Source organism: Amycolatopsis sp. NBC_00345 (assembly GCF_036116635.1).
Taxonomy (GTDB): Bacteria; Actinomycetota; Actinomycetes; order Mycobacteriales; family Pseudonocardiaceae; genus Amycolatopsis.
On sequence record NZ_CP107995.1, the window covers coordinates 7886187 to 8001529 of the forward strand.

At 69.9% G+C, this 115343-nt stretch carries 100 protein-coding genes, 1 tRNA gene and 2 pseudogenes (1 of these 103 only partly in view); 57 read left to right on the forward strand and 46 right to left on the reverse strand.

Annotated features, from left to right (window positions below; genetic code table 11):
• The 4 genes from clpB to OG943_RS35635 all read right to left on the reverse strand — a co-directional run.
• Window positions 1–1386, reverse strand: the 5' portion of a protein-coding gene (clpB, locus tag OG943_RS35620) for an ATP-dependent chaperone ClpB (protein ID WP_328605312.1). 1218 nt of this gene lie to the left of the window's left edge; only the first 1386 of its 2604 coding nucleotides appear in the window; it begins with the start codon at window positions 1384–1386; its stop codon lies beyond the left edge, outside the window.
• Between the two features lie 93 nt (window positions 1387–1479).
• Window positions 1480–2667: an MFS transporter gene (locus OG943_RS35625; RefSeq protein WP_328605313.1), complete on the reverse strand. Its 1188-nt coding sequence runs from the start codon at window positions 2665–2667 to the stop codon at window positions 1480–1482.
• Between the two features lie 204 nt (window positions 2668–2871).
• Complete coding sequence (locus OG943_RS35630) at window positions 2872–4956, reverse strand: MFS transporter (protein WP_328612233.1); 2085 nt, start codon at window positions 4954–4956, stop codon at window positions 2872–2874.
• A gap of 52 nt (window positions 4957–5008) precedes the next feature.
• Complete coding sequence (locus OG943_RS35635; RefSeq protein ID WP_328605314.1) at window positions 5009–5482, reverse strand: MarR family winged helix-turn-helix transcriptional regulator; 474 nt, start codon at window positions 5480–5482, stop codon at window positions 5009–5011.
• 372 nt (window positions 5483–5854) lie between these two features.
• Between OG943_RS35635 and OG943_RS35640 the strand changes: the two genes are divergently transcribed.
• The 3 genes from OG943_RS35640 (at window position 5855) to OG943_RS35650 (ending at window position 9198) form a co-directional block, all read left to right on the forward strand.
• Window positions 5855–7030 (forward strand): globin domain-containing protein, encoded by a 1176-nt coding sequence (locus OG943_RS35640; protein ID WP_328605315.1) that lies wholly within the window; start codon window positions 5855–5857, stop codon window positions 7028–7030.
• Window positions 7031–7283: 253 nt separating this feature from the next.
• The gene (locus tag OG943_RS35645) at window positions 7284–8462 is read left to right on the forward strand and encodes a globin domain-containing protein (protein ID WP_328605316.1); all 1179 of its coding nucleotides are present in this window, start codon (window positions 7284–7286) and stop codon (window positions 8460–8462) included.
• A gap of 43 nt (window positions 8463–8505) precedes the next feature.
• Window positions 8506–9198: a dienelactone hydrolase family protein gene (locus OG943_RS35650; RefSeq protein WP_328605317.1), complete on the forward strand. Its 693-nt coding sequence runs from the start codon at window positions 8506–8508 to the stop codon at window positions 9196–9198.
• Between the two features lie 50 nt (window positions 9199–9248).
• Here OG943_RS35650 and OG943_RS35655 read toward each other — a convergent pair whose 3' ends face one another.
• The 7 genes from OG943_RS35655 to OG943_RS35685 form a co-directional block, all read right to left on the reverse strand.
• Window positions 9249–9683 carry a heat shock protein transcriptional repressor HspR gene (locus OG943_RS35655; protein WP_328605318.1) on the reverse strand — a complete coding sequence of 145 codons (435 nt, stop codon included), beginning with the start codon at window positions 9681–9683 and terminating at the stop codon, window positions 9249–9251.
• A gap of 5 nt (window positions 9684–9688) precedes the next feature.
• Entirely contained in the window at window positions 9689–10873 is a 1185-nt protein-coding gene (gene dnaJ, locus OG943_RS35660) for a molecular chaperone DnaJ (protein WP_328605319.1), read from the reverse strand.
• A 33-nt stretch (window positions 10874–10906) separates the two neighbouring features.
• Window positions 10907–11620: a nucleotide exchange factor GrpE gene (gene grpE, locus OG943_RS35665; protein ID WP_328605320.1), complete on the reverse strand. Its 714-nt coding sequence runs from the start codon at window positions 11618–11620 to the stop codon at window positions 10907–10909.
• Window positions 11617–13509, reverse strand: a complete 1893-nt coding sequence (dnaK, locus tag OG943_RS35670) for a molecular chaperone DnaK (RefSeq protein ID WP_328605321.1) — start codon at window positions 13507–13509, stop codon at window positions 11617–11619. Before dnaK ends, grpE begins: the two co-directional genes overlap by 4 nt.
• Before the next feature lie 185 nt (window positions 13510–13694).
• Entirely contained in the window at window positions 13695–15107 is a 1413-nt protein-coding gene (locus tag OG943_RS35675) for an alpha/beta hydrolase (RefSeq protein WP_328605322.1), read from the reverse strand.
• Window positions 15104–15778 (reverse strand): hypothetical protein, encoded by a 675-nt coding sequence (locus tag OG943_RS35680; protein WP_328605323.1) that lies wholly within the window; start codon window positions 15776–15778, stop codon window positions 15104–15106. The genes OG943_RS35675 and OG943_RS35680 overlap by 4 nt, the downstream gene beginning before the upstream one ends.
• Window positions 15779–15817: 39 nt before the next feature.
• On the reverse strand, window positions 15818–16585 hold the full coding sequence (locus OG943_RS35685; RefSeq protein WP_328605324.1) for a DUF4097 family beta strand repeat-containing protein: 768 nt from the start codon (window positions 16583–16585) through the stop codon (window positions 15818–15820).
• Between the two features lie 159 nt (window positions 16586–16744).
• Here OG943_RS35685 and OG943_RS35690 point away from each other — a divergent pair, with 159 nt between their 5' ends.
• From OG943_RS35690 to OG943_RS35715, 6 genes are all read left to right on the forward strand, one after another.
• Complete coding sequence (locus tag OG943_RS35690) at window positions 16745–17284, forward strand: YbhB/YbcL family Raf kinase inhibitor-like protein (RefSeq protein ID WP_328605325.1); 540 nt, start codon at window positions 16745–16747, stop codon at window positions 17282–17284.
• A 161-nt stretch (window positions 17285–17445) separates the two neighbouring features.
• A complete protein-coding gene (locus OG943_RS35695; RefSeq protein WP_328605326.1) occupies window positions 17446–18471 on the forward strand; it encodes an NAD(P)-dependent alcohol dehydrogenase in 1026 nt (341 codons plus the stop codon).
• Between the two features lie 13 nt (window positions 18472–18484).
• The gene (locus OG943_RS35700) at window positions 18485–19525 is read left to right on the forward strand and encodes an amidohydrolase family protein (RefSeq protein ID WP_328605327.1); all 1041 of its coding nucleotides are present in this window, start codon (window positions 18485–18487) and stop codon (window positions 19523–19525) included.
• Window positions 19522–20193, forward strand: coding sequence for an iron-sulfur cluster assembly protein (locus OG943_RS35705; protein WP_328605328.1), 672 nt, complete (start codon window positions 19522–19524; stop codon window positions 20191–20193). Before OG943_RS35700 ends, OG943_RS35705 begins: the two co-directional genes overlap by 4 nt.
• Window positions 20194–20362: 169 nt before the next feature.
• A complete protein-coding gene (locus OG943_RS35710; protein ID WP_328605329.1) occupies window positions 20363–21181 on the forward strand; it encodes an IclR family transcriptional regulator in 819 nt (272 codons plus the stop codon).
• Window positions 21178–21573 carry a nuclear transport factor 2 family protein gene (locus OG943_RS35715; RefSeq protein WP_328605330.1) on the forward strand — a complete coding sequence of 132 codons (396 nt, stop codon included), beginning with the start codon at window positions 21178–21180 and terminating at the stop codon, window positions 21571–21573. The genes OG943_RS35710 and OG943_RS35715 overlap by 4 nt, the downstream gene beginning before the upstream one ends.
• Window positions 21574–21596: 23 nt before the next feature.
• Here the strand turns inward: OG943_RS35715 and OG943_RS35720 are convergent, their stop codons facing one another.
• On the reverse strand, window positions 21597–22157 hold the full coding sequence (locus OG943_RS35720; protein WP_328605331.1) for a TetR/AcrR family transcriptional regulator: 561 nt from the start codon (window positions 22155–22157) through the stop codon (window positions 21597–21599).
• Entirely contained in the window at window positions 22154–22480 is a 327-nt protein-coding gene (locus OG943_RS35725; RefSeq protein WP_328605332.1) for a DMT family transporter, read from the reverse strand. Before OG943_RS35725 ends, OG943_RS35720 begins: the two co-directional genes overlap by 4 nt.
• Before the next feature lie 166 nt (window positions 22481–22646).
• Here OG943_RS35725 and OG943_RS35730 point away from each other — a divergent pair, with 166 nt between their 5' ends.
• The 4 genes from OG943_RS35730 (at window position 22647) to OG943_RS35745 (ending at window position 29005) form a co-directional block, all read left to right on the forward strand.
• Entirely contained in the window at window positions 22647–24941 is a 2295-nt protein-coding gene (locus OG943_RS35730) for a (Fe-S)-binding protein (protein WP_328605333.1), read from the forward strand.
• A gap of 198 nt (window positions 24942–25139) precedes the next feature.
• Window positions 25140–26081, forward strand: a complete 942-nt coding sequence (locus OG943_RS35735) for a hypothetical protein (protein WP_328605334.1) — start codon at window positions 25140–25142, stop codon at window positions 26079–26081.
• Between the two features lie 293 nt (window positions 26082–26374).
• Entirely contained in the window at window positions 26375–27934 is a 1560-nt protein-coding gene (locus tag OG943_RS35740) for a DUF742 domain-containing protein (protein WP_328605335.1), read from the forward strand.
• Window positions 27935–28000: 66 nt separating this feature from the next.
• Window positions 28001–29005, forward strand: a complete 1005-nt coding sequence (locus OG943_RS35745) for a cation diffusion facilitator family transporter (RefSeq protein ID WP_328605336.1) — start codon at window positions 28001–28003, stop codon at window positions 29003–29005.
• Here the strand turns inward: OG943_RS35745 and OG943_RS35750 are convergent.
• The 4 genes from OG943_RS35750 to OG943_RS35765 form a co-directional block, all read right to left on the reverse strand.
• Entirely contained in the window at window positions 28999–29361 is a 363-nt protein-coding gene (locus tag OG943_RS35750; RefSeq protein WP_328605337.1) for a CAP domain-containing protein, read from the reverse strand. The genes OG943_RS35745 and OG943_RS35750 overlap by 7 nt on opposite strands.
• A gap of 442 nt (window positions 29362–29803) precedes the next feature.
• Window positions 29804–31228: a sugar porter family MFS transporter gene (locus tag OG943_RS35755; RefSeq protein WP_328605338.1), complete on the reverse strand. Its 1425-nt coding sequence runs from the start codon at window positions 31226–31228 to the stop codon at window positions 29804–29806.
• Between the two features lie 103 nt (window positions 31229–31331).
• On the reverse strand, window positions 31332–37049 hold the full coding sequence (locus OG943_RS35760; protein WP_328605339.1) for a DUF7507 domain-containing protein: 5718 nt from the start codon (window positions 37047–37049) through the stop codon (window positions 31332–31334).
• Window positions 37050–37112: 63 nt separating this feature from the next.
• A complete protein-coding gene (locus OG943_RS35765) occupies window positions 37113–37577 on the reverse strand; it encodes a MarR family winged helix-turn-helix transcriptional regulator (protein WP_328605340.1) in 465 nt (154 codons plus the stop codon).
• Window positions 37578–37650: 73 nt separating this feature from the next.
• On the opposite strand from OG943_RS35765, the gene OG943_RS35770 reads away from it, so the two are divergent.
• Complete coding sequence (locus OG943_RS35770) at window positions 37651–38841, forward strand: FAD-dependent oxidoreductase (protein ID WP_328605341.1); 1191 nt, start codon at window positions 37651–37653, stop codon at window positions 38839–38841.
• Between the two features lie 5 nt (window positions 38842–38846).
• On the opposite strand, the gene dcd is transcribed toward OG943_RS35770, so the two are convergent.
• Complete coding sequence (dcd, locus tag OG943_RS35775; RefSeq protein ID WP_328605342.1) at window positions 38847–39428, reverse strand: dCTP deaminase; 582 nt, start codon at window positions 39426–39428, stop codon at window positions 38847–38849.
• A 23-nt stretch (window positions 39429–39451) separates the two neighbouring features.
• Window positions 39452–40708 (reverse strand): oxygenase MpaB family protein, encoded by a 1257-nt coding sequence (locus tag OG943_RS35780; RefSeq protein WP_328605343.1) that lies wholly within the window; start codon window positions 40706–40708, stop codon window positions 39452–39454.
• Between the two features lie 114 nt (window positions 40709–40822).
• Here OG943_RS35780 and OG943_RS35785 point away from each other — a divergent pair.
• A tRNA-Gly gene (locus OG943_RS35785) sits at window positions 40823–40893 on the forward strand.
• Window positions 40894–40968: 75 nt separating this feature from the next.
• Here the strand turns inward: OG943_RS35785 and OG943_RS35790 are convergent.
• The 3 genes from OG943_RS35790 to OG943_RS35800 form a co-directional block, all read right to left on the reverse strand.
• On the reverse strand, window positions 40969–41148 hold the full coding sequence (locus OG943_RS35790; protein WP_328605344.1) for a YegP family protein: 180 nt from the start codon (window positions 41146–41148) through the stop codon (window positions 40969–40971).
• Between the two features lie 30 nt (window positions 41149–41178).
• On the reverse strand, window positions 41179–41967 hold the full coding sequence (locus OG943_RS35795) for a hypothetical protein (protein WP_328605345.1): 789 nt from the start codon (window positions 41965–41967) through the stop codon (window positions 41179–41181).
• A 542-nt stretch (window positions 41968–42509) separates the two neighbouring features.
• Window positions 42510–43160 (reverse strand): hypothetical protein, encoded by a 651-nt coding sequence (locus tag OG943_RS35800; RefSeq protein ID WP_328605346.1) that lies wholly within the window; start codon window positions 43158–43160, stop codon window positions 42510–42512.
• A gap of 475 nt (window positions 43161–43635) precedes the next feature.
• On the opposite strand from OG943_RS35800, the gene OG943_RS35805 reads away from it, so the two are divergent.
• Together OG943_RS35805 and OG943_RS35810 are read left to right on the forward strand one after the other, a co-directional pair.
• Window positions 43636–44013 carry a nitroreductase family deazaflavin-dependent oxidoreductase gene (locus OG943_RS35805; RefSeq protein WP_328612234.1) on the forward strand — a complete coding sequence of 126 codons (378 nt, stop codon included), beginning with the start codon at window positions 43636–43638 and terminating at the stop codon, window positions 44011–44013.
• A 10-nt stretch (window positions 44014–44023) separates the two neighbouring features.
• Window positions 44024–44551, forward strand: coding sequence for a GNAT family N-acetyltransferase (locus tag OG943_RS35810; protein WP_328605347.1), 528 nt, complete (start codon window positions 44024–44026; stop codon window positions 44549–44551).
• Between the two features lie 51 nt (window positions 44552–44602).
• Here the strand turns inward: OG943_RS35810 and OG943_RS35815 are convergent, their stop codons facing one another.
• From OG943_RS35815 to OG943_RS35825, 3 genes and pseudogenes are all read right to left on the reverse strand, one after another.
• Window positions 44603–44929 carry an MmcQ/YjbR family DNA-binding protein gene (locus tag OG943_RS35815; protein WP_328605348.1) on the reverse strand — a complete coding sequence of 109 codons (327 nt, stop codon included), beginning with the start codon at window positions 44927–44929 and terminating at the stop codon, window positions 44603–44605.
• An 85-nt stretch (window positions 44930–45014) separates the two neighbouring features.
• Window positions 45015–46703, reverse strand: a pseudogene (locus OG943_RS35820) (bifunctional metallophosphatase/5'-nucleotidase).
• Window positions 46704–46811: 108 nt separating this feature from the next.
• Window positions 46812–47603, reverse strand: a complete 792-nt coding sequence (locus OG943_RS35825; protein ID WP_328605349.1) for an alpha/beta fold hydrolase — start codon at window positions 47601–47603, stop codon at window positions 46812–46814.
• Window positions 47604–48223: 620 nt separating this feature from the next.
• Between OG943_RS35825 and OG943_RS35830 the strand changes: the two genes are divergently transcribed.
• Window positions 48224–48355 carry a hypothetical protein gene (locus OG943_RS35830; RefSeq protein WP_328605350.1) on the forward strand — a complete coding sequence of 44 codons (132 nt, stop codon included), beginning with the start codon at window positions 48224–48226 and terminating at the stop codon, window positions 48353–48355.
• Window positions 48356–48446: 91 nt separating this feature from the next.
• On the forward strand, window positions 48447–49088 hold the full coding sequence (locus OG943_RS35835) for a VanZ family protein (RefSeq protein ID WP_328605351.1): 642 nt from the start codon (window positions 48447–48449) through the stop codon (window positions 49086–49088).
• Here OG943_RS35835 and OG943_RS35840 read toward each other — a convergent pair.
• Both OG943_RS35840 and OG943_RS35845 read right to left on the reverse strand, forming a co-directional pair.
• On the reverse strand, window positions 49029–49205 hold the full coding sequence (locus OG943_RS35840) for a hypothetical protein (RefSeq protein ID WP_328605352.1): 177 nt from the start codon (window positions 49203–49205) through the stop codon (window positions 49029–49031). The two genes, OG943_RS35835 and OG943_RS35840, sit on opposite strands and share 60 nt — an antisense overlap.
• A gap of 187 nt (window positions 49206–49392) precedes the next feature.
• Complete coding sequence (locus OG943_RS35845; RefSeq protein ID WP_328605353.1) at window positions 49393–49674, reverse strand: hypothetical protein; 282 nt, start codon at window positions 49672–49674, stop codon at window positions 49393–49395.
• Between the two features lie 90 nt (window positions 49675–49764).
• Between OG943_RS35845 and mug the strand changes: the two genes are divergently transcribed.
• The 5 genes and pseudogenes from mug (at window position 49765) to OG943_RS48520 (ending at window position 54730) form a co-directional block, all read left to right on the forward strand.
• Complete coding sequence (gene mug, locus OG943_RS35850; RefSeq protein ID WP_328605354.1) at window positions 49765–50343, forward strand: G/U mismatch-specific DNA glycosylase; 579 nt, start codon at window positions 49765–49767, stop codon at window positions 50341–50343.
• Window positions 50344–50608: 265 nt separating this feature from the next.
• Window positions 50609–51397 (forward strand): response regulator transcription factor, encoded by a 789-nt coding sequence (locus tag OG943_RS35855; RefSeq protein ID WP_328605355.1) that lies wholly within the window; start codon window positions 50609–50611, stop codon window positions 51395–51397.
• A 157-nt stretch (window positions 51398–51554) separates the two neighbouring features.
• Window positions 51555–53399, forward strand: coding sequence for an acyl-CoA dehydrogenase (locus OG943_RS35860; RefSeq protein ID WP_328605356.1), 1845 nt, complete (start codon window positions 51555–51557; stop codon window positions 53397–53399).
• Between the two features lie 210 nt (window positions 53400–53609).
• Entirely contained in the window at window positions 53610–53885 is a 276-nt protein-coding gene (locus tag OG943_RS35865; protein ID WP_328605357.1) for a GlsB/YeaQ/YmgE family stress response membrane protein, read from the forward strand.
• Window positions 53886–54018: 133 nt separating this feature from the next.
• Window positions 54019–54730, forward strand: a pseudogene (locus OG943_RS48520) (leucine-rich repeat domain-containing protein).
• 4 nt (window positions 54731–54734) lie between these two features.
• Here the strand turns inward: OG943_RS48520 and OG943_RS35880 are convergent.
• Genes OG943_RS35880 through OG943_RS35890 form a run of 3 tightly spaced genes read right to left on the reverse strand, consistent with a single transcriptional unit; the run spans window position 54735 to window position 58745 of the window.
• Complete coding sequence (locus OG943_RS35880) at window positions 54735–56564, reverse strand: VanW family protein (protein WP_328605359.1); 1830 nt, start codon at window positions 56562–56564, stop codon at window positions 54735–54737.
• Window positions 56565–56587: 23 nt separating this feature from the next.
• On the reverse strand, window positions 56588–56920 hold the full coding sequence (locus OG943_RS35885) for a GroES family chaperonin (protein ID WP_328605360.1): 333 nt from the start codon (window positions 56918–56920) through the stop codon (window positions 56588–56590).
• A gap of 1 nt (window position 56921) precedes the next feature.
• Complete coding sequence (locus OG943_RS35890) at window positions 56922–58745, reverse strand: NHL domain-containing thioredoxin family protein (RefSeq protein ID WP_328612235.1); 1824 nt, start codon at window positions 58743–58745, stop codon at window positions 56922–56924.
• Between the two features lie 178 nt (window positions 58746–58923).
• Between OG943_RS35890 and OG943_RS35895 the strand changes: the two genes are divergently transcribed.
• Complete coding sequence (locus tag OG943_RS35895; RefSeq protein ID WP_328605361.1) at window positions 58924–59499, forward strand: hypothetical protein; 576 nt, start codon at window positions 58924–58926, stop codon at window positions 59497–59499.
• Between the two features lie 770 nt (window positions 59500–60269).
• Here OG943_RS35895 and OG943_RS35900 read toward each other — a convergent pair.
• Window positions 60270–62597: an oxidoreductase gene (locus tag OG943_RS35900; protein ID WP_442874615.1), complete on the reverse strand. Its 2328-nt coding sequence runs from the start codon at window positions 62595–62597 to the stop codon at window positions 60270–60272.
• Window positions 62598–62963: 366 nt separating this feature from the next.
• Between OG943_RS35900 and OG943_RS35905 the strand changes: the two genes are divergently transcribed.
• From OG943_RS35905 to OG943_RS35920, 4 genes are read left to right on the forward strand one after another with little or no spacing between them, the layout of a single operon-like run.
• Window positions 62964–63374 carry a hypothetical protein gene (locus tag OG943_RS35905; RefSeq protein WP_328605363.1) on the forward strand — a complete coding sequence of 137 codons (411 nt, stop codon included), beginning with the start codon at window positions 62964–62966 and terminating at the stop codon, window positions 63372–63374.
• The gene (locus OG943_RS35910) at window positions 63374–63979 is read left to right on the forward strand and encodes a DUF3558 domain-containing protein (RefSeq protein WP_328605364.1); all 606 of its coding nucleotides are present in this window, start codon (window positions 63374–63376) and stop codon (window positions 63977–63979) included. Before OG943_RS35905 ends, OG943_RS35910 begins: the two co-directional genes overlap by 1 nt.
• Before the next feature lies 1 nt (window position 63980).
• Window positions 63981–65249: a hypothetical protein gene (locus OG943_RS35915; protein WP_328605365.1), complete on the forward strand. Its 1269-nt coding sequence runs from the start codon at window positions 63981–63983 to the stop codon at window positions 65247–65249.
• A gap of 26 nt (window positions 65250–65275) precedes the next feature.
• Complete coding sequence (locus OG943_RS35920; protein WP_328605366.1) at window positions 65276–66022, forward strand: ESX secretion-associated protein EspG; 747 nt, start codon at window positions 65276–65278, stop codon at window positions 66020–66022.
• 67 nt (window positions 66023–66089) lie between these two features.
• Here OG943_RS35920 and OG943_RS35925 read toward each other — a convergent pair whose 3' ends face one another.
• Genes OG943_RS35925 through OG943_RS35935 form a run of 3 tightly spaced genes read right to left on the reverse strand, consistent with a single transcriptional unit; the run spans window position 66090 to window position 68747 of the window.
• Window positions 66090–66866 (reverse strand): amino acid ABC transporter ATP-binding protein, encoded by a 777-nt coding sequence (locus tag OG943_RS35925; protein WP_328605367.1) that lies wholly within the window; start codon window positions 66864–66866, stop codon window positions 66090–66092.
• Window positions 66863–67798: an amino acid ABC transporter permease gene (locus OG943_RS35930; RefSeq protein ID WP_328605368.1), complete on the reverse strand. Its 936-nt coding sequence runs from the start codon at window positions 67796–67798 to the stop codon at window positions 66863–66865. Before OG943_RS35930 ends, OG943_RS35925 begins: the two co-directional genes overlap by 4 nt.
• A 28-nt stretch (window positions 67799–67826) precedes the next feature.
• A complete protein-coding gene (locus OG943_RS35935) occupies window positions 67827–68747 on the reverse strand; it encodes an ABC transporter substrate-binding protein (protein WP_328605369.1) in 921 nt (306 codons plus the stop codon).
• A gap of 166 nt (window positions 68748–68913) precedes the next feature.
• On the opposite strand from OG943_RS35935, the gene OG943_RS35940 reads away from it, so the two are divergent.
• From OG943_RS35940 to OG943_RS35950, 3 genes are read left to right on the forward strand one after another with little or no spacing between them, the layout of a single operon-like run.
• Complete coding sequence (locus tag OG943_RS35940) at window positions 68914–70575, forward strand: circularly permuted type 2 ATP-grasp protein (protein WP_328605370.1); 1662 nt, start codon at window positions 68914–68916, stop codon at window positions 70573–70575.
• Between the two features lie 13 nt (window positions 70576–70588).
• Window positions 70589–71536, forward strand: a complete 948-nt coding sequence (locus OG943_RS35945) for an alpha-E domain-containing protein (protein ID WP_328605371.1) — start codon at window positions 70589–70591, stop codon at window positions 71534–71536.
• The gene (locus tag OG943_RS35950) at window positions 71533–72375 is read left to right on the forward strand and encodes a transglutaminase family protein (RefSeq protein WP_328605372.1); all 843 of its coding nucleotides are present in this window, start codon (window positions 71533–71535) and stop codon (window positions 72373–72375) included. Before OG943_RS35945 ends, OG943_RS35950 begins: the two co-directional genes overlap by 4 nt.
• Window position 72376: 1 nt before the next feature.
• Here OG943_RS35950 and OG943_RS35955 read toward each other — a convergent pair whose 3' ends face one another.
• A complete protein-coding gene (locus OG943_RS35955) occupies window positions 72377–73360 on the reverse strand; it encodes a FecCD family ABC transporter permease (protein ID WP_328605373.1) in 984 nt (327 codons plus the stop codon).
• The gene (locus OG943_RS35960; protein ID WP_328605374.1) at window positions 73357–74373 is read right to left on the reverse strand and encodes a FecCD family ABC transporter permease; all 1017 of its coding nucleotides are present in this window, start codon (window positions 74371–74373) and stop codon (window positions 73357–73359) included. The genes OG943_RS35955 and OG943_RS35960 overlap by 4 nt, the downstream gene beginning before the upstream one ends.
• 62 nt (window positions 74374–74435) lie before the next feature.
• Between OG943_RS35960 and OG943_RS35965 the strand changes: the two genes are divergently transcribed.
• Window positions 74436–75449: an ABC transporter substrate-binding protein gene (locus tag OG943_RS35965; protein WP_328605375.1), complete on the forward strand. Its 1014-nt coding sequence runs from the start codon at window positions 74436–74438 to the stop codon at window positions 75447–75449.
• Between the two features lie 104 nt (window positions 75450–75553).
• Here the strand turns inward: OG943_RS35965 and OG943_RS35970 are convergent, their stop codons facing one another.
• Window positions 75554–76975: a M20/M25/M40 family metallo-hydrolase gene (locus OG943_RS35970; protein ID WP_328612236.1), complete on the reverse strand. Its 1422-nt coding sequence runs from the start codon at window positions 76973–76975 to the stop codon at window positions 75554–75556.
• A 359-nt stretch (window positions 76976–77334) separates the two neighbouring features.
• Between OG943_RS35970 and pdhA the strand changes: the two genes are divergently transcribed.
• The 10 genes from pdhA to OG943_RS36020 all read left to right on the forward strand — a co-directional run bounded on the left by pdhA (window position 77335) and on the right by OG943_RS36020 (window position 90555).
• Window positions 77335–78540, forward strand: coding sequence for a pyruvate dehydrogenase (acetyl-transferring) E1 component subunit alpha (pdhA, locus tag OG943_RS35975; protein WP_328605376.1), 1206 nt, complete (start codon window positions 77335–77337; stop codon window positions 78538–78540).
• Window positions 78540–79532, forward strand: coding sequence for an alpha-ketoacid dehydrogenase subunit beta (locus OG943_RS35980; protein ID WP_328605377.1), 993 nt, complete (start codon window positions 78540–78542; stop codon window positions 79530–79532). Before pdhA ends, OG943_RS35980 begins: the two co-directional genes overlap by 1 nt.
• Before the next feature lie 17 nt (window positions 79533–79549).
• Complete coding sequence (locus OG943_RS35985; RefSeq protein WP_328605378.1) at window positions 79550–80944, forward strand: dihydrolipoamide acetyltransferase family protein; 1395 nt, start codon at window positions 79550–79552, stop codon at window positions 80942–80944.
• Between the two features lie 190 nt (window positions 80945–81134).
• Window positions 81135–84941: a Pls/PosA family non-ribosomal peptide synthetase gene (locus tag OG943_RS35990; protein WP_328605379.1), complete on the forward strand. Its 3807-nt coding sequence runs from the start codon at window positions 81135–81137 to the stop codon at window positions 84939–84941.
• Window positions 84942–85032: 91 nt separating this feature from the next.
• Window positions 85033–85599, forward strand: coding sequence for a TetR/AcrR family transcriptional regulator (locus tag OG943_RS35995; RefSeq protein ID WP_328612237.1), 567 nt, complete (start codon window positions 85033–85035; stop codon window positions 85597–85599).
• Window positions 85600–85655: 56 nt separating this feature from the next.
• Window positions 85656–87554 carry an ABC transporter ATP-binding protein gene (locus OG943_RS36000; RefSeq protein ID WP_328612238.1) on the forward strand — a complete coding sequence of 633 codons (1899 nt, stop codon included), beginning with the start codon at window positions 85656–85658 and terminating at the stop codon, window positions 87552–87554.
• Between the two features lie 23 nt (window positions 87555–87577).
• Entirely contained in the window at window positions 87578–88162 is a 585-nt protein-coding gene (locus tag OG943_RS36005) for an ABC transporter ATP-binding protein (RefSeq protein ID WP_328605380.1), read from the forward strand.
• Window positions 88159–89349, forward strand: coding sequence for a hypothetical protein (locus OG943_RS36010; RefSeq protein WP_328605381.1), 1191 nt, complete (start codon window positions 88159–88161; stop codon window positions 89347–89349). The genes OG943_RS36005 and OG943_RS36010 overlap by 4 nt, the downstream gene beginning before the upstream one ends.
• Before the next feature lie 16 nt (window positions 89350–89365).
• On the forward strand, window positions 89366–89863 hold the full coding sequence (locus OG943_RS36015; RefSeq protein ID WP_328612239.1) for a DNA topology modulation protein FlaR: 498 nt from the start codon (window positions 89366–89368) through the stop codon (window positions 89861–89863).
• Between the two features lie 203 nt (window positions 89864–90066).
• Window positions 90067–90555, forward strand: a complete 489-nt coding sequence (locus tag OG943_RS36020) for an FxsA family protein (protein ID WP_328605382.1) — start codon at window positions 90067–90069, stop codon at window positions 90553–90555.
• On the opposite strand, the gene OG943_RS36025 is transcribed toward OG943_RS36020, so the two are convergent.
• Window positions 90552–91691: a YDG/SRA domain-containing protein gene (locus OG943_RS36025; protein ID WP_328605383.1), complete on the reverse strand. Its 1140-nt coding sequence runs from the start codon at window positions 91689–91691 to the stop codon at window positions 90552–90554. The genes OG943_RS36020 and OG943_RS36025 overlap by 4 nt on opposite strands.
• 177 nt (window positions 91692–91868) lie before the next feature.
• Between OG943_RS36025 and OG943_RS36030 the strand changes: the two genes are divergently transcribed.
• The 4 genes from OG943_RS36030 to OG943_RS36045 are packed head-to-tail and all read left to right on the forward strand — an operon-like array spanning window position 91869 to window position 100097.
• The gene (locus OG943_RS36030) at window positions 91869–93416 is read left to right on the forward strand and encodes a TIGR02677 family protein (RefSeq protein ID WP_328605384.1); all 1548 of its coding nucleotides are present in this window, start codon (window positions 91869–91871) and stop codon (window positions 93414–93416) included.
• On the forward strand, window positions 93413–94606 hold the full coding sequence (locus OG943_RS36035) for a TIGR02678 family protein (RefSeq protein WP_328605385.1): 1194 nt from the start codon (window positions 93413–93415) through the stop codon (window positions 94604–94606). Before OG943_RS36030 ends, OG943_RS36035 begins: the two co-directional genes overlap by 4 nt.
• Window positions 94603–98793 (forward strand): TIGR02680 family protein, encoded by a 4191-nt coding sequence (locus OG943_RS36040; RefSeq protein ID WP_328605386.1) that lies wholly within the window; start codon window positions 94603–94605, stop codon window positions 98791–98793. The genes OG943_RS36035 and OG943_RS36040 overlap by 4 nt, the downstream gene beginning before the upstream one ends.
• A 5-nt stretch (window positions 98794–98798) precedes the next feature.
• Window positions 98799–100097: a TIGR02679 family protein gene (locus OG943_RS36045; protein ID WP_328605387.1), complete on the forward strand. Its 1299-nt coding sequence runs from the start codon at window positions 98799–98801 to the stop codon at window positions 100095–100097.
• On the opposite strand, the gene OG943_RS36050 is transcribed toward OG943_RS36045, so the two are convergent.
• Window positions 100067–100669, reverse strand: a complete 603-nt coding sequence (locus OG943_RS36050; RefSeq protein WP_328612240.1) for an SCP2 sterol-binding domain-containing protein — start codon at window positions 100667–100669, stop codon at window positions 100067–100069. The two genes, OG943_RS36045 and OG943_RS36050, sit on opposite strands and share 31 nt — an antisense overlap.
• Before the next feature lie 28 nt (window positions 100670–100697).
• Entirely contained in the window at window positions 100698–101342 is a 645-nt protein-coding gene (locus OG943_RS36055; RefSeq protein WP_328605388.1) for an SCP2 sterol-binding domain-containing protein, read from the reverse strand.
• Between the two features lie 118 nt (window positions 101343–101460).
• Here OG943_RS36055 and OG943_RS36060 point away from each other — a divergent pair, with 118 nt between their 5' ends.
• Window positions 101461–102138, forward strand: a complete 678-nt coding sequence (locus OG943_RS36060) for a TetR/AcrR family transcriptional regulator (protein ID WP_328605389.1) — start codon at window positions 101461–101463, stop codon at window positions 102136–102138.
• Here the strand turns inward: OG943_RS36060 and OG943_RS36065 are convergent.
• The gene (locus OG943_RS36065; RefSeq protein WP_328605390.1) at window positions 102127–102963 is read right to left on the reverse strand and encodes a MaoC family dehydratase; all 837 of its coding nucleotides are present in this window, start codon (window positions 102961–102963) and stop codon (window positions 102127–102129) included. The two genes, OG943_RS36060 and OG943_RS36065, sit on opposite strands and share 12 nt — an antisense overlap.
• A gap of 3 nt (window positions 102964–102966) precedes the next feature.
• On the reverse strand, window positions 102967–104301 hold the full coding sequence (locus OG943_RS36070; protein WP_328605391.1) for a 3-oxoacyl-ACP reductase: 1335 nt from the start codon (window positions 104299–104301) through the stop codon (window positions 102967–102969).
• A gap of 95 nt (window positions 104302–104396) precedes the next feature.
• Here OG943_RS36070 and OG943_RS36075 point away from each other — a divergent pair, with 95 nt between their 5' ends.
• Window positions 104397–105686: an acetyl-CoA C-acetyltransferase gene (locus OG943_RS36075; RefSeq protein ID WP_328605392.1), complete on the forward strand. Its 1290-nt coding sequence runs from the start codon at window positions 104397–104399 to the stop codon at window positions 105684–105686.
• A gap of 95 nt (window positions 105687–105781) precedes the next feature.
• On the opposite strand, the gene OG943_RS36080 is transcribed toward OG943_RS36075, so the two are convergent.
• A complete protein-coding gene (locus OG943_RS36080) occupies window positions 105782–106321 on the reverse strand; it encodes a DoxX family protein (protein WP_328605393.1) in 540 nt (179 codons plus the stop codon).
• Window positions 106322–106709: 388 nt separating this feature from the next.
• Here OG943_RS36080 and OG943_RS36085 point away from each other — a divergent pair, with 388 nt between their 5' ends.
• From OG943_RS36085 to OG943_RS36100, 4 genes are all read left to right on the forward strand, one after another.
• The gene (locus OG943_RS36085) at window positions 106710–107900 is read left to right on the forward strand and encodes an ATP-binding protein (protein WP_328605394.1); all 1191 of its coding nucleotides are present in this window, start codon (window positions 106710–106712) and stop codon (window positions 107898–107900) included.
• A 268-nt stretch (window positions 107901–108168) separates the two neighbouring features.
• On the forward strand, window positions 108169–108318 hold the full coding sequence (locus OG943_RS36090) for a hypothetical protein (protein WP_177231655.1): 150 nt from the start codon (window positions 108169–108171) through the stop codon (window positions 108316–108318).
• A gap of 246 nt (window positions 108319–108564) precedes the next feature.
• Complete coding sequence (locus OG943_RS36095) at window positions 108565–109494, forward strand: bifunctional helix-turn-helix transcriptional regulator/GNAT family N-acetyltransferase (protein ID WP_328605395.1); 930 nt, start codon at window positions 108565–108567, stop codon at window positions 109492–109494.
• Window positions 109495–109806 (forward strand): hypothetical protein, encoded by a 312-nt coding sequence (locus tag OG943_RS36100; RefSeq protein ID WP_328605396.1) that lies wholly within the window; start codon window positions 109495–109497, stop codon window positions 109804–109806.
• Here the strand turns inward: OG943_RS36100 and OG943_RS36105 are convergent.
• Window positions 109794–110369: a peroxidase-related enzyme gene (locus tag OG943_RS36105; protein WP_328605397.1), complete on the reverse strand. Its 576-nt coding sequence runs from the start codon at window positions 110367–110369 to the stop codon at window positions 109794–109796. The genes OG943_RS36100 and OG943_RS36105 overlap by 13 nt on opposite strands.
• A gap of 62 nt (window positions 110370–110431) precedes the next feature.
• Between OG943_RS36105 and OG943_RS36110 the strand changes: the two genes are divergently transcribed.
• The 3 genes from OG943_RS36110 to OG943_RS36120 all read left to right on the forward strand — a co-directional run bounded on the left by OG943_RS36110 (window position 110432) and on the right by OG943_RS36120 (window position 112167).
• Window positions 110432–110986, forward strand: coding sequence for a hypothetical protein (locus OG943_RS36110; RefSeq protein WP_328605398.1), 555 nt, complete (start codon window positions 110432–110434; stop codon window positions 110984–110986).
• A 202-nt stretch (window positions 110987–111188) separates the two neighbouring features.
• On the forward strand, window positions 111189–111524 hold the full coding sequence (locus OG943_RS36115) for a pentapeptide repeat-containing protein (protein ID WP_328605399.1): 336 nt from the start codon (window positions 111189–111191) through the stop codon (window positions 111522–111524).
• A 16-nt stretch (window positions 111525–111540) separates the two neighbouring features.
• Entirely contained in the window at window positions 111541–112167 is a 627-nt protein-coding gene (locus OG943_RS36120) for a hypothetical protein (RefSeq protein WP_328605400.1), read from the forward strand.
• 35 nt (window positions 112168–112202) lie between these two features.
• Here OG943_RS36120 and mctP read toward each other — a convergent pair whose 3' ends face one another.
• Window positions 112203–113855, reverse strand: coding sequence for a monocarboxylate uptake permease MctP (mctP, locus tag OG943_RS36125; RefSeq protein WP_328605401.1), 1653 nt, complete (start codon window positions 113853–113855; stop codon window positions 112203–112205).
• Window positions 113852–114130: a DUF3311 domain-containing protein gene (locus OG943_RS36130; protein ID WP_328605402.1), complete on the reverse strand. Its 279-nt coding sequence runs from the start codon at window positions 114128–114130 to the stop codon at window positions 113852–113854. The genes mctP and OG943_RS36130 overlap by 4 nt, the downstream gene beginning before the upstream one ends.
• A gap of 353 nt (window positions 114131–114483) precedes the next feature.
• Between OG943_RS36130 and OG943_RS36135 the strand changes: the two genes are divergently transcribed.
• Window positions 114484–114774 (forward strand): helix-turn-helix domain-containing protein, encoded by a 291-nt coding sequence (locus OG943_RS36135; RefSeq protein WP_328605403.1) that lies wholly within the window; start codon window positions 114484–114486, stop codon window positions 114772–114774.
• Window positions 114775–115343: the final 569 nt, after the last annotated feature.

Genomic DNA, 115343 nt, shown 5'->3' on the forward strand with positions numbered 1-115343 from the left:
CGCCGTCAGCGCCGTCAGCGTCTCGCGCTTCTCGGCCAGCTCGGCCCGCAGCGCGCTCAGCCGCTCCTTCGAGGGGGCATCGTCCTCCTTGGACAGTGCCATCTCCTCGATCTCCATCCGGCGCACGGCTCGCTCGACCTCGTCGATCTCCACCGGCCGCGAGTCGATCTCCATGCGCAGCTTGGACGCGGCCTCGTCGACCAGGTCGATCGCCTTGTCCGGCAGGAAGCGCGCGGTGATGTAGCGGTCGGACAGCGTCGCGGCGGCCACCAGCGCGGCGTCCGTGATCCGGACACCGTGGTGCACCTCGTAACGCTCCTTGAGCCCGCGCAGGATCGCGATGGTGTCCTCCGGCGACGGCTCGCCGACCAGCACCTGCTGGAAGCGCCGCTCCAGCGCGGCGTCCTTCTCGATGTGCTGGCGGTACTCGTCGAGCGTGGTCGCGCCGACCATGCGCAGCTCACCGCGGGCGAGCATGGGCTTGATCATGTTGCCCGCGTCCATCGCGCCCTCACCGGTCGCGCCGGCGCCGACGATGGTGTGCAGCTCGTCGATGAACGTGACGACCTGGCCCGCGGAGTCGGTGATCTCCTTGAGCACGGCCTTCAGCCGCTCCTCGAACTCACCGCGGAACTTCGCGCCGGCCACCATCGACCCGAGGTCCAGCGCCACCACGCGCTTGCCGCGCAGCGACTCCGGCACGTCACCCGCGACGATCCGCTGGGCGAGCCCCTCGACGATCGCCGTCTTGCCGACGCCCGGCTCGCCGATCAGCACCGGGTTGTTCTTGGTACGACGGGAAAGCACCTGCACCACGCGGCGGATCTCGGTGTCCCGGCCGATCACCGGGTCCAGCTCGCCGGCGCGGGCGCGCTCGGTCAGGTCGACGCCGTACTTCTCCAGCGCCTTGAACGTGCTCTCCGGGTCCGCGCTCGTGATCCGCGCGGAGCCGCGCACCTTGGCGAACGCCTCGCGCAGCGCGTCCGGCGTCGCGCCGTGGCGCTTGAGCAGGTCGGCGACCTGGCCGCCGTCGGTGGCGAGGCCGACGAGCAGGTGCTCGGTCGACACGTACTCGTCACCCAGCTCGGTGGCGAGCTTCTGCGCCTGCGTCAGCGACTTGACCGCGGGCCCGTCGAACTGCGGGCTCGACACCGTCGCGCCGGTCGCGGACGGCAGCGCGTGGATGATCGGGTCGAGCTCCTTGTGCACCACCTCCGGGTCGGCCCCGACCGCGGTGAGCAGCGGCGCGGTGAGCCCCTCACCCTGCGCCAGCAGGGCGCCCAGCAGATGGGCGGCCGAAACGTGCGGGTTGCCGGCCATCGTGGCCGCCTGTGCCGCCGACGAGATCGCCTGCTGAGTCTTCGTGGTCGGGTTGAAAGCGTCCATCCCTCACCTCATGCGTTTGTGGAAAGTCCAGGTGACAGCCCTGACCAAGGCCTGTCTACAGCTACAACGTCAGAAAACTTGAGTCTGTTCCGCTCAACTCTGAATCGGGGTGACGGCTTCCGCGGGCAACCTCGGTCCCAGCCTGCCGAGCCCGGCCGCGGCCAGGCAAGCGCAGGCCCCGACCAGCACCCAGGGTAACCAGCTGGACACGGAGAACAAGGCGACCACCGCCGGGGCCAGCACCTGCGCGACGGTGAACGCGTACTGGAACGCCGCGAGGTAGCGCCCCTTCGCCTCCGGCGGCGCCGCGGCCTCGGCGAGCGCGCCGGAGCGCGGGCCGAAGACCAGGTCGCCCGCCGCGTAGACCAGCGTGGCCGCCAGCAGGTAGGGCGGCTGCCACGCGGGCGGGACCAGCAGCACGCCGAGACTGGCCAGGCACCACGCGGCGAACAGGGCGGAGCCGCCCCGCATGGCGTCGATGCGGTTGAGCCGCCGGGTGAGCCGCAGCGCGAGGGTGCCGCCGAACGTGGTGACCACGGTGAGCACGACCAGGATCGTGCCGGGCAGCCAGGTCGGCCCGTGCAGCAGGTCGAGCACGAACACGGGGGTCCCGACCAGGAAGAAGTCCAGGGAGAGGCCGAACATCCCGCTGAACAGGATGAGCGCGAGGTACGGCCGGTTGCGCAGGACGCCGGCGTGCACCGGCGCCCGCCGGGGCGGCCGGGCCGCGGGCCGGACGACCAGCGCGACCACCGCGGCGGCGACCAGGAAGGTGCCGATGTCCACGGCGAGCGCCACGCTGTAGCCCGCGTCGCCGTACCAGGTCAGGAAAACCGACGAGGTGAGCCCGCCGAGCCCGAACCCGCCGGCCCGCGCCATGCCGACCTCCGCGAACGGCCGGTCCTTCGGCACGTCACCCGCGACGTCCGCGATGAGGGCGAACAGCGAGCTGTAGAACAACTGTTGCCCGGCGCCCAGCAGCACCGCCGCGGCGACCACCTCGGCGACGCCGTCCGCCAGCACGTACGCGCCCGCCCCGGCCGCCTGCAGCAGCTGCGCGCAGACCACGACCACCCGCGGCCCGGTCCGGTCCACCAGCCGTCCGGCCAGCGGCGGCACCAGCAGCCCGGCCGTCGTCCCGAGCGTCACGGCGGTCCCCGCGAGCGCGAGCGGCACGCCCACCACCCGCGTGACGTAGACGAGGGCGAGCGGCAGGAAGAGGCCCGAGCCGAAGTTGTCGATCCCCAGCGCACACAGCAGTGCCACCCGGCTCCGCGTCACATGATCGACGCTACCTCCGGGCCCCCGCGGGGGGTCAGGTCCGGAAGGAGACTTCGCCGGGGCCCGAATGCCACTGCCGGTAGAGCGCACCACGGCGAACGCACACTGGCGGGTCCGAATGCGGGGCACTCGGGCACAAACGCCGTTAAGGCCTCCTTACCCGCGTGCCACGCGGGTAAGGAGGCCTTAACGGACAGCCTGGGGTCAGTTCAGCGTCCCCGTGTGGCGGGCGAACTCGTCCTCCGGTTCGAGCACCACGTCGTGGCGCAGCGAGGCGCCGGTGGCCACCGGCAGGAGTTCGCTGTGCGGCTCGTGGTCGTAGGCCGACACGGTCAGCGTGTACGAACCCGCCGGCAGCCCGGTGAAGGAGTACGTGCCGTCGCCGCCCGTGAGGGACGAGGCGACGACCGCGCCGGCGCTGTCGGTGACCGTCAGGATCGCGCCGGGGACCGCGGCGTGGCGGCCGGCGGTGCGGACGCGGCCGGTGAAGCCGCCCGTGCCGTCCAGCAGCAGGTCGTGCCAGACCGGGCGCTCGGCCAGGTGCACCGTCGACACGCTGGGGCGCAGCGAGCCGGCCGTGGCCAGCAGGACGTGCTTGCCCTCGGCGGTCGCGCTCAGCGAGTACTCGCCGGTGCGACCGGTGCGGCCGACGTCGACCTGGCGGCCCGACGCGTCCGTCAGCGTGAGCACCACACCCGAGACCGGGCGGCCGTGGGCGTCCAGCACGCGGCCGCGCAGCGACGTCGTGACGTCCCCGCCGACGGCCTCGATCTCGACGACGGCGGGCGCGGAATCCGCGTCCAGGGTCCGGCGCAGCGGGACCTCCTTCATGAAGATCACCGCCAGGAACGTCACCACCGCGATGATGCCCGCGAACAGGAACACCGTGCCCGTGGCGTCACCGAAGGCGGCGCGCACCAGTGGCTGCAACGCGACCGGCAGCGAGCCGATGTCGAGGGTCCCGCCACCGCCGTGCACCGCGCCGCCGGCCGGGATGCCGAGGTGCGAGAACGAGTTCGTGATGTTCGTGGCGACGTTCGCCGAGAGCACCGCGCCCAGCGCCGACACCCCCGCCGCGCCACCGAGCGAGCGGAAGAACGTGACCACCGAGGAGGACGCGCCCATGTCCTTCATCGCGACGGTGTTCTGCACGACCAGCACCAGGTTCTGCATCAGGAACCCGAGCCCGATGCCCACGAGCGCGAGGTAGCCGCCCATCAGCGTCAGGTCGGTCGTGTGGTCCACCGTGCTGAGCAGGAACAGCCCGGCCAGCAGCGACGCGCCGCCGGCCACCATGAACGGCTTGGTGCGGCCCGTGCGCGAGATGACCTGGCCGGCGCTGGTCGACGCGAGCGCGAGGCCCAGCACCAGCGGCAGGGTCATCAGGCCGGCGTGCGTGGGCGAGAACCCGCGGGAGATCTGGTAGTACTGCCCGAGGAAGACCGAGCCGCCGAACATCGCGGTGCCCACGGCCAGCGAGCCCAGCACCGACAGCGTGAACGTGCGGTTGCGGAACAGGCGCAGCGGGATCACGGGCTCCGCGGCGCGCGATTCGACGAACATCGCCAGCGCCAGCGAGACCACCGCGCCGCCGACGTACGCGACGCTCGACCACGAGGCCCAGCCGAAGCTCGTCCCGGCCAGCGAGACCCAGATCAGCAGCAGGGCGACGCCACCGACCAGCAGGGTCGCGCCCAGCCAGTCGATCCGCACCTTGCGCTTGAGCACCGGCAGCTTCAGCGTGCGGCCGAGCACCACGAACGCGATCACCGCGATCGGCACGCAGACCCAGAAGCACCAGCGCCAGCCCAGCGGCGAGTCCACGATCAGGCCGCCGATCAGCGGCCCGGAGACCGTGGCGACAGCGAACACCGCGCCGGTGTAACCGGAGTACTTGCCGCGGTCGCGGGGCGCGATCATCGCGGCGATGACCACCTGGATCAGCGCCTGCAGCCCGCCGAGGCCAACACCCTGCAGCGCGCGGTACGCGATCAGCTCGGGCATCGACCCGGAGATGCCGCCCAGCGCCGAGCCGACCGTGAAGATCACGATCGCCAGCTGGTAGAGCAGCTTCTTGCTGAACAGGTCCGACAGCTTGCCCCAGATCGGGGTGGTCGCGGTGGACGTCAGCAGGGTCGCCGTGACGACCCAGGTGTACTGGCTCTGCGAGCCGTGCAGGTCCGTGATGATGGTCGGCAGCGCGTTCGACACGATGGTCGAGGACAGCATCGCCACCAGCAGGGCCAGCAACAGGCCGGAGAAGGCCTTCATGATCTGCCGGTGCGTCATCGGCTCACCGGTAACCGTGGTACTCAACTCTCTTCACTCACTTTCCCGACGTTCAGGCTTGATCCGCCGCGCAGGCGGGGCTGCCCAGCACCGCGCGCAGATCGCCGTTCATTTCGGCGAGCCGGGTCGTCAGGTCGGCGATCCGTTCCTCGTCCCATCCCACGAGCGCCTTCTCGAAGAAGGCCAGGTACTGGGTGCGCCAGCGGTCCAGCTCGTTCCGGCCCTTCTCGGACACGCTGATCAGCGACGCGCGCCCGTCTTCCGGAGCCGGGCGGCGGTCGATCAGGCCCGCGGCCTGCAGCTGGGCGATCTGGCGGCTGACCACGGAGAGGTCGACCAGCCGGCGCTTCGCCAGCTCGGACGGCCGCGCTTCACCGTGTTTCACGAGATCGGACAGGAGCATGCCCGCGGCCGGGTGCAGTCCGGGCTCCTCCTGCCACGCCTGCATGATCCACAGGTGCTGGAGCTGGGACGAAGTCTTCAGCTCCCGCATCAACTCGACCCTGACGTCTTCGGCAGAGCTCATCGGATCCTCCCGGGCCGGGCGCCGGTGGGCACCCAATTGGTTGTGCAATACAAGTTTATCGTCGGAAGGTTGCGTAGGGCAACTATCTATCCGGTGAGCTGCCCCACGTCGCCCAGCCGGCCGGTAACCCGACCGGAGCAACGTTGCGGGCAAAGGGGCCCAAGGCGGCTACTCTGCGGACGAGCCACGTCAAGCCGACGTCGCGACAGCTTCGAGCAGCATGTCCGGGAGAACGAGGTGGAGCAGTGGTGAATTCCCGCGGGAACGCCGGGACGAGACGGCGCGAGCCGCGGCCGCCGGATCAGGCCGCCGCCCGCTCGTGACGCCCCCGCCCGTCCCCGTGCACCACTCCCGACCAGCGAACGACAGCCCATGACAGCCGATTCGGTCAGCCCGATCCCCCGCTCGGCCGCGCCCCGCGAGGCGCCGGCCGCGGTCACCGCGATGGTGCGGCTGATCCGTGACACCTGGGCGAAGTCCGAGCCGTTCATCCCGGAGATCTCGCAGTTCTTCTACGGGATGCTGTTCACCCTCGCCCCGGTCACCCGCGACTTCTTCCCCATCAACATGGAGGTGCAGCGCGGCCGGCTGGTGCGCGCCCTCGTGCACATCGTGCAGATGGTGGACCGGCCCGACGACCTGGTGCCGTTCCTGCGCCAGCTCGGCCGCGACCACCGCAAGTTCGGCGTCATCCCGCGGCACTACGAGGCCGTCGGCACGGCGCTGCTCGCGGCGCTGAAGAACCACCTCGGGCCCGAGTGGACGCCGGCCGTCGAACGCGCGTGGGCGGAGGCGTTCACCATCGTCGCGCGCGCCATGCAGGAGGCCGCCGCGGCCGACGCGAACCCGGCGTCGTGGCAGGCCACCGTGGTCGAGCACCGGCGGCTGACCTGGGACCTCGCGCTGGTGCGCGTGGTACCGGCCCAGCCCGTGCCGTTCCTGCCGGGGCAGTACATGAGCGTGGAGGTACCGCAGCGCCCACGGTTGTGGCGCTACCTCTCGCCGGCGAACGCGCCGCGAGAGGACGGCGGGATCGAGTTCCACGTGCGCGCCGTCGACGGCGGCTGGGTTTCGCGCGCCATCGTGAGCCACACGCAGCCCGGTGACGTCTGGCGGCTCGGGCCGCCGCTCGGGCGGATGGCCGTGGACCGCGAGCGCTCGCGCGGGGTGCTGATGGTCGCCGGCGGCACCGGCGTCGCGCCGCTGCGCTCGATCCTCGACCACCTGGCCCTGTGGGGCGAGAACCCGAAAACCCACCTGTTCTACGGCGGCCCGTCCCGCGACGACCTGTACGACCTCGAGGAGCTGCGGGCGCTGTCCTCGACCAACCCGTGGCTCACCGTGACGCCCGTGGTCGAGCGCGGCGACCACCTGCCGGGCTGTGAGCAGGGCACCCTCGCGGAGGCCGTCACTCGTTATGGCGCCTGGTCGGATCACGACATCCTCGTGTCCGGCTCGCCTTCGATGATCCGCGCGACGGTGTCGCGGATGCTCGTCGCGGGCAGCGTGCTGGGCCAGATCCAGTACGACCCGTTCACCATCGACTGAGCGAATCACGCCGGTTCCTGACCAACGAAAAGCGTTCCGGGCCAACGGAAAACGTCGAAGATCGTTTTTACTGAGCGCCAGAGGGCATTGACCCGACGTATTGGTTATTGCTCCGTTCGAGCGGGAAAACCGTTGGCTTCACCAGTTTTCCGGGCATCCGGCCTACAGTCTTGTTCTCTCGGGGGCGGCTCGCGTTAGCAAAGCCGCGTGGGTAACTGGAAATGCTTGGCCGGACTGGAGAAAACCGTTCCCGATGAGCTCTGAATCCCTGAAGTACGATCTTTCGGCGCGCCCTGCCCCCGCCGCCGCCCCCGCCCGCGGGACCGAGAACGCCCGGCTCATCCGCGAGAGTTTCGCGCTGGTGGAACCGAAAGCCGAGGAGCTGGCCCAATACTTCTACGGCGCGTTGTTCGTGATCGCCCCGGACGCCCGTGATCTTTTCCCCATCACCATGACGACCCAGCGCGACCGGTTGCTGCGCGCGCTGGTGTACGTGGTGCAGATGGTGGACCGCCCGGACGAACTCGTCACGTTCCTCGGCCAGCTGGGCCGTGACCACCGGAAGTTCGACGTGCTGACGCGCCACTACGACGCCGTGGGAACGGCACTGGTGAGCGCGTTGAAACGTTTCCTGAAGGACGCCTGGACACCCGAGGTGGAAACGGCGTGGACCTCGGCGTACGGGCTGATCTCCGAGACCATGCGCAAGGCCGCGTCCGCCGAAACCGGGCCCGCCTGGTGGAGCGGAACCGTGCTGGAGCACCGGAAGCTCTCGCGTGACATCGCGCTGGTGCGGGTGCAGACCGAGCACCTCCTGCCGTACCGCGCCGGCGGTTACGTGAGCGTGGAAGTGCCGCAGCGGCCGCGGCTGTGGCGTTACCTCTCGCCGGCGACGGCGCCGCGCGACGACGGGCTGCTGACCTTCCACGTCCGCTCGGTGCCGGGCGGCTGGGTCTCGCGCGCCATCGTGAACCACGCCCGGGCTGGGGATGTGTGGCGGCTGGGGCCGCCGCTGGGCGCGCTCTCGGTGACACCGGTGGCGGACCAGCGGCCGTTGCTGATGATCGCGGGCGGCACCGGCATCACGCCACTGCTGTCCATCCTGGACGACCTCGCGCGCTGGAAGCGAAACCCGCCCGTCCACCTGTTCTTCGGCGGGCGCCGGCCCGGTGACCTCTACGCGCTGGACGAGCTGAGACGGCTGGCCGTCACCGCGCCATGGCTGACGGTGACGCCGGTGACGGAGGAGGGCGCGGTCTCCGGCGGCGACCGGGGCACCCTGGCCGCCGCTGTGACGCAGCGTGGCAAGTGGAAGAAGCACAACGTGCTGGTGTCGGGCTCACCGCCGATGATCCGCGCGACGATCGCGAAGCTGCTGGCGGCCGGCGTGGACCTGGAACGCATCTCGTACGATCCGTTCACCATCGACTGATTTGTCCATTTCGGACAGAGCGCCGGCGGGCTAAGGTCGGGGCATGGAGATCCGGATCCCCGCCGCGGACGGCGGCATCAAGGGCTACCTGGCCACCCCCGAAGGCGACGGGCCCTTCCCCGGCCTGGTGATCATCCACGACGCGATCGGCCTGTCGCAGGACGCGCGGAACATCACCGACCGGTTCGCCGCCGAGGGCTACCTGGCGCTGAGCCCCGACCTGTACTCGCGCGGCGGTTTCTTCCGCTGTGTGAAGCGCGTGTTCAGCGAGCTGTTCGCCCGCTCGGGCCGCGCGTACGACGACATCGAGGCGGCCCGCTCGCTCGTGGCCGCGCGCCCGGACGCGACCGGCAAGGTCGGCGTCGTCGGCTACTGCCTGGGCGGTGGCTTCGCGCTGGTCGCGGCGTCACGCGAGTTCGACGCCTCCGCGCCCTACTACGGCCAGCTGCCCCGCGACCTGTCCGCTTTGGACGGCGCCTGCCCCATAGTCGCCAGCTTCGGCCGCCGCGACCCGACCCTGCGCGGCGCGGCCGCGAAACTCGAAGCGGAACTGGAGTCCCGCGGCATCCCGCACGACGTCAAGGAGTACCCCGACGCCGGCCACAGCTTCGCGAACAAGATGGGCCCGGCCCCGCTGCAGGCCCTGGTGCGCATCGCGAACTTCGGCTACCACGAGCCTTCGGACTCCGACGCCTGGAAGCGGGTGACCGGGTTCTTCGCCGAGCACCTGAAATGACTCGTGAGTGTTTATGACGGTTCTAACCGTCATAAACACTCACGAGCTGTTCAGCGGTGCTTGGGTTTCCAGACCACCAGCGACGTCTGCTGCCGCATCGGGACGAGGTCCTTGCGGTAGGAGGCGTGGACCGCGGCGGCCGCCTGCTCGGCGGCCGCGTAGGCCGCGGCGATCTCCTCGGTCAGCTCGTGCACGCGGGCGCGCAGGGCGTCGACCTGGTTCTCCAGCTCGATGATGCGCTTGACGCCCGCGAGGTTGACGCCGGCCTCCTGCGAGAGGCGTTGCACCTCGCGCAGCAGGGCGATGTCACGCATCGAGTAGCGACGGCCGCCGCCGGAGGTGCGGCCCGGCGAGACCAGGCCCTGGCGGTCGTAGGAGCGCAACGTCTGGGCGTGCAGCCCCGAGAGCTGCGCCGCCACCGAAATCACGAACACCGGCGTGTCCTCGTCCGCGCCGTGTGGGAGTCCCGGTAGTCCGCCGAACATCACCCTCACCTGCCTTCGAGCAACTCGGTGATCTGGGGCCGCGGGTCGTGGCCCTTGATCGACTCGGCGTAGGCCTCGAGCGCCGAGCGCGCCTTGTCATCCAGTTTGGCCGGAACCTCGGCCTGCAGGGTCACCAGCAGGTCACCCTGTGAGCCGTCCCGCTTCTGAATGCCCTTTCCCCGCACGCGCAACACTCGGCCACTCGCGGTACCCGCGGGCACCTTGAGTGACACCTTGCCGTCCAGCGTGGGCACCGTGACGGTGGTGCCCAGCGCCAGCTCGGTGAAGTCCACCGGCACGGTCAGCGTCAGGTTCAGGTCCTTGCGGCCGAACAGCGGGTGCGGCGCGACGTGCACGCGTACGTACAGGTCACCGGCCTGCGCGCCGCCCCGGCCCGGCTCGCCTTGCGCGGCCAGGCGGATCCGCTGGTCGTCGTCGACGCCCGGCGGGATGCGCACGGTCAGCGTGCGGGTGCGGGTGCTGATGCCCTCGCCACCGCACTCCGGGCACGGGTCGTCGATCAGCTGGCCGCGGCCTCGGCAGTCTCGGCACGGCTCGGAGAACGCGAACGCGCCCTGGCTGCGGCTGACCAGGCCGGACCCGCTGCAGGTCGGGCAGGTGCGCGGCGACGTGCCCGGCTTCGCGCCGCTGCCGCCGCACGTCGAGCACGTGGCCGGGCTCGACAGCCGCAACGGCAGGGTCGCGCCCTTGACCGCCTCGGTGAAGTCGATCCGGACGTCGGTCTCGACGTCGGCCCCGCGCTGCGGACGGTTCGCCGACGCGCCCGCCGGGCCACCCCGGCCACGGCCGAAGATGCCGCCCAGTATGTCGCCGAGCCCGCCGAAGCCGCCCTGCTGCGCACCGGTCTGGCTGAAGATGTCGCCCATGTCGAAGCCACCGGCCCCGCCGGCACCGCCGCCGGGGAAGCCGCCGAACCCGCCCGCGCCGCCGGCGCCGAAGAGGCTCTTGGCCTCGTCGTACTCCTTGCGCTTGGCCGGGTCGGACAGCACGCCGTAGGCCTCGGAGACGGCCTTGAACTTGTTCTCCGCCTCCGTGTTGCCCGCGTTGGCGTCCGGGTGGTTTTCCTTGGCCAGCTTGCGGTAGGCCTTCTTGATCTCGTCCGCGGTGGCGTCGGAGGAGACACCCAGCTCCCGGTAGAAGTCCTTACCGATCCATTCCCGAGCACTCACCGGGTGCCTCCTCCTTCCACTGTGGAACGACAGTTACTTCTGGTTCGGCTCATCGATCGACCCGTCGAGCGGCAGCTCGCCGCCGACGGGCGGGTCGACCGGAGCGTCCGCGCCCGGCTCGTGGTCGGTGACCGCGACGAGCGCCGCGCGCAGCACCCGGTCCCCGAAGCGGTAGCCGCGGCGCATGACCACGGTGACCGTCGGGCCCGCCACGTCCGGCGAGGTGTTGTGCTGGACGGCCTCGTGCACGCTCGGGTCGAAGGGCTCGCCCTCCGCGCCGAACGACTCCAGGCCGGCCCGCTGCAGACCGCTGACCAGCTTGTCGCCGACCGCCTTGAACGCACCGGTCAGGTCGCCGTGCTGCTCCGCGCGCTCGAGGTCGTCGAGCAGGGGCAGCATGTCCTCGACCACGGACGCCTTGGCGCGCAGCACCACGGCCTCGCGGTCACGGTCCACCCGCTTGCGGTAGTTCGCGTACTCCGCCTGCAAACGCTGCAGGTCGGCAGTGCGCTCGGCCAGCTGCTTCTCGACGTCGGACGCCACCGAGACGGCGTCGTCCACGACCGAGTCGCCGAGCGAGGGGCCCGCGTGCTTGCCCGCGAGCTCCTCCTCGGCCGGCACTGGCGCTTCACTTTCCGGGGCAGGTGGGCGGACCTCGCCGGTCTGCGGGTCGACCCGCCGCCGGTCACGCACGACCACCGGTTCGTCCGGGCCCCGGCCCTCGGTGTCCTCGTGTCGTGGGGTCACTTCTTCTCGTCCTCTTCCACGATCTCGGCGTCGACCACGTCGTCGGCCTTGGCCTGGCCGGCTCCGCCCGCGGCGCCACCGGCCGCGCCCGCGGCGCCACCGGCCGCGCCCGCGGCACCCGCGTCGGCACCCGGAGCGCCTTCGGCGTTCGCGTTGGCGTACAGCGCGGTGCCCAGCTCCTGCGAAGCCGTGTTCAGCTTCTCGATGGACTCGCGGATCTTGGCCGAGTCGGTGCCCTTCAGCGCCTCGTTCGACTCGTCGATCGCGGTCTTGACCTTGCCCTTGAGGTCCTCGGGCAGCTTGTCGTCGTTGTCCTTGAGGAACTTCTCGGTCTGGTAGACCAGCGTCTCGGCCTGGTTGCGCGTCTCGGCCTCTTCGCGGCGGGTCTTGTCCTCCTCGGCGTGCGCCTCGGCGTCCTTGACCATCCGGTCGATGTCGTCCTTCGGCAGCGCGGAGCCGCCGGTGATCGTCATCGACTGCTCCTTGTTCGTGCCCAGGTCCTTCGCGGTCACGTGCACGATGCCGTTGGCGTCGATGTCGAAGGTGACCTCGATCTGCGGCACGCCACGCGGGGCGGGCGGCAGGCCGGTCAGCTCGAACATGCCGAGCTTCTTGTTGTGCGCGGCGATCTCGCGCTCACCCTGGAACACCTGGATCTGCACCGACGGCTGGTTGTCGTCCGCGGTGGAGAAGGTCTCCGAGCGCTTGGTCGGGATCGTGGTGTTGCGCTCGATGAGCTTGGTGAACACGCCGCCCTTGGTCTCGATGCCCAGCGAAAGCGGGGTCACGTCGAGCAGCAGGACGTCCTTGACCTCGCCCTTGAGCACACCGGCCTGCAGCGCCGCGCCGACCGCGACGACCTCGTCCGGGTTCACGCCCTTGTTCGGCTCGCGCCCGCCGGTCAGCTCCTTGACCAGCTCGGCCACGGCCGGCATGCGGGTGGAACCACCCACGAGCACGACGTGGTCGATGTCGCCGACCGAGGTGCCCGCGTCACGGATGACGTTGTTGAACGGGTTGCGGGTGCGCTCGAGCAGGTCCGAGGTGATCTTCTGGAACTCGGCGCGCGAGAGCGTCTCGTCGAGGAACAGCGGGTTCTTGTCGCCGTCCACGGTGATGTACGGCAGGTTGATGCTGGCGGAGTTGGAGCTGGACAGCTCGATCTTCGCCTTCTCCGCCGCCTCGCGGATGCGCTGCAGCGCCATCTTGTCGCGGGTCAGGTCGATGCCGTTGGTGGCCTTGAACTTGTCGACCAGCCACTTGACGATGCGCTCGTCCCAGTCGTCACCGCCGAGGTGGTTGTCGCCGGAGGTCGCGCGGACCTCGACCACACCCTCGCCGATCTCCAGCAGCGAGACGTCGAACGTGCCGCCACCGAGGTCGAAGACCAGGATGGTCTGCTCCTTCTCGCCCTTGTCCAGGCCGTACGCCAGCGCGGCGGCGGTCGGCTCGTTGACGATGCGGAGCACGTTCAGGCCGGCGATCTGCCCGGCCTCCTTGGTGGCCTGCCGCTGGGCGTCCTCGAAGTACGCCGGGACGGTGATCACCGCGTCGGTGATCTCCTCGCCCAGGTACGACTCGGCGTCGCGCTTCAGCTTCATCAGCACGCGCGCGCTGATCTCCTGCGGCGTGTACCCCTTGCCGTCGATCTCGGTCTTCCAGTCGGTGCCGATGTGCCGCTTCACGGACCGGATGGTGCGGTCGACGTTCGTCACAGCCTGGTTCTTCGCCGGCTGGCCGGTCAGCACTTCGCCGTTCTTGGCGAAGGCGACGATGGACGGGGTGGTACGGGAGCCTTCCGAGTTGGCGATGACCGTCGGCTCGCCGCCCTCAAGGACGGCGACGACCGAGTTGGTCGTGCCGAGGTCGATGCCGACCGCTCGCGCCATGGTGCTTCCTCCTGTGTTGGCAGCTCTGCTGCTATGTTCGTGACCTGCACGTTTCGGCGCCGCCTTGAGCGGGGCCCTGGCAAGTTCTATCTGGGCTTCGCACACCTCGTCAAGCCAGACTTGAGTCGGCTGCGCTCAACCTTCGTATCAGGGTAACGAGCAGGTGCGGGCGCTTGTTCCCGGGATCAGCTGCAGACCTTCCCTCGAGCGGGTGTGATACCGCTCACCAGGTATTTCACCTCTTCGGCACGCGCGCAAGACGAGTTGGCGAGCCCGGTGTGGCCGTCGTCGGTCCGGGTGAGCAGGACCGAGCCGTCGATGCCGCCGGCGAGCCCGCGGGCCCACGCCAGCGGCGTCGCCGGGTCGTGCGTGCCGCCGACCACGAGGATCGGCGGGGCGCCGTGCACCGGGTGCGGCTGCGGCGGGTTCTTCGCCGGGACCGGCCAGCCCGCGCAGCCACTGGTGAAGTCCCAGAACTCGGAGTACCGCCAGCTGTGCGGCGCGACGGCGCGGACCAGGCCGGCCGTCACGCGCAGGTCCACGGGACCGGTGAACGGCGAGGGGAAGTCCTGGCAGCCGATGGCCCTATAAGCACCGTAGATCGGCGAGAAGAAGGAGGCGGCCTGCGTCAGCGCCGCCGCGTCCGGGTGGTCCCCGCCGGCAGCGGCCAGCGCGCGGCCCAGGTCCGGCCACTGGCTCCGCTGAACGAGGTAGCCGTAGACGCCCGAGGACAGCTCGTCCCCGGTCGCCGTCCGGCCCAGCGCGCTGGAGTAGGCGCCGCGGGCCACGAGATCGTCGTAGTACCGCAGCACGTCGGCGCCGTGCAGCGCGCAGTCCGGCGAGCCCCCACACCACGAGGCGAAGCGAACCAGCGAGTCCTCCGTCGCGGCGGCCTCTTCGACGATCGCCTGGCGCAGCGGCCGGGCATGGTCGACAGCGCCGTCGAGCACCATCGCGCGCACGCGGTCCGGGTGCTTCGAGGCGTAGACGGCGCCGAGTTCGGTGCCGTAGGAGACGCCGAGCCACGAGATCTTCGGCTCGCCCAGCGCGACCCGGATCGACTCGACGTCCTCGGCCGCGCTCTGCGTGTCCGCCTGCCCGAGCATCGGCCCGGTCTTCGCCAGGCAGTCCTCGCCGGCGGCGCGGTTGTGGGCGCGCAACGCGTCGTACTCCGCCTTCGTCGCCGGATAGCGGTTCACGGCCGGGTCGTACAGCTTCGCCGGGTCGCAGGTGATCTTGGGCGTGCTGAACCAGACGCCGCGCGGATCGAAGCCCACGAGGTCGAAGTGCTGCCGCAGCTGTGCGAACTCGGGGCCGGCGAAGCCGCCGAACTGCACGTAACCGACTCCGGAGCCGCCCGGTCCGCCCGGGTTGATCAGCAACGACCCGATGCGGTGTGCCGGGTCGGTCGCGGGCAGCTCCGCCAGCGCGAGCCGCGCCGTTCCGGCTTCGGGCCGGGCGCGGTCGATGGGGACATCGACGTGCGCGCACCGGGCCGTGGGCTCCGGCTGCGTCGCACACGGCGTCCACTCGAGTGCCGGGGTAGCGGGAACTGTGAGCAGGGGCAAGAGAAGAAGAGCGGCAGCGGCGAGCTTCATGCCGTCCGCACCGTGATGGTGCCGGTGTCGACGCGCAGGTCCAGCCGGTTCGGCGAGGCCGGGTCCTGGGCCACGCCCAAGTCCGTCCTGCCGGTGCCGACGTGCGCGTCCACGCGGTAGGCGGCCTGTGGGACGGAAACGGTCAGGGTTCCGGTGTTCACGCTGGCCTGCACGACGCCGGGCTTCTCGAGCCCGATCTCCGCGGTGCCGGTGCCGCCGTCGAGCTTGACCGGGCCGGTCACGCGGGTGAGCGTGGTGGTCCCGGTGCCGCGCCGCAGGTCGACGTCGGCGGGCCGGTCGAGCGTGACCGTCCCCGTGTCGAGCGAGCCGCTCACCGGCAGCGCGCGCGGCACGACGACGTCGTAGCGGACCTCGCAGTCCTGGCCACAGCCGGAAAGCACGAGCGTGGTCCCCTCCACCCGCTGCGTCTGGCCCGGGCGCTTGCCGCGGTACTCGACCTCACGGCGCACCGAAACCGGCGCGCCGTCCTCGACGCGCAGCTTCACCCCGCCCGCCGGGACGTCCACCCGCACGGCGGTGACCGGCGTGGTCACCGGCTGGCCGTCGGAGAGCTTGTCCGGACGGCCGATCCCCGAGCAGCCGGCCACGGCGACCGCCGCCACCCCCAGCAGCACCGCCCCGCACAGCAGCCGCTTTGTGTTGTTCCCCATGACTTCGCTGTTCCCCCGTGCTATCTCAGGCGTGCTACTTCAGGCGGCTTTGACCGAGACGGAGCCGCTGCCGGTGTTCAGGTCGAGCGTCTTCGCCGCGGCCGAGTTCTGCGGGATGTCGATCGACCGGCTCCCGCTGCCGCTGTCGCCGATCACCCGGTACGAGCCGTCGGGCACGCGCAGGTCGACGCTGCCGGAGTCCGCCTTCACCTTGACGTCGCTGGGCTGGGCGAGCGTGAGCTTCACGCTGCCGCTGTCCGAGGAGACGTCGACCGGCCCACGCAGCCCGTCGCCGGAGACGTGGCCGGAGTCGCTGTGCGCTTGGACCCCGTCGACGTCGCGCAGGTCGATGGACCCGCTGTCGAGGCTGAGCTTCACCAGCCCGGCGACGTTCTCCACCTTCGCGTCCCCGGAGTTGGCGGACACGTCGACGCTGGCCACGCCCGTGATGTCCACTCCGCCCGAGGTGACGGAGCCCGTGACCGGCACCCCGGCGGGGACGACCACCTCGAAGTCGGCGGTGCAGTTGCGGCCGCAGTCGCCGAGCACCAACTGGTCGCCCTCCACGTGGAAGGCGTCGTCCGGCGCCGAGCGGAAGTTGTAGTGCAGCTTCTGGTGCACGGTCACCGCCCCGGTGCCGACGCGGATCTTGACGTCGCCCGAGCCGGCGGCCAGCTTCACGCCGCGGATCGGCTGCGACACCGTCGCGTCGCGAACCACCGAAGAGCCCAGCCCCCAGCCGAGCGCGATGGCCACCCCGACCCCGATCAGAACTATCCCACCTAGTGCCAGCAGCGGGCGTGCCATGTCGATCCGTCCCCTCAGTAACCATCCGTCCCGAGTGACCTTAGGAGCAGGCCGGGGGGCTCGACATCCGGTAAACCCCCCGATACATCCCTGAGGAGGCGCCCGGGGTTTCAGGGTCATAGCCTGGCGACGTTCGGACTTCCGTGCTCAGGAGGATTCATGCCTCAGTCACCCAACCCCTACGACTTCCTGCCTTCCGCGCCCTCGTTCACGCTGCGCAGCACCGACATCGCCGACGGCGAGACGCTGGCGACCCCGCACCTGTCCGGCATCTTCGGGGCCGGGGGCGAGGACCGGTCGCCGCAGCTGGCCTGGGCGGGCTTCCCGGCGGAGACCAAGAGCTTCGTGGTGACGGTGTACGACCCCGACGCCCCCACGGCCAGCGGGTTCTGGCACTGGGCGGTGTTCAACATCCCGGCCACCGTGACGGAGCTGGCGGCGAACGCCGGCGACGCGGAGGGCTCGGGCCTGCCCGAGGGCGCCGTGACGCTCAAGGGCGACGGCGGCGTCAAGCAGTACCTCGGCGCCGCCCCGCCTCCCGGGCACGGCCCGCACCGTTACTACTTCGTGGTGCACGCGCTGGACGTCGACCGGCTCGACATCGGCGTCGACGCCACCCCGGCGTTCCTCGGCTTCAACCTGCTCGGCCACACCCTCGGCCGCGCGACCCTGACCCCGGTTTACGAGAACAAGGGCTGACCGCCGCTGGTCCCTGAAGGCCACCATGAGGGACGTAGATGCCCTCATGGTGGCCTTCAGGGCGTTCAAGGGCTGGATTTCCAGCCAGGTGAAAACCAGGCCGTTGACCCGCCCTCCTCGCCGTTCGACGATCAAAGGGTCGACCAGGACGAGGAGCGGCCATGAAAGCGGTGCGGGTCCACGAGTACGGAAAACGCCCGGTGGTGGAGGACGTCGCGGAGCCGGCGGTCGCAGGGCCGCTCGACGTCGTGGTCCGGATCGGCGGCGCCGGGTTGTGCCGGACCGACCTGCACGTCATCGAGGGGCAGTGGGCCGAGAAGTCCGGCGTCACGCTGCCTTACACGATCGGGCACGAGAACGCGGGCTGGGTCGAGGCGGTCGGCTCGGCAGTGTCCACAGTGGAGCCCGGCGACCCGGTGATCCTGCACCCGCTGGCCACCTGCGGGCTGTGCCGTCCCTGCCGCGCCGGCGACGACGTGCACTGCGAGAACTCGAAGTTCCCCGGCATCGACACCGACGGCGGGATGGCCGAGTACCTGCTCACCAACGCGCGCTCGGTGGTCAAGCTCGACGCGTCGCTGCGGCCCGCGGACGTCGCGGCGCTCGCGGACGCCGGGCTCACCGCCTACCACGCCGTGCGCAAGGCCGTGCCGCTGCTGTACGCGGGCACGAAGGTCGCGGTGATCGGCGCCGGCGGGCTCGGCCACATCGGCATCCAGTGCCTGGCCGCGATGGTGCCCGCCGAGGTGATCGTGGTCGACGCCAACCAGGCCGCGCTCGACCTCGCCAAGTCCTACGGCGCCGCGCACACCGTGCTCGCCGACGGCGGCCAGGTCGACGCCGTGCTCGACCTGACCGGCGGCGCGGGCGCGCAGGTGGTGCTCGACTTCGTCGGCGAGAAGGGCACGGAGGCCCAGGGCATCAAGATGCTGCGCCGCGCCGGCTCGTACTTCGTGATCGGCTACGGCGGCCACGTCGACGTGCCCACCATCGACATCATCTCGACCGAGATCAACATCGTCGGCAACCTCGTCGGCTCCTACAACGACCTGGACGAGCTGATGGCGCTCGCGGCGCAGGGCAAGGTCAGCCTGCACACCAGGACCTACCCGCTCGACGCGGTCAACGAAGCCATGGACGACTTGGACAACGGCCGGCTTCAGGGCCGCGGAATCCTCGTACCGTAAGGGAGTTCACCTCATGTACGAAAAGGACGGCGAGCGCTACTTCATCGTCGACGGGCACGTGCACTTCTGGGACGCGCGCCCGGCCAACCAGGCCAACCGCTACGGCGAGGGCTTCATCAACTGCTTCTACGACTACCACAAGAACCTCTCGCCGGAGAGCGAGAAGTGGACGCTGGAGCAGTTCTGGCAGCAGAGCGAGGAGAAGATCCTCCACGACCTGTTCGAGGTCGGCTACGTGGACCACGCGGTGTTCCAGCCGACCTACCTCACCGACTTCTACGTCAACGGCTTCAACACCACCGAGCAGGACGGCGCGCTCGCCGAGAAGCACCCGGACAAGTTCACCGTCAACGGCGCGTGGGACCCGCGTGACGGCGAAGCCGGCCTCGACAAGCTGGAAGCACTCGCGGAACGCTGGAACCTCAAGGGCGTCAAGCTCTACACGGCCGAGTGGAAGGGCGACTCCAAGGGCTGGAAGCTGTCCGACCCGTGGTCGTACCGGTACCTGGAGAAGTGCCAGGAGCTGGGCATCCGCAACATCCACGTCCACAAAGGACCGACGATCTACCCGCTCAACCGCGACGCGTTCGACGTGGCCGACATCGACGACGTCGCCAGCGCGTTCCCGGACCTGCGGTTCATCGTCGAGCACGTCGGCCTGCCGCGGCTGGAGGACTACTGCTGGATCGCGACGCAGGAGGCGAACGTGTACGGCGGCCTCGCCGTCGCGCTGCCGTTCATCCACACGCGGCCGCGGTACTTCGCGCAGATCATCGGCGAACTGCTGTACTGGACGGACGAAAACCGCATCACCTTCGCCAGCGACTACGCGATCTGGACGCCCAAGTGGCTGATCGAGGCCTTTGTGGACTTCCAGATCCCGGAGGACATGCAGAGCGAGTACGGCGTGCTGACCACTGACATCAAGAAGAAGATCCTCGGCCTGAACGTGGCGAAGCTGTACGACCTCGAAGTGCCCGAAGGCCTCGGCGTCAGCGAGGCGCCCGCCGACAGTGGCGACGCCGTGGGGTCCGCGCCCAAGGTGCCGGCGTGAACCCGCGGCTGTGGGCCGCGCTCGACACGGTGCGCGACCCCGAGCTGGACGAACCCGTGACAGAGCTGGGTTTCGTGCACTCGGCGACGCTGGCCGAGGGCCACGCGGAGGTGCGTTTGCGGCTGCCGACGTACTTCTGCGCGCCGAACTTCGCCTACCTGATGGTGGCCGACGCGCACGACGCCGTCACGGCGGTCGAGGGCGTCACGTCGGTCGACATCCGGCTCGACGACCATTTCGCGTCGGAGGAGATCAACGCCGGCGTCGCGGGCCAGGCGGGTTTCGAGGGCACGTTCCCGACGGAAGCGATCGGGGAGCTGGACGAGCTGCGGCTGATCTTCCGGCGCAAGGCCTACCTGGCCGGGCTGGACCGGCTGGGCACGAAGCTGGTGCAGGACGGGCGGACGCCGTCGGAGATCGCCGGGCTCACCCTCGGCGACGTGCCGGAGTCACCCGTTCGGTCCAGCCTCCTGCGACGGCGGCGGGACCTCGGTTTCGACTGCACTCCGGACGCGCCGCTGCTCGTGGACGAGAAGGGAGTGGTGATCCCGGCGGGTGAAGCGGCGCTGCGGCTGCGGTTCGCACGGGCGGTCCGGATCAGCATCGACGGCAACGCGGGGCTCTGCCGGGGACTGTTGCAGACCAGATACAGTGCTGTTCGTTACTAATCCGGCAGCAGCCACGGCGGAAACGGGTCCCTACGAGCAGATCGGCTGCAGACCGTATCCGCCTACTTTTGGTCGGACTAGTAAGCCGCTTACGCCGTTCGAAGCACGTATGGTGAAGGGAGCATGCTTCGCCCGTTCACCGTCGAACGCCACTCGCGGAGGTTCCGCCGTGCCTGTCCCCGCCCAGCCGACCCCCGAGGACCGGAATGCCGCGGAACGGGAGCCCACCGGCTTGATCGGTTCGGCGCAGCGGGCGCTGCGGGTGCTGGAGATCGTCGCGGGCGCGGGCGACGGCATCGCCGCCAAGGCCGTCGCCCGGCGCGCGGGCTTCAAGCTCTCGACCACCTATCACCTGCTCAACACCCTGGTCCACGAAGGCTATTTGATCCGGCTCGGCCACGGCCGGGGCTTCGGCCTCGGCTACAAGATCGGCGGGCTCCACGAGAGCCTGCTCGACGAGCTGGACGTCGGCCGCGAGCTGCGCGACGGCCTGCACAAGCTCCACCTGCGCGCGGGCGCGGCGGCGTATTACACGGTGTTCCGTGACACCGAGGTGGTCGTCGCCGCGGTCGCGGACTCGCCGGAGTTCCCGCGCGCGCAGCCGTTGGACTTCGGTTTCCACGAGGCCGCGCACGCCACGGCGTTCGGCAAGGTGATGCTCGCGTCGCTGCCGGCGAAGCAGCGCCGCGAGTACCTGACGAGCGCGGGCATGCCCCGCCTCACCGCCCACACCACGGTCCGCTCGCCCGACCTCGAGACGGAGCTGCAGGCCGTCGCGCATTCCGGGATGGCGCTGGAGATCGAGGAGTTCCTGCCGGAGCTGGCGTGCCTCTCGGCGCCGGTGCTGGACGCGGCCCAGAACGTCACGGGCGCGGTCGCCTTCTCCGTCCCGGCGGACCAGTTCGCGGCCCGCCGCTGGCACCTGGAGCGCGCGGCCCGCGCCGGGGCTGCCCGCTTTTCCCGGCTGCTGTCGGCGAAAAGCTTGTGAATACCGAAGACCGCGAGGCCATAACCCGTCTCATCAATCAGCATGGCTATCTGATCGACACGGGCCAGCTCGATCGCCTGCACGAGATCTTCACCGCCGACGTCGCGTACGACGTGAGCGACTTCGGCGGAGGAGTGATCAACGGGCTGGAAGCCATGCGGGAGTGGGTGCTGGACCTCGGCGACAGGAACCCGGTGGCCCACCACGTCACCAACATCGTTCTGGATGAGATCACCGCTGACGTCGTGCGCGGCCTCTCAAAAGGGATCGGCGTCACCGTCGAAGGGACTGTGCGCAGCGTGACCTTTGACGATCACATCGAACGATCTGACGCGGGGTGGCGCGTCACCCACCGCGTCGTCAAGGCCCGGCGATTGCCCCTGCACCCATAAATCCCGTTGCGGCGCACGTCGTTTCAGCGCGGCTTGAGCAGGTAGTCCACCACCGGCCGCAGCTCCTCCGCCGACGGCGGCCCGTCATCGATCAGGCCCTGGATCAAGAGCCCGTCGATGCCGGCCAGGAACACGCGGAACGCGACCTCGTCGTCGTGCCGGACCATCGACGTCAGCACGTCGAGCCAGCGGCGCGCGGCCGGGCGCAGCTCGGGTTTGCGGGCGGCCAGCAGGTACAGCTCGTACTCCGCCATCGTGCGGCCGCGCCGCGGGCCCAGCGCCTCCGCGAGCAGGCCGGCCACCTCCTCGGCGCCGCGGCTGCCGCGCGAGCGCGCGCGGTCGATCATCCAGTACACCTCGGTCGCCATGTCCCGAGCGCACGAGATGAGCGTGGCCACGAGCAGGTCGTCGAGCGAGGAGAAGTGATAGGTGGTCGACGTCGTGGGCACGCCCGCCTCCGTCGCGACGGTGCGGTGGGTGACGCCGGCGACGCCGTCGCGCTCGATCACCCGCAGCGCGGCGGCGATGATCTCCGCGCGCCGCTTGTCCCCGCGCGCCTTGCGCCCGTCGACCTGGATCTTCACTGGCTGCTGCCCACCTCGATCAGCACGACACCGCCGATCACCAGCACCAGCCCGGCGGCGATCGCGAAGTTGAACGGCTCCTTGAGGAACAGGACCCCGATGATCGCGACCAGCGCCACGCCCACCGCGGCCCAGATCGCGTACGCCACGCCGATCGGCAGCCCGAGCTTCAGCACCTGCGAAAGCGCGAAGAACGCCACGCCGTAACCGATCACCACGAGGACCGACGGACCGAGGCGGGAGAACCCGTCGGACAGCTTGAGCGAGACAGTCGCGGTCACTTCTGCGGCGATGGCCAAAGCGAGGTACAAGTAAGCACCCATGGTTTCGAAACTACCTGAACCATCGTCCCACTAGCTAGCGAGGCGTGCACCACATCGGTGGGACTTAGGGCTCTCCAACCAGTTACCCATCAGTAAGAAGCGTTACCCTGCTCGGCACCGGGGCTTCGGCGCCGGCACCACCACACCGGACGAAAGGCACCCGACGATGGGCGCTGTACAGCTGACTCTCGGGGGGATCTCGGTTCTCCTCGGCATCGTCGCCTGGGGAATGTTCATCGCGACCGTGGCCCGGTTCGTGCGGGTGATCCGCCTCGGCCAGCCCGACCCGACCCGCAACGGGCCGTTCACGCCCCGGCTGATGACCATGGTCAAGGAGTTCGCCGCCCACACCCGGATGGCCAAGTTCCGCCAGGTCGCCCCGTGGCACTGGATGGTGATGTGGGGCTTCCTGATCGGGTCGCTCGCGCTGTTCGAGGCCTACGGCGAGGTGTTCGTCCCGACCTGGGGCTGGCCGGTGCTCGAGGACTGGTCGCTGTGGAGCCTGCTGATGGAGCTGCTCGGCGTCGGCACCGTCGTCGGCGGCGTCGCGCTGGCGATCATCCGGCAGCTGAACCACCCCCGCCGCGCCGACCGGCAGTCGCGCTTCGCGGGCTCGAACTTCAAGTGGGCCTACTTCGTCGAGGCCGTGGTGATCGTCGAGGGCATCGGGATCATCGGCGTGCGCGCGGGCAAGGCGGCGCTGCACGTCCACGAGACGCCGACCTGGGCCGCGTTCGTGTCGAACCCGCTGAGCGAGCTGCTGCCGTCAAGCGCCGCGCTGGTCTCGGTGTTCGCCTTCGTCAAGCTGATGAGCGCCACCGTGTGGCTGCTCGTGGTCGCCCGGACGATGACCATGGGCGTCGCGTGGCACCGGTTCAGCGCGTTCTTCAACATCTACTTCAAGCGCGAGGCCGACGGCGGGGTCGCGCTCGGCGCGGTCAAGCCGATGATGTCCGGCGGCAAGGTGCTCGACCTCGAAGAGGCCGACCCGGACGAGGACACCTTCGGCGTCGGCCGGGTCGAGGACTTCAGCTGGAAGGGCTGGCTCGACTTCTCGACCTGCACCGAGTGCGGCCGCTGCCAGTCGCAGTGCCCCGCGTGGAACACCGGCAAGCCGCTGTCGCCGAAGCTGCTGATCACCCAGCTGCGTGACCACGCCTACGCCAAGGCGCCGTACCTGCTCGCAGGCGGCAAGCGCGACATGGCGGGCGACGAAATCGGGCTGACGGGCGACAATCCACACGCCGGCATCGACGTGCTCGCGCTCGCCGAGTCCGAGCGGCCGCTGATCGGCGGCGCCGAGGAAAACGGCATCATCGACCCGGACATGCTCTGGTCGTGCACCAGCTGCGGCGCCTGCGTGGAGCAGTGCCCGGTGGACATCGAGCACGTCGACCACATCGTCGACATGCGCCGCTACCAGGTGATGATCGAGTCGTCGTTCCCCACGGAGCTGAACGGCATGTTCAAGAACCTGGAGAACAAGGGCAATCCGTGGGGCCAGAACGCCAAGGACCGTCTGCAGTGGACAGAGGACCTCGACTTCGAGGTGCCGGTGTTCGAGGGCGAACTCGGTGACGCGGAGTACCTCTTCTGGGTCGGCTGCGCCGGCGCGTTCGAGGACCGCGCGAAGAAGACCACCCGCGCCGTGGCCGAGCTGCTGCACATCGCGGGCGTGAAGTACACCGTGCTCGGCTCGGAGGAGTCGTGCACCGGTGACCCGGCACGCCGCGCGGGCAACGAGTTCCTGTTCCAGATGCTCGCCCAGCAGAACGTCGAGGTGCTGAACTCGGTGTTCGAGGGCCGCGAACGCAAGGCGCGCAAGGTGGTCGTCACCTGTGCGCACTGCTTCAACACGCTCGCCAACGAGTACCCGGAGCTGGGCGGCCAGTTCGACGTCGTGCACCACACGCAGCTGCTGAACCGCCTGGTGCGCGAGAAGTACCTGACGCCGGTGGCGCCCGTCGCCGAGGACGTCACCTACCACGACCCGTGTTACCTCGGCCGGCACAACAAGGTCTACGACGCGCCGCGTGAGCTCGTCGGGGCCTCCGGGGCCACGCTGCGCGAGATGCCGCGGCACGGCGACCGGTCCATGTGCTGCGGCGCCGGCGGCGCGCGGATGTGGATGGAGGAGAAGATCGGCAAGCGGATCAACGTCGAGCGCGTGGACGAGGCGCTCGGCACCGCGCCGTCGAAGATCGCCACCGGCTGCCCGTTCTGCCGCGTGATGCTCACCGACGGCGTCACCGCCCGCCAGAGCGACGGGCTGGCGAGCGAACGGGTCGAGGTCGTCGACGTCGCCCAGCTGCTGCTCACCTCCGTGAAGCGGAAGCCGGAGCCGGCGCTGGTTGCGGCGGGCGCGCCTTCGCTGGAGGGCGAGTCGGACGCGGACCTGGCGGCCGAGCCGGACGTGCCCACCGACGAGAAGCCGGACCCGTTGGCGGACAAGGATAAATAGCAGGGACCGAACGGCCCCTTCGCGGCGGCCAATGCCCTGAAGGCCACCATGAGGGCATCTAGGACCCTCATGGTGGCCTTCAGGGCACACAGGCACCGCGGAGGGGCCGTTCGCTGTGCGTCACCCGGGACATTTGTCATGGGCTGATCGTGATCGACGGCCCGCGTGCGCCGGGCCGCGCGGCGGAACCATCGACGGATGCCACTCCGGAAGACCGCGCTCGCCACACTGGCCCTGCTCGCCCCGTTCGTCGCCGAGTTCCTGCTCGGCGACCAGTACCTGTCGGGGCCGCCGGAGGTCGGGAAACAGCTGGGCATGTACGCGATGTTCGTCGCGCTGTACGGCTCGGGCGCGCTGCTGATCCGCGAGGTCGCGCGTCGCCGCGGCCATGGCTGGCCGACGATCTTGGTGCTGGCGCTCGCTTTCGGCATCGCCGAAGAGGGGCTGCTCACCGAAACACTGTTCAACCCGCACTACCTCGGCCTCGACCTGCTCAGCCCGGGCCACATCCCGGTGCTCGGCCTGGGCGCGCCGTGGACGGTGTACGTGCTGACGCTGCACGTGGTCTGGAGCATCGCGACGCCGATCGCGATCGCGGAGGGGTTCTTCGGCCGTTCTCCGTGGCTGCGGACGCCCGGCACGTGGGCGTGGAGCGCTCTGCTGGCGGTCGGCGCGGTGGGGACTTTCGTGGTGTCACGCTCGTTGGACGCCGCGCACTTCCTGGCGTCGCCGGGACAGCTGGCCGGCACGCTCGTCGTTGTGGTGGTGCTGATCCTGGTGGCGTTGCGGCTGACGGCGCGGCCGGCGCAGGCGCCGTCGGGCAACCCGTGGCTGGGGTTCGCGGTCGCGGTCGGGCTGAGCTCCGCGTTCCAGGTGATGAAAACGGGCCTCGGCGTATCGCCGTGGGTGCAGGCCGGAGTGATGCTGGCACTGGAGGCGGTGGCCGTCGGGTATGTGCTGAAGACGCGGCCGCCGGCCGTCTCGCTCGCCGCGGGCGCCGCCGTCACGTACTGCTGGCTGGGCCTTTCCACCGCGGCCGACGCCGGGTTCGCCGCGGTCGTGGAGCAGTGCGTGCTCGTGGTGGGGACGCTCGTGTTACTCGCCTGCGCTACTCGCCGAAACATCCAGTTAACCGTTTGAGGAAACGGGTACGGCCGTACCGGAATTCCGGCGGTAAACGGTTACCACGGCGCCTTAGTGCATATTCGCTGCACACGCGGACGCGCGGTGTCACATTCGATCCAAAGGACTAGACAACGGGCGTATCCTGGCTTTTCCTCGCGACCACCGCCGCCCGCGGGGTCGGGAATGAGCCATCGGAAAAAGGGGCGAACAGGATGGGCGGGCACCGGGAAGCGCGACCGACCGGCCGTTCCGGCGCCCGGTTTCCCTCGGCCAAACAAGCGGAACGGCTGACCGGCGAAACACCCGTGGTGACGGATTCCCTTGCCGCCGAACCGGTTCCCCCGCCGTCGGACGAGCCTCCGGTCCAGCCTGATCTTCCCCAGCCCGCGAGCCGGCAGGACGTCCCCCAGGCCTCGGCCTCACCCTCGACCTCGGACCCGGGGCCGGGGCCGGCCGCGAAGTCGAAGTCGAAGTCGAAGCGCGTTGTCGGCCGGGCGGGCGCGCGGTTCCCGAGCGCGAAGGTGGCCGAGCGGCTCGCCGAGCCAGAGCCGGGGCCTGAGCCGAGGCCGAGGCCGAGGCCCGCGTCAACGGCACAGCCACAGCCAGAACCTCAGCCAGATCCCGAGCCGGAACCCCAGCCGAAGCCGGCCCGCGGCCTGACCGGCGCGCGTTTCCCCGCCCCGCAGCTCGCCGACCGGCTGAGCGACGAGCCCGAGCCCGAGGCCGTCAAGCGGGTGCAGGCGAAGTTCGCCAGCGCCGAGCTGGCCGACCGGATGGCGGAGGTGCCCGAGCCGGACCACAGCACCGTCGGCCGCGCCGGTGCGCGTTTCCCCAGCCCGAAGGTCGCCGACCGGCTCACCGGCGAGACCGCCAAACGGAGCGCCCCAGCGGACCCCGGCGCAGACCGGGCCGACCAGCCCGACTGGGCCGACCAAGCCGACTGGGCCGACCAGGCCGACCCCATCGACTGGACCGCCCAGACCAACCGGGCTGACCGGGCCGACCGGGCTGACCCGATCGCCCGGACCACCCAGACCAACCGGGCCGACTGGACTGACCAGACTGACCAGACCGACCAGACCGACCGGGCTGACCGGGCTGACCGGGCTGACCGGACCGACTGGACTGACCAGACCGACCGGGCTGACTGGGCTGACCGGGCTGACCGGGCTGACCGGACCACCCAGACCGGCTGGGCCACCCAGGCCGACTGGGCCGACCGAGCCGACCAGATCGACCCAACAGACCGGACCACCCCGCCCCACCGGACCGCCTCGGCCAACCGGACTGGCCAGACCACCCGGGTCGACCCAACCGGCTGGACCACCCCGGCCGACCGGCCCGACCGGACCGACGCCGCGTACTCCGGCACGCTCGGCGAAGGAACCGTCCGGCCCCACCTCCACCCGGAACCACCTCAGCCGGAACCACCCCAGCCGGCACCCGCCTTCGCCCCGCCGCCCGACTTCACCCCCTCAAGCGGCCAGTGGGACGACTGGGCCGAGGAGCCGACACCCCAGCCGGGGCCGCGCACGCTCGTCCGCCCGTATGTCCTCACCCGCGGGCGCACGCAGTCGCGCCGGCACCTCGCGATCGAAGCCCTCGTGTCGACGTGCGCCGAGGAGGCGCAGTGGAATTCCCCGCAGCTGAGCGGGGAATTCCGCTCGGTGCGGACGATGTGCGACTCCCCGCGGTCGGTCGCCGAGGTGGCCGCGACGCTGAGCGTGCCGCTGGGCGTCGCGCGGATCCTGCTCGACGACATGGCCGACCTGGGCCTGGTGCGGATCCACGAAAACGAAGGCGCGGCCGACGGCAGGCCCGCGCTGGCGTTGATGGAACGGGTGCTCTCCGGACTCCACCGCCTCTGACCCGCCCGAGCCGGCTGACCCGGCTGAACCGCCCCTGAACCGCTCACCCCGACTACGCTTCAGCGGGTGACCGAGGAAGAAGAAAAGGGCGGCGAGAGCACCCTCACCGTCCTCCTGGCCGGTGGGGTCAACCTGGCCATCGCGATCCTGAAGCTGATCGCGGGCATCATCACCGGCTCCGGCGCGATGCTCTCGGAGGCCGCGCACTCGGTCGCCGACACCATCACCGAGGTCCTGCTGCTCACCGCGCTGAAACGCTCGGAGCGCCCGGCCGACCGCATCCACCCGTTCGGTTACGGCAAGGAGCGCTACTTCTGGTCGCTGCTCGCCGCCGTCTCGATCTTCGCCTCCGGCGCGATGTTCGCGCTGTACGAGGGTTTCACCACGGTGTTCAGCGAGAACAGCGAACAGGAGAGCCCGCTCGTCGGCTACATCGTGCTGGCCGTGGCCTTCCTGCTCGAGGGCACGTCGTGGCTGCAGGCGATCAAGCAGGTGCGCACGGAGGCGAAGGCCGATGGCCGCTCGTTCTTCGGCTACCTGCGGACGATCGACGACCCCGCGCCGAAGACCGTGCTGTTCGAGGACTCCGCCGCGCTCGTCGGCCTGGTGCTCGCGTTCGCCGGCATCGGCCTGCACCAGCTCACCGGCTCGTCGGTCTGGGACGGCGTCGCGTCGATCCTGATCGGACTGCTGCTCGCCTGCGTCGCGTACCTGCTGGGGCGCACCAACCGTGGCCTGCTCATCGGGCGTCAGGCCGACCCGCGGATCGTGCGCGGTGTGCGCGACCACCTCGCGGCCGCGCCAGAGATCGAAGCGCTGGTGGACCTGCAGACCATGCTCATGGGCACCGACCAGGTGCTGGTGTGCGCCCGCGTCGACTTCGACGACGCACTGGGCGCGGCCGACGTGGAACGCGCCTGCGTGCGCATCGCCGGCGAGCTGACCGACGGGTTCCACGACGTCACCGAGGTGTTCATCGAGCCCGTGCCGCGCACCGACCCGAACCTGCGCGCGACGGTGCTGGCGCGCTACGGCGACCTACGGGCGAACCCGGTCGAGGACTATCAGTAGCCGAAGTCCTGCGTCCAGTACCAACCGGACTTCGTGACGCCGACGCCGAGCTTCGTCAGCGAGCAGTTGAGGATGTTCGCACGGTGGCCGCTGGAGTTCATCCACATCTCCATCACCTGCGCGGCGCTGGTCGCGCCCTTCGCGATGTTCTCGGCGCCCGGCTTGCTGTAGCCGGCGTCGCGGATGCGCTCGTCGAAGTGCACGCCTTCGGGAGTGTCGTGGGAGAAGTAGTCGCGGTCCGACATGTCGTCGCTGTGCTTCTGGGCCGCGGTGTCGAGGTGCGGTTCCTCGGCGACGGGGTCGCAGCCGGCGTCCGCGCGTTCGTCGTTGACGAGGCCCACGATCTGGCCGGCCATCGAGGTGTCCGCCTTCGGCCGCGGTGTCGTCTTCGGCGGGCTGGGCGGCGGCGCCGAGGGTGAAGGGGCGGGGGCTTCCGACGAGGGCGTCGGCGTCGGGGAGGGGCTTTCGGAAGTTGACGGGGCGGCCGAGGAACTCGCCGGGCCGCCCGAGGTGGTGGGCGAGGGCGGTTTCGCGAACGGGTCGCCGGAGGCCGCGAGGCCCCCACCGAGGTCGGACTGGCCGGACGCGGCGCTACTGAGAGTCGCCGCGCCCGGTCTGTCGTGGAGCCACATTGTCCCCCCTGCGGCGGAAAATCCGCCCATGAGAACACTCAGCGACACCAAAACCACACGACCACGAGCACCAATGGGGGACACGAGGCGGAAAACTATCACGAACTGATTACGACCGTTACCACCGAAAGGCGCAGTGCCCCACTCGATCAAACGGGGGAAATGATCAAGAAACGTCCTCGATCGCGGTCCCCTTGGTCTCCCGGATGAACTTCAGCGTGAACGGGATCGACAGCAGCGCGAACGCCGCGTAGATCCAGTACGTGGCGCTCAGGTTCCAGTCGGACATGCTCGGGAAGCTGACCGTGACCAGCCAGTTCGCCACCCAGTTGGCGGCCGTGCCGACGGCGAGCGCGGCACTGCGGATGCGCAGCGGGAACATCTCGCCGAGCAGCACCCAGAGGATCACGCCCCAGGACAGCGCGAACGAGAGCACGAAGACGTTCGCGAACACCAGCGCCACCGGGCCCCACGCGCCGGGCAGGCTCAGGTCGCCGTTCACGGTCCGCGCGTGGCCGAACGCGATGGCCGCGACGCCGAGCCCGATCGCCATGCCGACCGAGCCGATCAGCAGCAGCGGCTTACGCCCGACGCGGTCGATGAACGCGATCGCGATGAACGTGCCGAGGATGTTGATCACGGGGCTGACCATGGAGATCAGCAGCGAGTCGGTGTTCTGGCCGACCGAGTGCCACAGCGTGTCGGAGTAGTAGAAGATCACGTTGATGCCGACGAACTGCTGGAACACGGCGAGCGCGATGCCGATCCAGACCACCGGCAGCAGCCCGAACCGCCCGCCGAGCAGGTCCCGCACCTTCGACTGGCGCTCGGTACGCAGACCGCGGCTGATGTCGGCGAGTTTCGTCTCGACCTCGTCGGCGCCCTCGACCTCGGCGAGCACCTTGCGCGCGCGGTCCACCTTGCCGATCGAGAGCAGGTAGTGCGGCGACTCGGGGATGATCGAGGCGAGCACGAAGTAGATCACCGCGGGAATGGCGGCGGCGCCCAGCATCCACTGCCAGGCCTCGAGGCCGCCGAGGTGGCCGTTCAGGTCGTGGGAGCCGTCGGGCAGGGCCGGCGCGAAGGACTTGATCACCCAGTTGACCAGCGCGGACACCCCGATGCCGAGCACGATCGCGAGCTGCTGCAGGCTCGCCAGCCGGCCGCGGTAGGCGGGCGGCGCGACCTCCGCGATGTAGGACGGCCCGATCACCGACGCGACGCCGATCGCGGCGCCGCCGATCACCCGCCACAGCGCGAGGTCCCAGATCCCGAACGGGAACATCGCCCCGAGCGCGCTGATGAAGAACAGCACCGCGGCCAGCTGCATCGTCCGGATGCGCCCGACCCGGTCGGACAGCAGCCCGCCGAACCACGCGCCGACGGCTGAGCCGATCAGGGCGCTGGAGACGGTCAGCCCGGTGGCGGCGGTACCGACTTCGAAGTGTTTCTGGATGCCGAGCACGGCACCGTTGATGTTGGAGCTGTCATAACCGAACAGGAACCCGCCAACCGCCGCCGCGCCCGCGATGAACACGACGTGGGCGAGGTGCTGCTGGCCAGCCCGCTCGCCGGGAACGACGTCGGCCATGACCCCACCTTTCGCTGTGGAAAATTACTTACCCCACCGAAGTAACCGCTGCCCCGTTCTGGACCGTGTCAGCCTCCGGAGTGACATGTCGCACCCCTGATGATCAAGGACGGCGGGTGATCCGCAACAGGAGCGCGCCGGCGCCGAGCAGGCCCAGGCCGGCCAGCCCGTACGTCGGCAGGTCAGGGTCGGTGTCCGGGAACGCCTGGGGCGCGACGGGCGGGCCGGCGCCGGGTGAGACGACCTTCACGGTGGCCGCGGCCCTGGCCGTGAGGGCGACGGGCGTCTCGGTATCCGCTTCGACGGTGGCCACGACGTCGTCGGTGAGCACGCCGCCGGCCGGGGCGTGCGCGGTCCTGGTCCATTCCCGCCGCTCCCCGGGCTCGAGCCGGTACGCGGGGGCGACGAGCGCGACGTCACCGGTGTTGACGGCCTCGACGCTGAAGGTGACCACATCCCCAGGCCCCGCGGTGGGCTCGGCCTGCTCGGTGAGCTGGAGCTGCGGCCTCCCGACGCGCTGGTCGGCCTCGCCCTGCGCAGTGACCGGTGCTCCGGCGGCTGTTGTCCCGGCCGCGCTGAAGGTGCTGGCGGAACATCGCAACGGCGGCGAGGCTGCGCCTGGGGCCAGGTCCAGTGGGGTGATCGCGCAGGTCGGTGCCGCTGGGACGGTGTCTCCTCGGGCGGCCGGACCGCCACCTGGGGTCGATCGCCCGGTCGCCTGGCCGGCCGAGGGCGACCGCATCCCGGCCGTCGAGCCAGCAGTCGGCGAGCCCACAGACGGCGAGCCAGCAGTCGGCGAGGTCGTTCCGGTGAGTCCGACGGCGTGCAGCGGCACGTCACCGGTGTTCGTCACCACCGCGGTCGCCTGGGCGGGCTGCCCGGGAAGCAGCGGTTTCGCCGGGCCGGTCGCCGTCACGGTGAGGCCGGGCCCGGTGACGTCGAGCGTGGTCGCAGCGTCATCCGTGACCGCGCGCCCGGCCGGATCGACGCCGGTCACGGTGGCAACCGCCGTGCCGTCAACGCGCGCCGACACCGTGCAGTCCCGCACCGCCGTTGCCCCCGCAGCCAGGGCAGGCAGCGAGAACCCACAGCCCGCCGGGTCGCGAACGGTCACCTCGCGCAGCGGCCCATCACCACTGTTACGGACCGTCGTGAGGTAGGTGACCGGATCCCCTGGTCGAATCGGCTGCCGTAAGTAGTCACGCTCAAGCCGCACCCCGGGGTGGACAACATCGATCCGGGCCCCGTCCGAAGCCGTGACCGGCGGGCCCACCGCAGGCGTGGCTGTGCCCGTCACGACGTCGGTCACCCCAGCGTCCGGAGCCGGGGCGGTGCAGGGATAGTGCTGAATCCCGTTGACCGGCAGGTTCGGAAACGTCCGGGCGCACTCCGGCGCGCCCGGGTCCGTCACGACCACGTCACGCAGGGCCGAATCGCCCGTGTTCGTGAGGGTCACCTCGAACGGGACCGAGTCGCCCGCGTGGAACGGGCCGCCGTCGATGCGCCTGGCGATCGTGAAACCCGGCTGCTGCACCACAAACGCCGCCTGCCCCGACGCCGCCACCGGCCGCTCGGTCGGATCGGTCCCGGTCACCTTCGCCGTGTTCGTGAACCCCGTGGCGCCCGCGACGATGGTGCAGTCGTACGTCTCCTCCGCGTCCGGCGCCAGCGATGGGACCTGGTGCGCACACGAGGGCACCCGCTCGTCCACAACGGACACCTTCGTCAGCGGCGCGTCGCCGACGTTCTTCACCAGAACCGAAAACGTCACCGTTGCGCCCGCCCGCACCTGGTACGGCTCGGCGTCCGCCATGATCGCGATCTCCGGGTGGATGACGTCGACCGCCACGCTCCCCGATGCTGTCACCGCGCGATTCGTCGGATCCGTGCCGGTGACGGACGCGGTGTTCGTGAAGTCGTCCGGCGCCGCCTTGACCGTGCACTGGTAGGTCTCCACGGCGTTGACGGCCAGCGCGTCGAACGCCTTGGCACAGCCCGGATCCGTGACGGACAGCTTCGTGAGCGGAACGTCGCCGGCGTTGGTGACCACCACGGTGAACGTGACGTCGTCGCCCGCGCGCACGACCGTCGACGCGGCGTCCAGCTTGACCGTGACGGCCGGGTGGATCACGTCGATCTTCGCGTCGGCCGTCGCTGTGAGCGGCGGGCCGCTCGACGCGGTGCCGGTGACCGTCGCGGTGGTGATCGTGTCGTCCGCGGGCGCGGGTGTGGTGCAGTCGTACGCCTGCTTCGCGCCTGCGGCGAGCGTGTCGAACGTCTTCGCGCACGCCGGATCGGTGACCTTCACTGCGGTGACGGGCGAGTCGCCCGTGTTGGTGACGGTCAGAGTGAACGTGACCGGATCGCCGGCGCGAAAGGGCCCACCGTGCACGGTCTTGGTGAGCGAAAGTCCCGGATGCACCACGGTGAACGTCGCGTCGGCGGACGCCGTCACGGTGCCGCCGAGCGGATCGGCCCCAGTCACCGCGGCGGTGTTGGTGTACCCGTCCGCGCCCGCCTTGGTGTCGCAGGTGTACTTCTCGACCGCCCCCGGGGCCAACAGCGCGAAATCACGCGCGCACGGAGGAGTACGAGAGTCCACAACGGACACATGCGTCAACGGCACGTCCCCGGTGTTGCTCACCGTCACCGTGAAGGTCACAGAATCCCCTTCGCGGACGACAGAGGGCGAAGCCGCCACAGCAACAGCAACAGCCGGGTGCACAACGTCCACGTGCGCGTCAGCCGCCGCCGTGACGGACCGGTTCGTCGCGTCAACGCCAGTGACCCGGGCATCGCTGGTGAAGTCGTCCCCAGCGGCATGTGTGCACGAGTACGTCTGCTTCCCCTGTGCCGCAACCACTCCAAGTCGTTTCGAGCACTCGGGCGCGACCGGGTCGTCAACGTTCACATCGTGTAGATCGCTGTCGCCCGTGTTGGTGACGGTGAGGGTGAACGTCACCGGTTCCCCCGCGCGGACGACCGCGGGCGCCACAGTCTGCGTGATCGCGACGGCCGGATGGATCACGTCCACCGCGGCCTCGTCACCCGCCTTGACCGGGGCGCCGACCGGCGGCGAGCCGGTCACCGTGGCCGAGTTTGTGAAGTCATCGGCGGGCGCGGTCCCGGCGCACACGAAAGTCCAGTTCGCGCCCGGCGCCAACGCGCCGTCGTACGGCCGCGCGCAATCCGTGGCCAGGGCATCGGCCACGTGGACGTCGGTGAGCGGCACGTCGCCGGTGTTCTTCACCGTGAGCTGGAACGGCACGCGGTCGTGCTCGCGGAACGGGCCGCCCTGCACGTCCGCGGCGAGCGTCAGAGCGGGATGCACAACGGAAAACGCCGCGCCCGCGGACGCCGTCACCGGCCGCGCTGTCGGGTCGGTCCCGGTCGCCGCCACGGAGTTCGTGAACCCACCCGGCCCGGCGACCGTCGTGCAGCTGTAGACCTGTTTTCCTTGCGGCGCAATAGTTCCCAAGGCACGCGCACAGTCCGGCACCTGGGCTTCCGCGGCCGAAACGTCGTGCAGTGGCACGTCCCCGGTATTGCTGACCGTGACCGTGAAGGTCACCGAGTCCCCTTCGCGGACGACAGCGGGAGCAGCCGCCACGGCAACAGCCACAGCCGGGTGCACGACGTCGACCGGCGCGTCCGCAGTCACCTTCAACACCCGGCCGAGCTGGTCCTTGCCGGTCGCGGCCGCGGTGTTCGTGAAGTCGTCCGCCGGTGCGAGCATCGTGCAGCCGTACGTCTGCTTCGCTTGCGGCGCAAGGGTTCCGAACGTCCGCACGCAGCCCGGGGTGCGGTCGTCCGCCACGGCGACGTCGTCGAGCGGCACGTCGCCGACGTTCGCCACGCTGATCGTGAAGGTCACCTGGTCCCCGGCGCGGACGAGCGCGGGCGCGGCCGTTTTCGTGATCGTGAGCTGCGGGTGGATCACGGTCACGGTGGTCGTCGCGGTGTCCGTGACGGCCTGCCCGGACTGGTCGACGCCGCTCGCGCTGGCCTTGTTCGTGCTGGTCAGCGACGGATTCGCGGCGCACGTATAACGCTGGGAAGCGCCGGCGGCGAGCGCGCCGAACGTCCGGGAGCACGACGTGGTGGTGTCGTCGGCCACCGTCACCGGGTCCAGCGGGCTGTCGCCGGTGTTGGTCACCTCCACGGTGAACGTCACCGGCTCACCCGCGTGGACCACGGCGTGGTCCACGGTCTTCGTCACCTTGATGGCGGGCGCGATGACGGGGACTTTCGCGCCGGCCGCCGCGGTGACGACCTGGCCGAGCGGGTCGGTGCCGGCGACGTCCGCGGTGGTCACGCCGTCCGGCACCGGCGCCTTCGTCACGCAGGTGCCCGTGGTGGACTGGCCGGGCGCGAGAGTCCCCACCGTCCTCGCGCACGCGCCGGTCACGGCGACGTCGTGCAGCGGGACGTCACCGGTGTTCGTCGCGGCGACCGTGGACGTCACCGGGTCGCCGGCGCGATAAGCCGCTTTGTCGACCGCGTGTGTCAGCCCGATCGCGGGATGGACGACGTCAACGTGACTGGTGCTGGAACCGTCAAGCGCGTCACCGAGCGTACTGGTGCCGGTCACGACGGCCGTGCTCGCGAAGTCGTCGCCGGGCGCGGTCACGGTGCACTGGTAACCGGTGGTCGCGCCCGCGGCCAGGGTGCCGATCTTCTTGGCACAGGCCGGAAACCGGTCGTCGGTGACCGCGACATCGTCGGCGGGCGTGTCGTTCGGATTGGTGACGCCGACGGTGAACGTCACCTGGTCACCCGCGTGCACCCGGGCGGGCGAGGCGTGGTTCACCACGCGCAGATCGGGCACCGGCACGGAAAACACGAGCCCCTGCAGGAGGAAGCCGTTGCCGCTGAAGCCGAGCTTCACGCTCGTGGCGCCACTGGGCACGGCGTCGCTGTTGAACGCCTTGGCATCGATGCCGAAGTTGTTCTTGGCGTCGGGACGCGTGGAGTTGTCGGCCGCGGAGATGAAGAAGTTGTCCGTCGCGCCCGTGGCCGGCTCCGCGACGGGTTTGTCGTTGATCAGGAACCGGTCGCCCGCCGTGCCCCAGTCGCCGCCGAGCGCGGTGACGCCGATGTGCGCGTCGGCGGACGCGGCGCGGAAACCGGTGATGGTGGTGCTCGTGTCGCCGCGCGCGTGGCCGTCGTAGACGAACACCGCGCGCTTGTCCGGCGCGTACTGCGGGTCGCGGTCCGGGTAGGCGAACACCACCGCCACCGACCAGCCGCCACCGCATCCGCGTCCGGCGGCGGTCCAGACGTTGCCGGTGGTCAGCTCCAGCGGCGCGCCCGTGGGCGCCGCCGCGAACTGCCCGGTGACGTCGGCGTATGCGGAGTAGGACTGTGGATCGCCGCTGTACGAGCCAGGCCGGACGTCAGCCGCTTTCCCGCCGCCGACGGTGAACCGCACGGCCTGGGCGTCCGGCGTTCCCGACGGCCGCGAGCAGTCCGACCCCAGCGAGCCGCCCCAGCTCAGCCGCGCGAAGGTGACTTTCGCGCCGGGCGGAATGGTCACCGAGGCGGCGGAGGAGTCGAACGTCGTGGGGTCTTTGTCCACATCGGACCATCGCAGCGCGAACCCGGCGGCGGGCTTTTTGTCGGTGCGGGCGGCGGTTTTCGCGCAGGGAGCGTCGTCCGGGGCGCATTCCACCACGCTGTTGCCGGCGTAGAGGAAATCGCCGTACACCACTTGGTGGGAACTCTGCCGGAAATCCTTGACTTCGTCCGCGTGCGCGATCGGCACCAGCGTCGTGACCATCAGGCCGAGCACCACGAGCAGACGTTTCCCGGCCGAGAACATGCCCGCGAGCTTTCCAGGAACCGGTGAGCGAAGGGCCCTTTCGTACCCGGCCGTGGCCGCAAGTCACTCCGCTGAGCGATCTCCCACGCGCACAGTTGACTCGTGGGTGATCTCGGCCGCGTCGCGAAGGAACCCGATCACCGTACGAAGCTGCTCATCCGTGTACCCCTCGGCGCGCGCCTTGACCGCGCCGACGAGGTAGTCCCACAACGACGTCTGGGCTCCTGTGGCCTCCAGCTCGATCAGCACCCGGCGCCGGTCGCCCGGGTGCGGCGTGCGGTTGACCGCACCCTTGCGCTCGAGCCGGTCGATCAACGCGGTGATCGACGCGGGCGCCAGGCCGGAGTACTTCGCCAGCTCCTTCGGGGTGAGCGGGCCGAGGCGCGCGAGGTAGTCCAGCACCTTGTTCTCGACCGCCGACAGCCCGCGGACCTCGGCGATCGCCGCGTGGAACATCACCGTCTCCGTGGACAGCACCCGGGACCGCAGCAGCAGCTCGTCCACCAGCTTCTCGCGCTCGCTTGACACATCCCCAGTCTACCCGGAGTATTTAGTTCGACGGAACGAATTAGTTTCCGAGATACTCACCAGGGGAGTGGACATGGCACGCGTACTGATCGCCGGCGGGGGCATCGCGGGCACGATCACGGCGATCGCGCTGCACGAGGTGGGGCACGAGCCCGTGCTGCACGAGGCGTACGACAAGAGCGCGGACGGCGTCGGGGCGTTCCTCACGCTCGCCGTGAACGGCCTCGACGCGTTGACGCCGTTCGGGCTGAAACCGCTGGTCAAAGGCATGGGGTTCGACACCCCGAGGATGTCGATCGGGCTCGGCAACGGCAAGCGGCTGGCGGAGTTCTCGCAAGGCGGGCCGCTGCCGGACGGGACCGTGAGCCAGACCGTCTGGCGCGCGGATCTGTACGCCGCCCTTCGCAACGAAGCGGCCAGACGCGGCGTACCGACCGCGTACGACAAGCGGCTGGTCGACGCGACCCAGACGTCTTCACAGGTCACCGCCCGATTCGAGGACGGCACCACGGCGTCCGGCGATCTGCTGATCGGCGCGGACGGCCTGCGCTCGCGCGTGCGCCGGATCATCGACCCGTCGGCGCCGGAGCCGCGTTACGTGCCGCTGCTGAACACCGGCGGCCGCGCCACCGGCCTCGACCTCGGCGACGAGCCGGGCGTGATGCACATGGCGTTCGGCCGGAAGGCGTTCTTCGCGCACATCGTGCATCCCGACGGTTCGGTGTGGTGGTTCGCGAACGTGCCGCACGCTGCCGAGCCCGACCAGGCCGAGCTGGCCGCGCTCGCGGGCCCGGCCTGGCGGGCGGAGCTGCTGCGCCTGTTCGCGCGCGACCGGATCCCGGCGACGCGGATCATCGAGGCGACCGAGGACGTCTACCAGCCGTGGGCGACGTACGACTTCCCGTCGGTCCCGGTCTGGCACCGCGGCCGGATCGGCATCATCGGCGACGCGGCGCACGCGACGTCACCGGCCGCGGGCCAGGGCGCGTCGATGGCGATCGAGGACGCCGTCACGCTGGCACGTTGCTTGCGCGACGTGCCGGAAACCGCGCTGGCGACGTTCGAATCGCTGCGCCGTACCCGGGTCGAAGCGGTGGTGGCGCAGGGAAAACGCAACGGCGACGCGAAGGGCGCGCCCGGCCCCGTCGGCCGTCTGCTGCGCGACTTCTTCATGACGCGCGCGCTGAGCAAGCCGTCCGCCGATGACCCGAACGAATTCATGTGGGGCCACCGGATCGACTGGGCGGAGCCGGTTTCGGTCTAGCGCGCCTAGCGCCAGGTGTCGACGCGGTGGAAGTTCTTGTACGCGCGGCTGGGCGTCGGCCCGCGCTGGCCCTGGTAACGGGAGCCGGCCTGCGTCGAGCCGTACGGGAATTCCGCCGCGCTGGAAAGCCGGAAGATGCACAGCTGGCCGATTTTCATGCCCGGCCAGAGCGTGATCGGCAGGTTCGCCACGTTCGACAGCTCCAGCGTGATGTGGCCGGAGAAGCCGGGGTCGATGAAGCCCGCGGTCGAGTGCGTGAGCAGCCCGAGGCGGCCGAGCGAGGACTTGCCCTCGAGCCGGCCCGCGAGGTTGTCGGCCAGCGTGACCAGCTCGAACGTGGAGCCGAGCACGAACTCGCCGGGGTGCAGCACAAACGGCTCGTCACCCTCCTTTTCGACCAGCGAGGTCAGCTCGTCCTGCTGCAGCTGCGGGTCGATGTGGGTGTACTTGCTGTTGTCGAACACGCGGAAGAACCGGTCCAGCCGGACGTCGATGCTGGACGGCTGGACCATGGCGGGGTCGAAGGGGTCGATGCCGAGCCGGCCGGCATCGAGCTCTTTGCGGAGGTCACGGTCACTGAGCAGCACGGGGCGAAGCCTATCCGGCCGGTTCAGGCCGCGCGCATGTGCTGCTGGTACGACGTGTCCGGCTTGAACACCTCGCGCAGCCGCTTGAGGTAGAGGCGGCGCCCGGCCTGGCCGAGCCGCTCCTGCAGCGCGGTCGCGCCCGGTACGCACAGCCGGACCGTCTCGGCGGCGAAGTTCAGCCCGGCCCCGGCGAGCACGGCCGCCTGCGCGACCAGGTCGTTCGGCAGCTCCAGGAAGTCGGCGTTGTCCTTCCCGAGCACGAGCCGGCTGATCGCGGAGTGGACGCCGACGTTCACGTGCCCCAGCACCCTCCCGGCGGCACCCCGCCCCTCGCCGATCGACGCGTGGCTGTCGACGAGGGCCTTGGCCAGCCGTTTCGAGTCTTCGTCGGGGATGAATTCGGTGGCGGCGAGCAGCCAGAGCAGCCGCCACGCGTCGTCCTCGTCGGCGGGCAGCAGCTCCTCGTCGACGCCCATCAGCCAGCCGATGTAGCGCCAGAGGTGCAGGATGTCGGCGCGCTCGCGCGTGGAGTAGCGGAGGCCGAGCAGCTGCGTGCCGAACACGTAGACGAGGGAGAACAGCAGCAGGGTGCCGGCGGTCTGGACCTGGTTGACGGGCCGGTCCCACGCCGCGTAGTCCCAGTCCTCGCGCTCGTTCATGGCCCGGCGGACGTGGGCGTGCACCAGCCGGATCCGGACCGCGGCGGTGTAGCCGGTCTGGTGCTTGGCCATCGCGCCGGGCGTGGTGACGTCGATCCACCAGGTCGCGGTCTCGACCAGCCGGCGCGTGGCCCGGTACTCGATCTCCCCGGTCCCGACCAGCGATTTCGTCGCGCGCGAGGCGAGGTACCCGCCCATCAGCGACATGTCGCCGAGCGGGAAGAGCCCCAGCAGCCCAGCGCGGGTGATCGCCTTGGCGCCACGCTGCAGCCGCTCGGCGTCGACCCAGTACGGCGTGGCCTCGACCTGGCGGAAGAACGTTTCGAGAGCCGGCGCGGGGTTGGGGACGGCGTCGATCCCTTGGGTTAGGGCCAGCTCGAGTTGCTCTTGGTTGCTGTTGGTGCGGCCCTCACGGGGTTCCTGGCGGCCCTGGTCTTCCTGGGGTTCCCTGGATTCCCGGCCTTCCCGGCTCCACGCCACCAGTTCGTCGGCGGCCTGGTCCTCCTGCTGCGCGAACTCCCGCAGCCGCCTGACCTGGCCCTCGTCGACGTTCGCCCCGGCGCCCCGCATCCGGGCCGCCAGCCGGAACCCACCCTGGCGGAACAACACCGGGTCGTCCATCACCGTCACCTCCGCGGGAGTCGACAACAAGTGTTGTCACTTGCCCGACGCGCCGTCAACCCACAGACCCACTGGACAGCCGCGTCCGGACTCCGTGTATGCTTACGTCGCACTGCGGATGTAGTTCAATGGTAGAACATCAGCTTCCCAAGCTGAATACGCGGGTTCGATTCCCGTCATCCGCTCTGACAACGCCTTCGGCAAGATGTTCGCTCATCTTGCCGAAGGCGTTTTTACATTCCCGGAGTCTTTCGACCGGCTCAGGTCAGGTCCGCGACTTCCGCGTCGGCGGCGTTCCGCTTGACCGAATCGATGCCCTTCTGCGCGGACGCCTTGGCGGGGTACGACTCACCCGTAGCGATGATCTCGCCGTTTCCAGCCTTGAGCCGGAAACGGAACTCACCCGACTTGTCCTTGTACAGCTCGAATTTTCCAGCCATGATTTTCTCCTCTTCGATTTCTTGGTTAGCTCAGGCCTGCAGCTCGGCTCGGACGACGTCGGCCCTGATGATCTTTTCGATCTCCCGGACATCGCTGTTGTACGTCGTTCTCCGACGGACTTCCTTGCGCACCGCTTCCAGCACCGGCTCGGAGACGAGCACCGCGGCGAGCGAACGCGGCGCGGTGGCCGCCTTCGCCTTCCAGAGCTCGTCCAGCAGCCGACGCTTGATCGCCTCTTTGGAAAGGTGGAACAAGGCATGGGCCTTCGCGGTGGAAGTCGCGTCGGACAGCAGGTCGATCTCGAGGGCGAGGTCGACGACAACCGGCAGCCCGCCGGTCAGGTGCCAGACCTGCCACACTTGCCCGTTCGTCAGGATCATCCACTCGACCCCTTCGTTGACGGCGTACATCTGCACCTGCCGCAAGTGCCGGATTCCGAGCTTCTGCGTGCACCGCTTGACCTCGATGAAGGCGACCATCTGACGATCGATCCGGACGCCGTAGTCGGCGAACTCGCCCTTGACCTGGTACTCCGTGGTCAGGTCCTCGTACTTGTCAAAACCGAGACCCTCACAAAGGAAATCGGTGACGAGCAGGCGGGTGTCACCTTCGTTGGCGTCCCGTTCGACGAGGTCGGCGAGCGGGCGGGCGAACCGCCGGACCGCCGCCCTGGCGCGTTCCCGGGCTGCCGCCTCCCACTTCGGCAGCGGCCGGGGTTCCGCACCGTTGGACTTCGCGACCGCCACTTTCTCCGGCGACGCCGGATTGGGTTCGATCAATGATCCTGAAGCCGGGGCGAAATCAACCTCGTCCGTCATTTCCAGGACCTCCAACGGCAAAGCCGTCCGGCACCAGATCGCGCCGGATGTGACTTACAGAGGTTCACGTCGCATTTGGCCGAGCGAGTGTTACGGAATATAATCGAGCGGATCTCAGATAGCGCTTTCCCAATTACAGCAGAAGGATGTGATTAACAGACAATTTACACAGTAAAGGAATCACGATCCATTTACCGCTCCCCGCCGTCGCCGCCGAACCCGTACGTGAACGTGCGAAAACTGTGCACCCCGAAGCGGCGCGCAGTTCCGTCCAGAACGCATGCCATCGCGGGGCCGTCGACAGCGCGACCGCCGCCCCGTCACGTTCCACCGCCCGGCGATGTCCTATATGGACACTTACTGGCCGAACTCGTTGCAGCCCTTCACATCGCCGTCTCGGACGCCTTCGGGTCGATGCCAGCGAAGTAGATCGGTGCGGCCGTACGTGGACATGACAATCCGTCGGAGGTCCGCACCGGCGCCATTCACCAGCTGCCACTACGAACCTCCGAGCGTCAGAGCCCTTCCCCCGCGGAGGAGTTTCAGCCCTCGACCAGTTCCCACTCAGCCCCGGGGGCCTCACGGTCGAAAACCTGTCCCGGCGCGGCCTGCAGCACGTTCACGACGTCCGGGTACAGCCGCACGACGTGCTCCAGCTCCATGCCCTCGACCTCGAAGTCCTCGGACTCCGGGACCTCGAAGCCGACGAACAGCCAGGTCCCGTCGGTCTCCCGGACCACCTGGCGGACGGCGCGGCCCGGCGCGTCCGGACCGGTGCCGATCTCGGCAAGCCCGGTGCTGAGCTGCACTTCCTCAACGGGCGAACCGGGGTGCTGCCACGCGGCGACGCGCGTCTCGCGGATCGCGACGTCCTCTGTCTCGTCGTCGGAGTCCGCGACGGAGCTGAGCAGCCACGTGGCCCGGTCCGGATCCCAGTCCGCGGCCATGCCCGGCGGCAGGCCGGCCAGCGCCTTGAGCTGCGGCAGCCGCTCGACCGCGTCGCGCAGGCGCAGCGCGCCGAACTGCTCGCGGTTGACGTCCATGTCCTCGTCGAACTCGGCGCCGTCACTGATGAACCAGTCGTCGTCATCGTCGAGAACGACAAAAGCCAGCTGGCCGGGGTCCTCGATCAGCGTGTGCGCGAAGATCACCGGGGATTCCGGATCCTGCCGCAGCGGCCATTGGGTCGACATGCTCGCTCCCCGCGTAGTTCCGGTGTGTGCGCACATCCCACCAGACCGGCACCCAGGTCGCGTGCGCCACCTCACCAAACGACTCACGGCGACCACCACACCCGGCCCCGCCCCCCGCGACCAAACAGATCACCGCACGTCACACCGGTCCGGCTCGCCCACCCCGCACGTCACTCGCCCCCAAGCGCAGCCGCCCACGAAACCCGCGGCCTTTTTGCAGCCACCACCAGCCAGCCCCGAGAGCAGCCCCCGCCCTTCCCTGGGGGGCGTCCCCAGACCCAGCCTACCGCCACCCCCCGACAAAAACGGACGAATCGGACCCGTGCAGCCGAGTTGTCCACAATGAAGCAAGGCTGTGGATAAGTGGGTGGCGGGCAGGGCGCGACGGGCGGTAGACGGGCGGTAGAGGTGACGAAGTGGCTGCAGGAGGGGCGTTTCGCGGTAATTCCACGACGGTTGGATTACCGTCGTGGGCATGGTGCTGCCAGAAGGTCTTGCCCGCTTCAACCGCGTGGTGACGAACCGGGTCGCGAAGCCGTTTGTCGGGTGGTTGCCCGGCTTCGGTCTGCTCGTGCACAAAGGGCGCCGCTCCGGCAGGGAGTTCCGGACGCCGCTGAGCGTGTTCCGCACCGAAGACGGCTTCGCCGTGGCGCTGACGTACGGCCCCGGCGCCGACTGGGTCAAGAACGTGCTGGCCGCGGGCGGCGCGGAGGTCATCACGCGGCGCCGAAAATACCGCGTCGTCGATCCGGAACTCGTGCATGATGAGTCCCGCCGGTCGATGCCGACGCCGGTTCGGCAGTTCCTCGGCCTGCTCGACGTTCAGGACTTCCTGCTGGTCAAGCGAGAGTGAGGGGGAGCGGATGCTCACCGGGGAACTGGTCCGGCTGCGCGCGCTGGAGCCGTCGGACGCCGAGCCGTTGTACCGCTGGGTCAACGACTGGGAGGTCGGCCAGTGGATGAACAGCAGCCACCCGCGCTCGCTCGACCAGATCCGCAAACGCTGCGAGGACCGCAAGCTCAACACCTACGAGCACGTGGTGCTGGGCATCGAAAAGATCGCCGACGGCAAGCTGCTCGGCGTCGTCGACCTGCGTGACGCCGAGCCCGAGCAGGGCCGCGCCGAGGTCGACATCTACATCGGCGACAGGGACCACTGGGACGGCGGCTACGGCACGGAAGCGCTGCGGCTGATGTGCCGGTACGGCTTCGTGATGATGCGCCTGCACTTGATCGCGCTGTGGGTGGTCGCGGAGAACGAACGCGCTCGCCACGTCTACCGCAAGCTGGGATTCGTCGAGGACGGCCGGCACCGCGAATGCTTCCGCGGCCAGGACGGCAAGTACCACGACATGTACCTGATGAGCCTGCTCGAAGGGGAACTCAAGTGAGGGCTTGCTTTTACCCGCCCGCCCCTCCACAGCGATCCGCCGCCGGCAAGCTCAACTGACCAGCCGACGCGGAGCCTTCCGCCGCCAGGACTCCGTCAGCAGCTCACGCAGCTGCTGTTCGTCCACCCGGTCCAGGTCGACCAGGATCGAGCCGTGCCCGTCGTAGTGCGGGGTGGTGAAGAACGCCGGATCACCCCCGGCGAGCAGCGCCGCCTTCTCGTCGAGCCCGCAGAACAGGACGAGCTCGCCCTCCGCCTCCGTCCGCAGCCGGGCGAATCCCTTGCCCGCCACCTTCAACGCGGGCGTGCGGTACCAAGTGGACTCCTCGGTCTCCGGCAGTTCCGCCCCGAGCGCCACCACTTCTTCCCAGGTCACCATGACCCCATCGTCCCCGATGACGCCGCGGTCGTCTTGGCGAAACAGGAGCCCCGCCGGACCGCGGCGGGGCTCCTGAACCGGGAAGCTACGGCGTGACCGTGATCCGGTCCGCCAGCGGCGGCGCCACGCCCGGGTGCGCGCCGAGGTAAGCGATCAGCGCGTCCAGGTCGACGGGGCCGCCCGCCAAGTCGGTGCCCTTCCTGAACTCCGTGAACCCGTCACCGCCAGCGGCGAGGAAGTTGTTCACCGACACACGGAACGTCGCCGCCGGGTCCACCGCCGTGCCGTTCACGGTGATGTTCGAGACGCGCGAGCCGACCGGCGCCGACGCCGAGTACGTGTAGTGCAGCGTGCTCGAGATCTGCAGGATCTTGGTCCCACCAGACTGGCCCCACTGCTACTCCAGCACGTTTTTCAGGTTCGCGCCGGTGAGCGTGATCGTCTGCATGATGTTCGCGAACGGCTGCACGGTGAACGCCTCGCCGTAGGTGACCACGCCATCACCCTCACCGTTCGGGGAGGAGGCGTAGTTCAGGTCCGCGCGGATGCCGCCGGGGTTGGTGATGGCGATCTGCGCGTTGTTGGCCTTGGTGCCTTCAAGCTGTGCGTCGGCGATGACGTCACCGATCGTCGACTCGCCCGAAGCCGCGCCGGCCGCCTTGAGGTCCGCGGTGATGGTGCCGACCGGCTTGTTCGCGATCGGGGCCGACTTGGTCTTGGCCTCGTCGACGAGCTTGGCCACGGCCGGGTCCGGCGTGACGTCGCGGGTGACGATCTCGTTGTGTGCCTTGGTCTGCGACCGCACGACGTCGCGCGTGCGCAGGTCGATCTTCAGGTCCACAACGGACAGCAGCCGCCCGAACGACGCTCCCTGCGTCACCGTGCGCGGCTGGCCGGCGGGGTCGTTGATCACGCAGTTGTACTGCTGGTGGCTGTGCCCGGTGAAGATCGCGTCGACCTTCGGGCTGACGTTCTTCGCGATAGTCGCGGCGGGGCCGTTCGGCTGCAGCTTGCAGTCGTCGGGGCCGGAGTTGACCTCGGTGCTGTCGCCCTGGTGCAGGAGCACGACCTGGGACTTGACGCCGAGCGCGTCGAGCAGGTTCGCGGTGCGGTTGATGGCCTGCACCTCGTCGCCGAACTTCAGGCCCTTGATGGCCTCCGGCGTGACGACGGTGGGCAGGTCCTTCAGCGTGGCGCCGATGACGCCGATCGGCACGCCGCCGGAGAACTGGACGGTGAACGGCAGCAGCGCGGGCAGGCCGTTGGTGAAGTACACATTGGACCCGAGGAACGGGAACTTCGCACCGTCGAAGGAACTGCGGAACTGGCAGCCGTCGGTCTTGTTGCAGCCGCCGAACTGCATGCGCAGCAGCTCCTGGTAGCCCTCGTCGAACTCGTGGTTGCCCACCACGGACGCCTTGACGCCGAGCATGTTGAGGAAGTCGATGGTCGGCTCGTCGTGGAACAGCGCGGAGACCACCGGCGACGCGCCGACGTTGTCGCCCGCGGAGAGCACCATCGAGTTGCGAACCTGCGACTGCAGCTGCTTCACGTGCGTCGCCAGGTAAGCGGCGCCGCCCGCGTCCACAGTGGAGCCATCCGACTGCGTCACGCGCCCGCTCGAACCGGCGGGCGGCTCAAGGTTTCCGTGCAGGTCGTTGAACGCGATGATCCGGACGTCCGTGGTCTGGGCCGCCGACGCGGGTGCGCTCGTGACGGCCACTGTCGCCAGTGCGGCCGCGGCGGTGACCGCGATCCGGGTGAAGAGCCTCATGTTTCCTCCGGTTTCGCGCCCGACGTCCCCAAAACGGGCGCACGGCGTCGCAGTCTGCCCAATAGGGAGGGTCGTCACCAGAGGAAAAGGGAGGGCGATAGGGAAATGTCACCCGGCGTTGGTGCTGCCGTCGAGCAGCACGCGCGCGACGACGTCCGGCGCGTCGCTCATGGGCACGTGGCCGCAACCGCGCAGCGTGATCAGGCGAGCCTGGGGAGCGACGAGCCTGAGCGCTTCCGCCTTGGGCCGCGCGAGCACCCGGTCGCGCTCGGCCCACGCGATGGTGACCGGGACGTCGTCGCGGACCGGCCCGGCGAAGTGGAAACCGCCCTTGGCCTGGGCGAGCGTGGGCAGGAACCCTTCGGCGCGGCCGAGCGCGCGGACGTCGTCGACGACCACTTGCGGCGTGAGCACCGCGGGGTTGCTGTAGATCATGCCGGTGAGCGCCTTCCGGCCGGCGGCCGTGGTGGCGAGCTGCCGGACGCGCCGCTCGGGCGTGTGCCGGGCGAGCGTGCGGAGGGTGCGCAGGACGGTCAGCGCGTACTGCTGCTGCCACGGCGTCCAAAGTCCGGCGGGCGACAGCGCGGTCACGCTGCGAACCAGGCCGGCTTCCCCGAGTGCGAGCGAAAGCAGCCCGCCGAGCGAGTTCCCCGCGACGTGCGGCTTCTCGATCCCGAGCCGCCCGAACAGCCGCGCGAACGTCTCGAGCGCCGGCTCGATCCCGTAGGCCCCTTCCCGGTGCGGCGACTCCCCGAACCCGGGCAGGTCAACCGCGATCACGTCCCGGTGCGGCGCCAGCAACGGCACGACGGGATCCCATGCCTGCCGCCGGTGCCCGACCCCGTGGATCAGCACCAGCGGCGCGCCTTCCCCAACCCGCGTGTAGACGACGTCGTCCATGATCCAGAGCGTAAGCGCTGGTGACGAGGATTTCTAGTACCCCGGGTAACAGTTACTCCTGCGTCCACTTTTCACCTGGCCACCTCGCCGTTTCCGGAGTTATCCACAGCCTGGCCCCATTGTGGACAACTCGGCCTCACGTGTCCAAATTCTCCGAATTTGGCGAGGGGGGTCGGTAGGATGGGATTGGGGACGCCCCCCAGGGAAGGGCGGGGGCTGCTGTCGGGGCGGGTGGCGGTGATGGCGAACAGCGGCGCCGGCTGTGGGGCTTGGCGTCGGCTGGGGTGAAGGTCTGGGGACGTTCTGCGGAGCGTGCGCTGGGGGCAGGCTGCGGCGGGCGGGCGGGGTGAGCTTGCTTGGGCGGGGATCGGCAGGTGAGCGGGGAGTTAGCTGCGCGGATCAGGGCGGAGCAGGGTCAGTGCGGCAGCCGGAACCGGCGTGGCGCGGTACGAGGAAGTCCTGTACGCGGAGCGTGCCGCACCTGGTCAAGGGCGAGGCGGCAGAACCCGGGCAGCAACGAAGCGCGACAAAGGGACAGCACCGCAACCCCCATCCGTAACACCTGCCCCAACCGCACCGATGCCCCGGACGCCGCATCGCGAAACGCACCGGGGGAGTACATGGAACTGCAGATCGTCGTGCTCGTGATCGTGGTTGTGGGGGTGCTGGTGGGCGGGACGGTCTTCAGCGCGTGGCGGGCCGAGCGCGCCGAAGACAAAGAGCGCGAGCAGGAGCCTGGCCGATCGGCTTAAGGCCGCCTCGGCCAGATGGCCGACCCCCGGCAGAAGCGTCCGGCTCTTCGACCGAAGTGGCCGGGGCCCCAAGATCCATAACGTTCAAGCCATGACGAACGCACAGGTCACGGCCCTGCAGTACGGCCTCATCGGTTTCCTCGCGGTGTGGGCGACGGTCCTCGTCCCCCAGCTGGTGCTGCAGTTCGCCCGCTACGGGCGCCCGCGGGTGCGCGGGCTGGTGACCACGGCCGCCGTCGTGTTCTACGCGTGCATGGCGCTCGCCGTTGTGTTCCTGCCGCTGCCCGGGGCGCACAGCCGCCGGCTCGAGCAGACCGTGCAGCTGCGCCCGTTCCAGTGGATCAGCGACATCCACACCGAGCTCCTCAAGCACGGCCTGTCGGCGGCGCACTGGTTCACCACGCAGACCTTCCAGCAAGCCGCGCTGAACGTGCTGCTGTTCGTGCCGCTGGGCCTGTTCGCACGGATCCTGTGGCGCCGCGGGCTCGTCGGGACGCTGGCCATCGGCGCCGCCGCGTCATTCGCCATCGAGGTCACGCAGCTCACCGCGAACTTCGGCACCGCGCCGTTCGTCTACCGCATCTTCGACGTCGACGACATCATGACCAACACCTTCGGCGCCGGCGTCGGCTGGCTCTTCGCGGCCCTGCTGCTCGCCCTGCGCGCCGTTCCTTCAGCTGTCCACGCGCAGACGGCCCGGCGCGAGCGGGTCGACTTCGCCCAGGCGCGCTAATCGAGCCTTACGCCGCAGCGCCGCCCGCTTGGCGGCGCGCCGGTCCTCCAGGATCACGATCAGCGAGGCGACGGCGATGACCAGGGCCACCAGCCCGAGGACGAGCGAAACCTGCACGCGGCCTCCTCTCCGACGTCGTTGTGCGAGAGATCACACAGGCTACCTAGCCCGGTGGCGGCTTCGCTACCCCGTGCGCGGAGAACCAGTCCCGGTCAGCGGTCACCCAGCGGTCGAAGACCAGATCGGCCGAGGTCAAGACATCGCCAAGGGCTTCGGGGGACGGCCTGCGGCAGGTGAATTCCTGTCACCAAGCCTCGTCGCCGACGCTGCCGCGGACGGCCGCGGACAGCAAGTCGCCGTCGCGTGCGGCGCCTCCAGGGCGACGCCCACCCGAACCGCTCACCACGCGGTCGAACCACCCCGGCGGATGCCATTCGACCAGCAGCACGCCGCCGAACCGGCGCCCCAGCCGCAGGTCACCGATCCGCGCGCAGACCGTCTCGGCGCCACGCACGTGCGCGAGCATCTCCGGCGAGTCGTCCACCGCGACGACCCGGTGGCTCAGCGCCACCAGCGGATGCGTCACGCAGCCGCTGCCCAGGTCCAGGATCGACGCGCCACCGGGCAACCGTCGGCCGTGACACCCATGCCGTCCAGCGTGCCGGAGACTGGACGGATGGGCCCCCGACCGACGAAGGAACAGCTCGCCGCCGCGTACGGCACGATCGTCCCGGACGTGCTGGCACCCGGCCTCGACGTGCTGTTCTGCGGCATCAACCCGAGCCTCTACTCCGCCGTGCTCGGCGTGCACTTCGCGCGGCCCGGCAACCGGTTCTGGCCGGCCCTGCACCGCGGCGGCTTCACCCCGCGGCAGTTCGACCCGAGCGAGCAACACGAGCTGCTCGCGCTGAAGCTCGGCGTCACCAACGTCGTGGACCGGGCCACCGCGCGGGCGGACGAGCTGAGCGACGACGAGCTTCGAGACGGCGGCAAGGCCCTGGTCGTCAAGGTCCAGCGGGCGAAACCGCGCTGGCTGGCCGTGCTGGGCATCACGGCGTATCGCCTCGCGTTCGGCGAGCCGAAGGCGCGTGTCGGGCGCCAGGAGCGGATGATCGGGGCGACGAACGTGTGGGCCCTGCCCAACCCGAGCGGCCTCAACGCCCACTGGACACCGGCCGGACTGGCCGAGGAGTTCGCCGCGCTCCGCACACAGCTTGTCACCGATCGTCCACCTAACGGGCTACACCCTCAGTAGCAGACGGAGGAACGACCTCGGCCGCAAGGCGTCGAATCACCCCTGATCACGACCACTTTTCTACAGAGAGTTTGCTGCGACTGGCCGATACGGCCATGAGGGGGAAACCGCGTCACGAGGGGCCTCCTGGGGACTCGAATGAGAGACAAGGTGTCATTCCCGTCCGGTCCCAGCAGGGGGGATCGGGTGGTGCCGGACGGCACGCCGAGGGGGCGTGCCGAAGCGTCCGGCGGCCCGGGAGCGACCTGGAGTACGGAGGCCCGAGATGCGCGGCATCGAGCCCCACCGACCGACCGTTGCACCGGGACAGCCCGGCGCGAGCCGCAGCCTCGGGGTCGCCGTGGTCGACCCCATCCCGATCTTCCGCGAGGGACTGGCCGCGATGGTGCACCGCAGCCCCGGCCTGCACTGGGCAGGCCAGGCGGCGAGCCACCACGCCGCGCTCCAGCTGTGCGAGCAGGTGCGCCCCGACGTGGTCATCCTCGACTCGGCGCTGGACCCCAACTGCCACCTCACCAAGCTGCTGGCCGCGGGTGACCCGGCGTTGCTGCTGGTGGTGCTCGTCCGCGACGCCAACCGGACGCAGCAGTACCTGGCGACCGCCATCGGCGCGGGCGCGCACGCGATCGTGCCGCGAGCGGTGGACCCGCGCCGGCTCGCGGAGGCCATCCGGCGCGCGCACTCCGACCGTCGTTACATCGACCCGGCGCTGGCGGCGCTCACCGCCAGACCGAAACGCCAGCCGTCCCCCAGGGCGGCACCGGCCGAAGACCACCTGACGCAGCCGAAGGGCGCGATGCCGCTTTCGCGCCGCGAGTACCAGGTGCTGCAGCTCGTGGCCGAAGGACTGGAGAACTCGGCGATCGCGAAGCTGCTGTTCCTGTCCGTGGAGACGGTCCGGACGCACGTGAAGAGCATCCTGCGCAAGCTTTCCGCGCGGGACCGGACACACGCCGTGACCATCGCGTTCCGCAGCGGCATCCTGATCCCGCGCGCGGACGACGGCCACAACCCCGCGCCCGTCCAGCCGGCCGTGGCGCGCGGCACCCCCTGACCTCACCCACCAGGTGGATGTCGTTTTTTCGGCTGAATTCCGCCCCTGGAAGCGCGGTTTCGCTTGCTCCGGTTACTCGTAGGTAATATCCTGAAGTTACCGGCGAGTAAGGGAACATGTGCCCGGCCGGAAAGCCGACACAAAACGGAGTGACGACATGGGCCACTACAAGAGCAACGTCCGAGACCTGGAGTTCAACCTCTTCGAGGTGCTCGGCGTACAGGAGCGCCTGGGCAAGGGCGTGCTCGCCGAGTCGGACGAGGAGACCGCGCGCGGGGTGCTGACCGAGCTGAACAAGCTCGCCACCGGCCCGCTGGCCGAGTCCTACGCCGACGCGGACCGGAACCCGCCGGTGTACGACCCCAAGACGTTCAGCGTCAAGATCCCCGAGTCGTTCAAGAAGAGCTACCAGCAGCTGATGGACGGCGAGTGGTGGCGCCTCGGCCTCACCAACGACCTCGGCGGCTTCGGCCTCCCCCCGACGGTGCAGTGGGCCGCGGCCGAGCTGATCCTCGGCGCGAACGCCCCGCTGTTCATGTACATGGCGGGCCCGAACTTCGCGATGATCGTGAAGAACAACGGCACCGAAGAGCAGCAGCACTGGGCGCAGCTGATGATCGACCGCGCCTGGGGCGCGACGATGGTGCTGACCGAGCCGGACGCCGGCTCCGACGTCGGCGCGGGCCGCACCAAGGCCGTCAAGCAGGAGGACGGCTCCTGGCACATCGACGGCGTGAAGCGGTTCATCACCTCCGCCGAGCACGACATGAGCGAAAACATCATGCACCTCGTGCTGGCGCGCCCCGAGGGTCCCGGCATCGAGACCAAGCCCGGCACGAAGGGCCTCTCGCTCTTCCTGGTGCCGAAGTACCACTTCGACTCGAAGACCGGTGAGCTGGGCGAGCGCAACGGCGCCTTCGTCACCAACGTCGAGCACAAGATGGGCATCAAGGCGTCCACCACCTGTGAGCTGACCTTCGGCCAGCACGGCACCCCGGCCAAGGGCTGGCTGCTCGGCGAGGTGCACAACGGCATCGCGCAGATGTTCCAGGTCATCGAGTACGCCCGGATGATGGTCGGCACCAAGGCGATCGCCACCCTGTCCACCGGTTACCTGAACGCGCGCGACTACGCCAAGGAGCGCGTGCAGGGCGCCGACCTGCCGAACATGCTGAACAAGGCCGCGCCGCGCGTCACGATCACGCACCACCCGGACGTCCGCCGCTCGCTGATGCTGCAGAAGGCGTACGCGGAGGGCCTGCGCGCGGTGTACCTGTACACGGCGTCGTTCCAGGACCAGCTGTGGACCGGCGAAGGCGACGAGGCTTCGCTGAAGCTGGCGCACGGCGTCAACGACCTGCTGCTGCCGATCGTCAAGGGCGTCGGCTCCGAGCGCGCGACCGAGCAGCTCGTGCAGTCACTGCAGACCCTCGGCGGGTCCGGCTTCCTGCAGGATTACCCGATCGAGCAGTACATCCGCGACGCGAAGATCGACTCGCTGTACGAGGGCACCACGGCGATCCAGTCGCTGGACTTCTTCTTCCGCAAGATCGTCCGTGACAAGGGCCAGTCGCTCGCGTACGTGGCCGGCGAGATCACGAAGTTCCTCGAAGCCGAGGCGGGCAACGGCCGGCTCAAGAACGAGCGCGCGCTGCTGAAGCAGGCCCTCGAGGACACGCAGGGCATGCTCGGCTCGCTGATCGGCTATCTGACCGCGTCGCAGGAGGACCCGCAGAACATCAACAAGGTCGGCCAGCACACCGTGCGGCTGCTGATGTCGGTGGGCGACCTGCTGATCGGCTGGCAGCTGCTCAAGGGCGCCGAGGTGGCCGTCGCCAAGCTGGACGCCGGCGCGTCGGCCAAGGACGTGCCGTTCTACGAGGGCAAGATCGCCGTGTCGTCGTTCTTCGCCAAGTCCGTGCTGCCGGAGCTGACCGCGCGCCGCGCGATTGTCGAGGCGGCCGACAACACGCTGATGGACGTGGACGAGTCGGTCTTCTGAGCCACTCAGCCGCTCAGTGAGAAACGCCCCCGGTGCCCGCGCACCGGGGGCGTTTCTTTCGGGTGACTTCGCCGGTTGTGACTGGCGAGGGGGTGGTGCCGGGTGGGTGTAATGCCCTTGGGAACGAGGTTTCGACGGCCCCGGCAAGGGGAATCACGACAGCGTCCGCGGCCGGTTGCCGCGGGCTCCATTTCAGGCAGAGGAGTTTCGATGACCGTCTCAGGCATCATCAGCGCCATCGTGATCGGCTTGATCCTCGGCCTGCTCGGCCGGCTGGTCGCGCCCGGCAAGCAGTCCATCCCGATCTGGCTGACGATCGTCGTCGGCATCGTGGCGGCCTTCATCGGCACCTGGATCGCCCGCGGGATCGGCTACGCCGACACGAACGGGATCGACTGGCTCGAGATCCTCACGCAGGTGGTGATCGCCGCGATCGGCGTCAGCCTGGTGGCCGGCCTGTACGGCAGGCGCAGTGTGAACAGGTAACCTCGGTTTTCGTTGCACAGTCCGGCCCGCTGCCGCTTCGGCAGCGGGCCGGGTTTGTGTTCTAGGCTGCCTGATGACCTGGCTGGACCTCTCCGACCGCCCCGGCCCCTTGCCGTCCCCGCTGCCCGCCGGCCTGACCCGGCTGGACCTGGACCGCACCGGCCGCACGACGATCCCCGCCGAGGTGTTCTCCGCCCCGCTGGAGCACCTGAGCCTGTACGACAACCGGATCAGCTCGCTCCCGGATGCACTGTGGACACTCACCGGCCTGCGAGTGCTGAACCTGGCGGACAACGAGCTGACGTCGCTGCCGCCCTCGGTGGCTTCGCTGCGTTCCCTGCACACGCTGGACCTCGGCCACAATCGGCTGGCGTCGCTGCCGGACGAGCTGGGCTCGCTCCCGAACCTGACGGAGTACCTTTACCTGAGCGACAACCGTCTGACGTCGTTCCCGGAATCGCTGTGCGCGCTGGGATCCCTGCGTTACCTGGGCTGCACGGACAACCGGATCAGCGCGTTGCCATCCGATCTCGGGCTTTCGCTCGTTGCGCGAACTCCGCCTGTACCACAACGAAATCGCCGAGCTGCTCGAGTCGATCGGCACACTGTCGGCGTTGCGGGAACTCCACCTCCGCGGCAACGACCTGCGCACCTTGCCGTCGTCGGTCGGCTCGCTGACCTCGTTGCGCCAGCTGGACCTGCGGCAGAACTCCCTGACCACGCTACCGTCCTCGCTAGCCGGTCTGTCCAAACTGGACAAAATGGACCTCCGCTGGAACAAGAACCTCCGCGTGCCACCCTGGCTGGCGGACCTCGAGGCGGCCGGCTGCATGGTCCTGTTGTAAACCGTCAGCACAAAACGATCGGCCGCGGAGCGTAGGTCGTATTGCGAGTTTCCTCGCGAATCTCGTTGCCTGTAGCCAAATCATAGAACACGCGGGTGTCCGAGACGCTGAATCCCGTGGCGCCTACCGATGCCTGGCAGGTGCCGTCCGGGCCCGGGCCGAACTGGATGGGCGGCGAGACCTGGTTCGTCTGGCCGCCCGTGCGGCCTTCGACCCGGTACTGCTTCGTGCCCCAGATCCGCACCGTCACCGAGCCGCCGCCCGCGTAGGCCTGGATGGCGAAGCCCGTGGGGGCGGTGTCGGCGATCTTCAGCTCCACCGGGTTCCCCGCGTCGTCCACGGCCGCCGCGTCGCGACCGGCCGGGTAGCGGTCCAGGTAGTGGTCGTGCGCGGCGTGGCCGCCGTCGCCGAGGCCCGCCAGGTACGCCGCGTTGTACAAAGTGGACGCGAGCTGCGAAACTCCGCCGCCCACCACCGAAGGGCCCGTGCCGTCTTCGTCGGCGGGAGCGGTGACGTAGCCGTTCGCCGAAGTCCGGGCGCCCGAGCGCGCGCCGAGGCTGAACGTCTCACCCGGCTTCACGACGGCGCCCGAGACGCGGTCGGCGAGCGTCTGGATGTTCGTGGCCGCCGGGCCGCTGAAACCGCTCGTGGTGAACTCGCCGATCACCTCCTTGATGCCCAGCGCCGACACCGCTTCGGTCGACACGCTCGGCTTCGTCGCGTCGTACGCCACGCTCAGGTCCCGCCCGTCCGGCTTCGCCAGCACCTGCGTGATCGGCTTGAAAGTGTTGGCCCAGTTGATCTTCCGCGCGTCCTCGGACGGCTGCACCGCCGGCGCGCCCGCGGTGAACACGAGCTCCGCGTCGCGCCCGTCGGTCTCCGTCGACGCGAGGTCCGGCTGCACGGCCTGCTGCAGCTTGGCCTGGTCGATCCGCAGCTCCAGGCTGCCGCCGTCGCGCGGCGCGAACTGGAACGACGCGGCGATCGCGGCCGGCGTCAGCGTCGCGTCCTTGTCCTGGCCGTGCACCACCACCGGCTTCGCCACCGCGGGCGTCACCACCTGGTCCAGCAGCGCGTGCACCCCGGCCGAGGTCGCCTTCGGCGGCGTCACGGCCATCCGCAGCGGCACGCCGCCCGGCGCGAGCCAGTCCGCGATCACCGCCTGCACGGCCGCGGGGACGTCCGCCAGCAACTGTCCCTGCCGCGGCTCGACGGGGTACGGCGTCACGTCCGTCGCCGACTTCGGCAGGAACCCGATACCGCCCTCCACCAGCGGGTGATTCAGCCGCCGCTCGGCCAGCGCCCGCACGGCCTGGCCGACCTCCTCCTGGTCCGAGCGCGTGACCACGCCGACGTCACGCGTGCTGAAGAACGACATGATCCGCGTGATCGGGCTCAACGGCTGATGCCCGGCCTGCGCGAGCGTCGCCGGCCAGTCCAGGCCGAGGCCGGACTCGGCGGGCACCAGCGTCGCCGTGACGTCACCGCCGCGCACCGGCACCGGCTGCGTCAGCCGCGGCTGGAGCTGGGCACGCAGCTTGGCCTCGGCGTCGGCGTGCGAGAGGCCGCCGACGTCGACGCCCGCCACGACCACGCCACGCGGCACGTCGCCCGCGTTGGCGATCAGGTCGACGGCGTACAGCAGCACGAACAGCCCCAGCAGGCCCCCGACGATCATGAACGTGCGGCCGATCTTGCGCCGGACGCGACGCGCCGACGTATCGGGCGGCGGGGGCGCGTCGACGACGGCGAAGATCTCCGTGGCCAGGTCGTCTTCGGATTCCTGCAGCAGGTCGTCGAAGAAGAGGTCCTGCGAGGTTTCGTCTTCGCGCACGCCTGCCCTCCCCCTGCCAGGAGCTACAGGTACAGCCCCGTGCCCTGTTCGGTCCGCTCAGTGGCGACGGCGTGAATGTCCCGCTCGCGCATCACCAGGTGCCCTTCACCCTTGATCTCGACCTCGAACTGGTCTTCGGGGTTGAAGAGCACACGGTCGCCCAGCTTGACGTTCCGCACGCTGTTGCCCACGCCCAGTACATCACCCCAGGCGAGCCTGCGCGCCACTTGCGCGGTCGCCGGGATGACGATGCCGCCGCTGCTGCGTCGCTCGCCCTCCTCGGGGGACAGCCGCACGAGCACCCGGTCGTGCAGCATCTGGATCTCGAGCTGGGGGCCGTCGGACACGGCTCCCATGCTACTGACGGGGCGGGGTTCCCTTCGGCTCGCCCGCCATGACCAGGCTGAGCACCCGCTCACCACCGGCCTCGAAGCGCACGGGGACACCCCAATCCTGCCGCGTGATGCGGCACGCGGGGTGCTCGCCGCCGTCGTCGCAGCTGGCCGCCTGCGCGACGACCTGAAGCACGCCTTCGGTCACGCCGTCGGCGAACCGGACCCGGCGCACCAGGTCCGTGCCAACGCCGGCGCCGTCGGCGAGCAGCTCCGGCGGCGATGCGCTGATCTCCAGCCGCGTCGACGGCCCGTAGCGCTCGTCCAGCTTCTCGCCCGGCGGCGGGGTGAAGACGACGGAGAACTCGAGGTTGCCGGGCGCCAGCACGGTCGGCGGGCGGCGCACGGCGTGCGCGGTGCCGGCGACGGTCGTCGCCTCGCCGCCGACCGGCGCGACGCGGTTGCCCGCCGACTCGACGACCAGCAGCACGCCGTCGTGCAGCAGCAGGCCTTGCGGCTCCGCCAGCCCGGTGGCGAGCGTCGTGACTTCGCGCGTGAAGGGGTCGTAGCGGCGTACAGCGCCGTTGTACGTGTCGGCGATGGCGATGCGGTCGCCCGGCAGCACGGCGAGCCCCAGCGGGTGCTGCAGCAGCGCCTGCTCGGCCGGGCCGTCGGAGTGGCCGAAGGAGAACAGGTCGACGCCGACGGCGGTGTGCACGGTGAACGACTCGCCGTCCGGCTCGATCCAGCGCAACGCGGACGTTTCGGCATCGGCGAGCCAGAGCTTGTCGCCGTCGGGCGCGAGGCCGGAGGTCTGCGCGAAGAACGCTTCGTGGACGTCGCCGTCTCGCAGGCCTTCGACGGTGGTGCCCGCGAAGCGCCGGATGTCGCCCGAAGCCGGGTCGAACACGCTCAACGTGTGGTTGCCCGCCATGGCGACCACAACGCCGCCCGCGGGGGCCCACCACGCGACGTCCCACGGGCTGGTGAGGTCGACGTCCACGGCCTTGCCGGTGTCGGAGCCGTCGCGCCACTGCCTGCCCGTGCCCGCGACGGTGCTGACCTCGCCGGTGTTGAGGTCGAGGCCACGCAGCCGGTGGCCGGCGGTGTCGGCGACGACGGCGTGGTACCCGACGCGCTGGGCGACGTCGTTGGGCAGCAGCGCGATGCCGGACGGCTCGGTGAAGGTGGCGAGGTCGAAGGGCCCGTCCTGCGCGCCACGCTCGCCGCTGCCGAAACGGCGGATCACGGTCTCGCCGTCGGAGGCGAACTCGACGATCGAGTGGTGGCCGGTGTCGGCGACCAGCACCCGGCCCTCGGCGGTGGCGACGGCCTTGCTCGGGAAGCGCAGCTCGCCGTCCTGCTCCTCGACCGGCACGTACGGGCTGCCGCCGCGGCGGAGCGTGCCCTTGGCCGCGTGTTTCACCACGAGGTCGGCGACCACGCGGCGCAGCGCCTCGCCGTGGCCCTCGCCCGCGGCGACGTGCACGACGTAGCCCTCGGGGTCGACGACCACAAGCGTCGGCCACGCGCGCACGGCGTACTGCGACCACAGCTCCATTTGCGGATCGTTGACGACGGGGTGGTGCACCTCGTAACGCCGTACGGCCGCCTCGATCGACGCGCGTTCGCCCTCGTGCAGGAACTTCGGCGAGTGCACACCCACGGTGACCAGTACGTCGGAAAACTCCTCCTCGAGCGGCCGGAGCTCGTCGAGGACGTGCAGGCAGTTGACGCAGCCGCTGGTCCAGAAGTCGAGCAGCACGATGCGTCCGCGCAGCTCGGCGAGGGTGAGCCGGTGGCCACCGGTGTTGAGCCAGACGTCGCCGGCCAGTTCGGGCGCGCGCACCCGCGCCTGCGGCACTGCGGGCAGCGGTGAGGTAGTCACGAGACGAGTGAACTACATCCGCTCACGCTGTGTTCCCATATCCGCGGTCTGAGAGAAGAAGCTCACCCCGCCGAGGGAGGCGTCAACGGACCGGAAAAGGACGCGCGGCGCGATGCTTCCGCTACGTACGCTTCTTCGCATGTCGACAGTCCAGCCGGCCGGCGCGCTCACCGTGGAGGAGGCCCGGAGCCTTCAGGAGAACCTCCGCGAACCCCTGCGACCTGGCCTCACGGACACCGAGCTCAACGACGTCGAGCAGCAGTTCGGCTTCAGATTCGCCGCCGACCACCGCGTGTTCCTGCGCGCGGGCGTCCCGGTCGGCGACCGCTGGCCGGACTGGCGCTGCGGCAACCCGGACCAGCTGCGCAAACGCCTGGACTGGCCCGTCGACGGCGTCCTGTACGACGTCGAACACAACGCACTGTGGCTACCCGATTGGGGGCCGCGCCCGCGTGTCCTGTCGAACGCGCTGGCCGCCGCGCGCCGCCACCTCGCCTCGGTGCCGCAACTCGTGCCGGTGTGCGGGCACCGCTACCTCCCGGCCACCCCCGGCGAGTCGGGCTACCCGGTGCTGTCGGTGTACCAAACGGACATCGTGCCCTACGGCTGGGACCTGCGCGGCTACCTGCGCCACGAGTTCGGCGGCGAGCCGCTGGGTGAGCCGCCGGCGGAAGGGGTGCGGGAGGTCGGGTTCTGGTCGCGTTTCGTGGACTGAGCCTCCTTTTCGTTTTCGTTTTCGTTTGTCGGGCTGGGTGGGGGTGGGGCGGCTTCGTCGGTGGTGCTGGGTGGGCTGGGTTCTTTCGGGTCGGTTTGGTTGCGGGCACTGCGCGAGCTGGGTCGCCAGACGTTGCGCTCGCCGCATCACACCGCGCGAGCTGGGTCCCTACACGTGTCCCTCGCCGCTCGCGCCACACGAGCTGAGTCCCCCTGGAGCCGGCTTCACCTCTCGCACCGCACGAACCGGCTCCCACGCGTGCCGGGCGCCGCTCGATCTGGGTTCCCACACGTGCCCCGCGCCGCTCGCCCCACACGAGCCGGGTTCCCACGCGTGCCCGCACCGCTCGCCCCACACGAACTGGGTTCCCACGCGTGACCCCGCGCCTCGCGCCACGCGAGCCGGATCCGTTCGACCCGGCTTGGCCTCTGGCACGCCACTCCGGGCTTCCAGCATCCTCACGCACCTCCCTTCCTCACTCCGCATCCCTCACCCCGACCTTCCCACTTCCGGAAGCCTTGCCGCTCTCCGTCGGCCAACTTGTCCACAGCCCCCAGCCAATGTGGACAACTCAAGGCCGCACCTCCGTCGTCGCCCGGTTTTGTCCGAGCCCGCCGGTAAAGTGGAATGTGGGGGGACACCCACCACGCAGTAGGCGCGATCCGGCAGGCTCGGTTCGGCGAGCACAGTTCGGCGACGACCTCGCAGCGGAAGCGGCAACCTGACGTCTCCGGTGGTGTCAGGACCGTCCACACAGCGACGGCATCGGATCAGGGTTCGCGGCGCAGCATCCTGCTGACACCGGCCGCGACGGTCGTCGCGAGGATCCAGCCGGACGCCGTGATGCCGGCGGCCACCCAGTTGTCCGCGCCGTGCATGTACCAGCGGGACTTGTTGCCGAAGTCCACGATCGGCACGAGCAAATCGGCCGTGTAGATCACCGGGTTCCACTGCAGGCCCGTGTCCTGCTGGTTGACCAGGCAGCGCTCGCCGTCACTGACCGCGTAGAGGCCGGGGTGCTTGACGCAGTCGTCGGTACCGAGGCCGAACCACAGGCTGCCGACCACGAGCAGCATCAGCAGCCAGCCCAGCGCGCGCACCGGCCGGTAGCCGTACCCGACCATCGACCGTTGCAGCCAGCTCCACAACCGCACGCCCGGGCCGAAGATCTTGAACCCCTTGGCCAGCGCCTCGTAGCGGAACTGCTGCTTGCGCAGCCCCACTGTCGACGCGTGCTCCTCGTTGCCCGCCGCGCGCAGGGTGGCGGCGAGCTGGTCGTACGGGCCGGGCCGGTAGCCGCGCATGGCCGTGCGCAGCAGGACGATCCGGTGGTCGAGGGACCGGTCGTCGTCGAGCGCGATGCCGACCTTCAGCGCGTCGTAACGGAAGTCGTCGAGCTCGATGCCTTCGGCGGAGGCCCAGAAGTGCTCGTTGTCGCCGAGCGTGCCGCAGTGCGCGCGGCGCAGGATGACGCGGCCGTCGGGCGGCTCGGCGGGCGTGAGCAGGAATTCGTCGGCCGCGACGTCGCTGGCGTCGAGCGCGATCCCGTGCGGGGCAAAGGAACCGAGCCGCGCACCCCGCAGTTCGAGGCGTCGCGCGATCTGTGCGCCGTCGAGGTTGACGCCGCCCTCCGCGAGGAACGGGCGGTCCTTGTCCTCGGTGAGCACGACGTCGCGGCCGACCCGCGCAGTGCGGACGTCGAGCGAGAAGCTGCTGGAAGTGCGGCGCCCGGGGTCGGTGATCTTGGTGCCGCACAGGTTCAGGCTGCCCCCGACCTCCACGCCCTGCAGGCGCAGCGTGCCCTGCACCGTGGCGTCCGTGAGCTGCAGGTTCCCGGAGATCTTGGTGCGCCGCGCGGAGAACGCGTCGCGGCCGGGGTGCAGGAACATCGAGTTCCACGCGAGGAAGTTGCCGCCCACGGTGACGTCCGCCAGCCGCAGCTGGCCGGCGGGCACCCGCAGGCTGGTGGCCTCGATGTCGCCGCCGATGGTGGAGCCGTCGAGGTGCAGGGCGCGGTCGTAGAACGGCGTTTGGCGGCCGCGGACCATCTTGATCTCGGCGCCCGCGAGCCGCAGGGACCCGCCGATGCGCGCGTTGACCATGCGGAGCGTGCCGAACGCCTGGAGCCCGTCGGACAGCTCGAGGTTGCCGTCGACCTTCAGCCGGTCGGCGACGAGCGCGGGCCGCGGGTCGAGGTACGGGTCGTTGGACTTCCACGCGTCCACGACCACGGGACCGTTCTGGTCCACCGTGAGCTTGGCCTCGCGCAGCACGATGTCACTGTCCACAGTGGCGCTGGGAAGGTAGACGATCCCGTTGGCGGAGAAGCGCTTGCGCTCGCTGGCGGGACCGTAATTGTCGACCTCGCAGAGCAGGCTGCCGCCGATGTGGAGGCCGTTGCCATTGAGGGCGAAGCCGTCCGGGTTGTCGAACGTGGCGCCGGAGAAGTTGACGTTGCCGCCGGTGCGCATGCCGGGCAGGCGGACCTCGCCGTTCGCGACCATGCGGTACGCGAGCAGCGCGCCGGTGATGACGAGGCGGTCGCCCTGGATGGCCTTGCCGTGGCGGTGGCTGATGGTGGTGCGCGTGAGGACGACGGACCCGTCGATGACGGCGTCGGTGAGGTTGACGGCGGCGTTGGGCACGCCGCGCTCGCGGTCGTCCCCGCGCTGGACGGTGGTCTCCTCGATCTCGCGTTCCTCCGGCCCGACCTCCACAATGCTGCGAATCAGCCGCAAGTCGTTGCGGCTGCGGAGGTTGCGCGCCTTGAGCCCGGGCAGCCAGCACTTGCGGAAAACGAGCCCGAGCAACGTCGCCTCACGCACGTCCGGCGGGTGCTCGAACCGGCAGCGCTCGAAGCGGAACAGGTAGTTGAGGTCGGCGGCCCGGAGGTCGAGCGTCCCGGTGATGTAGGCGTCCTCGACCTGCACAATGGGTGCGTTCGTGGCTTGCCTGCGCCACCGCATGATCCCGCCGGTCCCGGGTTTGAGCAGGTCGGCGGCCTTGACCTCGTACCGCTTGTCGGGCACCCCGTCGAACGGATCGAGCGGTGGCAACGTCGTGTCGGTCGGCACGTGCTCCCTTACTCCCCCGGGCATGGGCCCTCATAGCGAATCGGATGAACGGCGGGGACGCAAGCGGCCTAATGGAGTAGCCCGGTCAGTTGGGCAGCCGCTGCTCACCTGACGTCGAATCGCGACTACTCTTGGTGACATTTGGAGGGATCGTCCGGGCCGGGTGATCTTGCCGGAACCGGACTTGAGGGCGTTCCATCCCTGCTAAGGTCACTAGCCGGAGCTGGAACTGAACAGAGGGTAGGCCGCGCCCCAGGACTTGAGCGGCCCGTGCGGGGAGGCACGACAATGCCAGATGGAACGACGGGTGGCCCTCAGGGCGTCCTGAACGAGCTGACCACGCCGGGGCAGAACGCGCCCGCGCCGGGGAGCCCGCCAATACCGTTGCCGGTGGTCGGCCAGACCACGACGAGCGGGCCGCCGCCGGACTACGCAGCGCTGGGAGCCGGCCAGGCGAAGACCGATTTCGCCGCGGCGGCGGGCAACGGCGGCTGGAAGTTCGACGCAGCCGCGATGGACAAGGTGATCCAGCAGCTCGAGGACAGCCTCGACAGCGACTATTCACAGGCACGGACCATCAGCAACCAGTTCGCGCAGCTGCGCGAACCAGGTTCGGACGGCGTCAGCAAGGATTACATGGCCACCGCAAGCCGTGCCACGATTGCGTACAACAATTTCCTCCACGGGACCGTTGACTACCTTGAGTCATACGTGGACACCTTGAAGCAAATCCGCACTGCATATGTGAAACAAGACCAAGCCGCGATCGACGCGTTTCGCAGCCCAGGGAAGGTCGTTTGATGCGAATCCGATTCGTCTGCCAGCTCGCGCTCGTCGGTGCGGTGGCGGCCCTGCTGGCGGGGTGTGGTGGCTCGACGCCTGGACAGCCCTCGCCTGCTCCGTCGAGTTCGCCGGCCGCTGAACCGATGCTCGCCCCGAAGGTAGCGCAGCCGCTGACGAACACGGCTCCTTATGAAGCTGATCCGTGTTCCGCTCTGCCGATCAGCGAGATCGAAAAGGTCGGCGGGAAGGTCAAGGGCACCAGCATCGCCGAGTCAATCGTCGGCAAGTCGTGCCAGTGGACTTTCGACGGCAGCACCGGGAACGTCAGCGGGGGCTTCTACTCTGGCAACAAGCTCGGCCTCAACAGCCTCTACCTGGAGAACCGGGACGGTCATCTGTCCCTCTTCCAGCCGCACGCGCCCGTCGAGGGCTATCCGGCGGTCGTGTACGGCGCCGGCGATGAGGGAAAGGGCTCGTGCGCACTGGCTGTCGGAGTTCGCGATGACCTGACTTACACGGTCAACACCCAGCTCCGGAGCGGAAACCCGGCACTGGCAGACCCGTGCAAGATGGCGGAACAGATCGCCGCCGCGGAAATCACGCGGCTGAAGGCGGCGAGCTGAGATGCCTCAAAGCGGATTCGACATCTACAACCAGCTTCACGCCCCCGGGGATACCACCGGGATGGACGCGATGGGGCACGGCTGTGGTCAGTTGAACACGATCCACGAGGACGTGGCCACCAAGCTCACCGATAGCCAGACCGCGCTCGACTCGTTGTGGAAAGGCAAGGCCGCCGACAGCGGAAAGGCCGGCCTCTCCCCGCTCATCGTCACGTCTCACACAGCGGCGCAAAAGATGGACAGCATGCGGCAATCCATCGAACAGCAGTCCGCTGCTTTCAACTACGCCAAGAACAATGTCGTTCCGGTTGACCAAACCAGACCGGACGACGACACGCTCGAAGACTGGTTGTCCGTCGGTGCGAGCGATGACGAGGTCAAGGCCGCCGAATACGACAGCAAAACGAAGCAGAACGTCGAGATCTACAACGGCTACTCGCAGAGCAGCCAGCCGCGGACAGACACGCTTCCGATGGACTATCCCGCCGCGCATGATCCGAATGTGGCGGCCGGTGGGGTTACGCCCGATGCGGTTGATCCTGGGACCTCCTCCGGCGGGCACCACAGTTCCGGTAGTGGCGGGCGCTCCGCCGGGCACTCAGGTGGGTACAGCGGCGGTCCCAGCTCCTACAGCGCGCCGCCGGGGGCGGCTGGGTATCAGGCGCCTCCGCCGCCGGGGAACCATGGGGGTGGGCCCGGCGGTGGGGTGAACGTGCCGTCGCCAGGGACTCCTGGGGATGACCACACCAGTGCAGCCTGGGCGAATCCGACGCCGCCGCCCGTGCAGGGCGGTGGGATAGGCGGGACCGGCAATGGGTTCGGGCCGGGAGGCGGCGGACCTGGCGGAGGTTCCGGCGGCGGCGGGTTCCCCGGTGGGTTCGGGCCCGTTGGCGGGTTCGGCGGAAGCGGCGGCGGCGGGTTCGGGCCAGGCAGCGGCGGCAGCGGCGGCGGATCCAAGCCAGGCGGCGGTTTCGGGCCCGGCAGCGGCGGGGCGGCCACGGGCGGTCGCGCCGGTATCGGGGGCGGGGTCGGCAGTGGCGCCGGCGCAGTAGGCGAGAGTGCTGGCGCCGCGCGGTCCGGGATGGGTGCAGGTGCCGCCGGGGCCAAGGGGCAGTCCGGGATGGGCGGTATGGGCCAGGGGGCCAAGGGCGGCAAGGGTGCGGAAGACGAAGAGCACCAGCGCAAGGTCCTGCTGTCCGAAGAGGACCCGGACTCCATCTTCGGCGGTTACGACGGGGACAAGCCGACGCCACCGGTGATCGGGGCTTAGGCGTACCGAGGGGGAGGGGAAAACCGGTGCTGCGCAAGCCCGTGGAGCTGAGCCTGCAGACCTACGAGGTGCTGCTCGAACGCCAGAACCTCGGCGACATCCACCCGACGCTCGTTCGCGGCGCGTTGTGGTACTCGCCGGACGAGCGGCGCCAGCTCGCGGCCGACACGGACGCCGAGCTGGCCCAGCGCGGGCTGCTGCGGGGCGGGCGTCTCGACGGCGACTTCGTCGAAACGCTCCATGTCCTGCAGCGGCCCGGCGTCGAGTACTACTCGTGGGTCAAGTCGGACAAGGGGGAGCGGACCGTTCGGGTCGCGGCGAGCGGGCGGGACGCGGTGTCGGTGGTCGCGGTGAACCAGACGCTGTACCTCGCGCCGTGCACGCCGGACGCGTTGGCGCGCGAGTTCACCGCGATGCTGCCGGAAGCGCCCGCCGCGCGCATCGCGTCGCTGAACTGCTCCGACACCGACCTGAACCTGATCAAGAGCGGCGACATCCCCAGCACGAGCAACCCGAGCATCCGCGACGCCAAAAAGGTGCTGCAGTGGCTGAAAGCCCCGCACACCTACTTCGGACGGCTGTACGTCGCCGTGCGCGACAGCCGCGGCAAGCGCCTGCGCAACGAGAACCCGCCCGGCTGGGTCGACACCGAGCAGGGGCGCATCCTGTTCGGCGTCGACAAGTCCGGCTGGGTCAGCCTGGCCGGCGCCGGGCCGCAGGACATCGCGAAGAAGATCCAGCAGCTGGAAGGCGAGCTGCGCGGCGGACGCTGACACAAGACACGTAAAAACCGGTGTGGCCGCCCCCGAACAGGAGGCGGCCACACCGGCGAAAAAGCCCTCAGGCGTTCGGGTTCAGGACCCGGGCCAGGAATTCCTTCGTGCGTTCGTGCTGGGGGTTGCCGATCACCTGGGCCGGCGGGCCCTCCTCGACCACGACGCCGCCGTCCATGAAGAGGACCTTGTCGGCGACTTCGCGGGCGAACTGCATTTCGTGGGTGACCACGACCATCGTCATGCCGTCCTTCGCCAGTTGGCGCATGACGCCCAGTACGTCGCCGACCAGCTCCGGGTCGAGGGCTGACGTGGGCTCGTCAAAGAGCATCAGTTTGGGCTGCATCGCCAAGGCACGAGCGATGGCTACGCGCTGCTGCTGACCGCCCGACAGCTGCGCCGGGTAGTTCGACGCCTTGTCCGCCAGGCCGACGCGCTCCAGCAGCTCCAGCGCCCGCTCCCGGACCTGCGCCTTCGGCTCGCGGCGGACCTGGATCGGCGCCTCCATGACGTTCTCCACCGCCGTCATGTGGGGGAAGAGGTTGAAGCGCTGGAACACCATGCCGATGTCCTTGCGCTGGAACGCGACCTCCTTCTCCCGCAGCTCGTGCAGCTTGTCGCCGCGCTGGCGGTAGCCCACCAGGACACCGTCGACGTACAGCCGGCCGGCGTCGATCTTCTCCAGGTGGTTGATGCAGCGCAGCAGCGTGGACTTGCCCGAGCCGGACGGGCCGATCAGGCAGAGCACCTCGCGATCGTGCACCTCAAGGTCGATGCCCTTGAGCACCTGGAGGCTGCCGAAGCTCTTGCAGATCTTCTGTGCGGAAACGACCGGAGTGGTCATGTGACGTTGCCTCCACCCCTGCTGAACAGCCGGTTGCGCCAGGCCCCGCGAACGACAACCGCACGCGAACTGCCGCGCGCGAACCGCTTTTCGATCTGTACCTGGATGATCGTCAGGATCGACGTCATGAACAGGTACCAGATCACGGCCGTCAGCAGCAGGGGGATGGTCTTGAAGTTCTGTGCGTAAATGGTCTGGACCGCGACCATCAGCTCGAAGTACCCGATGGACACCACCAGCGACGTGGTCTTCAGCATCGCGATCGTCTCGTTGCCGGTCGGCGGGACGATCACGCGCATGGCCTGCGGCAGGATGATCCGGCGCAACGTCGTGGTGCGCTTCATGCCCAGCGCGGACGCCGCCTCCAGCTGGCCGCCGTCGATCGACTGGATGCCGCCGCGCACGATCTCGGCCATGTACGCCGCTTCGTTGAGCCCGAGGCCCAGCAACGAGGCCGTGAACTGGTTGATCAGCGTGTTCGTGTCCCACGAGACGAACTCCGGGCCGAACGGGATGCCGAGGCCGAGCCGCGGGTACGCGAACGCCAGGAAGTTCCAGAACACCAGCTGGGTGAGCAGCGGAGTGCCGCGGAACAGCCAGATATAGATGCCCGCCGCGCCCTTCATCAGCGGGTTCGGCGAAAGCCGCATGACGGCCAGCAGCACCCCGCCGACCACGCCGATGACCATGGAGATCACCGTCAGGATCAGGGTGTTCTGCAGACCGCGCAGCACCCGGTCGTTGAACAGGTACTCCCAGACGACCGGCCAGCCGAGGTTGTCGTTCGTGATCAGGCTGCGGACGATGATGAACGCGAGGAAGAGGATGACCACCCCGGCCACCCAGCGCCCGTAGTGGCGCACCGGGACGGCCTTGATGGGTTCGGTGTCGACGGAGGCCTCGGGCGGAGGCGCGTCGAAAGAACTGGACACGGAGAACTACGTCCTATCTCCGGCGGCCTCAGGAGGCCGGGTTGATCTCGGACGTGGCGACCGCGCCGGCACTCGAAAGACCCCACTTCTCCAGGATCTTCTTGTACGTGCCGTCGGTGATCAGGGCCTGGACCGCGCCCTGGACCGCCTTGCCGTAGTCGCCGCTGCCCTTCTTCAGCACGATGCCGTAGGGCGCGGTGTCATACGGCGCGCCGACGACCTCGAGCTGCCCGCCGGTCTGCTTGACCGCGTAGTCGACGACCGGGGAGTCGGCCAGCTCGCCCTGCACCCGCTTGGCGGTGAGCGCGAGGTTGACGTCGGTCTGGGCCTGCAGCTGGGTGACCTCGATGGCCGGCTTGCCCCCGGCAGTGCAGGCGTCGGAGCGCTTCTGCAGGTCGTCGACCTGCGTGGTGCCCTTCTGGACGCCCATCTTCTTGCCGCAGAGGTCGTCGACGCTCAGCTTGTCGGGGTTGCCCTTGAGCACGGCCATCGAGGTGCCGGCCTTGTAGTAGCTGATCATGTCGACGGTCTGGAGCCGTTCGGCGTTGATGCTGAACGAGGACATCGCCATCTCGTACTTCGCGGACTGGATACCCGGGATGATGCCGTCGAAGGCGGCGTTCTGGAACTCCATCTTGAGCCCGAGCTTCTGCCCGACCGCGGTGCCGAGGTCGACGTCGAAGCCGCTGACCTTGCCGCCCTCGTCCTGGAACTCGTTCGGCGGGTAGCTCTGGTCCTGGCCGACCAGGATCTTGCCGTCGGCCGCGACCGAAGCCGGGACCATCGCCGCGAGCTTGTCGTCCTTGGCCGCCGCCGGGACGTCCGCCGAGCCGCCAGGGGCCGCCGCGGAGGAATTGCCCCCGGCGTCACCCGCGCCGCTTCCGCCCGCGCCGCAGGCCATGGTCAGGCCGACCAGCGCAAAAGCAGGGAGAAGGGCGAGTGCCTTCATCTGGTGTCCTCGGGCCACTTCGTCACTCCTCGTAGTTCTCAACTGTCGAGAGCACGCATATTGCCACTCGTAAGCGGGTATGCACAGCACCCGTACGTTACGGGGCCGTTTCGCACCGGACAGGTATGACAGTGAGTGTCGCGCCGGAGCCACACCGTGCGTCAGGATGTCGACCATGAACAGCAACCCGGGTCCCCGCCTGCCGCCGGCCGGGCGACGTGCGCGAACGGTGAAGGGGCGGCGCGGTGCGAAGCCCGGCGCGCAGTTCGACGGGTATCTCGCGCCGGAGCGCCCGCACGCCGGCGCGTACGACGAGATGTTCGCCGACGACGGCACCGTTCGTGGGCCGTACCGCGCGCTGTACGAGTCCATCGCCTCGCTCGACTCGGCCGACCTCACGAACCGCTCGCAGGCACTCGACCGCGCGATGGTCGACCAGGGCATCACGTTCTCCCTGTCCGGCCAGGAGCGGCCGTTCCCGCTGGACCTGGTGCCCCGCGTGATCCAGGCCGCCGAATGGGCCAAGCTGGAACGCGGGGTGGCGCAGCGGGTGCGCGCGCTGGAGGCGTTCCTCGCGGACATCTACGGCGACCGGCAGATCCTGCGCGACGGCGTGCTGCCGCGCCGGCTGATCACCTCGTGCGAGCACTTCCAGCGCGAGGCCTACGGCATCAACCCGCCCAACGGCGTCCGCATCCACGTGTCCGGTGTGGACCTGGTCCGCGACGAGGAGGGCACCTTCCGGGTGCTGGAGGACAATCTCCGCAACCCGTCCGGCGTCTCCTACGTGATGGAGAACCGCCGGACGATGGCGCGGGTGTTCCCCGACCTGTTCGCCCAGCACCGGGTGCGGCCGGTCGGCGACTACGCGTCGCACCTGCTCCGGGCCCTGCGCGCGGCGGCCGCGCCGAACGTCGCCGACCCGACGGTCGTGGTGCTCACCCCCGGCGTCCACAACTCCGCCTACTTCGAGCACTCGCTGCTCGCCCGCCAGATGGGCGTGGAGCTGGTCGAGGGCCGCGACATGTTCTGCCGCGACAACGTCGTCTACCTGCGCACCACCGAGGGCGAGCGGCCGGTGGACGTGATCTACCGGCGCATCGACGACGAGTTCCTCGACCCCGTGCACTACCGGCCCGACTCCGTGCTCGGCGTCGCGGGGGTGCTCAACGCGGCGCGCGCGGGCAACGTGGTGGTCGCGAACGCCATCGGCAACGGCGTCGGCGACGACAAGCTGATGTACACCTACGTGCCCGAGATGGTGCGCTACTACCTGGGCGAGAAGCCGCTGCTGCCCAATGTGGACACCTTCCGGTGCTGGCTGCCGGACGAGTTCGACCACGTCATGCAGCACACCGACGAGCTGGTGGTGAAGCCCGTGGAGGGCTCCGGCGGCTACGGCATCGTATTCGGCCCGGAGGCGGACAAGAAGGAGCTGGACGTGCTGCGCCGCAAGGTGCGCGCGAACCGGCGCGGCTGGATCGCGCAGCCGGTGGTGCAGCTCTCGACCGTTCCGTCCAAGGTGGACGACCGGCTGGCCCCGCGGCACGTGGACCTGCGGCCGTTCGCCGTGAACGACGGCAAGGACATCTTCGTGCTGCCCGGCGGGCTGACGCGGGTGGCGCTGCCCGAGGGCAGCCTGGTGGTCAACTCGTCGCAGGGCGGCGGCTCGAAGGACACCTGGGTGCTCGCTTCGCGCTCGTCGGCGGTGGAGCGCGAGCTGGACCGCCCGGCTCTCGGCGAGTTGTCCTCAGTGGACGGTCTGGCCGCCGAGCAGGGGCCGGAGCTGTCGGCGTCACAGCAGCAACAGCAGCAGCAACAGAGCTGAGGGAGGTTCGCGAATGCTGGCACGCAACGCGGAGTCGCTGTACTGGATCGGCCGGTACGTCGAACGCGCCGACGACACCTCCCGCATTCTCAACGTCTCGGTCCACCAGCTGCTGGAGGACGCGAGTGTCGACCCGGACAACGCGAGCCGGCAGCTGCTGGCCGTCCTCGGCATCAAGACGGACGGGTCGGACTCGCTGGACGTCTGGAAGCTGACCGAGCTGGTGGCGTACGCGAAGGACAACCCGGCGTCCATCGTCGGCTCCATCAACTCGGCCAGGGAGAACACCCGCGGCGCGCGCGAGGTCGTGTCCACCGAGCTGTGGGAGTGCCTCAACGCGACGTGGAACGCGGTCCCGGACCGCCAGCGGTACGCGCGGCGCGCCGGGCCGCACGCGTTCCTGTCCTTTGTGGAGGAACGCGCGGCGATGTTCGCCGGGCTCGCCGACTCCACCATGAGCCGCGACGACGGCTGGCTGTTCATGGTGCTCGGCCGCTCGGTGGAGCGCGCGGACATGGTGGTGCGGCTGCTGCTCTCACGGGTCTCGGACCGCGCGTCGTCGCCGGGCTGGATGACGGTGCTCAGCTCGGCCGGCGCGCAGGACACCTACCTGCGCACCAACCGCGGCGCGCTCGACGCCGGCCGGGTGGTGCAGTTCCTGTTGCGGGACACGCTGTTCCCGCGGTCGGTCTTCCACGCGCTGCGCCAGGCGGAGGACTGCCTGCAGCAGCTCGACCCGGGGGTGAACGTGCGCGGCAACGAGAAGTCGGAGGCGCTGAGGCTGGTCGGCCGGGCGCGCAGCGAGCTGGAGTTCCTGCACCCGTCGGCGCTGCTGGACGACCTGCCCCGCCGGCTCGGCGGGCTGCAGACGGCGATCAAGGACATCGGTGAGGCGGTTTCGGTGCAGTACTTCCACACGTCGCCGTGGGTGGCCTGGAGCGGGGCGGAGGTTTCGCTGTGACCTGGCAGCTCCGGGTGACGCACCGGACCGGATACCGGTACGCGACGCCGGCCACGCAGTCGTACAACGAGGCGCGCCTGACCCCGAGGTCCGACCGTAGGCAGACAGCGCTGGCGACGCGTATCGAGACGACGCCCGCCACGCGTGCCTACCGGTACACGGACTACTGGGGCACCGTCGTGACGTCGTTCGACCTGCACGCGCCGCACACCGAGTTCACCGTGCTCGCGACGTCGGTGGTCGAGACCGCGGACGAGGCCGAGCCGCTGCGTTCGGCGTCGTGGAAGGAACTGCACGGCGAGACCGTCGTCGACCACCGCACCGAGTACCTGACGCCGACGGACTACACGCCCCGGGACCAGGAGCTGTCCAAGCAGGCCCGTGAGCTGCGCAAGGGCCTCGACCCGGCGGACGCGGTGCTGGCGGTGTGCGAGTGGGTGAACCAGCAGCTCAAGTACCAGCCGGGCACCACCGGCGTGCACAGCACGGCGACCGACGCGTGGCGGGCGCGCGAAGGCGTCTGCCAGGACTTCGCGCACGTCACGCTGGTGATGCTGCGCGCCATCGGCGTTCCGGCGCGGTACGTCTCGGGTTACCTGCACACGAAGCCGGAGGCCAAGCTCGGCGAAACCGTGGAGGGCGAGAGCCACGCCTGGGTCGACGTCTGGACCGGCGGCTGGTGGGCCTTCGACCCGACGAACGGGATCCCGGTGGGCCCGCGGCACGTGTGGGTCGCGACCGGGCGGGACTACGCGGATGTGGCGCCGTTGAAGGGGATCTTCACCGGTGGCGGTCAGTCCACTTTGGACGTCTCGGTGCAGCTGACCCGGCTGGCGTGACTCAGGCGGCGCGCACCCGCCCGCGCGAGGAGACGAGCAGCCAGATCAGGTAGGCGCCACCCAGCGCGGCCGCGACCACACCGACCGGGAGCAGGGACGAGGACAGGATCCGCTGGCCCAGGTAGTCGGCCGCGACGACAAGGGCCGCGCCCATCGCGGCGGAGGCGGCCAGGTTCGGGCCCGGCCGGCGGGTCAGGCGGCGCGCGAGCTGGGGCGCGGCGAGCGCGACGAACGGGATCGGCCCGGTCGCGGCCGTCGCGGCGGCGGCCAGCGCCACGGCGAGCAGCAGCAGCGTCCCGCGCACCCGGGGCACCGCGACGCCGACGGCAGTGGCCGCGTCGTCGCCCATCTCCAGCATGCGCAGGGCGGGCGCGTGCGCGAAGACGAACGGCGCCAGCACGACCACGACCAGCACCAACGGCACGAAGTACGTCCAGTCCCGGCCCGCGAGGTCGCCCGTCAGCCAGCCGACGGCCTGCGCCGCGGCCTCGAGTTTGGCCCGCACCAGCAGGTAGCCGTTCACCCCGGCCAGCACGGCGCTCACCGCGATGCCGATCAGCACCAGCCGGGAACTGAGCAGGCCGTGCGGCGCGCACAACGCCGTGATCACCAGCGCCGTGAGCAGTCCGCCGGCGATCGCGCCGGCGGCGACCAGCCCCGGGCCCGCGCCGACGAGCAGGATCATGACGATGCCGCCCGTCGCGGAGCCCGTGGTGAAGCCGATGATGTCCGGGCTGCCCAGCGGATTGCGCGTGACCGTCTGGAACACCGCGCCGGCCAGCGCCAGCGCGACGCCGACGAGTACCGCCACCAGCGCCCGCGGCAGCCGGCCGGTGACCACGAGGTACTGCGCCTTCGTGCCCTGGCCCGCGAGCGTCCGGAGCACCTCGGCGGGCGTCAGCTCGTAGTCGCCGGTGCCCACCGACAGCACGACCAGCACCAGCGTCACCAGCGCCAGCAGCGAAACGACCAGCCACGTCCTCATCGCCGCACCGCCTTCAGCCGGCGCGCCACGACGACAAACGCCAGCCCGCCGACGACGTCCGTCATCACGCCGACCTGGATCTCGCCGGGGCTGCCGAGCAGCCGGCCGAGCACGTCGCAGCCGAGCAGCAGCACCGGCCCGAGCAGCGCGGACAGCGGCAGCACCCACCGCTCGTCCGGCCCGACCAGCGCGCGCACGACGTGCGGGATCATCAGCCCGACAAACGCGATCGGCCCGCACGCCGCCGTCGCCACGGCCGAAAGCAGGCCGACCGCGACCATGCCGGTGACCCGCACCAGCGCCGGGTTCGCGCCGAGGCCGCGGGCGGTGTCCTCGCCGAGCGCCACGGTGTTCAGCGGGCGCGCGAGGATCGCGGCCAGCACCAGCCCGGTCAGGAAAAACGGCAGCAGCCCGGCCAGCCCGCCGAGGTCGCGGTTCACCAGCGAGCCGACCAGCCACGCGCGCATCCGGTCCAGGTTGTGCGTGTTGATCACCTGCATACCCTGGTTGACGCCGACGAACACGGCCTGCACCGCGACCCCCGCGAGCACCAGCCGCAACGGGCTGGTGGCGCCGCCGATCAGCGCGACCAGCACCGTGCCGGCCAGCGCGCCCCCGAACGCGAACCAGACCAGCTGCCCGGCGGAGTCCACGGAGAACACCGCGGTGCCGACGACGATCGCCACCGCCGCGCCGTGGTTGATGCCCAGCAGCCCCGGGTCGGCGACCGGGTTGCGCGCGATCGCCTGCAGCAGCGCGCCCGCCAGCCCGAGTGCGACGCCGACGGCGACGCCGAGCAGCGTGCGCGGCAGGCGGTCGTCGCGGATCACCACGTCGTCGAACGTGCCGCTGTAGGCGAAGAGGCCGTGGAGCACGCCGCCGAGCGAAATCCGGTTGGAGCCGAAGCCGATGGACAGCAGGACAACGGCGGCCAAGGCGAGCACCGCGACCGTGAGCACCAGCGTCCGCACGCCGGCCGGGCGCGGTGTGACGCGCTCCGCGATCTGGACCATGGTGCTCACATTAAGGCAAGGCTAGCCTTACGCGGAATCGGACCTATCACCCCGGAGTTCTGATGCACCTCTCGCAGTCGCGGCTGTCCCGCCGTGGATTCCTCGCCGGCACGGCCGCCGCGGGCGCGCTGGCCGCCCTGTCCGCGTGCGGCTACCAGGACGACAGCGCCGGCGCCGGAACCGGCGCGGACTGGGCGTTCACCGACGACCGCGGCCGCAAGCTGAGCGGCGAGCGCCCGACGCGGATCGTCGCTCAGGTGACGGCCGCGGCCGCGCTGTGGGACTTCGGCGTGAAGTCCGTGGGCGTCTTCGGCCCGTCGAAGCTCGCCGACGGCAAGCCGGACCCGCAGGCGGGCGGCGTGGACCTGAACTCCGTGACGTCGCTGGGGAACGTCTGGAACGAGTTCAACTTCGACAAGTACGTCGCGCTGAACCCCCAGCTGCTGATCAGCGTGATCTACCTGAAGCAGCAGATGTGGTACGTGCCGGACACGTTGGCGGACAAGGTGGACAAGGCCGCGCCGAGCGTCGGGATCGGGCTGCAGCACATCTCGATGCCCGAGGGGATCGCGAAGTTCGAGGCGCTGGCGAAGGCGCTGGGCGCAGACGTCGCCACGCCTTCGCTACAGCAGGCGAAGGCCGCGTACGAGGCTGCGGACGCGAAGCTGGGCGAAGCGATCAAGAAGGCTTCCGGCCTGAAGGTGGTGCTGCTGTCCGCGCAGAAGGACACCGTGTACGTCGCCAACCCGCCGGCCTTCGCGACCTCGAAGCACTACCAGGACAAGGGGATGAGCTTCGTCCTGCCGGAGAAGGTGGACGAGACCCAGGGCGGCTACTACGAGCAGGTCAGCTGGGAGAACATCAACAAGTACTCCGCCGACGTCATCCTCTACGACGACCGCGGCGGCTCCCTGTCGCTGGGCCCGGACGGCCTCGGCTCGGTCCCGACGTGGCAGCAGCTCCCGGCCGTGAAGCAGGGGAAGCTGGTGCCGTGGAACAACGAGACGCCGTTCTCGTACCAGCGGTTCACGCCGCAGCTCACGCAGCTGGCCGACGCGCTGAACCGCTTCGCCTGAACCGCCCCAATGTGGCGTTCGGTGCGTCCAACGCACCGAACGCCACATTGGGTGCGCTCAACGCAACCAACGCCACATTGGGGCGCAAGCCGGGAGCGAGAGGTTCAGCCCCGCGCGTGGGCGTCCAGGATGTGCGCCACGGCCTGGGTGACCTGCTGCGCGTAGTCCAGGTTCAGCCACTCGTCCGGGACGTGGATGTTCGAGTCGGCCCCGCAGGCGCCCGTGACCAGGAACTGCGCGTCCGGGTACTTCTCGCCGAGCAGGCCCATGAACGGGATGGACCCGCCCATGCCGGCGGCCCGGTGGGGGCGGCCGAAGACCTCGTCGCTCACGCGGCGCAGCGCCGCGGTCAGCCAGGGCGCCTCCGCGGGGGCGTTCCAGCCGTCCTCGGCCTTGACGTCGTCCGCGATGGTCACCTTCGCGCCGTACGGGACGTCCGTGGTCAGCGCCGTGCGGACGGCCGCGAGGGCGGCGTCCGACGAAGCCGTCGGCGGGAGACGGAAGGACAGCGTGAGCGTGGTGCTCTCGCGCAGCACGTTGCCGGCTTCGGCGGGAAGCGGGAAGCCGTCCGCGCCGATGATCGACAGCGTGGGCCGCCAGTAGTTGTTGAGCAGCAGCTCCAGCGCGTCCTCGCTGACCGTCTTGCCTCCACTGACCAGCGGGAACGCCGCGTGCAGAGCCTCGGGGGCGACCTCGGCGACGGCCTGGGCCTCGGCGAGCCGGCTGGCCGGGACCTCGACGTTCAGCTCCGCCAGCTTGATCTCGCCCGTCTCGGCGTTCTCCAGCCGCTCCAGCAGCAGCCGCAGCACGCGGAACGAGCTGGCGACCACGCCGCTGGCCAGGCCGGAGTGCTGCGCGGTGGCGAGCAGCTGCACGTTCACGGTCAGGTGCACCATGCCGCGCAGGCTGGTGGTGAGCCAGAGCCGCTCGTAGTCCATGCCGCCCGCGTCGAGGCAGACGACCAGCGACACCTCGCCGAGCCGTTCGGCCAGGTGCGCCACGTAGGCGGGCAGGTCCGGGCTGCCGGACTCCTCACCCGTCTCGAGCAGCAGCACGGCGCGCGCGTGCTCGCCGCCGGCGGCGTGGACGGCCTCCAGCGCCGACACCGCGGCGTACCCGGAGTAGCCGTCGTCCACCGAGCCGCGGCCGTAGAGCCGGCCGTCGCGGACCACCGGGGTCCACGGGTCGAGGCCCTCGGACCAGCCGCCGACCGGGGGCTGCTTGTCGAGGTGGCCGTACATCAGGACGGTGCCCTTGTCGCCGGCGCCCGGGGTCGCGGGCACGTCGATGTAAAGCAGCGGGGTCCGGCCGTCGAGCTGGACGACCTCGATCTTCGCGCCCGGCAGCGCCCGGCCCTCGATCCACGTCTTCACGTGCTCGATGGCGGCGGCCAGGTGCCCCGTCTTCGCCCAGTCCGCGTCGAACGCCGGGGACAGCGCCGGGATCGCGACCAGACCGGACAGGCTCGGCAGTACGTCGCCGATCCACGTCGAGACCACGGTTTCACGTACGGATTTCTGTTCCACGTAAGCCATCCTGCCACGGTGACGGAGGTCACGGAGGCGGCTGCACCGGTGAGGCGCGACACCCGTGCGCGCCCGGCGCCCGCGCGGTGACGCCTGGTGAACGACGGTCGGGGCGCCCGACTTTCGTCCGTCCCATACTCGGGCTTCCAAGCGTTTTCGCTGTTCAGGACCGGTTTCTCAGCAACAAATCAGCAACCGCGCCTCACCATCGGACTAATCTTCGTGTCAGGATGTCGGCGAGAACCGTCAACGCCGACGGTGGCCTGGCACCTCGGACCCGAGGCGCCGGTCCCGCCGGTGCAGTCGCTGTGGCCGCCACAAGCGGCCGCCAGAGGCACCGACACCGAGGAGAACAGCGCATGCCGTCCGAACAGTGGACGCACCCGGAACCTGGAGACGGACCGGCCGCGGTAGCGGCCCAGCCCTCCCCCGAACAGGTGATCGCCGGTTTGCGAGCAACAAGCGAAGGTGGCGCTGAGCTGACTCAGCTGCTCACCCCCGAAGGCGAGCGGATCCCGTCGCCGCAGTTCGACAAGTACGTCGCGGACGTCGACGAAGAGATGCTGAAGAACCTCTACCGCGACATGGTGCTGGTGCGCCGCGCGGACCGTGAGGCCAACGCGATGCAGCGCCAGGGCCAGCTGGGCATCTGGGTCCCGCTGCTGGGCCAGGAGGCCGCGCAGATCGGCTCCGGCCGCGCGCTGGAACAGCGGGACATGGCCTTCCCGAGCTACCGCGAGCACGGCGTCGCGTACGCCCGCGGCGTCGACATGCGCGACCTGCTGGGCATCTTCCGGTGCACGGACCACAGCGGCTGGGACTACAAGGCCCACGGCTTCCACCCGTACACGATCGTCATCGGCAACCAGGTCCTGAACGCGGCCGGGTACGCGATGGGGCAGAAGTTCGAGGGCAAGGTCGGCGACGACGACGGCGAAGCCACCATCTGCTACTTCGGTGACGGCGCGACTTCACAGGGCGACGTGCACGAGGGCTTCGTCTGGGCCGCGGTCTACGACGCGCCGCTCGTGTTCTTCTGCCAGAACAACCAGTGGGCCATCTCGGAGCCGACCGAGCGCCAGTCGCGCCTGCCGCTGTACCAGCGCGCCCGCGGCTACGGCTTCCCCGGCATCCGCGTGGACGGCAACGACGTGCTCGCCTGCCTCGCCGTGACCCGGTGGGCGCTGGAGGAGTGCCGGCACGGCAACGGACCGGTGCTGATCGAGGCCTTCACCTACCGGATGGACGCCCACACCACCACCGACGACCCCTCCCGCTACCGGCTCTCCGACGAGCTGGAGGAGTGGAAGCTGAAGGACCCGATCGAGCGCGTCCGGGCGTACCTCGCCCGCGGCGGCGGGGCCGACCACGGCTTCTTCGACCAGGTCCAGGCCGAGGCCGACCAGTTCGCGGCCGAGCTGCGCGAGTACACGTTCAACATGCCGGAGCCGCCGCCGGACCGGATCTTCGACAACGTCTATGCCGAGCCCTCCCCGGTGCTGGAAGCCCAGCGTGAAGAGTTCCTGTCCTATTTGGACGGATTTGCCGCGGCAGGTGAGCACTGATGACCGACCTCCAGAAGCTGACCATCGGCAAGGCGCTCAACCTCGGCCTGCGCCGGGCGATGGAAGAGGACCCGAAGGTCCTGATGATGGGTGAGGACGTCGGCAAGCTCGGCGGCGTCTTCCGGATCACCGACGGGCTGCAGAAGGACTTCGGCGAGCAGCGCGTGCTGGACACGCCGCTGGCCGAGTCCGGCATTATCGGCACCGCGGTCGGCCTGGCCGTCCGCGGCTTCCGGCCGGTGTGCGAGATCCAGTTCGAGGGCTTCATCTTCCCCGGGTTCGACCAGATCTCCTCGCAGCTGGCGAAGCTGCACTACCGCACGCAGGGCAAGATCAAGATGCCCGTGGTCATCCGGGTGCCGTTCGGCGGCGGGATCGGCGCGGTGGAGCACCACTCCGAGTCGCCGGAGTCGCTGTTCTCGCACATCGCCGGGCTGAAGGTGGTCTCGGTCTCCAACGCGCTGGACGCGTACTGGGGCATCCAGGAGGCCATCAAGTCGGACGACCCGGTGCTGTTCTTCGAGCCGAAGAAGCTGTACCACTCGGGCGCGCTGAAGATGGAGGTGGACACCGGCACGTCGCCGGGCCGCGTCTTCAGCTCGCAGGTGGTGCGCGAAGGGACCACGGCCACGGTGGTCGCGTACGGCCCGTCCGTGAAGGTGGCGCTCGACGCCGCCGCGGCCGCCGCCGACGAGGGCAAGTCGCTCGAGGTCATCGACCTGCGCACGCTCTCGCCGCTCGACCTCGGCCCGGTGTTCGAGTCGGTGCGCAAGACCGGACGGCTGATCGCGATCAGCGAGGCGCCGTCGGAGTCGTCGCTGACCTCGGAGATCGCCGCCCGCGTCCAGCAGGAGTGCTTCTACTCGCTGGAAGCCCCCGTGCTGCGCGTGGCCGGGTTCGACACGCCGTACCCGCCGGCCAAGCTCGAGGAGTACTACCTCCCCGACCTGGACCGGGTGCTGCACACCGTCGACCGTTCGCTGGCCTGGTAAGGGGGATTGGCACTGTCATGCCCGAGTACAAACAGTTCCCCCTGTCCGACACGGCGGAGGGGCTGACCGAGGCCGACATCCTCGCCTGGCACGTGAAGCCGGGCGACACGGTCACGGTCAACCAGATCGTGGTGGAGATCGAGACCGCCAAGGCGGCCGTCGAACTGCCCATCCCGTGGGCCGGGGTGGTCACCGAGCTGCACGTGGAGCCGGGGCAGACCGTCGAGGTCGGCACCCCGATCCTGACCATGGACGTCGATCCCGGTGGCGCCGCTGCTCCTGCCCCTGTCACCGCCGCCGCTCCGGAGGCACCGGCCGAGGAGGAGATGAAGCCGCTGGTCGGCTACGGCTCCAAGGCCGTGGTCACGAAACGGCGGGCACGCAAGCACCCCAATGTGGCATTGGGTGCATCTGACGCACCGAACGCCACATTGGGTGCGTCCAACGCACCGAACGCCACATTGGGGCGCAAGCCGCAACCCACAGCGGCTCCGGCTCCGGTCGTGGCGGAAAAGCCGCGCGGCGGTTACGTCCCGCTGGCCAAGCCGCCGGTCCGCAAGCTGGCGAAGGACCTGGGCGTCGACCTGCACGCCCTCTCCGGCACGGCCGACGGCGGCGTCATCACGCGTGACGACGTCGCGCGCGCGGCCAACGGATCGGCACCGGCCCCGGTCGCCCAGCCGTCCACTGTGGACGCCGGATACGACCCCGGCACACGCGAGCGCCGCGTGCCGATCAAGGGCGTCCGGAAAGCCACCGCGAACGCGATGGTGCAGAGCGCCTTCACGGCCCCGCACGTCACGGAGTTCCTGACCGTGGACGTCACGCCGATGATGGAGCTGCGCGAGAAGCTGAAGAAGTCGCGCGAGTTCGCCGGCACCAAGCTGACCCCGCTGGCGTTCGCGGCCAAGGCCGTGTGCCTGGCGGCGAAGCGCACGCCGGACGTCAACGCGGTGTGGGACGAGGCGGCGCAGGAGATCGTCTACAAGGACTACGTGCACCTCGGCATCGCGGCGGCGACCCCGCGCGGTCTGGTGGTGCCGAAGATCCGTGACGCCGACTCGATGTCGCTCAAGGAGCTCGCCGTCGCGCTGACGGAGCTGACCGACGTCGCGCGCGAGGGCAAGACCACCCCCGCGGCGATGGCGAACGGCACCTTCACGATCACGAACGTCGGCGTGTTCGGCGTCGACACCGGCACGCCCATCATCAACCCGGGCGAGTCGGCGATCCTGGCGGTCGGCGCCATCCGCGACACCCCGTGGGTGGTCGGCGGCGAGATCGTGGTCCGCAAGGTGATGCAGCTGTCGCTGAGCTTCGACCACCGGGTCATCGACGGCCAGCAGGGCTCGGAGTTCCTGGCCGACGTCGGCGCGCTGCTCGCCGACCCGGCGGTGGCGATCACGTACTGACCGAATAGCCGAAAAGGGGCCTTCCGCACGCGGGAGGCCCCTTTTTCGTGTGTTCATTTCCGGTGAAGTCATTGCCCTGCAACAGCTTTCCCCGCACAGCGCCAGCACAGCCAACTGACAGTACCGGCCCAGAAAACGATCTTACCGTGGGTTTGTCAGCAGTTACCCAAGCTGTGCAGGAGTTTCCGACATGAGCAGCTCCCTCCATTCAGCGCCCGCGCCACCGGTAGTCCACATTCCCGAACCGCCCCCGCCACCACGCACACTGGTGGACATCTTCGCCCGGACCGTGGACCGATATCCGTACGCGACCGCACTCGACGACGGCACCACCCACCTGTCCTACCGCGCGCTCGCCGACCGCGTCGAACGGGCGGCCCGCAAGCTGCGCGCGCACGGCATCGGCCCCGGAGATCGGGTCGGCATCGCGATCCCGTCCGGCACCGCCGACCTGTACGCGGGCATCCTGGCGGTGCTGGCCGCCGGCGCGGCGTACGTGCCGGCCGACTTCGACGAGCCGGCCGAACGCGCCGAGCTGGTCTTTTCCGAGGCGAGCGTCTGCGCCGTCCTCCGCTCGGACCTGCGGATGCGCCCGGACCTCGCGCTCGCCGAGGGCGCCCGCCGGCGGCTCGGCCCGTCCGACGACGCGTGGGTGATCTTCACGTCCGGCTCCAGCGGCACGCCGAAGGGCGTCGCGGTGACGCACCGGTCGGCGGCGGCGTTCGTGGACGCGGAGGCGACGCTGTTCCTGCGTGAGCGGCCGATCGGCCCGGACGACCGGGTGCTGGCCGGGCTCTCGGTCGGCTTCGACGCCTCGTGTGAGGAGATGTGGCTGGCCTGGCGCCACGGCGCGTGCCTGGTGCCCGCGCCGAGGTCGGTGGTGCGCGCGGGCCCTGATCTCGGGCCGTGGCTGGCGCAGCGCCGGGTCACGGTGGTCTCGACGGTCCCGTCACTCGCCATGCTCTGGCCGCCCGAGCTGCTCGACGGCGTGCGGCTGCTGGTCTTCGGCGGTGAGGGCTGCCCGGCGGAACTGGTGGACCGGCTCGACGACGGCCGTCGCGAAGTGTGGAACACCTACGGCCCGACCGAGGCCACCGTCGTCTCCACGGCGACGCGGCTGCGCGCCGGGGAGCCGGTCCGGATCGGGGTGCCGCTGCCGGGCTGGCGGGTCGCCGTGGTCGACGGCGAAGGCTCACCGGTCCCGTCGGGGGCGACCGGCGAGCTGATGATCGGCGGCGTCGGCCTGGCGCGGTACCTCGATCCGGTCAAGGACGCCGGCGCGTACCCGCCGATGCCGCGGCTGGGCTGGAACCGGGGTTACCGCAGCGGTGACCTGGTACGGGCCGATCCGGCGGGCCTGGTGTTCGTCGGCCGCGCCGACGACCAGGTGAAGATCGGCGGCCGCCGCATCGAGCTGGGCGAGGTGGAGGCGGCACTGCTGACGCTGCCCGGGGTCACGGCGGCCGCGGCGGCGGTGCGAGGCGGGCTCGTGCTCGTCGGATACCTGCTGGTGGACGGCCCGTTCGACGCCGAAGCCGCGCGCGCCCACCTGGCGAAACGACTGCCCCACGGGCTCGTGCCGACGCTGGCCGTGCTCCCGGACTTCCCGCTCAGCGCGGCCGGCAAGGTGGACCGGAAGGCGCTGCCGTGGCCGTTGCCCACCGGGCCCGGACCGGCCGAAGTCGCCGAGACGGCCGACGTGCCCGAACGGCTGCGCGCGGACCTGGCGTGGATCGCGCAGCGCTGGAGCGAGCTGTTCGGCGTCACCCCGGCGCCGGGTTCGGACTTCTTCGCCGACGGCGGCACGAGCCTCGCCGCCGCCCGGCTGATCTCCGCACTGCGCCCGCGTTTCCCGGACGCGTCGATCACCGACCTCTACCAGCACCCGGAGCTGCTGGCCCTGACCGAGCGCCTGGCCGGCGCGGACACCACGGCGGCTGAGGTCACCGAGCCGGTACGGCCGATGTCCCGCCGCTCGGGCGCGCTGCAAACCCTGCTTTACGTTCTGCTGCAATGGATTCCGGGCATGCGATGGACCCTCGCGGTGCTCACCGGCGCCGCCGTTTTCGATGCGCTGACCGGTGCCGCGACGGTGCCGCTCGCCGGGTGGCTCGCCATCGCGGCCGGCCTGCTGCTGGCGTTTTCCTCGCCCGGCCGGGTGCTCGTCGCCGGCCTCGGTGCCCGGCTGCTGCTCCGCCGGCTGCGCCCCGGTGCGTACCGCAAGGGCGGGTCCGTCCACATGCGACTGTGGACGGCCGAGCGGCTCGCCGCCGTGGTCGGCGTCGGCGGCCTGCCGGGCACGACGTGGAACCTCCGTTACGCGCGGCTGCTGGGCAACACCGTCGGCCGCGACGTCGACCTGCACACCCTGCCGCCGGTCACCGGGCTCGGGCGCTTCGGCGACCGATGCGCCGTCGAGCCCGAGGCCGACCTCGCGGGCTGGTGGCTGGACGGGAACACGCTGCACGTCGGCACCGTCGACGTCGGCGAGGACGCCACCGTGGGCAGCCGGTCCACCCTGATGCCGGGCAGCATGGTCGGCGACGGCGCTGTGGTGCCGCCGGGCACCTTCGTCCGCGACACCGTGCCCAGCGCGGCCGTTTCGGGCGACCGGCCGCCGGTCAAACGCCGCTGGCGGCTGGCGTACGCGCTGACCCCGGTGCTGTCCGGCCTGATCATGCTCGTCGCCGTGCTGCCCGCGGCCGCCGTGTACACCTGGCTCGGCCTCACCACCGGGGACACGCTGTCCAGCCTGATCTGGCTCGTGCCGCCGCTGGGTGTGGTGACGCTCCTGCTCAACGCTGGCCTCACCGCCGCGCTAGTCCGGCTGGCCGGGCGCGGGCTGCGGCCCGGCTCGCACCCGGTGCACAGCCGCGCCGGCTGGGCCGCCTGGCTGGTGCAGCGTTTGGTGACCAGCGCCAGGAACAGCGCTTTCCCGCTGTACGCGAGCCTCGTGACGGGGCTGTGGCTGCGGCTGCTGGGCGCGTCGATCGGGCGCCGCACCGAAGCGTCCACTGTGGTCGGTCTGCCGCAGATGATGTCCGTCGGCGCCGGGAGCTTCCTGGCCGACGACTCGGTGCTCGCGCCGTACCGGCTGCGCGGCGGCCGGGTGGAGATCGGCCGGGCCACGGTGGACGACCAGGCCTTTATCGGCAACTCCGCTGAAGTCGCGCCCGGGCGCACGGTCCACTCCGGCTCGTTGATCGGCGTCCTGTCCCACGCCCCGGCGACCGCCGAGCCCGGCACGTCGTGGCTGGGCCGTCCGGCGATGGCCATCCCGCGGCGAGCCACCGTGGCCGACTCGGCCCGGACGTACGCCCCATCGCGGCGGCTGGTGCTGCGACGCGCGCTCGTCGAGCTGACGCGGCTGGTGCCCACCGCACTCGGCGCGATGCTCGGCTACGCGGTGTTCGTGCTGATCGAAGCCGTGTCGACCGGGCTCGGGATCCCGCTGGCCTTTGCGCTTTCCGGCCCCATCCTGCTCGGCGCCGGTGTGATCGCGACGGTGCTGGCGCTGGCCGCCAAGTGGCTGCTCAACCGGCGGGTCCGCGCGTCCGAACACCCGCTGTGGAGCGGTTTCGTGTGGCGCAACGAGCTGGTGGCCGTCTACCACGAGGAACTCGTGATGCGCTGGCTCGGCCCCGCGGTGCTTGGCACGCCGGTGTTCAGCGCGGTGCTGCGGGCGCACGGCGCGAAGATCGGCCGCGGCGTCATCGTCGAGACGAAGTGGCTGCCGGAGCCGGACCTGATCAGCGCCGGCGACGGGGTGGTCGTCAACCGCGGCTGCGTCGTGCAGACCCACCTGTTCCAAGACCGGATCCTGCGGCTCGGCCCGGTGCGGCTGGACGCGGGCGCCACCCTCGGGCCGCACACGGTGGCCCTGTTCGACACCCACCTCGGGCACGACTGCTCGATCGGGGCGAACTCCCTGGTCATGCGCGGTGAGACGGTCCCGGCCCAGCGCCGGTTCGAGGGCAACCCGGTCGCTCCCGCCTGACCTCTCGCGGAAATCCAGTTGACGGAGTGAGCGCTCACTCCGTACCTTGGGCCGCATGACACCCACAGAAGCCAAGCGCCGCGCGCCGGGCATGGCGCCGGAAGACCGGCGGCAGATGATCGTGCGCGCGGTGCTGCCGCTGGTCGTCGAGCACGGGGCCGCCGTGACGACCAGTCAGATCGCGCGGGCGGCCGGGATCGGCGAGGGCACGATCTTCCGGGCCTTCAAGGACAAGGACGAGCTGATCGAGGCGTGTGTGGTCGCCGCGCTCGACCCCGGGGAGTCGCTGGAGATCATCGGCGAGATCCCCGGGGAGCTGCCGCTGGAGAAGCGGCTGCTGGAGGCCGTCGAGGCGCTCACCGCGCACCTGCAGCGGGTCGGCGCGGTGATGGCAGCCGTCCACAAGGGACGCACACGGCCCGAGCACCTGCGTAACCAGGCGTCCAGGGGCGGGGACAGCAGACGCGAGTCCGTGGACGCCATGCGGGGCGCGGTCGAGGGCCTGTTCGAGCCCGATGCCGCGAAGCTGCGGCTGCCACTGGACAAGACCGCATCGCTGTTCCTGTCCATGCTGTTCTCGATGGCCCGGCCGATGCCGGGTGGGCCGTCACCGGCCGAGATGATCGACGTCTTCCTCCACGGCGCGGTGTCCGAGTGATCCCAGGAGGTGGGGTGTTCGTCGGCCGGCGGGGCCGGGGGCGGCCGCCGTCGACGGTGCCCGACAGCGGTCTGACCGGCCCGGTCGACATCCCGGAGCCGAAACAGCCGGATCAGCCGAAAGACCTGAAGTCACGCTTCGCGCGGATGAAGACGTCGGTGGCCGGGACCGTGCGCGGGCTGCCGAAGGTGGCCCGGCTGACCTGGGAGGCCAGCCCGCCGCTGACGATCGTGCTGACGCTGGTCACGGTGGTCTCCGGTCTGCTGCCGACAGTCACTGCGTACATCGCGAAGCTGCTGCTGGACTCGGTTGTCGCGGCGATCCAGCATCGCGGCGGCACGGGCGACATCGTGCGGATCACGCTGTTCCAGTTCGGTGTCCTGGCCGCGACGGCGCTGAGCAGCTCGTTCACCACCATCGCGCAATCCCTGCTGCAGGAGCGGATGGCGCTGACCATCCGGCACCGCGTGATGGCACATTCCAGCGACCTGCACCTGGCGTACTTCGAGGGCTCGGCGTCGTACGACATGCTGCGCCAGGCCACGCAGGAGGCGCCGACGCGGCCGCTGTCGATGATGAACTCCGCGCTGGGGCTGGGGCGCACGGCGATCACGTTCGGCAGCATGATCGCGCTGCTCGTCTCGATCAGCCCGCTGCTCGCGCTCGTCGCGCTGCTCGCGCCGGTTCCGGCGTTCATCTCGCAGTCGAAATACGGCTCGCGCGCGTTCTGGCTGACGTTCCTGATGTCGCCGATCAAACGCCGGATGGACTACCTGTCCTCGCTGGTCACCACCGACACCTACGCCAAGGAGACCAAGCTCTTCGGGCTGGGGCCGTACTTCGTGGACCGGTTCCGGCGGCTCGGCGTGGTGTCGTACGAGCGGCAGCGGAAACTGACGATCAAGCGCAACGTGAGCTCGACGTCCTGGGGCCTGCTGAGCACCCTGGTGGGCTCGGCGATCGCGTTGTACATCGCGCTGGAGGCCGTCGGCGGGCAGCTGACGCTGGGCGACCTGGCGCTGTACACGGCGGCCGCGACGTCCGTGCAGACTTCGGTTTCCGGGCTGTTCACGGCGTTTTCCGGGATGTACGAGAACAACCTGTACCTGGACACGCTGTACCGGTTCCTGGACACCAAGCCGGAGATCCTGGCCCCGCCGTCACCGCGGCCGATGCCGTCCACTGTGGAGGGACACATCCGGTTCGAGTCGGTGAGCTTCAGCTATCCGGGCGCCGAGGAGGCGGCGCTGACCGGCGTCACGTTCGAGATCCGGCCCGGTGAGACGATCGCCGTGGTGGGCCGCAACGGCGCGGGCAAATCCACCCTGTTCAAGCTGCTGTGCCGGCTCTACGACCCGACCGGCGGCCGCATCCTGCTCGACGGCGTCGACGTCCGCGAGTACGACCCGGACGAGCTGCGCACCCGGATCAGCGCGATGTTCCAGGACTACGTGACCTACCAGGGCACCGCCGCGGAGAACATCGGCCTCGGCGACCTGAACCGGCTCGAGGACCGCCAGCACATCGAGGACTCCGCCCGCCGCGCCGGCGCCGACGAGCGCATCGAACGGCTGCCGTCCGGCTACGACACCCCGCTCGGCCGCTGGTTCGACCAGGGCGTGTCGCTCTCCGGCGGCGAGTGGCAGAAGGTCGCGCTGGCCCGCGCCTTCCAGCGCGAGGGCCCGATCCTGATCCTCGACGAGCCGACGTCCGCACTGGACGCCCAGGCCGAGCACGACCTGTTCGCGCGCCTGCGCTCGCTCGCCGCGGGCCGCACGACGCTGTACATCTCGCACCGCTTCAGCACGGTCCGCCAGGCCGAGCGGATTCTCCTGCTGGACCACGGGAAAGTGGCGGAGTACGGCACGCACGAGGAGCTGATGGCCGCGGGAGGCGGCTACGCGGAGCTGTTCACCTTGCAGGCACAGGCTTACCTCGACGAACTGCCCAGCTAGCATCTCCGCAGGGGGGATGCGTTGTGCTGATCGAAACAGAGGGGCTCGGCGTCAGCGTCGGGGACACGGAATTGTTCAGCGACCTGGACCTGGCGGTGGACGCCGGCGAGTGCGTGGTCGTCACGGGGGCGAACGGGGTCGGCAAGTCGACGCTGCTGCGGTGCCTCTACGGCACGCAGCAGCCGACGTCGGGGACCGTGCTGGTGTGCGGGGCGCCGCCGGACGAGCGGACGGCGTCGTTCCGCCGCCGCGTCTCGGTGCTGATGGACGACTCGGCGCTGTTCGACGAGCTGACCCCGCGCCAGCACCTCGACCTGCTGGCGCGCTCGTTCGGCGTCCCGCCGGTGCAGGGGCTGGGCGACCGCGCCGACGTCCCGGCCGCCGACCTGTCCGCCGGCCAGCGCCGCCGGCTGCTGCTGCTCGCGGCCACGGCGCGGCCGTACGACGTCCTGCTGCTGGACGAACCCGAGCGCGCGCTGGACACCGCCGGCCGTGCCTGGCTGACCGAGCTGGTCGACAAGGCCAAGGCCGCCGGGGCCGCGGTCGTCGCCGCGAGCCACCACTCCGCGCTGGTGGACGAGGTCGCGGACTACGTGGTGGAGCTGTGAAACGGGCCGACCTGGTCCTCGCGCTGGTCGTGCTCGGCGGGGTGCTCGGGTCGCCGTTCTACAACACCGCGCTGGTCCACTCGCAGCTGATCGGCGACGCCCCGGTCGGCGTGCAGGGCGGCGTCGCCGTGTTGTGCGTCGGGCTCGCGATGGCGTGGCGGGCGACCACGCGCCGTGGCCACCTGTGGGCGGATCCCGCCGCGCTGACCTGGTCGGACTTCGACGGTTCGCGCCCGCGCACGCTCACCCGGCGGCTGCTGGTCGACTGGGCCACGCGGTTCGCCGCGGCCGGGTACGCGTTCGCGATGGCCGGCGTGCTGATCGGGTTCCCGGCGGACCTCGGCGGCGCGCTGGGGATGTTCGTCGGCGTCGCCGGGCTCGCGCTGGCGTTGGCGCGCCGCGCGCGGGTGTGGGGCGAGGCCGTGTTGCCTTTGGTGCCGGTGCTGGGCGTGCTGCCTTTTGTTCCACTGTGGACACTCGCGGTCGCTGCCGCCGTGGCCGCCGTCGCGCTGGGGTGGTCGACGCCGCTGGCGCGCGCGGCCGGCCGCCGTGAACTCGTGCACCACTTCACCGAACGGATGGTGCGGCGCACGTCGGCAGCGTTTTTGGACGCCTGGGCCCTGCTGCCGGCCGGGCGCCCGGTGCGCTGGCGGACCGCGCTCGACGGCCGGTTCGTCGTCACGCGTTACCTGGTCACGGGGGTGCTCGCGCGGCGTCACCAGCTCGGCCTGCCGCTGTTCCTCGCGCTGGGCGTGGCCGCGGCGCACGTGACTTTTCCCGCGGTGACGTCCGTGTGGCTAGTCGGGATGGGCGGCTACCTGGCGCTGCTGCCGTTCGCCGCGCCGGTCGCGCAGGTTTACCGCGTGCCGGGCCTGCGCCGGTGGTTCGACGCCTCCAACCTGCGGCTGAAGGCCACCACCGTGGTGGTGCTGGCGGTGCTCGCGGTGGCCTGGACGGCCGTCGTCGCGCTCCTTCGCGTGCCGATGACCGTCGGAGCCGCGGTGGCCGCGCTGCTGGCGGCGGTCGCGGTCGTCCGGACGGTGACGCGCGGTGCGCTGGACTTCGGCGCGCTCGGCTTGGTGCTCTACGAGGGCGTGCTGGTCCCGATGGGCCTGGCCCGCCAGCTCGTGCGCGGGCCGGACCTGCTGCTCATCGGCCTGGTCGCGGCGAGTTTCCTGCCCGGCTGACTACGCTTGGTCCGTGATGCGGCGGGTCCTGATCTTCGGCTGTTCGGGCAGCGGCAAGTCGACCCTCGCGCGGCGGCTGGCCGCGCGGCTGGACGTGCCGGTTACTCATCTGGACCGCCTGTACTGGCGTCCGGGCTGGGTGGAGGCACCGCTGGCGGACTTCCGCGCGGCCCAGGCGGCGGCGGTGCGGACGGACGGCTGGGTGATCGAGGGGAACTACAGCAAGACCCTCGACATCCGCTTCCCGCTGGCCGACACGGTGGTGTTCCTGGACGTCTCTCGGTGGACGAGCCTGCACCGCGTGCTGTCCCGCACCCTGCGCGAACGCGGCCGGGACACGCAGGCGCCAGGGTGCGTGTCGAAGGTGGACCTCGAGTTCGTCCGGTGGATCTGGGGCTGGCGGGCCTCGCACCGTTCGCGACTGCTCGGCCGCATCGCGGCGGAGGCGCCGACCGCGCGGCAGGTACTGCTGGGGTCGGCTCGTGAGGTGGAGGCGTTCCTGCGGTCGGTGTGACCTTCTGGTTCGCAGCTGCTCCTGGGGTCGGGTCGCGAGTGTGACCCCGTCGGCAACTGCTGCCCGGGCCGACTCGTAGGCCGTTCACTGAGGCCGGTGTGACCTGGTCGTGTTAGTCGCACAGTCCTGCGGATTCGCCGGCCTCCGGCCCGGGGCGCACCCGGTGCCGGGAGCAAATCGAGCAGCTCGTTCGTTCACCGAGTATGGCTGTCGTGTTCCTGCTCTACGTCATCGCCGAGGTCGCCGCGATCTGGGCGGTGGGCTCGGCCGTCGGTGTGCTCGGCACGATCGCTTTGCTGCTGGCGGGCGCCTTCGTGGGCTCCTGGCTGGCCCGCCGCGAAGGCGGCAAGGCGATGCGCGCGTTCGTCTCCACGGCCCAATCCGGCCGCAACCCGGAGAAAGAACTGACCGACGGCATGCTCATCGCCCTGGGCGGCGTGTTGATCATGATCCCGGGCTTCGTCAGCGACGTGGTCGGCCTGCTCCTGATGCTCCCGCCGTCCCGCGCCGTGGCCCGTCGACTGTGGCTGCGCCGCGCCGAGAAGCGCGCCGTCCGCTACGCCAACCGGGCCCGGGGGCCGGTGATGGTCGTGGACAGCGAGATCGTGGAGCCGGCCCCGCGGCCTTCGTCGGCCTCGTCCTCGTCGGAGAAGCCGCATCCGGTGATCGAGGGGCGAATCGTCGAAGGTTAGGCCTTCCTGTTCGCCTCGCGGTGGTGAGCCAGGTACTTGTCGTCAACCTGATGCTGGGGATGAGCACGCAGGTGACCAAAGGGTTGGCCATTGAGCGACAGTGAATGGTCCGGCTGGACGATGAGCGCCCCGAAGTCGAACAGCACGTGGCAGTTGGGGCAGAGGCAGAGGACGTTCTCGACGACATCGGGTCCTCCGTGGGGCGCCCCCAATGCCTGGATGTGCGCGCCCTCCGAGTAGCTGCGGTCACCGACGACGAGCTGCTGGTCGCACATCTGGCAGGTGTTCTCGTGAATCTCCTTGACCGTCCTGGTCACCTTGGTGATGCGGACCGTGCGCTGGGCCGCGGTCAGCCGGCGTCCTGGCGCTAGATTGCCCACTGGCTGGTCGTCGTGCGCCTTCTCGCCCGAAACCACCACCGGAAGCCGAGCGGCCAGCACATCCACTTCCAAATCCAGCTTCACCATCCGGAACCGACAAAATCGGAAGCCCCCCATTTTCACGTACGAGGCGTCTTCCACCTGGAAAAGCCCCTCATACCGGTACCCGGTGGGCGGCGCGTGCTCAGAGCCGATGTGGGCGCCTCGAACAACTCGGACCACTCCACCGTCGATCATGCTGGTGCACAGTGCGGCGTTCCCGGGGTCATCGAAGGTCTGGTCTCTGATCTGCTCCTCAGTATCAGCGTCCCGTCCACCGTGGCCGGTGTAGATGATCGTCGTTCCGTAGTCCTCATCCACGTAGCCTCCGGAGACGACGATGGACTCGGCACCTCGTTTGCCAATGCCGACAATGCCCGCCTGCAGTGCTCGGTGCACGCGCCGCCCCGCTGCCGACCTGCGATCGATGAAGGCCCGCCCCTCAGGTATGCCAGGGATCGGCCCGAAGCGCGGAATCAGCGAGCGGTCCTGGACTTCAGACCCCAAGCCGGCCAGGTGAGCAGCTGCAGCCTCCGCCTCCACCCCGGGCACCATGCCCAGCACAGCTTCAATCTCGTATGCCCAGTCGCCGCGCATGACGTAGAAACGCTCGGCAGGTTTAACCCTGTACTTGGCGAGGAACTTCCCCTTTCCAAGCTGGTCGTACTCCTCGATCGCCGCCTCTACGTGTTTGCCGTTGACGTCAGCAAGGTCCATGCCGTCACTGTATGGGGTGACACCGACAGTTTTCAGCAGGATCACGTAGCCGGCGTCCGTCGACTTAGCGCTACTGAAGCACCACGAGAGCGATGCCCTGAAGGCCGCCGGTGCGGGCAACCGACAAGTACTGTCGGTGCCCGCCTGTACTCTCAGCGGCACGGGAGAGGAGGGAGTGTGGCGGAAAACTTCCAGCCGTTTGCCCATCTGACCGCGCCGAACAGCGCGCTTTACCGGCAGGTGATGGGTGTGTTTGTCCAGGCTAAGCGGCGGTTCACCGTGCACCTCCGTCCGGAAGACGTGCACGAGACGCTGGCCGGCGTCGAGCTGACCTCGGTCGCTGATGCGCTCACGCGGCTGGTGGAGTGGGGAAACCTGCACGCAGATCCCGATACCAGCCGCGTTACCACCGTTGAGGACTTCCACCGCGCCCGTTTCCTGTACCAGCTCACTGAGTGTGGCGAAGCCGCCGAGTTGGCACTGGCCGCGTACGACGAAGCCCTCGGCCGGCGTGGCGCGTTGCAAGCTGTCGCGCTGTCGGACATCGCCACTCAGTTGCAGGCGCTGCTCGAACTTGCGCGGCAATCCGCGCCTGATCCAGCGAAAGTGCATCTGCTGCTCCGTGCGCTGGTCGATCGGTTCACCGATCTGGCGAGCAACGCACAGGCCTTCATGGGGTCTCTGCAACGCACTATCGACCTGCACGACGCTGATGCTGATGCCTTCCGCGCGTACAAGGATCGGCTGATCGACTACTTGGAGCGGTTTATCCGGGACCTGGTCGGCACAGGCGGAAAAATCGCCACCTTGATCGACGAGATCGAATTGTTGGGTGTGGGTCCGCTACTCGACATAACCGCCTGGCGCGAAGCCGAGGACGCCGCGCCAGGTCAAACCGAAGGCGCGGAAGACCCCCGGCGACCTGAATTCGAACGTATTCGACCACTGTGGCGAGACCGCTGGCAGGGCGTACGTAGCTGGTTCGTCAGCGAACAGCATCACCCCAGCCAGGCGAAGCTGCTCCGTTCGCAAGCCAGGGCCTCGATTCCGCAGCTACTGCAGATCGTCGCCGCGCTCAACGAGCGCCGGGCCGGCCGGTCCGATCGATCCGCGGACTTCCGCAGCCTGGCCAGGTGGTTCGCTGAAGCACCAGACGATGCCGCGGCGCACCGGCTCTGGCGCTCGGCCTTCGGGTTGTCCGCGGCCCGGCATCTGACCGTGGACGCGGGCACACTCCAGGCCCGCGACGAGAGCCCAGTCCCGACGCACACGCCGTGGGCGCAGGCTCCACCGCTGGAGATCAGCCCCCGCCTCCGCAAGACCGGCAGTTACGAGCGGCGCGGCAAACCCAATCGGGTGCTCGACCGCACCACGCAACGTCGTCATCTCGCCGAACTCGCGGCCAGGGAAACCACCGAGACCGCGGCCGCACGAGCCGCGCTGGTGACCAGCAGGCCGACCCGGCTCACCGATCTCGGCCAGCTCGACCCGGCCGCATTCCGGCTGTTCCTCAGCCTGCTCGGCGACGCACTCTCAGCCCGGACACCGGGGAAGCGCACGGTGGAAACCACGACGTCGGACGGCAGCATGGTCATTCGACTGACGGCGCTGGAAGGTGCCGGACGAGCCGCGATCCGGACCCCGAACGGGGTGTTCCACGGCCCAGACCACCTGGTGGAGATCGTCGACCTCACTCCGGCCGAGATAACGGAAGCGACCGCATGAGCGCGCTGGCCGATGCACTGGCCGCATCCCGCGACGACGAGTTCCGGCGCGCCGCGCGGGCGTTGCTGCGGCGTCCGATCGTGCGTGCGGCCGGCCCGGGCTCCGACGACTTCGCCGTCATTCGACGGCACGCGAGCGAGCTGCGGACCTGGTTCGACCGCAACACCGGCTGGCGCCTGTTCGTCGACAGCGAAGTCGCCCGCCTGGCCAAGACCGTGGCGACGACCACCGACCACACTCACCCGGCCAGAGACGTCCGCTCGAAGCAGCCATTCGGCCGCCGCCGCTATGTGCTGCTCTGTCTCGCGCTGGCGACCCTGGAACGCGCCGATGCGCAGATCACGCTCGGCCGCCTCGCCGAACAGGTGGTGCTGGGCGCGAGCGATCCGGACCTCGTCGGCGCCGGGATCGTGTTCACCCTGCAGGGCCGGGAGGAACGCGGCGATCTGGTCTCAGTGGTCCGGTTCCTGCTCGACATCGGCGTGCTCAGCCGCGTCGCCGGCGACGAGGACGCCTTTGTCAAGGACACCGGGGACGTGCTCTACGACGTCGAGCGCCGGGTGCTGGCGGCACTGCTCGCCGCTCCGCGTGGACCTTCCACGATCCGGGCCGACGGCTTCGAGGAACGACTCTCCGCGCTGACCGCCGAGATGCCACCCACCACCGATGACCTGCGCAACCAGCACATCCGACATCAGCTGACCCGGCGGCTCCTCGATGAGCCCGTGCTCTACTTCGACGAGCTGACCGAAGCGGAGCTCACCTACCTGACCGGTCAGCGCGCCGCGATCACCTCGAGGATCACCGAGCTGACCGGCCTGATCGCCGAGATCCGCGCCGAGGGCATCGCGATGATCGATCCGGCTGACGACCTCACCGACATCCGAATGCCGGAAAGCGGTACCGAAGGACACGTGACCCTGCTGCTCGCGGAGTACCTGGCGGGCACCGCGGGCCGTTGGGTGCCACTGCCCGAACTGCACGGCAAGGTCCGCGAGTTCGCCGCCGGGAACCGCGCCTACTGGCGTCGCAACTCTGCCGAGCCAGGCGCGGAGGTCGAGCTGACCTCAGTCGCGCTGACCCGGCTGGAGGCGCTGCAGCTGACCACCCTGACCACCGACGCGGTCACCGCGCGCCCGGCACTGTCCCGGTATTCGCTGGCCGAACCGACCATTCAGGAACGCCGATGACCCGCGAGCTGCCTGAGCCGCTACTCGAACGCTGGCAGCCGTTGCGCGCGGGGTTGGTGGACCTCTTTTATTACGACACCGAAGAATTCTGGTTCCGCGACGGACGCCTGCTGCTACGGGGCAACAACGGGACCGGCAAATCCAAGGTGCTCGCGCTGATGCTGCCGTTCCTGCTCGACGGAGACCTTTCGCCGCACCGGGTCGAGCCGGACGCGGACCCGAAGAAGAAGATGGAGTGGAACCTTCTGCTCGGCGGCGCCCACCCGTATCCGGAACGCCTCGGTTACACCTGGCTCGAGTTCGGCCGGGTCGACGAGGACGGGGTAGCCCGGTTCCGCACCCTCGGTTGTGGCCTGAAGGCCGTGTCCGGCAAGGGCATCGCCCGGCACTGGTACTTCGTCACGGAGCAGCGGATCGGCGCCGGACCCGAACTCGGCGGACTTGACCTCGTCGACGCGACCGGCACAGCCTTGAGCAAGGACCGGCTGAGTGACGCACTCGGCGACCACGGCACGCTCTACGAACGGGCGCGGAACTATCGGCGTGCCGTCGACGAAGCCCTGTTCGGCTTCGGCGAACAGCGCTACGGCGCGCTGGTAGACCTGCTCATCCAGCTGCGGCAACCACAGTTGTCCAAGCGCCCCAGTGAAAAAGCGCTGTCTGCCGCACTCACCGAGTCGCTGCCACCGCTGGACCAAGCAGTGGTCGCGGACGTCGCCGACGCGTTCCGCAGTCTCGAGGAGGACCGCAATTCTCTCGCCGCGATGACCGAAGCCCGCGACGCGGCGAAGTCGTTCCTCGGCCACTACCGCCGCTACGCGCGAATCGCCTCCCGGCGACGGGCGGCCCGTCCGCGTGAAGCCCAGGCCGTGTATCGGCGGGTCAGCGAGGAGCTGACCGCGGCCGAAACCGCCTATCAGCAGGCCGAAACCGCATTGACCGCCGCGAAGACCAGGCTCGACGAGATCGCCACCACACGCAAACGCCTGCAGGCGCGCGAAGAAGCCCTCAACGCCAGTCCCGAGATGCGCAGTAATCAGGAGTTGAAGCGCGCCGCCGCCGATGCTCAAAAGCTTGCCGAAGAGGCGAGCCGACTCGCCGGCGAGCGCGACAAGACCGGCAAGAAGCTCATCACCCGAGGGGAGCGACACAGACGCGCGACGGATCGGCTGTCCGAGGCAAGCACCAAGCTCGACGCTGCCCGCAAGAGTGCGGCGGCTGCCGCGGTGCCGGCGCGGATCGCCGGTCTCCACGCCGAGCGCATCGATACGGCCCTCTCCGCGGAGCCCGAAGTGGCGGGCCTGCGTGCGGACGCCGAGCAGCTGGCCGCACGGCAGCAGCACGCGGTCGACCAGGTGCGCACGCTGATCCAGAAGGCCGCGGAGGCCGGACGCGAGCTGGCCGATGCCCGTCGCAAGGCCGCTGACCTGGACACAGAAGTGGACGATCTGGCCGAACGCCGGATCCAGGCCGAAGCGCGGATTGGCGAGAGTGGACGCGAGTTGACCACCGCGATCCGCGACCATCTCGAGGAGGCCACCGAACTGCGCCTCGACGACCCGGCCAGCACGTTCGCCGAGCTGGAACTATGGATCGAGACGCTGGCGGGGCCGAACCCGGCGGCTGCCGCGGTGAGTTCGGCCGGGCAGGCCGCCGCCGTGCGCCTGGCCCACGCCGACGCCGCACTCGAAGCCGAGGAGCATGCGGCGCGTGAGCGTGCCGCGGATCTGGCTGCCGAGATCGAACGGCTGGAGCGCGGCGAAGACAGCGTGCCGCCCCTGCCCTACACCCGGCAGAACACCGACCGCGCCGGCCGTCTCGGCGCCCCGCTTTGGCAGCTCGTCGACTTCGCCCCAGACGTATCACCGACGGAGCGCGCGGGCCTCGAAGCCGCCTTAGAGGGCGCCGGGGTCCTCGATTCCTGGGTCACACCGGCGGGTGAACTGCTCGCGCCGGACACCGAGGACGTCGTGCTCCGCCCTCGCGGCACAGTCGCCGGACCGAGTCTGGCCACGGCGCTGGTCCCCGCGGTGGACCGGGAAGATCCGCTCGCCGACGCCGTTTCCGACGAGATCGTCGCCGAGTTGCTCGACTCGATCGGCTTGGGTTCGCTCGATCGGGGCGAGGAGCGCGAGACCTGGGTCAGCGCGGCCGGCGAGTATCGAATCGGGGTATTGCGAGGCGCCTGGCACAAACCGGTCGCGGAGTACCTCGGCCGCGGCGCCCGTGAAGCCGCGCGGCGCTCCCGCCTGATCACTTTGCGCACCGAACTGGCCCGCGTGGAAGCGAAGCTGACCGACCTGGCGCGGGCCCGCGGCGAGCTGAGCACGCGCCAGGCCACGCTCACCGCCGAAGTGTCCGGGCTGCCGTCCGACACTGCGCTGCGCGACGCACACTCCGAGGTCAAACGCCTGGCCGAGGACCTGCGACAATTGATCGTGAAGCAGTCGAGCGCCCACGCGGCCGTGGTCACCGCGACGTCGTCCGCCGAGACGGCACGGGCCACGCTCGAGGAGGCCGCCGGGGACACCGGTCTGCCTGCGACCGCGGCCGAACTGTCCGAAGTAGACAGTGGCCTGACCGGGTACCGGATCGCATTGGCCGGGCTCTGGCCGGTGGTCGACGCGGACGCGGAAGCGCGCCGCGCGGTGGAGCAGGCCGCCGATGAGCTGGCCGAGGCAGAAGCAGATCTCGCGGAGGCCGCGGACCGTGCAGGGAAGGCGGAACAGTACTCAGCTGCCGCGGCTGAGCGCCACCAGACGTTGCGCGACACGGTCGGCGCGGCCGTCTCCGAACTCGAACAACGCCTTGCCGAGGTCACGGAGTCCTTACGCAGCAACGAAAACGATGCGAATACCGTCAACCGTGAGCGGGACATGGCGATCAATGCGCGGGGCAAGGCGGAAGGCCGCCGGGAAACGCTCGACGAAGAGTTGCAGGTCGCGATCACCGAACGGACCGCGGCCGCCGAGTCGCTGCGACGGTTCACGCTGACCGGTTTGCTCGCCGTGGCGCTGCCCGAGTTGGCCGCCCCAGATCCGGCCGAACCTTGGGCGCCCGACCCGACCGTGCGACTTGCCCGGCGGGTGAACGAAGAACTCGCCGACACCCCGGATGACGACACTGCATGGGATCGCGTGCAGAAACGGGTCAACGACGAACTCAAGAACCTCACTGACACGCTCTCGCGCCAGGGCAGCAGAGCGTCCGGTGATCTGCTCGAAGACGGCCTGGTGGTCGAAGTCGAGTTCCAGGGCAAGCCGTCGACTGTCCCGGAGCTGGCCACGGCACTGGCCACCGAGGTCGAAGACCGGGAACGCCTGCTGAGCGAGCGGGAACGGGAAATCCTGGAGAACCACCTGGTCAACGAGGTGGCAAGCACTCTGCAGGAGCTGATCTCAGCCGCCGAGGCGCAGGTCGCGCGGATGAACGTCGAGCTGGCCGAGCGCCCGACCAGCACCGGCATGCGGCTGCGGCTGGTCTGGCGGGCAAGGGAAGATGGCCCAGCCGGGCTGGCCGCCGCCAGGGAACGATTGCTCCGGCAGACGGCCGACGCCTGGTCCGAGGAAGACCGTGCTGCCGTCGGCGGGTTCTTGCAAGACAGGATCACGGAGGTGCGTTCTCGCGACGCCTCAGGCACCTGGCTTGAGCACTTGACCGAAGCACTGGACTACCGGAACTGGAACCGCTTCGTCATCCAACGGCACCAGAACGGCCAGTGGAAACCGGCGACCGGACCGGCCTCGGGCGGCGAGCGAGTCCTGGCGGCGAGCGTGCCGCTGTTCGCTGCCGCATCGTCGCACTACGCCTCTGCTGGCAACCCATACGCCCCGCGGCTGGTGACCCTGGACGAAGCCTTCGCCGGGGTCGACGACAACGCGCGCGCGAAGTACCTCGGTCTGCTGGCGGCGTTCGATCTGGACGTGGTGATGACCAGCGAGCGGGAATGGGGCTGCTACCCGGAGGTTCCGGGCCTGGCGATCTCGCAGCTGTCCCGGACCGACGACATCGCGGCAGTGTTGGTCACGAACTGGGAATGGGACGGCCACCGGCGGACCAAGGCCGAGCGCTCCGAACCCCGGCTCCTCGAAGCCGCATCCGCTATGGCGCAGGACAGCCGCGCCCAAAACAGTCCCGCGCAGAACGGTCTTTGGGAAGGGTTCGAGGAGATCGGCTCAGTAGACTGACTCCGGTGGACCACCTGCCCTCGAACGAGAAACCAGCTGACCTCACCCGACTTTCCCGGTTACTCGGCGACGAGCTGACCTGGCTGGTCGAGCGTGTCCGGCGGCGGCTCGAACGGGGTGAAACCCTGGACACGTCCGTCACACTCACCGGAGCCACACCCGCTCAACGCGACGCGGCGCACCGGTTGCTCGGCCGTCGGCCGCGGGCCGGCAGCACCTTGACCGTGCCACTGCCGGCTGTCGACGACATCCTGCGTCATTCCGGTGCCAGCCCTGACGGGCTCGCTGCCGCGGTGATCGCGATGGGCGGCCCGATCATCGACCTTGTCGCACGTGGCGCCGCTGAAGAAGCCGCGTGGCGACACGCCTTCGCGCCGCTCGACGCGGTCGTCGAAACCCGGCCTGCCCTAGGAAACTGGTACGAACGCCTGCACACGACCGGTCTGGTCCGCAGGCTGGCCGGCGCGCCCGAAGCCGCGGTCCCGCTGCTCGCCGACCTCGCCAAGGTCGTCACCGAACTGCCCGCATCCGGCGAGCCACTGGGTCAGCTGGCCGCGCGGACGACCCATGATGCCCACAGCCTCGACGGCGGCCAGCCCCTTGCCACGCTCGCCCTCGGCGCCGCGCGCGTCCTCGCGGGCGTGCCGGACACTGCATCGAACCGCGAAGCGTGGTCCGCCGTTGGCGTGCTGCGCGACGAGGTGTCCAGCACCGTCCTGACGCTCGGTTTGCTGGGCGATCCGGACACTGCCACCGGCCGGGCCCTCGCCGCGTTCCATTCAGCAGGCCAGCCCGTCGTGCTGACTCTTCGGCAGTTGGTCCGCGACGCGCCCCGCTTGACCGATCGCATCGTGTCGATCTGCGAAAACCCAGTGGTGGTCACGACCGCAGCAGACCGTCTCGGCCAAGCCTGCCCGCCGCTGGTCTGTACTTACGGTCAGCCCGGCGCGGCGGTGCTGCTCCTCCTTCGGGCGCTGGCCGACACCGGTGCCGAACTTCGTCACCACGGCGACTTCGACTGGGGCGGAATCCGCATCGCCAACGTTCTCTTCGACCGTCTGCCCGTCCGGCCTTGGCGGTTCGATGCCGCTGCCTACCGGGCCGTCGCCGCCGCGCATCCCGGCGCCACCCTTGCCGGCACCCCGGTCGCCGCGAGCTGGGATCCGGAGCTGACGACCACGATGACCGAACTGGGCCGGAAAGTCGAAGAGGAACTCGTCCTCGACCAGCTCGTCGAAGATCTCGCCGCAGTGGCAAACCGCGGCGGGGATGATCATTCCGTCGGCTTCGGGATGTCGAAGTAGCTAGACAACCGCACCGCCGGCGCATACTCGCCCTTCACCTTCACGCGGCCGGTTACGAACATCGTCGCGACGGCGGCGTTGCCGGTGGCCATGCGGATGAAGTCGTCGACGGAGAGGGTGATCGTGGTGTCCGGGGTGCGGGCCAGGTCGGTGCTGGAAACGCACAGGCCGTCTTCGATCACTGTTTGGAAACGGTCGTAGCCGTCTTCCGATTCACCCCCGGAAAAGCGCCAGGAAACGACTATGTTGACGTAGCGGGCGCGGTCCGGGAGGAAATGCTCGGACATTCTGCGGAAAATCTCGTCCAGGAACACCGAGCGCAACTCGGGGTGGTCCGCGAGCGCCTTCAGCTGTTCGCGCGACGAGCGGCCGACGATGTCGACCAAGACCTGTGTGGACAGCGAGCTCAGTTCGATGCCGGCGCCCGCGTTTCCCAGCATGTGCAAGGTTTCCAGCACCTGCACGAACTGCTCCGGCGTCAGCTTCGCCAGCTCCAGCTTCCGCGCGAAACCGTTGACCGCGTGGCCGGCGGCGGTCGAAGCGTGCGGACGGGAGAACCGTCGCCACGGAATACGGGACACGAAAAAGCAGTGTAACGGCTCAGGACGGTTTGGGAAGGTCGAAATAGCCGACCAGGCCCGCAGCGAATGCGAGATCGCCTTTCACCTTGATTTTCCCGGTGACGAACAACACCGCCGGCGTGGCCTGGTGGGTGATGATGCGGAAGAAGTCCGTCGGCGCGACCGTGATCGTCACGCGCGGCTTCTCCTTCATCTCCCGCGAAACCGTGCAGGCACCCCGCGAGATCACCGTCTCGTAGCGGTCGTAACCGCCGTCGCCGGTGCCGCCGGACAGGCGCCAGTGCACCACCGCGTGCAACGACCGCGCCCGGTCCACCCGGATGTGCGCTCCCATGCGCGCGAAGATCTCGTCCAGCACCCGCTCGCACAGGACGCGCTCGCCGACGACGGCCTCCAACTGTGCCCGCGACGCGCGCGCCACGAGGTTCGCGAAACGCGTCGGGTCCACCTTCGCCAGCGAGAACGCCGGCGCCTTCTCCTCTAGGCGGATCAGCGTCGCCAGCAGACGGCGGAAGTCGTCCTTGCCCAGCTCACGGGGGTCGACGGCGTCGGCCAGCACGTTGACGTCCAGCGCGCCGATCTCCGGGCCCAGCACGTCGACGCGGTCCAGCGCGTCGAGCAGCGCCGTTCCGCGCAGGTTCGCCAGATCGGTGTCCTCGGCCATGCGCCACCCCTTTCCCCTCGGCTACAGCGTAAGGCTACCCGCGAGTAGGTAAGCGGGCAAGAACGCGCCGACCACGGCGGCAGGTACCGTCTCGTGCTGGCGAGAGGGAGGTCGGAGAGTGCCCGACGAAGAGCAGCGCCCGCCCGAGCGGGCCCGGCGACTGCCGCGTGCCGTGCGCGAGCGGCAGATCCTGGACGCCGCGGTGCAGGTGTTCTCGCGCCACGGCTACCACTCGGCGTCGATGGACGAGATCTCCGAGGTCGCCGGCGTCTCCAAGCCGATGATCTACACCTACCTCGGCTCCAAGGAAGACCTGTTCGGCAAGAGCATCCAGCGCGAGGCGACGCGGCTGCTCGAGGCCATCCAGGCCGGCGTCCAGCCCGACCTGCCGCCGGACATGCAGCTCTGGCACGGGCTGCGGTCGTTCTACCGCTTCGTCGCCGAATACCGCGAATCGTGGACGGTGCTGCACCGGCAGGCGCTGACGGTCGGCGGCGCGTTCGCCGCCGAGATCACCGCCATGCGCACCCGCGCGATCGAGCTGGTCGCCGCGCTCGTCGTCTCCGCCGGCACCCGCAAGGGCCTCGCCCAGCAGGCCGAGTTCTCCGGCGCCGGCCTGTCCGCCGCGCTGGTCGGCGCCGCGGAATCGCTCGCCGACTGGGCGCTCGACCACCCCGAGATCTCCGACGGCGTGCTCGCGTCCTGGCTGATGAACCTGGTCTGGCTCGGCTTCAACGACCTCGTCGAGGGCAAGGTCTGGAAGCCGCTGCCCGACGAAACCGCGTCAGAGGGCTGAAATCGTCCCGTCGAGGTGCGGCTTGGGCTTGCGCGCGTTCCACAGCTCGAAGGCCCAGCCGTCGTCGGTCGGCCAGGTGGTGAAGGCGGCCTTCGCGGGCAGGAGCACGGGCTGCTTGAACCGGACATCCACCGTGAACGCGAGAGGCAGCCGTCCCTCGAACGCCGCCAGCGCGTGCGCCTTCGTCCACATGCCGTGGGCGATCGCGGCCGGGAAGCCGAACAGGCGCGCGCTCAGCGGGTGCAGGTGGATCGGGTTGCGGTCGCCGGACACCTCGGCGTAGCGGCGGCCGATGTCACCCGGCACGGCCCAGATCGCGGTCGGCGTCGGCGGCGCGAGCTGCTCACGCGGCCCCGACGGGCCCGAACCGCCGCCCCGGCGCAGATAAGTCGACACGTCCGTCCACACCGTCTCGGCGCCCACCGAAACCTCGCTGACGACGTCGAACTGGCGCCCCTTCTCGTGCGGCCGCAGGTTCTCCGCACGGACGCGCACGGTGAACACCTCGCCGAGCCGCAGCGGGCGGCGCTGCGTGATCCGGTTGGCCACGTGCACCATGCCGAGCAGCGGGAACGGGAACCCCGGCTCGGTCATCAGCGCCATCTGCAGCGGAAACGCGAGCAGGTGCGGGTACGTCGCCGGCAGCTCGTCGCCGAAGCGGAAGCCGCAGACCTGGGCGTACGCGGCCACGTGCGCCGGGTCGACGACCACGCCGGAGCGCACCAGCTCGAGGTCCGGCAGCGTCGAACCGCCGCCGCGCCGCAGCAGCGCCTTCGGGTACAGCGTCGCCAGGCTGGGCGAGCTGCTGAGTTCACGCACGGCCACGGTTCACGCCCCCAGCAGGGCCTGGCCGCAGACGCGGACCACGTTGCCGTTGACCGCGGCCGACGCCGGGTTCGCGTACCAGGCAATGGTTTCCGCGACGTCCACCGGCAGCCCGCCCTGGCCGAGGCTGGCCAGCCGCCGCCCGGCCTCGCGGATGAACAGCGGCACGGCGGCCGTCATCTTGGTCTCGATGAACCCCGGCGCGACGGCGTTGATCGTGCCGCCGTACTCCGCGAGCTGCGGCGCGCCGACGTTCACCATGCCGATCACGCCCGCCTTCGACGTCGCGTAGTTCGTCTGGCCGACGTTGCCGGCGATGCCCGCGATGGACGAGACGCCGATGATCCGGCCGTTGGCCTTGAGGACCTTGTCCGCGATCAGCTTGTCGTTGACCGCGAGCTGCGCGGCGAGGTTCACGGTGAGCACGGCGTCCCAGCCTGATTCGGCCATGTTGCCGAGCGTCTTGTCCCGCGTGATGCCCGCGTTGTGCACGACCACGTCGACGCCGTCGTGCCGGCCGGAGAGGTACTCGGCGAGCTTGGCCGGCGCGTCGGCCGCGGTGATGTCGAGCTGCAGGGCCGAGCCGCCGATCCGGTTCGCGACCTTGGACAGGTCCGCGCCCTGCGCCGGGATGTCGAGGGCGACGACGTGCGCGCCGTCGCGGGCCAGCGTCTCGGCGATCGCCTCGCCGATGCCGCGGGAGGCGCCCGTGACCAGCGCGACCTTGCCGTCGAGCGGCTTCTCCCAGTCCGACGGCGCCTCGGCGGTCAACGCGTGCGTGCCGACGCGGATCACCTGCGCGTCGACGAAGGCGGACTTCGCGGACAGCAGGAAGCGCAGCGTCGACTCGCTCGCCTCTTCGGCGCCCTCGGCGACGTACACGAGCTGCGCCGTCGCGCCGCGCTTCAGCTCCTTGCCGACGGAGCGCACGAATCCCTCCAACGCCCGCTGCGCGATCCGCTCCCGGCCCTCGGCCAGCTCCGGCGGCGTGCCGAGCACGACCACGCGGCCGGACGGGCCGACCTTGCGGATCACCGGGTGGAAGAAGCGGTAGACCTCGCGCAGCTGCCCGGGATCGGTGACGCCGGTGGCGTCGAAGACCAGCGCCGCGTGCCGCTCGACGGGCGCGGTGACCACCTCGATGCCGGCGGCGGAGAGCTGGCTCTTAAGGGTTTTCTCCAGCCGTCCGCCCGGTGCCGCGCCGACGAGTGCGGGACCCTCGAGTGCGGGCTGCCCGGGCCGGTACCGGCGGAGGGTGGCGGGACTGGGCAAGCCGAGCTTCGGCACCACGAACTTCCCCAGCGGGGTTTTCGTGAACTGCTGGTACCTGTCAGCCATCGGATGCCTCCCGTGCCGTCTGCGTCACGTCGCAGTCTAACCTACTCGCTAGTAGGTTACAGTGTGGAAGGGCCGACTGGAGAGAGGTGTACGTCATGGCGACCAGAAAGACCGCCGCGGTGCGCAAGGTCGCGGTCATCGGCGGCAACCGGATTCCCTTCGCGAGGTCGAACGGCCCGTATGCGAAGGCGTCGAACCAGGACATGTTCACCGCCGCGCTCGACGGTCTCGTCAGCCGCTTCTCGCTGCAGGACGAGCTGATCGGCGAGGTCGCCGCCGGCGCCGTGCTCAAGCACTCGAAGGACTTCAACCTGGCGCGCGAGAGCGTGCTGGGCAGCCGCCTCTCACCGGCGACGCCCGCGTCCGACGTGCAGATGGCGTGCGGCACCGGCCTCCAGGCCGTGATCACCGTGGCGCACAAGATCGCGCTCGGCGAGATCGACTCGGCGATCGCGGGCGGCGTGGACACCACGAGCGACGCGCCGCTGGCCGTGAACGACGACCTGCGCCAGATCCTCGTGCAGCTCAACTCCGCGAAGACGCTGGGCGACCGGCTGAAGCTCGTCGCGAAGCTGCGGCCGGGCCACATCGTGCCGGAGATCCCGCGCAACGCCGAGCCGCGCACCGGCCTTTCGATGGGCGAGCACGCGGCGCTGACCGCGAAGGTCTGGGAGGTCACGCGCGAGGCCCAGGACGAGCTCGCGGCGGCCAGCCACCAGAACCTCGCGGCGGCGTACGACCGGGGCTTCTTCGACGACCTGGTGACGCCGTTCCTCAAGCTCGCCCGCGACCAGAACCTGCGGCCGGAGTCCAGCGTCGAGAAGCTGGCGAAGCTCAAGCCGGTGTACGGCGGCCAGGGCGGCACGATGACGGCGGGCAACTCGACGCCGCTCACCGACGGCGCGTCGACTGTCCTCCTCGCGACCGACGAGTGGGCGAAGGCGCACAAGCTGCCGGTGCAGGCGTACCTGACGTTCACGCAGACCGCGGCCGTCGACTACGTCCACGGCGACGAGGGACTGCTGATGGCCCCCGCGTACGCCGTGCCGCGGATGCTGGCGCGAGCGGGACTTTCGTTGCAGGACTTCGACTACTACGAGATCCACGAGGCGTTCGCGTCGCAGGTGCTCGCCACGCTCAAGGCGTGGGAGGACCCGGCGTTCGCCAAGGAGAAGCTCGGCCTGGACGAGCCGCTCGGCTCGATCGACCGGACCAAGCTGAACGTCAACGGCTCGTCGCTCGCCGCGGGGCACCCGTTCGCCGCGACCGGCGGCCGGATCGTCGCCACGCTGGCGAAGCTGCTGAACGAGAAGGGCTCGGGCCGCGGCCTGATCTCGATCTGCGCGGCCGGCGGCCAGGGCGTCACCGCGATCCTGGAGAAGTAGGCCGGACGTAGGTGCCCTGAAGGCCACCTTCAGGGCACCTACGTCCCTCATGGTGGCCTTCAGGGCACAACGGGAAAGGGGCCGTAGCGGCGCGATCAGTGGGAGAGGGCCTTCTCGGCCTTCTTGCTCAGCTTGTCGGCGCGCTTGCTCGCCTTCCGGCCCAGCTTGTCGGCGCCCTGGCCGGCCTTCTTGGCGGCACGGCGGGCGCGCCAGCCCAGCGACGGCTTGCCCGCGGTGTCGCTCACGGCGAGCAGCAGCCCGCCGGCGAGGCCCGCGTTCTTGAGGAACTGCACCTGCTGCGCCTGCTTCTCGGCGGGGTCCTTGATCTCCCAGAACCGGTGCGCGGCCAGCGTGGTCGGCACCAGCGTGCCGATCAGCGCCAGCGACGCGAGCCGCGGCGCCTTGCCCGACGCCAGCGCGAGGCCCGCGCCGATCTTCACGGCCGCGTCGATGCGGACGAGCGTCACCGGGTCGCGCGGCACCTGGTCCGGCACCAGGCCCTCGACCTTGTCGAACGTGTCGGTGAGGAAGGGTTCGACCGCCTTCGCGTGCCCCTGGGTGTCGCGGAGCATGCCGATACCGCCGTAGATGAAGATCGACGCGAGCAGTGGACGGGCCACCCGACGCAGTATCACGGTCGTCGCCTTTCCTGGAATGTCGGCACTGTGCTGGTCAAACCTAGGTGGTCAAACCTACGCCTGGGTTTCCCCGCGGGCCCACCGCCGAACCGCGCTAGTGGCGCATACGTGAATATCGCGTTTTTCCTAGATTCCCTCAGACGACGGTAGCGTCGCGGAAGATCCACAGCCGGAGGGAACCCGGACGGCCGAGCCGTCGTCGGAGTGGACGCTGGGGGTAGGGATGGACGGGGCTGCAGACCCGGCCATCCCTCGTGACCAGCCACGGGAGCGGCCCACCGCGTCCCGCCCGGCGAAGATCCCCCGACCAGGTGACCGGCGACACGCCCTAGCGATGTATGGCCGAATATCGGACCCGTCCTAGATACGTCGATACGGTGACAGAGTGGACCCCATCCGCAATCCCTTCGCCCCCGGCGCCGGACAGCGGCCGCCGGAGCTGGCGGGGCGGGAGCGTGAGCTCAAGGCATTCGAGGTGGTGCTGGAGCGGGTCGCCCGCGGCCGTCCCGAGCGCAGCCTGGTGCTGACCGGGCTGCGGGGCGTCGGCAAGACGGTGCTGCTGGGGGAGCTGCGGTCGATGGCCGTCCGGCACGGGTGGGGTGCCGGGAAGATCGAGGCGCGGCCGGACGCCGAGCTGCGGCGGCCGCTGTCCGCCGCGCTGCACCGGGCCATCCGGGACCTCGCCGTGCGGCACCGCGCGCCGGACCGGGTGGAAGAGGTGCTGGGCGTGCTCAAGGCGTTCGCGCTGCGGGCCAACAAGTCGGACGCCAAGCTGCGCGACCGCTGGCAGCCCGGCATCGACGCGCCCGCCGCGCAGGGGCGCGCGGACTCCGGCGACATCGAGATCGACCTGGTCGAGCTGTTCACCGACGTCGCGGACCTGGCGGCGGACGTCGGAACCGGCGTGGCGCTGCTGATCGACGAGATCCAGGACCTGCAGCCGGACGACGTCTCGGCGCTGTGCGCGGCGTGCCACGAGCTGTCGCAGTCCGGGGCGCCGCTGGTGGTCGTCGGGGCGGGGCTGCCGCACGTGCCGGCGGTGCTGTCCGCGTCCAAGTCGTACTCCGAGCGGCTCTTCCGCTACGCCCGGATCGACCGGCTGGAGCGCGAGGACGCCGACCTCGCCGTGATGGCGCCCATCGAACGCGAGGACGCCGGCATCGAGCCGGAGGCCCTCGACGCGCTGTTCGACGCGTCCGGCGGTTACCCCTACTTCATCCAGGCCTACGGCAAGGCCGCCTGGGACGCCGCGCCCGCCGACCCGATCACGGTCAAGGACGTGCAGGTCGCCGCGCCCGAAGCGGAGGCCGAGCTGGCCGTGGGCTTCTTCGGCTCGCGGTACGAGCGCGCGACCCCCGCCGAACGCGAGTACCTGCTCGCGATGGCCGAGCTGACGCAGGGCCGCGACGAGCCCGCCGGCACCGCCGACGTGGCCGTCTACCTGGGACGCAAGCCTTCGTCGCTGTCGCCGGCGCGCGACAACCTGATGAAGAAGGGCCTGGTCTTCTCCGCGGAGCGCGGCCAGATCGCCTTCACTGTGCCGCACTTCGGCCACTACCTGCTCGGCCGCGACTGACGTTCCCGGCTGGGCTCGCTAGGACTCGCTACCGCTTTATGACGTCGCCTAGAGGTATCTAGCTATTTTGCTAGACAGGCCTAGGCAGTGCTAGCGCGTTACCCGCGAGTGATCGGCGACACGCGATCTGTCCGGCCGTCACCCATTCGCCACCGTTGATTCATCGGCAAGTGCGCCGCATCACCGTAGATTCGTTGGCGATCTTGTGAAAAAAGGTGCATACTTAAGGCACAACCAACGAAGACCTCTTAAGGGGATGCAGAAACCAATGAGCAACATCGCCGCCAAGCTCCGTGCCCGCCGCGCCGAGGTTCGTACTCGCCGGGCTCTGAACCGGGCGATCGACACCGCGGCCACCTCCACGGTGCGCCAGGAGCTCATCGCTCTCGCCCAGGCTCGTCAGCCGTTCATGCGCTGACCGAGCACACCCAGTTGGTGTGTCACCCACATGAGTGACCTACACCACAGATATCCGTGGGTGTAACGCCGCGCTGAGTAGCGCCGATACCCACTACGACCCCGTGATGCTGGCGGACCCCCGACCTGGCAGCATCACGGGGTTTCCATCTGTCCGGGCCCCTTTGCCCGCTCCCCGTAAAACCCTTGCCACGGACGGCCTCTGGCGCGATCCTTGACCTCGTCAACGAATCTGTTGAGGTGGTCAATGAACAAGTCGCGCCTGACCGACCGCGTCGCCACGGTGCGCGCGTTCAACCGCCTCTACACCGGCGTGATCGGCATCCTCGACGAAGGACCGGCCGACGCCGAGTACTCGCTGAGTGAAGCCCGGGTGCTGTTCGAACTGGCCCAACAGGACCAGCTCCACGTCAGCGACCTGCGCAAACGTCTTGATCTCGACGCCGGTTACGCCAGCCGCCTGCTCGCCCGGCTCGAAGGCCGCGGCCTGCTCGTGCGCGAGCGGAGCGGCACCGACGCCCGTCGCCAGCTCGTCTGGCTCACCGACGAAGGCCGCGCCGCGTTCGCCGATCTCAACGACCGGTCGACGCGGCAGATCGGCGGCCTGCTCGAACGGTTTCCGGACGAAGACCAGCGCCGGCTGCTCGGCGCGATGCGGACCATCACGGCCCTGGTCGACGAACGGGAGCAAGACCACACGATCGTGCTACGAGCCCTCCGTCCGGGTGATCTTGGCTGGGTCGTGCACCGGCACGGCACCCTGTACGCCCGCGAGTACGGCTGGGACGAGCGTTTCGAGGCCATCGTCGCCCGCGTCGTCGCCGATTTCGCCGAGGGCCGCGGCAACCCGAGGCAGGCCGGCTGGATCGCCGAACTGGGCGGCGAACGCGTCGGCAGCGTCTTCTGCATGCCGGGCTCGGACGACCGGACGGCCAAGCTGCGGCTCCTCCTGCTGGAGCCGGCCGCCCGCGGCCGCGGTGTCGGGAAGCGGCTGGTGCGCGAGTGCGTCGAGTTCGCCCGCGCGCACGGCTACGCGGCCATGGAACTGTGGACGGTGTCCCTGCTCGACGCCGCCCGCGGGATCTACCAGCGGGCCGGGTTCGAGCTGGTCGACGAGGAGCCGACCGACGATTTCGGGCCGACGGTGACGAGTCAGACCTGGCGGCTGGAGCTGTAGATGTTCGTTGTGTACTGCGCCGTCTGCGACCGCCGCACGCTGCTGGGCGTCGACGAGGTCGACTGGGTCGAGAACCTGGCCCGCGGCATGATCTCCGTGTCCGGCCACTGCCCGCGGGGCCACGAAGTCGTCGTGCTGACCGGCGACGCGTTCACGCCGCACGAGGACCCGCGGTATTTCGGCCCGGCGCCGCGCGTGTGGACGAAGCCGCTGGCCCGGCTGCGCGCGTGGCTGCGGGCCCGGCTGCGCGGTCGGTTGCGCAGCCGGTTCGAGGTCAGCCGCGACCTGCCCGGGCCGTTCTACCGCTTCTGACGGCCCATCGCGTAGAACTCGGCGTTCGGCTTGAGCGCGGTCAGGTGCGCGAGCCGGTTGGACATGGCGAACAGCGCGGTGATGGCTCCGACGTCCCAAATCTCGTCCTCGGTGAGCCCCGCGTCGCGCGCCGCCTCGAGGTCGGGCTCGCCGAACAGCGCGGAGTCCTGCGCGAGCGCCAGCGCGAGGTCGACGATCGCGCGGCCGCGCTCGTCCAGCTCGACCTGCCACGGGTTGCTCGACACCCGGTCGGCCAGCTCTGGGTCCTTCGCGCGGATCCGCAGGATCGCCCCGTGCGCCACGACGCAGTAGGTGCAGTGGTTGGCCCCGGACGTCGCGACGACCACCAGCTCGCGCTCGGCCTTCGTGAGTCCGCCCTCGCGTTCCATCAGCGCGTCGTGGTAGTCGAGGAACGCCCTCAGCTCCGCTGGACGGTGCCCCAGCGCGCGGAAGATGTTGGGCGTGAACCCGGACTTCTCCGCAATAGCGCCAATGCGCTCGCGCAGGTCGGCTGGCAGGTCTTCGAGTTCCGTCACCGGGAACCGGCTCACCGCGTCGCTCATGGCTCCACGCTAACCCGTGCGTTCTCCTCCCGCGGCCGCCCCGGATGCGCCAGGGTGTGCGGGTGACCGCTGACGAACCGCGCCCGACGGTGCGCCCCATCCCGCGCTGGCTCATCTCGATCGGGCTGCCGGTGATGGTGCTCGTCGCGATGGCGGCGATCTGGCTGCTGCTCGCGTTCTCCCTCGGCGGCGACCAGCTGGACGCGATCCGCACCGGCGGCACCCTCGGCGTCGGCCTCGGCGGCGCGGTCGCACTGTGGCTGGCGGTGCGCAAACAACGGTCGACGGAGCTGGACCTGCTGCAGAAGTACGAGGCGCACCAACTCGCGGAACGCGCCGCGGCCCACACGGAGAAGGTGGCCGCGGAGAACCACGCCCACCAGCTGCGTCTCGCCGCCGACACGCGGGAGGACGCGACGGCCCGGCGGATCACCGAGCTGTATGGCAAGGGGGTGGACCAGCTCGGTTCGGAGAAAGCGGCGGTCCGGCTTGGCGGGCTGTACGCATTGGAACGGCTTGCGCAGGACAGCAACTTCGTGCGGCTCCGGCAGACGATCGTGAACGTGTTCTGCGCGTACCTGCGGATGCGGCCGGAGGCCGAGTCAACCTCGACCTGAGCGATTGCCGAGTCCAGACGCTCCGGCTGAGGTCGGCGCGACTCACTGGGCGGGCGTCGTTCCTGGACGCGCAGGTCGCCAGCGAAGCGGGTTTCAGCGCCGCCAAGACACCGTATTCGAACTCGGCGCCTCGTTCTCGGCCGCCGAATTCGCCAACGGAGCGATCTTCAAGCGAGCCGAGTTCCGCGGAACCGGCAGCTTCGTGAACACGAAGTTCGGGGACTACACGACGTTCAACCGCGCGGCCTTCGCGCAACTCGCCGAGTTCGAGGCGGCTTCCTTCACGGGATACGCGGGGTTCCGCCGTACCCGTTTCGCGCTCCCTGCCAACTTCAAGCGCGCCGAGTTCTGCGGGGACGTCCTTTTCGACGACGCGGCCTTCGCTCAGCCACCGGACTTGAGCCAGGCGAAGGTCCGAGCCGATCGGGAGGACCCGGCCTGCTCCTGGCCTCCGGGTTGGGCCGCGCCCGGGCTCGGCACCCCCGCGCCGTGGGCCCCGTTGGTCCAGGAGACCCCAGCGCCGGGCCCGCACCCGTGAGGAGTTAGGTGTCCTCGTGGACTGGACCGCGTACGTGGACGGTTACTGCGAGCGCCTCGCGCCCGGCCTGTGGGGTGAGCCGCTCAACGACGTGACGAACCTGGCGTTCCTGGTCGCGGCGGCCGCGATCTGGTGGCGGGGCCGGGGCATGCGGACGGGCCGCACGCTGGCGGTCCTCGTCGGGCTGGTGTTCCTGGCCAGCACCGTCTTCCACCTGACGGCGACGCGCTGGGGCGGGGCGGCCGACTCCGGGTTCATCCTCGTGTTCGTCCTGTACTACGCGCCGATGTTCCCGCATGTCTTCCTGCGTGTGTCGATGAAGAGGTCGTGGCTCGCGGCGCCCGCGTTCGTGGTGCTCACCGTCGCCATGGCGGCGTTCGGCGGCGGGCTGTACCTGCCGGCGCTCGTGGGGCTGGCGGTGTTCGCCGGCGTGCTGGCGTACGCGAGGGACCCGTACTGGACGCACTTCGCCGTGGCCGGGGCGCTCTTCGCGCTGTCGCTGGCGTTCCGGAGTATCGACGGGGTGGTCTGCGGCGACTTCCCCAGCGGCACGCACTTCCTGTGGCACCTGCTCAACGCCGTGGTGCTGTACGTGGTGTCGAACGCGATGATCAGCAAGGAAAAGGCCCCCTCGCCGGGTTGAGCCGGCGAGGGGGCCTTCCTGGTCCAGGACTGTCCTCAGTGGACGCCGATGGGCCGCAGGTTCTTGTCGTGCTCGTCGGCGTGGTAGTCCTCGGGCTCGGTCTCGTCCGTGCCTGCGTGCCACTTCAGCCGTCGCGCGATCACCGAGACGACCGCGGCGACCACGATGTTCGCGACCAGCGCCACGAAGCCCGGGTAGATCTGCATCGTCGAGCCGGCGAACGGGTGCCAGCCGAAGACCGACAGGTTGCCCATCGCCAGCGCCGAGCCGCCGAAGTGCTGTTTCCCGTTGGCCGGGTTGGGGATGCCGTACAGCATGATCAGGCCCCAGCCCATGCCCACGATCCAGCCCGCGATCAGGCCCGCCTTGTGGAACCACCGCGTGTACAGCGCGATCGCGACCGCCGGCAGCGTCTGCAGGATCAGCACCCCGCCGATGAGCTGCAGGTCGATGGAGAACTGCGGGTCGATCAGGATGATCACCAGCACCGCGCCCAGCTTGACCACCAGCGAAGCGAGCTTCGCCTGCTTCGCCTCCTGCTTCGGCGTGGCGTCCTTGCGGATGTATTCCTTGTAGATGTTGCGCGTCCACAGGTTCGCCGCGGCGATCGACATGATCGCGGCGGGCACCAGCGCGCCGATGCCGATCGCGGCGAACGCGATGCCGGCGAACCAGTGCGCGAACTGCGAGTCGAACAGCAGCGGGACGATCGTGTTGCCGTCGGGCTTGCCGGTGGCGTTGTTCGTCAGCGGCTTGACGCCGGCGCTGATCGCCACGTAGCCGAGCAGCGCGAGCAGGCCGAGCACGAACGAGTAGGCGGGCAGCGCGACCATGTTGCGCTTGATGACGTTGCGGCCGCGCGAGGCGAGCACGCTGGTCAGCGAGTGCGGGTACAGGAACAGCGCCAGCGCCGAGCCGAGGGCGAGGGTGGCGTACTGCAGCTGGTTGTTCGCGGTGAGCAGCAGTGAGCCCGCGGGCTTGCCGGTCGCCGGGTTCGGCTTGGCCAGCTGCGTCTGCGCCTGGTCGAAGATGTGCGACCAGCCGCCCAGCTTCGAGGGCAGGTAGATGATCGCCACGATGATCACGATGTAGATCAGGATGTCCTTGACGAACGCGATCAGCGCGGGCGCGCGCAGGCCCGACTGGTACGTGTACAGCGCCAGGATGAGGAACGCGACCAGCAGCGGCAGGTGGCCGACGATGCCGGAGCCGTTGATGCCCATCGTGCGCAGCACGGCCTCGAGGCCCACCAGCTGCAGCGCGATGTACGGCATGGTCGCGACGATGCCCGTGATCGCGATCAGCAGCGCGAGCGTCGGCGAGCCGAAACGGCCGCGGACGAAGTCGGCCGGCGTCACGTAGCCGCGGGACCGGCTGACCGACCACATCCGCAGCGCGGGCAGCAGAACGATCGGGTAGACGACGATCGTGTACGGCAGCGCGTACATGCCCAGCGCGCCGGCGCTGAACACGAGCGCGGGCACGGCGACGAACGTGTACGCCGTGTAGAGGTCACCGCCGAGCAGGAACCACGTGATCCACGAGCCGAACTTGCGGCCGCCGAGGCCCCATTCGTCGAGGTGGTCCAGGTTCGCCCCGGCTTTCCAGCGCGAGGCCACGAAGCCCAGCACGGTGACGATCAGGAAGAGGACGATGAAAACCGTCAGCTCGAGCCACTGGATGGTCATCGGACCTCACCCTCGTCGAGGTCGTCCACGCTCAGCTCGTCGGCGGCGGCGTTGCCGGGCTTCTTGCGCGTCGCCCAGTAGACGATGCCGGTGCAGAGCACGCCGATCACGACGAACGCGAGCTGGAACCAGTAGAAGAACGGCATGCCGAACAAGCGCGGGCCGTCGAAGTTGAACAGCGGGGTGACCAGGATCAGCAGTGGGATGATCAGCAACAGGTTCCACGGGCTGAACTGGAACCCGCGCACCCGCCCATCCTGTTTGGCAGTGGACATCGAACCTCACCTAACACTCACGTAACGCGCGATCGGGCTGACCCTAGAACTTCGGCCTCCCGGGCGTCACGTGTGTCCGATATCGATTTGATCAGCGCAGGTCACGAAGCGGTGTTTTCCGGGGGACGGTCGGGGATCCAGGCTGTGGACAAGATCGTGGACTGCTGGCCGCCGGACGGCCTCGGCTCGGCCATCCGGCCCCGCTGCGGTGCCCCACTACCGGTGGCGCCGGGTGTCTTCGGCCCCAAGGTGTTGTGGCGCGACCGGGTTATCCCCTGGCGGAGCCACTTTCCCACAGCTTGTGCACAGAGTTATCCACAGGCGGTGGATAACTTTCGGCTAGACTGCTGGGCATGGTGCGGGTGCCGTTGACGGAAGAGGAACGCTCACGGGGTGAGCGGCTCGGGGTGGCGCTGCGCGCTGTCCGCGGCGCCCGGAGCATGGTCGACGTCGCCGCCGAGGCGGGGATCTCGGTGGAGACGCTGCGGAAGATCGAGACCGGGCGGATTCCCACCCCCGCGTTCTTCACGGTGGCCGCGATCGCGGACGCGGTGGGGATGCCACTGGACGTGCTGCGCGAGGCTTGCTCCGTCGATGAGGATGCCGCCGGAGCCGGTGCGGGGGAGTTCTCGCAAGCCAGCTGAACGGCGCTGTTGAGTGTGGCGGCCGGTGAGAACCCGGATGCCGAACCTGTCCGGCGCAGTGCCTCCCAGGAGCGCAGTGCCTCCCCGGAATGCCTCCATCCTCTCCGTCGCGGCTGCCCCCAGCGAACACGAACCGATCGCGGACAACGCGACCGATCGACGACCTCGCCAACGCCACACACCGGACCGACGGAATCAAGACGGGCCGCGACTGGGCCTCGTCGACCGGGAAATCGGCACCACGCTGCCGGACAACTACGAGAAATGCTGTACCGATTCCCGTCGGGTCTCCCCGAAATCCATCCCTGACGAGCACCAGCAACCTGGCCGGGACCGTGGCCCTCACTGTGAAATGCCCCGCCACGCCCGGGGAAATGCCCCCGCCCTCCCTTGGGGGGCGTCCCATGCCCAGTCTATCGGGAGGGGCCGACGAAACCGGGCGATCGGCCGACGGGGGGCCGAGTTATCCACATTGCCGGGGTGGTGTGGACAACCTCAGGGATTGCCAGGGCGGTGTGGGCAACGCCAGGCGATGCCGGGTGGTGTGGGCGACTTCAGCCACTGCCGGG

Bases quoted from the DNA above. Each gene is read 5' to 3' on its own strand.
- OG943_RS35630 (WP_328612233.1), bottom strand. From the start codon at position 4,956: ATGACGCACCGGCAGATCATGAAGGCCTTCTCCGGCCTGTTGCTGGCC.
- OG943_RS35635 (WP_328605314.1), bottom strand. From the start codon at position 5,482: ATGAGCTCTGCCGAAGACGTCAGGGTCGAGTTGATGCGGGAGCTGAAG.
- OG943_RS35640 (WP_328605315.1), top strand. From the start codon at position 5,855: ATGACAGCCGATTCGGTCAGCCCGATCCCCCGCTCGGCCGCGCCCCGC.
- OG943_RS35645 (WP_328605316.1), top strand. From the start codon at position 7,284: ATGAGCTCTGAATCCCTGAAGTACGATCTTTCGGCGCGCCCTGCCCCC.
- OG943_RS35650 (WP_328605317.1), top strand. From the start codon at position 8,506: ATGGAGATCCGGATCCCCGCCGCGGACGGCGGCATCAAGGGCTACCTG.
- OG943_RS35655 (WP_328605318.1), bottom strand. From the start codon at position 9,683: ATGTTCGGCGGACTACCGGGACTCCCACACGGCGCGGACGAGGACACG.
- dnaK (WP_328605321.1), bottom strand. From the start codon at position 13,509: ATGGCGCGAGCGGTCGGCATCGACCTCGGCACGACCAACTCGGTCGTC.
- OG943_RS35675 (WP_328605322.1), bottom strand. From the start codon at position 15,107: ATGAAGCTCGCCGCTGCCGCTCTTCTTCTCTTGCCCCTGCTCACAGTT.
- OG943_RS35680 (WP_328605323.1), bottom strand. From the start codon at position 15,778: ATGGGGAACAACACAAAGCGGCTGCTGTGCGGGGCGGTGCTGCTGGGG.
- OG943_RS35685 (WP_328605324.1), bottom strand. From the start codon at position 16,585: ATGGCACGCCCGCTGCTGGCACTAGGTGGGATAGTTCTGATCGGGGTC.
- OG943_RS35690 (WP_328605325.1), top strand. From the start codon at position 16,745: ATGCCTCAGTCACCCAACCCCTACGACTTCCTGCCTTCCGCGCCCTCG.
- OG943_RS35695 (WP_328605326.1), top strand. From the start codon at position 17,446: ATGAAAGCGGTGCGGGTCCACGAGTACGGAAAACGCCCGGTGGTGGAG.
- OG943_RS35700 (WP_328605327.1), top strand. From the start codon at position 18,485: ATGTACGAAAAGGACGGCGAGCGCTACTTCATCGTCGACGGGCACGTG.
- OG943_RS35725 (WP_328605332.1), bottom strand. From the start codon at position 22,480: ATGGGTGCTTACTTGTACCTCGCTTTGGCCATCGCCGCAGAAGTGACC.
- OG943_RS35730 (WP_328605333.1), top strand. From the start codon at position 22,647: ATGGGCGCTGTACAGCTGACTCTCGGGGGGATCTCGGTTCTCCTCGGC.
- OG943_RS35735 (WP_328605334.1), top strand. From the start codon at position 25,140: ATGCCACTCCGGAAGACCGCGCTCGCCACACTGGCCCTGCTCGCCCCG.
- OG943_RS35750 (WP_328605337.1), bottom strand. From the start codon at position 29,361: ATGGCCGGCCAGATCGTGGGCCTCGTCAACGACGAACGCGCGGACGCC.
- OG943_RS35755 (WP_328605338.1), bottom strand. From the start codon at position 31,228: ATGGCCGACGTCGTTCCCGGCGAGCGGGCTGGCCAGCAGCACCTCGCC.
- OG943_RS35760 (WP_328605339.1), bottom strand. From the start codon at position 37,049: ATGTTCTCGGCCGGGAAACGTCTGCTCGTGGTGCTCGGCCTGATGGTC.
- OG943_RS35770 (WP_328605341.1), top strand. From the start codon at position 37,651: ATGGCACGCGTACTGATCGCCGGCGGGGGCATCGCGGGCACGATCACG.
- OG943_RS35780 (WP_328605343.1), bottom strand. From the start codon at position 40,708: ATGGACGACCCGGTGTTGTTCCGCCAGGGTGGGTTCCGGCTGGCGGCC.
- OG943_RS35790 (WP_328605344.1), bottom strand. From the start codon at position 41,148: ATGGCTGGAAAATTCGAGCTGTACAAGGACAAGTCGGGTGAGTTCCGT.
- OG943_RS35795 (WP_328605345.1), bottom strand. From the start codon at position 41,967: ATGACGGACGAGGTTGATTTCGCCCCGGCTTCAGGATCATTGATCGAA.
- OG943_RS35800 (WP_328605346.1), bottom strand. From the start codon at position 43,160: ATGTCGACCCAATGGCCGCTGCGGCAGGATCCGGAATCCCCGGTGATC.
- OG943_RS35805 (WP_328612234.1), top strand. From the start codon at position 43,636: ATGGTGCTGCCAGAAGGTCTTGCCCGCTTCAACCGCGTGGTGACGAAC.
- OG943_RS35810 (WP_328605347.1), top strand. From the start codon at position 44,024: ATGCTCACCGGGGAACTGGTCCGGCTGCGCGCGCTGGAGCCGTCGGAC.
- OG943_RS35815 (WP_328605348.1), bottom strand. From the start codon at position 44,929: ATGGTGACCTGGGAAGAAGTGGTGGCGCTCGGGGCGGAACTGCCGGAG.
- OG943_RS35825 (WP_328605349.1), bottom strand. From the start codon at position 47,603: ATGGACGACGTCGTCTACACGCGGGTTGGGGAAGGCGCGCCGCTGGTG.
- OG943_RS35830 (WP_328605350.1), top strand. From the start codon at position 48,224: ATGGAACTGCAGATCGTCGTGCTCGTGATCGTGGTTGTGGGGGTGCTG.
- OG943_RS35835 (WP_328605351.1), top strand. From the start codon at position 48,447: ATGACGAACGCACAGGTCACGGCCCTGCAGTACGGCCTCATCGGTTTC.
- mug (WP_328605354.1), top strand. From the start codon at position 49,765: ATGGGCCCCCGACCGACGAAGGAACAGCTCGCCGCCGCGTACGGCACG.
- OG943_RS35855 (WP_328605355.1), top strand. From the start codon at position 50,609: ATGCGCGGCATCGAGCCCCACCGACCGACCGTTGCACCGGGACAGCCC.
- OG943_RS35860 (WP_328605356.1), top strand. From the start codon at position 51,555: ATGGGCCACTACAAGAGCAACGTCCGAGACCTGGAGTTCAACCTCTTC.
- OG943_RS35865 (WP_328605357.1), top strand. From the start codon at position 53,610: ATGACCGTCTCAGGCATCATCAGCGCCATCGTGATCGGCTTGATCCTC.
- OG943_RS35885 (WP_328605360.1), bottom strand. From the start codon at position 56,920: ATGGGAGCCGTGTCCGACGGCCCCCAGCTCGAGATCCAGATGCTGCAC.
- OG943_RS35895 (WP_328605361.1), top strand. From the start codon at position 58,924: ATGTCGACAGTCCAGCCGGCCGGCGCGCTCACCGTGGAGGAGGCCCGG.
- OG943_RS35900 (WP_442874615.1), bottom strand. From the start codon at position 62,597: ATGCCCGGGGGAGTAAGGGAGCACGTGCCGACCGACACGACGTTGCCA.
- OG943_RS35910 (WP_328605364.1), top strand. From the start codon at position 63,374: ATGCGAATCCGATTCGTCTGCCAGCTCGCGCTCGTCGGTGCGGTGGCG.
- OG943_RS35915 (WP_328605365.1), top strand. From the start codon at position 63,981: ATGCCTCAAAGCGGATTCGACATCTACAACCAGCTTCACGCCCCCGGG.
- OG943_RS35925 (WP_328605367.1), bottom strand. From the start codon at position 66,866: ATGACCACTCCGGTCGTTTCCGCACAGAAGATCTGCAAGAGCTTCGGC.
- OG943_RS35935 (WP_328605369.1), bottom strand. From the start codon at position 68,747: ATGAAGGCACTCGCCCTTCTCCCTGCTTTTGCGCTGGTCGGCCTGACC.
- OG943_RS35940 (WP_328605370.1), top strand. From the start codon at position 68,914: ATGTCGACCATGAACAGCAACCCGGGTCCCCGCCTGCCGCCGGCCGGG.
- OG943_RS35945 (WP_328605371.1), top strand. From the start codon at position 70,589: ATGCTGGCACGCAACGCGGAGTCGCTGTACTGGATCGGCCGGTACGTC.
- OG943_RS35955 (WP_328605373.1), bottom strand. From the start codon at position 73,360: ATGAGGACGTGGCTGGTCGTTTCGCTGCTGGCGCTGGTGACGCTGGTG.
- OG943_RS35960 (WP_328605374.1), bottom strand. From the start codon at position 74,373: ATGGTCCAGATCGCGGAGCGCGTCACACCGCGCCCGGCCGGCGTGCGG.
- OG943_RS35965 (WP_328605375.1), top strand. From the start codon at position 74,436: ATGCACCTCTCGCAGTCGCGGCTGTCCCGCCGTGGATTCCTCGCCGGC.
- pdhA (WP_328605376.1), top strand. From the start codon at position 77,335: ATGCCGTCCGAACAGTGGACGCACCCGGAACCTGGAGACGGACCGGCC.
- OG943_RS35980 (WP_328605377.1), top strand. From the start codon at position 78,540: ATGACCGACCTCCAGAAGCTGACCATCGGCAAGGCGCTCAACCTCGGC.
- OG943_RS35985 (WP_328605378.1), top strand. From the start codon at position 79,550: ATGCCCGAGTACAAACAGTTCCCCCTGTCCGACACGGCGGAGGGGCTG.
- OG943_RS35990 (WP_328605379.1), top strand. From the start codon at position 81,135: ATGAGCAGCTCCCTCCATTCAGCGCCCGCGCCACCGGTAGTCCACATT.
- OG943_RS35995 (WP_328612237.1), top strand. From the start codon at position 85,033: ATGGCGCCGGAAGACCGGCGGCAGATGATCGTGCGCGCGGTGCTGCCG.
- OG943_RS36015 (WP_328612239.1), top strand. From the start codon at position 89,366: ATGCGGCGGGTCCTGATCTTCGGCTGTTCGGGCAGCGGCAAGTCGACC.
- OG943_RS36020 (WP_328605382.1), top strand. From the start codon at position 90,067: ATGGCTGTCGTGTTCCTGCTCTACGTCATCGCCGAGGTCGCCGCGATC.
- OG943_RS36025 (WP_328605383.1), bottom strand. From the start codon at position 91,691: ATGGACCTTGCTGACGTCAACGGCAAACACGTAGAGGCGGCGATCGAG.
- OG943_RS36035 (WP_328605385.1), top strand. From the start codon at position 93,413: ATGAGCGCGCTGGCCGATGCACTGGCCGCATCCCGCGACGACGAGTTC.
- OG943_RS36040 (WP_328605386.1), top strand. From the start codon at position 94,603: ATGACCCGCGAGCTGCCTGAGCCGCTACTCGAACGCTGGCAGCCGTTG.
- OG943_RS36055 (WP_328605388.1), bottom strand. From the start codon at position 101,342: ATGGCCGAGGACACCGATCTGGCGAACCTGCGCGGAACGGCGCTGCTC.
- OG943_RS36070 (WP_328605391.1), bottom strand. From the start codon at position 104,301: ATGGCTGACAGGTACCAGCAGTTCACGAAAACCCCGCTGGGGAAGTTC.
- OG943_RS36075 (WP_328605392.1), top strand. From the start codon at position 104,397: ATGGCGACCAGAAAGACCGCCGCGGTGCGCAAGGTCGCGGTCATCGGC.
- OG943_RS36090 (WP_177231655.1), top strand. From the start codon at position 108,169: ATGAGCAACATCGCCGCCAAGCTCCGTGCCCGCCGCGCCGAGGTTCGT.
- OG943_RS36095 (WP_328605395.1), top strand. From the start codon at position 108,565: ATGAACAAGTCGCGCCTGACCGACCGCGTCGCCACGGTGCGCGCGTTC.
- OG943_RS36100 (WP_328605396.1), top strand. From the start codon at position 109,495: ATGTTCGTTGTGTACTGCGCCGTCTGCGACCGCCGCACGCTGCTGGGC.
- OG943_RS36105 (WP_328605397.1), bottom strand. From the start codon at position 110,369: ATGAGCGACGCGGTGAGCCGGTTCCCGGTGACGGAACTCGAAGACCTG.
- mctP (WP_328605401.1), bottom strand. From the start codon at position 113,855: ATGACCATCCAGTGGCTCGAGCTGACGGTTTTCATCGTCCTCTTCCTG.
- OG943_RS36130 (WP_328605402.1), bottom strand. From the start codon at position 114,130: ATGTCCACTGCCAAACAGGATGGGCGGGTGCGCGGGTTCCAGTTCAGC.
- OG943_RS36135 (WP_328605403.1), top strand. From the start codon at position 114,484: ATGGTGCGGGTGCCGTTGACGGAAGAGGAACGCTCACGGGGTGAGCGG.